Genomic DNA, 115,343 nt, shown 5'->3' with positions numbered 1-115,343 from the left:
TGCAAATAATTCACTTTAAATATAAAAAACATGAGTCTAGCAAAGGACATGTAAAAAAGTTAGACAGCATAAGAAGATGATCCCTGTATTTAATAGGGATCATCTTCTTTATTTTCTACTAATATCGATGCCAATTAATACTTCATTAATGAGAAATGATTAAAGGTTTACTTTATTTGCAAACGAAAAGGAATCTTTATGTTTAACAAATTTTTTATGATCTGGAACGTTTTGAATTGCTACAATTTGCGAATCTCTTGCTTTCAGTGCATCTTGAATCCCGATGGTCATAAGCTTAATAAATAGAATCGTAATAAAGAATGAAGCGAGAGTATAAAAAATAATCCACCATGAAAGATTCATTTCATTACGATTTAATCCAATAAGACCTGCCCAATCATTAGATAGAGAAACAGGTTTGAGCACTCCGTCATAGAGTTCACGCATTTGTATGCCGCCAATTACAATGTTAAGCAACGCTAAATGGATAACGAGTATGAGTGTTTGGACGATATGTTCCATAAATAATACAAATAAGCGGTCAAGTAATAAGACTCGTAAGTGTTTTTTTATAATATGAAAACGACTAGCCCCCAGTAATTGTGAACTTAAGATGTAATCTTGTTTCATAAATTCATCAACCTCTGAGGATATGTATAAAGAAAGTGTAGGCAGAGCGACGAAAATAAGTACGAGTACTTGATAAAACGTAAATGAAATATTTGGATCTACCCCATCAGCATTTGATGTGATTATAATATTAACGGGCGTGATGAGTATGAATGCGATAAATAGAGTTGGAATGTAATAAAAAACTTCTGAGCATGACTGGAAAAATCTCTTGAGTTTTGGAGCAAATAAACTTAAGAGGATTCCTATACATGTTCCGCATAAAATTCGAAAGAAGCTAATTGCCATGGCTAATAAAATAGTGAATTTTGCTCCTTCTACAATTTGTAAGAAAACAGACTCTCCAAAACGATCAGATCCAAAAGGTGGAATTAACGATGGCGGAAAGGGGGCCTTTCCAAGTAATTCGTTATTGTCATTGTAAAGTAACTGAGGAGGTTTTGGGATGTTATCTTTAAAGAACCAACTATAAATAAAACTAGCTGAAATAAGTATGAATAGATAAGTAAAGCCGATTAAAAAGCGTTTTGATTTCCAAATAGATTTCATAATGATACTCCTTTCAATTGCTTTTTCCATCTATTCATCATGAATGAGACTATTTGGAAAATAGCATAAAATGGTAAAATAATCATAACAAGTATGATAAATGCAGCTGGAGGTGAAACAAACGCCTTATTAAATAAAAATTGAATAATGCCTTCCATATTAAAAACAAATTCTAAAATGAATAAATTAGAAAGTAAGAAAACAAAAATCGTTTTTAAATGGTGGAAGAAGTGGATAGATATATTTTTGAATAAATGAATGCATAGTATATAACTTGATGAAAGGCCTTTTCCATATGCAACCTCTACGTAATGTTTTCCTTGCTCTTCTTTTATGTATAACACCATCATCCGAAACATTTGTAATGTAGGTAAGACAGCTAATGATAAAATAGGGAGTAAATAAGCTCGATTTTCATTAAAGGAAATAATAGTGACAGGAGATTCCCCAAATTTCTGAAGTACCCATATGAAAAAAATTTGCAAACAAATCATCATCATCATATCAGGGACAGCTTCTAATATGAACACAATTCGGTTTATCCATTTTTTTATATAATCTTTTGCTAAAAAATAAAAAAATGCCATGCTAGATGATAAAAAGAGAGCAAGAAAAAAGGCTAAAAATAATATAGTAAATGAATATAGGTAAGGTTCTAAAACAGTTGGAAATAATGGTGTTTTTTTGAAATGGCCAAACTTCGGGTCTGATCCTATAATCACTAATGATTCAGGGGAAAAAACTTGTTTTAACATAGTAACGGTCTGATTAAAAAAATAAATTGGTTGAAAGGTAAATCCTTGTTGAGTGATAAATAAATAAGGTAAATTTAATAATAGTAAGAGTGATAAAAGAATTGATGAAAGCTTAATTGTGAATTGAGATATTTTATTTAACATTAAATCCCTCCGACATCTTTTTACAACATTATACAATAAATTTCGTGTTATTGTTTTTATTTTTCTGAAAAATAAAAATACTTTTCGGTTTTATAGTATGCAAGATATATTTACAAGATAAAAAAGTGATAGTAGGGGGCCACGCTCTATGTTTATCAAGATAAAAGACTAGTGAACCTAAAACAATAAATATGAGTAAAATGCACAGAATTCTCATTCTGCGGTTAGTTACTTTTCTTGGCTTGATGGTGATGTTACGTGACCGCTAAAAATGAATATTGCTTTTCAACTTTTTCTTCAAGCAAATAAGTAGAACGTATGGAGGATTATGTATGTGTTGTTAATGAGAGGAAAGAGTGTATTGCGTAACGAATATAACGTAATTTTACCGCATGGAAAAGCTAAATTTAGTATATAAGTGAAATGGAATGAGGGGATTTATTTTTGGTATGAAAAAAATTTTCTTTTTATAACTTGATAAATGAAAAAAATTTTATATACTAATTCATGTAAACGGTTTACTAAATCGTATTTTGCTAGTAATGAAGGGAAGATTCGCATGGAAACAAGGGGGAGAGTAATCGGGATTGATATCGGTACCACAAGTACAAAAACGGTTGTGTTCACAGAAAAAGGAAAAGTCATTGCATCACATGCAATCGATTACCCAATTATTCAACCGAATGTAGGATGGGCTGAGCAAGATCCTGATGTAATATGTGCCGCTGTATACAAAAGTGTAAGCGTTGCCATTGAAAAAGGTAATGTATTACCAGAAGATATTTCTTCAATCGGTATTAGTACAGCTATGCACGCATTAATTGCAGTAGATGAAAATGGTGCGCCATTAACGCGTTCTATCATTTGGGCAGATAATCGAAGTACGAAGCAATCAGAAAAATTATTACAACAAATGAATGGGCATGAAATTTATAGACGTACAGGTACACCGATTCATCCGATGTCACCACTTTCTAAATTGTTATGGATGAAAGAAGAGGAACCAGAGTTATATACAAGTGCCTATAAATTCATTTCCATTAAAGAGTATGTGATTTACCAATTATTTTCACGCTACGTAGTTGATTATTCGATTGCTTCTGCTACAGGGTTATTTAATTTAGAAACATTAAACTGGGATGAAGATGTTTTAACTATGTTACATATGTCATCAGAAAAATTATCAACCCCTGTACCAACTACATATATTTTATCAGGTATGAAGCCAGAGTTAGCACAGAAGATGGGGATAAGTGCAGAAACACCAATTGTCATCGGAGCAAGTGATGGGGTTCTTGCAAATGTAGGAGTTGGTGCGATATCACCGGGTGCGGCTGCAATTACGATTGGAACGAGTGGTGCGGTTCGAACAATCTCATCAAATATAAATACAGATGAGAAAGGGAGAACGTTTTGTTACGCATTAACAGATGAGCACTGGGTAATCGGTGGTCCAACGAATAACGGCGGAATATTACTGAGATGGTTACGTGATGAATTTGGTAGTCCAGAGCAAGAAGTAGCAAGAAAGCTCGGCATTGATCCTTATGATTTATTAATTAAATATGCAGAAAGCGTACCAGCTGGAGCGGATGGGCTATTGTTCTTACCTTTCTTATCTGGAGAACGCGCACCTTACTGGAATGCAAATGCTCGTGGTACATTCTTTGGAATCAATCTTCAACATAAGCGAGAACATTTTATACGTGCAGTGATGGAAGGTGTTTGTATGAGTGTATATTCAGTAGCACTCGCAATCAGGGATTGTACAGGGCCACTTACTGAAATACGAGTTTCAGGAGGGTTTGCAAAATCTGCATTTTGGAGACAAATGTTGTCCGATATGATGGGAAAAGAATTGCTTGTACCTGAAAGTCATGAAGCATCTGCGCTTGGGGCAGCGGCAGTTGCTTTATATGCTGTAGGAAAAATTGATTCTCTTGAAGAGGTAAAGGATTGGATTGATATTGTCCATCACCATGTACCGAATAAAGAAAATACGGCTATATATTTAGAAATGTTTTATATGTATGAACGACTTTACAATCGCTTGAAAGAAGAATTTGATTGTATAGCTGCTTTCCAACGTAAACAATAGGGGGATTGGGAGAAATGGTAGTTGGGATCGTACTAGCGGCAGTTGTCATACTACTTTTACTTATTACGGTAGTAAAATGGCATCCATTTGTCGCATTAATTTTAACAGCAATTGGTGTAGGATTAGCAATGGGAATGCCTTTAATTGGAACTTCACCAAAAGATCCAGGGATTATTGATTCCATTAAACTAGGGCTTGGTAATACGTTAGGGTTTTTAGCGATAGTTTTAGCACTAGGAACGATGCTTGGAAAAATGATGGCCGAATCTGGTGGTGCTGAACGTATCGCTAACACATTAATTAATCGTTTTGGGAAGAAACGAGTTCACTGGGCGATGATGTTCGTTGCATTTTTAGTAGGGATTCCGGTATTTTTCCAAGTTGGATTTGTACTATTAATTCCGTTAGTATTTACAATTGCGTTAGAAACTGGGGTATCACTTATTACAATTGGTATTCCGCTAGTAGCAGGACTGTCAGTCGTACACGGACTTGTTCCACCGCATCCAGCGGCAATGGCGGCAGTTGGTATTTTTAAAGCAGATGTAGGGAAGACAATTTTATATGCGTTAATTGTCGGACTTCCAACTGCAATTATTTCAGGTCCACTTTACGGGAAATGGATTGGTGCTCGTATACATAAGGAAGTACCATTAGATATAGCGGAGCAATTTGTTGAAAAAGATAATAAAAAAGAGCTTCCTAGCTTTTGGAATACATTGTTTACAATTTTACTTCCAGTATTTCTTATGCTTGGTGCATCAATAGCAGAAGTTGCATTAAATAAAACGAGTCAACTAGCACAAGTATTACACTTTATTGGAGATCCGATTGTGGCTTTATTAATTGCAACCATTTACTCTTTCTTTAGTCTTGGATATGCAAAAGGTTTCTCAAAAGATAAAGTGTTACAATTTACAAATGATTGCCTTGGACCTATTGCAAACATATTGTTAGTGATTGGTGCAGGCGGCGCATTTAATAAAGTATTATTAGATTCTGGAATTGGAACGACAATTGCAGATATGGCGAAAGAATCACATATTTCACCGATATTATTAGGGTGGGGAATTGCGGCACTAATCCGAATTGCAACTGGATCGGCAACTGTTTCTATGATGACAGCAGCTGGTATTGTTGCGCCGATTGCAGCAAGCACACCAGGTGTAAATGTTGAATTATTAGCACTTGCAACTGGTGCAGGGTCATTAATTTTATCACACGTGAATGATTCAGGATTTTGGATGATTAAAGAGTATTTCGGAATGACTGTGAAAGAAACATTATTAACATGGACTGCAATGGAGACTATATTATCTGTAGTAGCACTTGGGCTAATTTCGATATTAAATATATTTGTATAGAATAGGAGATTGATTAATATGAAACTAGGTTTAATTGGATTAGGAAAAATGGGATTTCCATTAGCTGAACACTTATATGAAGACAAGCATGAAGTAGTTGTATACGATGTAAATAAAGAGCTTGTTGAAAAGGCAGGAAAACTAGGAATTACTGCACGTCATACATTAAAAGAAATGATTGCTGAACTAGAAGCTCCTCGTACAATTTGGGTAATGGTGCCTGCAGGAGAAGTTGTAGAGTCAGTACTAAAAGATGTATATCCATTATTAGATGAAGGTGATATCGTTATTGAAGGCGGAAATTCATTCTATAAAGATACGTTACGCCGTGCTGAAGAAGCAAAAAGCTTCGGATTACATTATGTAGATATCGGTACATCAGGCGGTGTAGAAGGAGCTAGATACGGTGCTTGCTTAATGGTTGGTGGAGAAAAAGAAATTTACGACCAATTAGAACCTTTATTTAAAGATTTAGCAGTAGAAAATGGCTATTCTTATGCTGGCCGTGTTGGTAGTGGTCATTTCTTGAAAATGGTTCATAACGGTATTGAGTACGGCATGATGCAAGCAATCGCTGAAGGATTTGAAGTACTAGATAAGAGTGACTTTGATTTCAATTATGAAGATGTTGCAAAAGTATGGGCTAACGGATCAGTTATCCGTGGTTGGTTAATGGACTTAACTGAAAAAGCATTTGCAGAAGATCCGAAACTAGATGGCATTAAAGGTGTAATGAACTCTTCAGGAGAAGGAAAATGGACTGTTGAAACTGCACTTGAACTTCAAGCTGCAGCACCAGTTATCGCTATGTCATTATTTATGCGCTATCGTTCTCAGGAAGATGATACATTCCATGGAAAAGTAGTTTCAGCATTACGTAATCAGTTCGGTGGACATGAAGTTGTGAAAAAATAAGGATGTTTTTAAAAAGAAACTTGTGTATAAGCGCAAGTTTCTTTTTTATAGTTTAAGAAATTACTAATTTAAAAATACCAATCAATCATCGTTTTTTTGTCACAAATGATAGCTTCAACGTTCATTGAATGAACAATATATTCTATATTTTCTTCTTTAGCTAATAATAAGGTTGTAAAGGAATCGTATATACTCATAAACGCATACTCATTATCTTCGCCAGTAATAATTAACTCATTATTGCTAATGCCCCAAATATCTAATGGAGTAGTATTATTTACCTGTAATAATCCGTTTGTATCAAGAATTGGTTCAGAGAAATATAGATTTTTTGCACCTTTAGAACCGAGGAGTTTAAGTAATTTGTGTAATAAAAATATAGACGTATAATCTTCTGTTGGATAATAAAGATCTTTTTTTAAGTTTGAATGTAGCTTTTCAGCTAAATCCTCTCTTTTATATTCTTCTGAAAGGACACTAATGGAAGTCAACATGGCCATTGCTAGGTCTGCGTATGAATGTAATCCACTACAAGACATCATTTCCTTCCAAGAAACGGATTTCCCATTATAAATGATTTCTTCAGCGCTAGGATAGATGTGCTCATATGGTCTTTTTCTCACAGACTTTTCCCATCCTAAAGGCATTTGGATAAAAGGATGTAGCAATATAGCTGCAGATTTAAAGTTTCTTGGTAGTTGTTCTAAAATTGGTGATTTGTCATCTAGCCAAATGTAATCCAACAAAATATAACCTCCTCTTAGACTTTGAAATGTACGGATTCCCGTATTATGTTTTTTGTATTGATTGTATCAAATATAAAGCGAAGCATGAAATATGTCCCAACATAAAAGTAAGAATAAATAAAATGAAGTTTTCATAAATAGTAAAAGGGTGCTTATGTCATCAGTATAGCTAAGAAATGTTGTTACATATGAGAAGAGCGTGTTAATAAAATATGAGGTGGTTAAATGGGAAATGAGCAAGTGAAGTCTGTAAAGGAAGAAAAAAAGTTATGTCTTTGTATGATCGTTAAAAATGAGTCTAGAATTATGGAAAGATGTTTAAATGCAACAAAATCAATTGTAGACTTTGTTTCTATTTGTGATACTGGATCGACGGATAATACGCCTGAAATTATTGAAAATTGGTGTAAGGAAAATGAGATACCTGGGACGGTTCATCATGAGCCGTTTAAAAACTTTGGTTATAACAGAAGCTTAGCTGTTTCGTTAGCGCAAAAAACATACCCAGAAGCAGATTATTTATTAATATTAGATGCGGATATGATTTTAGAGGTTGATCCGAATTTCGATAAAACGAGCTTAACGGAAGATCATTATCTTACATTACAATATGATGTTCATATTAAATATTGGCTTACACGTCTTTTAAAAGCTTCTTTACCATGGAAATCTGTCGGTGTTACTCATGAGTATTGGGATATAGATCGTTCAAAAGTTGGAGCGAATTACAATACGAGGGTAGCTCGGTTAGAGACTCTTGTCGTGAATGATCCCGGAGATGGCGGGAGCAAAGCTGATAAATTTGAAAGAGATGAGAGGTTGTTGTTACAGGGAATAAACGACCCAGAAACAACGCCAGATTTGCATATAAGATATTTATTTTATTTAGCTCAGACTTATTTTCATTTAAGTCAATTTGAGAATTCAATTAAATGGTATAAAAAACGTGTGGAAGCAGGAGGATGGGTTGAAGAGGTATTCTATTCGTTATTGCGAATAGGATTTTGTTATGAGCAGTTAGCAAATCGTTCAGCAAATAAACAAAATGAAGTGACAGATGCTGATGAAAAAGAAACTGTTAAAGGGCAAGAAGAGCAATATTTAGCGTTAGCTGTTTTTTATTTTCAAAAAGCTTGGGAATATAGACCAACCCGGGCTGAACCATTATACCAACTTGCAAGGTTGTATCGATTAAGATCTCAAAACAATATTGCTTTGATGTATGCTCTGCAAGGGAAGGAAATTCCTTTTCCAAAGGATGATCTACTATTTGTAGATTATCATGTGTATGATTACTTATTTGACTATGAAATTTCTATTAGTGCTTTCTATATACCTCATAAAAAACATTTAGGGGCGGTGTCGCAAAAGTATTTGGAATCGATAAAAGAAAAGATTCCATTTCATATAGCAAATATAGTAGAGAATAATGCGAAATTTTATTAAATACATTTTCGATTAAAGGAGTAGTGGAGTAATCATGGAATTAATACGATGGGCGATTGAACTAGGAGAATCGGTGCATGGAAATACGTATGAAGAATTGATGCCACTACTAGACTATTATTATGATCGTGATCATTTAAAAGCGTATTGTATCGCAAATCTTCTTTTAAACATGGATGTATTAGATGAGGACCGGGAAAGAATCGAATTAAGAAGATGCATCGCTGCTTATTATGCTGGATTATATAAAGTAGCAAGAAAACATGCAAATGAGTTGGTACTTAAACATCCGGATGTAGATCTATATAAAAATAATTTAAGATTAATGGAAGTTTATTTGAATAAAGAATATGATTATTGTCTTTTTATATGCCCAAAGACATACGGTAGTTTCATAGATGTTGCGCGAGCTTTAAAGTGGAGGTTGGAGCAGGAGGGAAATACAGTAATTATATCAGAAACAATACTGGAAAATGTAAAGAATACAGTTGTTTTTGGAGCACATACATATGCATATAACCCGAACCTTCTTCCGAAAGATGCAATTGTTTATAATTTAGAACAGCTATACGAAGGAAGTCCATATGCGCACCCCCTTTATTTAATATTATTAAAAGATAGAGTGATTTGGGATTATAGTAAACAAAATATAGAATGGCTTAAACAAAAAGGGGTAGGAAAAGAAATAAAACATGTAGAAATGAACTATGCTCCAACTTTGGAAATAAAAAAAGATGCGTTTGAAGATGAAATTATTGAAGATATTGATATTCTGTTTATAGGTGCTCTTAATCCGAGGCGACAAGCTATTTTTGATCATCTAAAAGCGATTGCCCCGAATTTAAATATAGTTTTTAAAAATAATGCGTGGGGAATTGTTAGAAATGAATTGATTGCTAGAGCTAAAATTATATTAAATATTCATTTTTATTTATCAGGAATTCTTGAAACACCTCGCGTGTCTTATGCAGTCGCAAATAAGAAATTTATTATTTCCGAAAATAGTAATCCAGAAGATGAGGTAGAGTGGCCAGGAATTGTGTTTACTCCGTACGAAAAAATAATTGAAAACGTAATGAAATATATAGAATTACCAGAAGAACGGAAAAGATTAGCGGAAAAAGCATATAATCATTTTGAAGCAAATGAAAGTTTAGGTACATTGAGCATGAGAGATGAAACAAAGTAATTGTACAAAACTCATACGAAAGTATGAGTTCTTTTTTGTTTATCATACTATTTTATGAAACAAGTTAACTCTTTATATTGTGTTTTGTATAGAAATTTCTGATAATATATAAGTAGAACTTGAAAACAAAGGGGAGAAATAATCATGAAACTAGTCGTTATTAACGGTACACCAAGAAAATTTGGTCGAACTCGTGTGGTGGCAAAATATATTGCGGATCAATTTGAAGGGGAATTATATGATTTAGCAATTGAGGAGTTACCTTTATACAATGGAGAAGAGTCACAACGTGATTTAGAGGCAGTAAAAAAATTAAAAACGTTAGTGAAAGCTGCGGATGGGGTTGTATTATGTACACCAGAATATCATAATGCGATGAGCGGTGCGCTGAAAAACTCTTTAGATTACTTAAGTAGTAGTGAATTTATTCATAAACCAGTTGCATTGTTAGCGGTTGCTGGTGGCGGTAAAGGTGGAATAAATGCATTAAACAGCATGCGAACGGTCGCTAGAGGTGTTTATGCAAATGCAATTCCAAAACAAGTTGTGCTTGATGGATTACATGTGCAAGATGGTGAACTTGGAGAAGATGCAAAACCATTAATTCATGATGTAGTTAAAGAATTAAAAGCATATATGAGCGTATATAAAGAGGTGAAAAAACAACTAGGAGTGGAATGATATGTCCTCACTTTATCATGATTCTCGCTTGTATTACATTCTAGGAGCCAATAGTCTATCTGCTATTGGTTCCGGAATTGTTATGATAACGATTCCTTGGCTGTTAATTAAAGAGAGTGGAGGAGAGACAACATTTGGTTATGTTTCTATCATTGCAACCCTCATTATGTTTTTATTAACACCATTCATTGGGCAAAGTATTGATCGTTTTTCAAGAAAATCTTTATTGCTATGTAACGAAGGAATCGGAATAGCCGTAATCGGAATAATGGTTATATGGGGATTTGCTGGGCAACCTTATCATTCTATTCACTATATTCTTATTTATATAGCCGGATCATTCTACTATTTATTGTTTTATCCTACAATATTTGCGTTCAACCAAGAGATATTTCAAGCAGAACATTATAAAAGTTTAAGTGGAACGATGGAAATACAAGGACAGTTAACACAAGTTATTTCTGGAGCGGCTGCGAGCTTCTTAATTGAAATTGTATCTTTGAAGTGGATTTTGTTAGTAGACATGTTAACTTTTGCTGGAGCATTTTTTCTTTTCTTATGTATACCGTACGTAAAGAAAAAAGAAGTGAAAAGAAAAATAACATTTAAGAAGCAATTGTTTGAAGGAATTCACTTTATGAAAAAACGTCCTAAGCTCTTTTGGTTCTTACTGGCCACTTATATGCCGTTTATAGGTGTTATGATGGCAAATTATTTAATACCAGTTTATATTTCGGATATACTTAAAGCCAATGCCTCTGTATACGCAATAGAGGGCACGATGTACGGTGTCGGAGCGGTTGTTGCAGGAATCTGTATTCCACTCATAATGAAATATGTAAAAACAGAAGTTTCAATCGTTATGACGATGTTCATTTATGTAATTTCAATTACCGCAATGATTATTGAACCTTCCGTAATTTTCTTATATGGACTTGCAATTTTTCATGCAGTTGGAAATGCGGGTACAAGAGTGGCGAGAAATGTATTGATGATGGAGGAAATTCCAAACGAAGTAATGGGACGTGTAGACAGCTTATTTCGCCTAATTGGTACTGGAATACGAATTGTATTATTAATGCTGTTTACAGCGGGTGTATCTAAAGCCGGAGTAATGCTTCCGTTTTACGTATTAAGCTGCATATTGATCTTCTCATTAGGAATCGCTATTTATTATGTACTATCACAACGTAAAGTAGCGGCGAATGTTTCTAATAAATCAATCGTTTAAAAAACACTTCTGCCGCCCTTTCTTTTTCTGTATAATAAAAAGAAAGGGAGTGCAAACTTATTTATGAACAAATGGATCTTTCTTATCATTTTATTATTACCGCCACTATACATCATTTATATGACGTTTAGAATGAACAAAGTTGCTCGTGAAAAGTTGAGCTATCACTCTCCGTACGTTCTTATACTGGGTGCAAAGTTATTTGGAGATAGACCGTCTTTATCTCTTCAAAATCGTTTGGATGTAGCGGTGGAGTATTTATTTTCCCATCCTGAAGCGAAAGTAATTGTTTCAGGTGGTCAAGGAGAAGATGAAGATATACCGGAAGCTCACAGCATGAGAAACTATTTAATGGTACACGGTATAGATGAGAGTCGTATTTTAATAGAAGATCAATCTACAAATACGTATGAAAACTTAAAGTTTAGTATGGATTTATATAATGTGAAACATGCAGTAGTTGTAAGTAATACGTATCATTTATATCGAACGAAAATAATTGCAAAGCGTTTAGGCATGAAGATGGAGGCACTAGCTGCTGAAACACCAATTCGTTCTAAGAGAAAAATGTATGTTCGCGAATATGCTGCTATTATGAAAACAATATTGTTCGACCGTTAGAGCTCAAATGTGAGCTCTTTTTTAATTTAAAAGCGTATCATTTGAAATGAATGCCATATTCCATCAAAATAAAGGAAACAACATTAAAGGAGTTGTATTTGTGATTCAATTTAATCATGTGTCAAAATCGTATGAAGATGGCACGAAAGCAGTGGATTCATTGCATTTAGAAATTAAAAAGGGAGAATTTTTTGTTCTCATCGGTCCGAGTGGATGCGGGAAAACAACGACAATGAAGATGATTAATCGTTTAATCGAAACGACTGAAGGATCGATTTTAATCGATGGAAAAGATATTCAACAATATAATATAAACGAATTACGTTGGGATATAGGATACGTGTTGCAACAGATTGCTTTGTTTCCTCATATGACAATTGCTGAAAATATTGCAATTGTTCCTGAAATGAGGCAATGGAGCAAAAAAGAAATTAAAGCACGCGTCGATGAATTGTTACATATGGTTGGATTAGATCCGGATATTTATCGAAATCGTATGCCTGATGAATTGTCAGGAGGACAAAAACAACGTGTCGGTGTCGTGCGAGCATTAGCTGCAAACCCGAAAATCGTTCTTATGGATGAACCATTTAGTGCGTTAGATCCATTAAGTAGGGAACAGCTTCAGAAGGATATTGTACAGTTGCAAAAAAAGATTCAAAAAACAATCGTATTTGTAACACATGATATGCAAGAAGCATTATCACTTGGAGATCGCATTTGTATTATGAAAGAAGGAAAAGTTGTTCAACTAGATACACCAGAAGGAATTATACATAATCCGAAAAATGAATTTGTAGAGGAGTTTATTGGAAATCGCGGACGAACTTGGTATCAGGGGAAAAGTATAGCAGATGTATTGCCGCTTGATCAAAGTGTGCAATTAGAAGGGCAGGCGCTATCATTACATTCTTCTTTACAAGAAGCGTTAGTTCGTGTGCGTGATGAGGAGGTCGTTCCAGTTGAAAAAAACGGTCAATATATTGGAGCGTTAACAAGTCGTCATATTGTCAATTACATTGTTGAACAAATGAAGGAAAGAGGCTAAACAGTGACTAATTTTATACAAACGTTCCAAGAACGAAAAATAGAATTACTAACTGCATTAAGTGAGCATTTACAAATATCGCTTATTTCATTATTTTTTGCAGTAATTATAGCGGTGCCACTTGGCATCTTATTAACAAGAAAAGAACGAATGGCTGAATTTATAATAGGAACTTCTGCAGTAATGCAGACAGTGCCATCACTTGCATTACTCGGACTATTAATTCCATTAGTAGGAATCGGAAAACTTCCAGCGATTATCGCATTAGTTGTGTATGCACTATTACCTATTTTACGAAATACATATACAGGAATAAGGGAATTAGATGAATCTCTAATAGAAGCCGCGAAAGCTATGGGGATGAATAGTTGGAGAAGATTGTGGAAGGTAGAACTTCCTCTTGCATTGCCTATCATTATGGCCGGTATTCGTACAGCGATGGTATTAATTGTTGGAACGGCTACATTAGCAGCTCTCATTGGTGCTGGTGGGCTCGGTAAGCTTATACTATTAGGTATAGATCGAAATGATCATGCACTTATCATTTTAGGGGCCGTACCAGCCGCGTTACTCGCTTTATTCTTTGATATAGTACTTCGCATACTTGAACGACCGAAACGCTCTTCTAAGCGTGTTATATTGACGATATGTATTGTTTGTATAATGATTGCTTCTCCATTTCTTTGGAGTACAGAAAAGAAAGATATTGTTATTGCGGGCAAACTTGGATCAGAACCTGAAATTTTAATTCAAATGTATAAGCAGCTTATTGAACAAGATACAGATTTACACGTACAATTAAAACCAGGTCTTGGAAAAACAGCATTTGTATTTGAAGCGTTGAAATCAGGGGAAGTAGATATATATCCAGAATTTTCAGGAACAGCTTTATCTACTTTCGTGAAAGAAGAACCAAAGAGTACAAATCGTGATGAAGTATATGAGCAGGCTCGCATTGGAATGGAAAAGAAATATAATATGATTATGTTGAAGCCAATGGAGTATAACAATACATATGCACTAGCTATGCCGAAAAAAATAGCAGATCAAAAGAATATAAATACAATTTCTGATTTAGGGAATGTTGCACAGGAAGCCAAAGTAGGATTTACATTGGAATTTGCTGATCGTGAAGATGGTTATAAAGGAATGCAAAAATTATATAACTATAAGTTCTCGAATGTTAAAACGATGGAGCCGAAGCTGCGTTATAGCGCAATTGAATCTGGAGATGTTAACGTAATTGATGCATATTCAACAGATAGTGAATTGGAGCAATACGGACTGAAAGTGCTGAAAGATGATAAAGGGTTATTCCCACCTTATCAAGGAGCACCATTATTAAGAAAAGAAACGTTACAGAAATATCCTGAACTTGAAAAGGTATTAAATAAATTATCTGGAAAGATTACAGATGAAGAAATGCGAAAAATGAATTATGAAGTTAACGTAAATGGTAAAAGTAGTGAAGAAGTCGCAAAACAATTTTTACAAAAAGAGAAGTTACTTCGTTAAATTTACAAGAAATATACAAATTTATATGTTTGAAATGACCGTTCATTACAAAATGAGCGGTTTTTTTGTGCATACTTATACATTTTTTCAAAAAAGTATTCCATTTTTGCTCATTTTCTTTTAGAATAAGTAATGTTTTCCTGAAAAAATATAAGAGAAACGTCTATTAGAGAAAAAGGTGACTTTAATAGTTGAACGAACATAACACCTAGAATGACAGATGGGGTGGTACAAATAGAAAAGAAGTTAGGATTTTTTCCATTAATCGCATTAGTAGTTGGAACAATGGTTGGTGGCGGTGTTTTTAGTTTACCGCATGATTTAGCAGTAGGAGCAAACAGTGGTGCAATAATAATTGGCTGGTGTATTACAGCGATGGGAATGATTCCACTTGCGCTCGTATATCAAACGTTAGCAAGACAAAAACCGGAACTTGAAGGTGGAATTTATAGTTATGCACGTGCTGGTTTCGGTGAATATATTGGATTTAATAGTGCTTGGGGATATTGGCTAGCAGGAATCTTAGGTAATGTCGCAACAATTATGTTACTGTTTAGTACATTAGGTTATTTCTTTCCAATTTTCAAAGGAGGAAATAATGTTGCGTCTATCGTTGGGGCATCACTTTTATTATGGACACTTCATTTTTTAATTTTATTTGGAATCCGTGAAGCTTCTATTATGAATGTGATCGCAACAATAGGGAAGTTAGTTCCAATCGTTTTATTTATTGTTGTAATGGTAACAGCCTTTCGATGGGACACATTTACACATGATTTTTGGGGAGAAGGAACGATCTCACTTTCCGCTATACTTGGTCAAGTGAAAAATACAATGCTTGTAACACTTTGGGTTTTCATTGGAGTTGAAGGAGCGGTTGTATTATCTGGAAGAGCGAAGAATAGTCGAGATGTTGGTAAGGCAACAGTATTGGGACTTATTTTAGTAATGTCCATTTATATTTTAATTTCTGTCCTGTCAATGGGAGCTATGACAAGAGGCGAACTTTCTGTGTTAGAAACTCCGTCCATGGGACATGTATTAGAGCACGTTGTTGGTCCATGGGGTGCAGTTGCGATTAACATCGGATTAGTTGCTTCACTTGTCGGTACATTAATAGGCTGGTTTTTACTTGTTTCTGAAATTTCTCATGTAGCAGGAAAAGATGGCGTATTTCCGAAAGTCTTTACGAAAACAAATAAGAAGCAAACACCGCACATGGCATTATGGATTTCAAATGGTGTTGCCCAAATTATATTTATCATCGTTTTGTTTTCGGAATCAACATATCAAATTATGTATTTCATTGCATCAACATCAATTTTATTACCATATTTATTATCAGCGTTATTCCAATTTAAATTAGTCATTACAAACGAACTAAAAGACGCTAAATTAAAAAACGGAGCGTTAGCTTTAATTGCTTCTATTTACTCTGTATGGCTTCTTTATGCAGCTGGTTTAAAGAATTTACTACTCGTTTCAATTGTGTATGGAATTGGAATTATTGTTTACACGTTTGCAAGAAAAGAACAAGGGAACCGTTGCTTTGTAGGTGCAGAGAAGTATGTGATGTGGGCAATTATTGTTGCGGCTATCACATCAATATATATGTTATTAACTGGAAATATAAAAATGTAAAAAGTCCTTTTCATTTAAAGGGCTTTTTTCTTTGTTTAGAGAATATTTACTACATAAGATATTCAGGAGGGATGAGAATGGAAGAAAAAGAACAGTTGTCTAGAATAATTGATTTAGCTAGTGAGTTAAGGAAAGTATTAGTGCAAGAATCTTTTTTTAATCATCATCCTGAACTAAGAGGAGTCATTGAAAATTTAGCAAGTTCTGTTGAAAATTTGGCGGAATTACAAATAAGTAAAGATGAAAACGCTGAAGATCGATTACGTTACGTACTTGCGAAAATGAAAATTGCTCATAATGCAATTTTACAAGAGAAAAAAGCATTTCCTTCTCATTAATATAAGTTTTTATTTTGAACCTGGCGGATAACGTCAGGTTTTTTATTTCTAGTTTTTCGTTTCTTTCATACACTAAGAATAGTATGAAAAAAGAAGGTGACTAAGGTGAAATTACATAAAGCTCTTCAGCCAAGTTTTATAAAACGAATGTACTATATGAGATTTTTAGGGAAATTTACAAAAGCTGAGAAAGAGAAGAGTGGAGAGAATTTCTTTGTACACTGCTTATCGCCAATACCATTCACTTTACAGGAACAATTTACAAATGAACCATATGTATTTGAAGGGTTATGTAGCAATAAAAAGAATGAAAAAATCTTTTCGGAATTAAAGAAGAGGAAATTAGAAAAGCAATTAGTAATGTTTCGTCTTTATTATGAAAGAGGAAATGTATACGTGGAGTTAATATGTACAGAAGAACCGAAAGAAATAGCAAGCAGCTATAAAATGATTCCGGCACCTAAAGTTACAAATCATAAAAAAAGAGAATCTTTAGAGCGAAAACTTAGCAACGGTTATTTATCATTTCTTATGCCAAAATTTCCGAAAGACTTTGAGCCTCCCGAATTATTGTGGCACGATGGAAGACTGTACGGAAACATATCCCTAAAGTCATCAATTAGCTCAATCGCCTATTTTGAACAGAAACGTGAATGTAAATATATAAACTGCAGTGACTGGACGAAGTATGTAGAAATAGCGGTAGAAGATCAATTATATTTTGTAAGTGATTATGTATATGAGCAATTAAAAAAACGAATGCATGAAGAAGGTAAGCTAGTTGAAGTAGAGGATATAAAAATACAAAAAGATGAATGGGAATGGGATGAGCGTGAATCGTCCTTTTTACAGTATGTACAAAGTATGGTGCATAATAAAGGGTTATATTTGGATGAAACGGATATTTATAATTTCCATATAAGTGTAAAAACAAATATGTTAACGATTCTTGGTGGTATACCGGGCGTTGGGAAATCACGTTTTGTGCAAACTTATGCAGAAGCATTAGGGTTACAGTATGGGGAAGAGTTGGTTTGGATTCCAATTTCGCCATCGTATCAAGAACCACATGATTTACTTGGTTACCTTCATCCAAATGGTACTTTTATTGAATCTGAAGCGAAGTTAGTTAGGACGTTAATGAAGGCGAAAGAAAATCCAAATCAACTGTATATAATCGTTTTTGATGAAATGAACATGTCTCATATTGAGCATTGGTTTACTCCGTTTCTATCTGTTCTTGAACTTGAAACAAAAAATCGTATTTTAAACTTGTATGAGGGTGTACAGGACATAGAGAATTCAATTCCATCAACAATTGAAATTGGAGAAAATATTATATTTGTAGGTACTGTAAATTTTGATGAAACAACGAAAGAGCTCTCTGATCGATTATTAGACCGAACGAACCTAATAACGTTACAGAAAATTCCGTTTTGTGAGATGGGCATGGAACAGGGGAAAGTCGTATTACATCCACCTTTGAAAGTAACGGCGGGAGAATTTCGGATAAATTGGATGAGAAATAAAGCGATGATTGAAGTGTTTTCTGAAGAAGAATTAGAGCTATTAGATAAGTTGCATGTCGTATTGTCATCACATGACGCGTCTAAGGGAATTTCTTTCCGATGTGCAAATGCAATTGCGACTTATTTGCAAAACATACCGTTTCAAAATAACCATACCTATATGATTAGTAGAGAAGAGGGGTTTGATTTACAAATAAAGCAGCGTGTATTGACGAAAATCAGAGGGACCGAAATGATGGTTGGGCCTTTACTTTCTGAAGAAGCAAAAAGGGGGGCGACCTTAGTACCTCTTTTGCAATCTACACTTGCAAACAGAGTATCTACATTTGAACACTCTTTAGCATATATACGAGAAAAACGTAGAGAACTGGAGTTGTATGGATATGCAAAATGAAGGGTGTTATGAAACAAAAATCGTTGATACGAATGAAACGCTCCCTTTTGTATTAAAGTTAATCATTGGAAATGAGGGGAAAGGAGATTATATTTTATTAAATCGTCTTTGTACATCTACTACAGCATTAGTTCAATGTATTTATAAAGTACAAGAATTAAAACCAATAAGATTGCAGTACAATTATGAAATCCCAATGAATATTACTTTTATATGGAATAAAGTATATGAGGGACAGAAAAATATAAAAGAGGCTCAATATGAAATAAATGAAAAAAAACAAAGAGTATTAATATATGAACACGGGAAAACAGAATTCTTTTATCCATGGCGCTGTGGTCTATACCATTTTGAAGTGCGTATAGAAGATACAACGTATTATGGCGCATTTCAAATCGTACCGAAAAACTTTTTTGATGATCAATTTGAAATGATTCAAGACTATGTGAAGTCAATTTTAAATGAGTTGATTTTGGATAGAGGTTACTATAAAAAAACCTTCTCTGCACTTAGCGATATTGAGGATTCTTCTTATTTAGTGTTACTTAGAAAGTTACCGCAAAAAATGAAAATGATAAAGCAAATCTTTAAGAAAATAGAATCAAGCTCAAAATTTATAAATGAATATAAATGGGAAGGAAAAGAGCGAAAGCCAACAAGAAAAGGAACTATAGTGGCAGAACGAAAACCTTATGCCAAACATTATAATCGTAAGTTTATGGAACAAAAAAATAGTAAGGAAAATGCATTTCTTAAATATAAAGCGATGCAATTTTATCATTATTTAATTGAAGCTAAAAGTTTTTTACGTCAAACAATTGAAATATTAGAAAGAGAAAAAAAGAAAAAATCAGAAGAGTTTCAAGCTGTAAAAACGATTATACAAACAATTGAGCGTAATGGATCAGTAACCGATAGAGAGAAGCAAAAATATAAAAATATACATTTACTAAAAGAAGCCGATTTACGAAAGAGCTCAATGAAAATACAAGAATATAAAATATTGGCGCATATTGTGCATGAAAATGTACAATACTTTCAAATGTTAATGCACTCTTCATTTTGGAGGGAAGTTACTGAAACAAGTAACATGAACTTACATGATTTACCGATACCACATCAACAATTACTACATCATTTAGAAGTACTCCCGCAATATACGGATCAATCTCCATCATTATTATTTGTTTATAAGCCAACGTTTTTAGTGTATGAATATTATGCTTTTTTTATCGTTATTTCACTTTTAGAGCAAATTGGTTTTGAGGCTAGAAACTCCATCCGTGAACAAATACAAGAACATTTTTATGTAGATGGATTACAAGATGGAACGACAGTAGTTTTAGAACGAGATGATATGAAGGTGCATGTCGCATTTAATGACTTAATTGAAACACATCCTCTTATTGCATTAAGTAAAGGTAGTAATTTTTACAATGGTGAGGATACGAAGAAGCCAGATATTCGCTTAGACTGTTATGTAAAAGAAGATGGGAAATACGTATATAAATCTTCTATTATTATTGAAGTGAAGTATAGTCCAATGTACAATATTTTTCAGCACGTCGGAAATACGAAAGCAACTGAGCAAATGTATAAGTACTGGTCTATAAAGTATGTAGAAGAACAGGATGGAAAGCGAGTCTATTATCGAAGGTCAATTTATGAAGTCATTTGTGTATATCCAGGAAGCCATATGCATAGTAAAAAAATTGAGTCTGGATGCGGTGTTTTCTTGCAGTTATATCCATATAAGACGAAACAAGGGGAAGAGAAATTAGCTGGAAAACATGGGATGGTACAAATTTTTGAAAAATGGCTAAAAAGCATTAAGAAGTAAAAGAAATCCTTTTTCATAAAGGATTTCTTTAGATTAAGAAGAATTATATGCTGTATGGAAAGAAACGTAGTGTAATTTAGATTTGAAAAGTGCTACAAATGTGTTATTAAAAGGAATGTGAGCGCGGGATAAAAGTCGATTAAATTGGAATCTAATTCATTTTGCAGAATATAATAAGTCATAAATATTTTTAGTTGCATACGAAGATTTGTTCTTATATGATAGATAGTGAAAGCGTTATCAAAAAACAGAGCGGCGATGGGAAAGGCGGTTAAATATGTTCCAGCGTGTTCAAACAAAGGAAGAACATTTTGGGTTCGAGCAACTATGGGGAGATTTTTGTGAAGAAAGAAACTTAATGTTCGTAGAACGTAATTTAAATCCATCACGATTTTTATTAATAGAAGATGAACATCCTATTGGTACAGTAGAATGTATTAAGTATACGGTACCTGAACAATCGAATTCTGAGTTTTTCTATCCGTTTTCTAAAAATGATTTAGTAAAAGATTTGAAGAATGTATATGAAATAGGCAAGTTAAGTATTTCGAAAACGTCTCGTGGAAGAGGACATTTCAAAAGGCTAACAGCTATTTTATTTATACATGCGTTAGAAACAAAAGCTGAATGGTACATTGCAGCAGTAACAAAAAGAATGTATATGTATTTACTTACACTTGGTTTTCCAATTGAACCAATAGATAATCCTTTTCAGTTTCATGATACTTTACAAGGTGTACCAGTAAGAATTCATGCTCGAAAAGGGGTTACGCATTTGTATTCTTTAAAAGAATTTCGTGATGTGATTCAAGGGAATGCTCATGCACAGGCATTAATTACAGAATACAGTAAAAATATTATGTTAACGAAATAAAGCGAAGTGAATATGTATAATAAAGAGAATAATATTTGTATAGGATATAACTCTTCATTAAAAAAGACCCTTATTATTTTAATAAGGGTCTAAAAATTATAATCCAAATATACTAAAAATCATTTTGCGGCGCTTCGGTTTCTTTTCTCGTTCATATGTTGGTTTTGAATCCGGAGTAATATAAATGGGTTCTTCTTTCGTTAGGGCAGCTTCTAACTTTTGAATTCGCTCTAACATTTCCTCCATTTCACGACGGTGTTGTAAAAGTTGGTACGTGACGACATCATTTGCCTTATCTTGCATTTGTTCTTCCATTCGATCAAGTCTTCTCGTAATAGTGTTTAATTGATTAGCTAATTGCTCAAAATCATTCGATGATATGTTTTGAACAATTGTATTAACTTGAGTTTTTAATTCCTCAACTTCATTTGAGGAAGCCTTTTGAGTAGATTGAGAATTTTGAGATTGCTCTATTTGAAATCGATGGTGTTCTAACATTTGATCGACATCCTCTTGTGTGAAAATAAAGTGGCCATATTTGTTTTTCTCTATCGTAAGATTTAATTGTTGCGCGATCCGGACAACAGCCTTTGGGCTAACACCTAATTTCTTTGCGATAAATGGTGTTTTATATTCCAAAATAATCCCTCCTATATATATCCTGTTGAATGATTTCGAGCTATGAAGTAAGTTCCCTTCTAGTGCGACAAAAGAAGTGTGGAATCGGCAAAGAAAGTGTTTTTTCACGAAATTGAGTTGAGGAGAATAGTTCTTTTAAATAAAAATGTCTTATCGTAACATTTAGAATAATTTGACGAGTGTAAATGAATTAGATTATCATAATGATAAATATCTTTTTTATGTATGCATATAATATATAAAAAGGTGGTTGCTAATGTAGAATTTTGTTAGAGTATTAGAATGCTTACTTCACTTGAATAAAATTAAGTAGGAGGTGGCTTCCTTGCTTACAAAGTAAGTAAGGAAAAGTATTTGGACATATATAGTATAAGTATAGTGATTGTTTTAATTGCCTTAACGGCATTTTTCGTTGCAGCAGAATTTGCAATTGTTAAAGTGAGAAGTTCACGAATTGACTATTTAATTGCAGAAGGAAATAATCGTGCAACATCGGTCAAAACAGTCATTACAAACTTAGACGAATATTTATCTGCTTGTCAGTTAGGAATTACTGTTACAGCTTTAGGAATTGGGTGGTTTGGTAAACCTGCGTTAAAGCAAATGTTTGATACGCTTTTTGCAAATTGGAATATCTCTACTCAACTAGCAGACATTTTTGCTGTAACTTTAGTATTTTTGTTAATTACTTTTTTACATGTTGTAATAGGGGAATTGGCCCCAAAAACATTTGCAATTCAAAAATCTGAACAAGTGAGTTTGCTTGTTTCTAAGCCGTTAATTTTCTTTTATCGTATTGCATTCCCATTCATTTGGCTATTAAATGGTTCAGCTCGAATCATTACGAAGCTGCTAGGGCTGAAACCGCCGAAGGGGCATGATGAGGTTCATTCAGAAGAAGAATTACGGTTGTTAGTTTCAGAAAGTTATAAAAATGGTGAGATTAATCAATCTGAATATAAATATGTAAATAAAATTTTTGAATTTGATGATCGGATTGCAAAAGAAATAATGGTACCTCGAACTGAAATGAATATTATAAGTAAAGAAATGCCTGCTGAAGAAGCTTTGCAAAAAATGTCTCGCGAAAAATATACAAGGTATCCAGTTGTTGATGGCGACAAAGACCACGTAATAGGTTTTGTGAATTTTAAAGATATTTTTACTGAGTTTGTACAACATAAAGCTGTTAATAAGAAGACAGTAGAGCAATATGTGAGACCAATTATTTTAGTTATCGATTCTATTCCAATTCATGATTTGTTTTTAAAAATGCAAAAAGAAAGAACACATATTGCTATATTGATAGATGAATATGGTGGGACATCTGGACTTGTTACTGTTGAAGATATTTTGGAAGAAATTGTTGGAGATATTCAGGATGAGTTTGATACGGATGAGCAGCCAGAAATTCAAAAGGTTAGTGAAACGAAGACGATACTAGAGGGAAAAGTACTTGTTAGTGAAGTGAATACGTTATTTGGTTTAGGGATTGATGATGATGGTATTGATACAATCGGTGGTTGGATTTTAACGAAGAATATAGAGATTGCTGAAGAGGATTCCATTGAAATTGAAAATTATAAGTTTTGTGTGAAAGAATTAGATGGACATTATATAAAAAGATTAGAAGTTACAAAGATAGTAGAATCGATTGTTATTTTAGAAGATGAAAAACAAATTTCGTTACAAGAGCAAATTAGCTCGTAAACTCTGCTATATAGCAGAGTTTTTTTGAGCATAATGTTTTTTGAGGGATAGGGGCTATGATACAATGACATAAGTTGAACCTTTCACTAGGTGAAATATTGTTGTATACATATATTTGGAAGGAGAAGAAGTATGAAAAAGCATTTATATATAAACGGAAGTTGGAAATCTGTAAACACGTATAAACCATTATACGCACCATATTCTGAAGAAACATTAGCGGAAATTGCACAAGGAACGGAAGAAGATGTAAAAGAGGCTGTTACTGCTGCAAAAAATGCAATGATAAAAATGAATAAATTATCTGCATATGATCGTGCGACTATTTTAGAGAAAGTTGCACAAAAAATGGATGAAAGAAGAGAAGAATTTGCAGAGATTATTGCAAAAGAAGCTGCAAAACCAATACGTGCTGCAAGGGGAGAAGTAGATCGTACTGTTCAAACGTACAAATTTGCAGCTGAAGAAGCGAAGCGTATATATGGTGAGACATTGCCATTAGACGCCGCACCTGGTGCAGATGGGCGTATTGCATATACAATCCGAAAGCCGATTGGGGTTATAGGGGCTATTACACCATTTAATTTCCCATTAAATTTAGTAGCGCATAAAGTTGGACCAGCAATCGCTGCCGGAAATACAGTTGTATTAAAGCCAGCTGATCAAACGCCATTATCATCTTATGCATTAGTTGAGTTATTTGAAGAGGCAGGATTGCCAAATGGAGCTTTAAATATCATTTCTGGCCCTGGCCCCACGGTTGGTGAGGCAATCGTCAAAAATGATTACGTTGCTTCTATTACTTTTACCGGAAGTCCAAAAGTTGGAATCGGAATAAAACAAAAGGCTGGGCTAAGACGAGTTACGTTAGAACTAGGCTCAAATGCTGCTGTTATTATTGATGAAGATGTAGAGTTAACAGATGAAATAATTGAACGTGTAAAATGGGGAGCATTTGTTAATAATGGGCAAGTTTGTATTTCAGTACAACGTGTTTTTGTACATGAAACGAAAATACATGAATTTCTCTCAAAGCTAAAGAAAGCGATGGAATCAGTTGTTGTTGGTGATCCATTGCTTGAGGAAACGGATGTATCAGCTTTAATTTCAAAAAAAGATGTAGAGCGAATTGATATGTGGGTTCAAGAAGCAATTAAGGAAGGAGCAACTGTTTTATGTGGTGGTAAGAAGCAGGATGCAAGAATTTTTGAACCGACTGTATTAACAAATGTTCCAGATCATGTATCTGTGCAGTGCCAAGAAGTATTCGGTCCACTCATGACAGTAAATACATTTAAAGAATTTGATGAAGCGATTGAGCAAGTAAATAATTCGCGTTACGGCTTACAGGCAGGAGTATTTACAAATAATTTATTTAAAGCAATGCGTGCAATTGATGAGCTAGAGGTTGGTGGTGTCATGATTAATGATATTCCAACGTTCAGAGTAGATCATATGCCTTATGGTGGTGTGAAAGAAAGTGGCACGGGACGCGAAGGAATTAAATATGCAATAGAAGAAATGACAGAAATGAAATTAGTATGTATTAAAAAATAAAGTGGAAAAACTTAAAACTTGCACTAAAAAACGAGTAGGAAATGTTTACGATTCCATACTCGTTTTTTACGCTTCTAGTAACTATTTAATTAAGTGTAACTTTTACTTCATTTCTTGTTTGAAAATAGTATCTTCTACATAAATTTGTTCTTTATCTATAGCAGTAGCATGAGTTAATACTAAACCGATTGGTGTTTTTGTATCTTTATTTTGAACAATTGTAAAAGGAACATTTTTTTCGTTTGCTAATTTAATGTATTTTGATAAATGTGGGTAAGCAATGCCACCATTTAGGAGGAGTTGTAATGATTGAGAAGAGCGCATGCTACCCGCCACTTCAGAGTATACATTACTTTGCATTACTTGACCGATTGTTAAAGCGATTTCCACACGCTCACGTAATGTAGTTAAATACATATTACGTTCTTCTGGTTTGTTTTGCTTTTGGCCGTAAATGCCTTCTTGGAGATAATCTTCCACATTTTTATTTACCATATTTTTCACACCTTTCATTTTCTATTGTACGCAAGAATTAAAAATGATGCAAAAAAAAGTCGTTTTGACTACGGAAATAATGAAAATATGTGAAGGAAAAAGGGGATTTGTATACAATTAGTTAAATAAGAAAGAAAAAATAATTTTATCAACAGAAATTAACAAAATGTGACAAAAATCTATTAACGAATCGTATTTTTTGTGTTAATATTCAAAATATAAAGGGTATTCGTCGTATGGAAATGGAGGGAATGGAGGTTTTTCCAATCGATAAGGATATTAAAGAAATATTTTGTTCACACTTGAAAAACAATAGGCACCAATTCGTAGAGAACTGGAAAAACAAAATGATAATTTCCGAAAAAGATCCATTTAAACTAGAAGTAGTTCAAAATGGAGAGGATTTACTAGAGTTAATTATCGAACTTACTATGGAAGATAAAGATATAAATTATCTTCAACCGTTATGTGAGAAAATTGCTATTGAACGTGCTGGAGCAGATGCGAATATTGGAGATTTTGTTTATAACGCAAACGTGGGAAGAAATGAACTTTTCGAAGCGATGTGTGAATTAGATGTTAGCGCTCGTGAATTGAAACCAATTATGGCAAAAATACATACTTGTTTTGACAAATTAATTTATTATACCGTTTTAAAATACTCGGAAATTATATCGAAGAATTTAGAGGAAAAACAGCAATATATTAACGAAACACATAAAGAAAGGCTGACGATTTTAGGGCAAATGTCAGCTAGTTTTGTACATGAATTTCGTAATCCGCTTACTTCCATTATGGGGTTTGTTAAATTATTAAAGGCGGATCATCCGAGTTTATCGTATTTAGATATTATTTCGCATGAATTAGATCAATTAAATTTTCGTATTTCGCAATTTTTACTCGTATCGAAAAAAGAAATGTGGAATGAATCGGAACGGTTTTGGCTTAATGACTTGTTTCAAGACATTATACAATTCTTATATCCGAGTTTGGTCAATGCGAATGTTTTGATTGAAAAGAATTTACCGTATCCAATTCCGCTTGTTGGTTATCGGAGTGAAGTGAGACAAGTATTTTTAAACATATTAATGAATTCAATTGATGCTCTTGAATCAATGAAAGAAGAACGAAAAATTATCATTGATGTATTTGAAGAAGATCAAGCTATTCGAATTGTGATAAAAAATAATGGACCAATGATTCCAGCTGAAAATGTAGAAACGATTTTTGAACCATTTGTAACTACTAAAAAGTTAGGAACTGGTATTGGATTATTTGTATGTAAACAAATTGTGGAAAAACATAATGGATCCATTATGTGTCGATCAGATAACGATTGGACAGAATTTCAAATTGCATTTCAAAAATAAACAGTCTACACCAAATGAATGGTGTAGACTGTTTTAATTTGTGAGTATAACGGCTTCTAATTTAGGATCTTTAGTTGAATAACCTACTATTGAAATTGTATAAATAACATTTGGTTCAACATTGAATTTTGGTATAGTCAATAAAACGTTTTTATTATCTGCGAGTGAAATTTCAATATCTGCTGTACCAGGGCTAACTTGCAAAAAATCTGTTATTTGTTTAAAGAGTACATTTTCAAATAAATGATCCCCATCTTTTAAATCTACGTTTACAACAGGGGTATCTGGAGAGAAATGTGCAAACCGTATTTTGGCTTGACCAGCTGGTAAATGTGTATTATCAAGTATAGGCTGTAATTGTAGGTGATTATCACTATTTATTGCAGCAAGAGTATAAGTATGATTTCCCATTATTGGTACCAACGCTGAAAAGATTGGAGTTTCATTTCCGACAGGAACAATATCTATACGGTATTTACCTTGCACTAATGATAAATAAGGGCTGAATTGCTTAAATGAAATATTTTTAATAACCTTTTGTCCGTTTACTAAAATGTCAACCGCTGGTATATTTGGATCGGCATGAAAAATTCTTATATGTGACGGTAAAGCAGCTTCTTGTGAGTCTCTTGTTTCATACGCCTGTACAAGTTTTGATAGTGCATCGTAATATTTCATATATAATTCTATATATTTTTTAGGATTACGAAACTGATAGTAACGTGCGAGTTGTTCGTATTGTGTAACTTCTTGTCCATATTTTTCGATTTCAGATTGAGACATGAACATTCCTCCTTTGTCATCATTAAAACTATATGCGAAGCAAGAAAGCGGTTATGCAAAAAAAATGATTTTATAAAGGGAAAATTAAAAATTGACAACAAATATGTTTTCATAAAGAGGTGCTGGTGCTTACGAGAATTTCGCAGAGTAAAGCAGTACATATGACTGTACGAAAGTAAAATAAATGCCAAATTGAAAGTGCATTTCAATTAACATATTGAATACATGTCCAAAAATCGCTAGAAAACTAGGGATTTTTTTAATTATAGGCAAATACACATACAAAGTGATAATTGTCCTACATAAATTATAAAGGAAAGATACTTTGAATCTGAGGAAAGGAGTGCCACTTCGGGATAGGGATATCCCGATAGTAATTGTGAATGAAGTTATGAAAAGGTTTTGTGTTATAGGCTGTAGGATGAATTTGTAAACTTCATTTTTCTATTTATTTTAGCAATTGACAGTATTAACCCATAAGAGAGCGTCATGACGAACTGATTAGTGTGGTTAATCGGTTCTTTTTTTATAGTTTAAAACTGAAAAGTTTACATAATGAATAGGAATCTGAATTGATTAGTAAGGTGGGTGTCGAAATTTGTTTTAAAATATGCAATTTAAAGTAGGATAATAGGAAGGAGTTTAACGGGAGTTCCGTCGAAGTGTACAGAATGTCGGCATTTAAGGACAGCTGGCATTATGCTATAAAAACATTTGGTGATGTAGTCATTTCATATAAAAAGGAGGGTTATTTGGGCGTATAGAAAAGGGTTGGTCTTCGGTTTTTTAGTTCTGAATTTTCTGTTTTATAAAAATTTTTAAGCACTCATTTGTATATTTTATAATAGTTTTTTGATAAATTCACTGCTTTTGCAGAGGATTCTTTTTTATGAAAGAAACGTCAATTTTCTTCATATATATATACAAATTGGAGAAATGGGGGAGCGCTATGCGCGATTACTTAATTAAACCACTTGTTGGTCAGCCGTATCCAATGATTTCACATGGAAAAGGTGTTTATTTGTATGATCAAAATGGCAATAAATATTTTGATGGTTCGTCAGGAGCAATTACGGCAGGTATTGGGCATGGCGTAAAGGAGATTGCAGACGTTATTAAAAAGCAAGCTGAGGAGATTGCTTTCGTTTATAGATCACAGTTTACGAGTGAACCAGCTGAAAAATTAGCGAAGAAGTTAAGTGATTTAAGTGTAGGAGATTTGAACTGGAGTTTTTTTGTAAATAGTGGTACGGAAGCGAATGAAACAGCTATGAAAATTGCAATTCAGCATTTTCAAGAGCGAGGTATTCAAGGGAAACATAAAATTTTATCAAGATGGATGAGTTATCACGGTATTACGATGGGTGCTTTATCGATGTCTGGGCATCCACTACGTAGACAACGTTTCGTATCTATTTTGGAAGATTATCCGACTATACCAGCTCCATATTGTTTCAGATGTCCTGTTCAAAAGGTATATCCAACTTGTCAGCTGGCATGTGCGACTGAACTAGAAAGATCAATTGAAAGAATTGGTGCAGAGCATATTGCTGCTTTTATTGCTGAGCCGATTATCGGAGCAGCTGGAGGCGCGGTTGTTCCGCCGAAAGACTATTATAAAGTCATTAAAGAGATTTGCGACCATTACGATATTTTATTTATTGCGGATGAAGTAATGACTGGGCTTGGTCGTACTGGAGCATGGTTTGCGATGGAGCATTGGGGCGTAGAGCCGGATATTATGACACTTGGTAAAGGGTTAGGAGCGGGATATACACCGATGGCAGCGACAGTTGTAAGTGATCGTGTTATGGAACCAATATTACGTGGATCACGTTCAGTAATGAGCGGTCATACGTTAAGTGCAAATCCATTGTCTGCAGCAACGGCTTTAGCTGTTATTGAATATATGGAGAAACATAATCTTCCTGAAAAAACAGCAGAAAAGGGAGAGTATTTAATAAAAGGCTTACAGAAAGTTCAGCAACAATCGACAATCATTGCTGATGTGCGCGGAAAAGGGTTGCTAATCGGAGTAGAATTGCAACCGTTTACAAAAGCGTCAGAGCTTATTTCAGTTGCAGCTAAAAATGGTCTGCTTTTATACCAAGCAGTTTCAGGGCAAGCAGGAAAAGAAGATAGTGCACTGCTTGTAGCACCGCCAATGACAACTACATATTCCGAGTTAGATGAATTACTTTCAATTTTCTCTAAAAGTGTGGAAGAGATGATGCAAAAAGGAGGGCATAGTATCGCATGACAACTATTACAAATACATTCGGTAAATTAAAAGAAATTGAGGAAGTAATTTCTTTGTTCCATGATGATATGACATTGATGTTTGGGGGATTTGGAGGGATTGGATCCCCTCCATCTTTAATACAGGCAATTTTAGAAAAAGGCGTTACAAATTTAAATTTAATTGGAAATGACACTGGATTTCCTGATGTAGGTATCGGTCGTCTTGTTACAAATGAAAGAGTTAAATCAATAATTACTTCTCACATTGGCTCCAATCCAAATGCAGGAAGGCAACTAAACGAGGGAAGGTTACAAATTGAGTTTTCTCCGCAGGGAACATTAGCAGAGCGTATTCGCGCTGGTGGCGTTGGTCTTGGTGGTGTTTTAGTTGATGTTGGTGTTGATACGATTGTGGAAGAGGGAAAACGAACAGTTGAAATGAATGGTAAGACCTACTTAGTTGAAACAGCATTAACTGCTGAAGTTTCAATTGTATATGCGAAAAAGGCAGATCCGTTTGGTAATCTTGTATTTGACAAAAGTGCACGAAATATGAATCCCCATGTAGCTATGGCTGGGGATATAACAATTGTAGAAGCAGAAGAAATAGTCCCGCTTGGAAGTTTAGATCCAGAGGAAATTGTCGTTCCAGGTGTTTTCGTAAATTATATTGTACCGTCGGAAGGAGTGAACTGGAAATGGGTATGGGCGTAGAAGTGAGGGATAAGATTGCTAGGCGTGCGGCGAAAGAAATACAAAATGGTATGATTGTAAATTTAGGTATTGGCATACCATCGCTTGTACCAAATCATTTGCCTGACGATATAAATGTTATGTTTCATGCGGAAAATGGAATCGTCGGCATGGGACCAACGCCAAGTAAAGGGAATGAAGATGAAAATTTGTGTAATGCAGCAGGTTTACCAACTTCTCTTATAACAGGAGCGAGTTATTTCGATAGCTGCACAGCGTTTGGGATGATTCGAAAAGGTTTGCTAGATATAACGATTCTTGGTTCATTACAAGTAAGTGAAAATGGTGATTTAGCAAACTGGATTGTACCTGGAAAACGTGTTCCAGGTATTGGTGGAGCAATGGATTTAGCGCAAAAAGCGAAGCGGGTCGTTGTTGTGATGAATCATGTTGATAAGTACGGAAATGCAAAAATTGTTTCAGAGTGTACATTGCCATTAACTTCAAAGAAATGTGTAGATTTAATTATTACTGATATGGCAGTCATGGAGGTAACTCCGAGTGGACTTATATTACAAGAATTAATGAGCCCATACACAGTAGAAGATGTAAAACGACATACAGAAGCTGATTTTCAAATTAGTTCTAACTTACTAGTAATTGAATGAAGGGAGATGTAATATATGGAGCAATTAAAAAAGCAAGTTTGTGATTATATTGAGAGCCATGAAGAGGAAAGTGTGAAATTTTTAAAACGATTAATTCAAGAAAAGAGCGTATCTGGTGATGAAAGCGGTGCGCAGGCAATTGTGATTGAAAAATTACGTGAATTAGGTTTAGAGCTCGATATATGGGAGCCTTCTTTTTCTAAAATGAAAGATCATCCTTATTTTGTATCACCCCGTACAAGTTTTTCAGATAGCCCAAATATTGTAGCAACTTTAAAAGGAAGTGGCGACGGGAAATCTATGATATTGAATGGGCATATTGATGTAGTTCCAGAAGGGGATGTGAATCAGTGGGAACATCATCCTTATAGCGGTGAGAAAATCGGAAATCGTATATATGGCCGTGGAACGACGGATATGAAGGGCGGAAATGTCGCACTTATGCTTGCGATGGAAGCGATTATTGAATCTAACATTGAATTAAAAGGAGACATCTATTTTCAAAGTGTAATAGAAGAGGAAAGTGGCGGAGCAGGGACATTAGCAACTATATTACGAGGATATAAGGCAGATGGTGTCATTATTCCGGAGCCTACTAATATGAAGTTTTTCCCGAAACAACAAGGTTCCATGTGGTTTCGTCTACGTGTAAAAGGGAAAGCTGCACACGGTGGAACGCGCTATGAAGGGGTTAGTGCAATTGAAAAAAGTATGTTTGTTATAGAACATGTAAGAAAGCTAGAGAAGAAAAGAAATAGTCGAATTACAGATCCGTTATTTAAAGAAATTCCGATTCCAATTCCAATTAACATTGGGAAAATTGAAGGAGGGAGTTGGCCAAGTTCTGTTCCCGATGAATTAATTTTAGAAGGAAGATGCGGTGTTGCGCCGAATGAGACTATAGAGGCGGCAAAAGAAGAGTTTGAGAATTGGATTGCTGAATTAAATGATGTGGACAATTGGTTTGTTGAAAATCCAGTAGAAGTAGAATGGTTTGGAGCGAGATGGGTTCCTGGTGAACTAGAAGAGAATCATGAACTCATTACGACACTTCATCACAACTTTGTTGAAATCGAAGGGAACGAACCAATTATTGAAGCATCTCCGTGGGGGACTGATGGAGGTTTATTTACACAAATTGCAAACGTACCAACAATAGTATTTGGTCCAGGAGAGACGAAAGTAGCACACTATCCAAACGAATATATAGAAGTTGATAAAATGATAGCTGCCGCAAAAATTATTGCATGTACATTACTAGATTGGTGTGAGGTGAAAAGATGAAATACTATGAATCTTTTAGAGAACAGACGAATTGTTATACAGTAGAAGGTGTTTTAGATTATTTTAATAAGCGTATTCGGATAGATCACTATACAGGAAATGTTGAAAGTATTATACAGACAATTGACGAACTAGCAGAGAAACATTCTTTCACTAAATGTATTATTAAAGGAAAGGGAGAGCATGTTTCAACATGGCTCTCTTTCGGTTTTTTGTTGGAAGCAACGATACCTCATTATTTTCAAGGACACGATGCATACTTTTTTGTGAAATATAATAATGATGAAAGACGAAATAGTATGCATTGGATTGAGGAAGATACTATATTAAGCGGTGTAAAAGGAAAAGAAATAAAAGAAAAAGTAGTTCCAGAGAAATTTTTGCTGAGAAAAGCGACTGAAGAAGATGCAGAAGAATTAGCAACTGTATTCGGAAAAGTATTTGAAGTGTATCCGACACCTTTAAATGAAGCGAGTTATGTATTACAGACGATGAAAGAAGACGATACAATTTACTACGTGTATGAATTTGAGGGGAAAATTATTAGTACAGCATCTGCAGAAATGAACATAAAGGAAGGGAATGCAGAATTAACGAATTGTGCTACTTTACCTGAATACCGTAAACATGGATTTATGAAAAGTTTACTAATTAAATTAGAGGAAGAACTTCAAGAAAGATCTATTTTCTGCTCCTATACAATTGCTCGATCGCTTTCTTTCGGAATGAATGCTGCCTTTCATCAATTAGGCTATACGTATACAGGAAGACTGGCGAATAATTGCTACATTTTCGATAAGTTGGAAGATATGAATATATGGGTGAAAGATCTATCTAGCTATTCGAAAGCAGTAAAACTTCCGCCTCAAAATTTGGCTGTAAAGCAAAACAGTTAGGTGGAGCTGGGTGTTTGAAAAAGCCGTACTAATTAGAGTTTCGAGTTATCTAATGAAAATATAAAATTGATTAAAATTATAGAACGGAATCGTCATGCTTACAATCGCACATAGGTGTGCCGAAAATTCGGCATGTAATTGCTGGATTTTCGGCAAGAGGGGGGATGACATTGCTAGCAGTTTCGACACAAGAAGTCATTGAAGCGATTTTGGGCAGTATTGATGAGGCTATACACGCTGTAGATGAAAATGGAATTACAATATTTTATAATTCTGTAGCTGCAAAACACGATGGATCGAAGATTGAAAAAGTGTTAGGGAAACATCTGTTAGAAGCGTTCCCGTCTTTATCAAGGGAAACGAGTACATTGATGAAAGTACTAGATACAAAAAAACCTATCGTACATCAGGTACAACATTATCAAAATTTAAATGGTGAAGATGTTTGTACAGTAAATACGACGTTACCTATTTTTATAGATGGGAATATTGCTGGGGCTGTTGAAATTGCAAAGGATTACTCTACAATTCAAAAGCTTACTGACACAATTGTTGACTTACAGTCGAAAATAAAGCGATCATCTAGAAAAAAAGTGATTAAAAAGCACGCTGCATTTGAGACAATAGTGACAAATGATACGCGGTTTAAACAGACGAAAGAGTTAGCACAAAAAGTAGCACCAACAGACGCGAATGTTTTAATATATGGTGAAACAGGAACAGGAAAAGAACTGTTCGTACAAGCAATTCATGAAGCTTCTAAAAGAAAAAACAAGCCATTTATTGCACAAAACTGTGCAGCTTTACCAGAGTCGCTATTAGAAAGTTTATTGTTTGGAACGACAAAAGGAAGCTATACGGGAGCGATTGAAAGAGCTGGGCTATTTGAACTTGTTGATGGTGGTACATTATTTTTAGATGAACTGAATTCAATGCCTCTTGATTTGCAGGCAAAAATGTTACGAGTGTTAGAAGATGGAGTCATTAGAAGAATTGGTGATAATAAGACGAGAAAAGTAGATGTTCGTGTTATTACCGCGATGAACCAGCCTCCAGAAATATGTTTACGAGAGAATAAAATTCGCACTGATTTATATTATCGCTTAAACGTATTTTCATTATATATCCCACCGCTTCGTGAAAGAACTGAGGATGTACTATTATTAGCATCTTATTTTTTGAAAGAATATAATAAAAGTTATAAAAAAGGTGTACTTCAAATTGATGAGGAAGCGAAAGATAGCCTGCAAGCTTATCAGTGGCCTGGAAATGTACGGGAGTTAAAACATACGATTGAACATGCTGTTATTATTGCAGAAGGGAATACATTAACAGCCAATTGTTTACCACGTACATTTCGGAAAGAGAAGTTTTCGAAGAAGAAGGGTATAATGCCACTTAGAGAAGCACTTCATCAAACAGAAAAAGAATTAATAGATCAAGCGTTGATTGAAACGGAAGGGAATATATTACAAGCCGCAAAAATGTTGGGTATCCCTCGTCAAACGCTTCAATATAAACTGAGCAAGTACGACAAAACCGCCGAATAATCGGCGGTTTTTGTGTGTTTGCACGAATAAAAGAGCGTTTACATATATAAAAAGTAATGAATATGATGTTAAGTATTGATTTCATACAACGCTTAAAAATATTTTTTCGCTTATGTAATAGGGTTCTCCGCACATTTACTTATCAACAATGTAAAGTTGGCATAACTATTGCTTATATAAAGGATGAGCGTATAAAAAGGGGGAATAGCAATGTTACATGATGTATACAAACCAAATCGTCACTGGAAGGATATCGAATTATGGAAAGATGTTACTGAAGAGCAATGGAATGATTGGGTTTGGCAATTAACGAATACGATCAAAACGTTAGATGACTTAAGAAAAGTAATTAACTTAACACCTGAAGAAGAAGAGGGCGTTAAAATTTCAACGAAAACGATCCCGTTAAACATTACACCGTACTATGCTTGGCTAATGAATCCTGATGATCCACGCTGTCCGATTCGGATGCAATCAGTACCGATTTCGGAAGAGTTATATAAAACAAAATATGATTTAGAAGACCCACTTCACGAAGACGAAGATTCACCAGTTCCAGGGCTAACACATCGTTATCCGGACCGTGTACTATTCTTAGTAACAAATCAATGTTCTATGTATTGTCGTTACTGTACACGTCGTCGTTTTAGTGGACAAATTGGAATGGGTGTACCGAAGAAACAATTAGATGATGCAATTGCTTATATTCGTGAAACGCCACAAGTACGAGATGTATTAATCTCCGGTGGTGACGGACTTCTAATTAACGATAAAATTTTAGAATATGTATTAAAAAATTTACGAGAGATTCCGCATGTTGAGATTATTCGTATCGGAACGAGGGCACCAGTAGTATTCCCACAACGTATTACAGAAAACTTATGTAACATTATTAAAAAATACCATCCAGTATGGTTAAATACACATTTCAATACATCTATTGAAATTACTGAAGAATCGAAAAAGGCATGTGAAATGTTAGCGAATGCTGGTGTTCCAGTCGGAAACCAAGCAGTAATTTTAGCTGGTATTAACGACAGCGTTCCAATTATGAAAAAACTTATGCATGACTTAGTAAAAATCCGTGTACGTCCATACTACATTTATCAATGTGACTTATCTGAAGGTATCGGTCACTTCCGTGCACCAGTATCTAAAGGTCTTGAAATTATTGAAGGTTTACGTGGACACACATCTGGTTATGCTGTTCCGACATTCGTTGTTGATGCGCCAGGCGGAGGCGGTAAAATTGCACTTCAACCAAACTATTTAATCTCACAAAGTGCAGATAAAGTTGTACTTCGTAACTTTGAAGGTGTTATTACGACGTATCCAGAGCCAGAGAGCTATATTCCAGGAAGAGCGGAAGGATACTTTAAAGAGATTTATCCGAACTACGAAGAAAAACGTTCAGATGTTGGTATCGCAGGTCTTATGAGCGATAAGAAATTTAACCTCGTTCCAGACGACTTACAGCGTATGAACCGTCGTAAAGACTACGAAGATAATGATACTCATGCATCTTTAAAAGATAAACGTGATAAGCGCGATCAATTAAAAGATAAAAAATATCAAGCACAAATGGCTAAGTTAGAAGAAAACGACAAAAAAACTGAGGGTGATGCAGTATGAATTGTATGTGGTGTGACAGTACAGAAGCGAAAGAAAGCTTGAATACTGTATATTGGGAATTACCAGATGGTACGAAAGCCATTGAAATCCAAGAGACACCATGTATTTCTTGTTCCTCGTGCGGGATGGACTATCAATCAGACCATACAGTAAAAGAAATTGAAGATCAATTATTCTTAATTTACACGAAAGATTTACCAAAACAACTAACATATGAAGAATTAATGGGAAGACCGCGTCTATTAAAAAGAAATTATTTCGACTTTTAACCAGCTTTTATGCTGGTTTTTTTCTTTTTTGCCTTGTATAATGTACCCAAGTTAGAAAGGTAGGGAATATTTTTGAAAAAGACATTTTACCATTATATGATGAAGCATCGTGCAGCTTTATTTAGAAATGAAATTTCAGATTTAGCAGAGGCGATGTATGATGATTTAAGTTTTCCGAAGCAATCTGAAGACTATGATGAAATTAGTTCATACTTAGAGTTGAGCGGAATGCTAGAAAGTATGTCTATATTTGATGAAGCCTGGGATTTATACATACAAGATAGATAAAAACTATTTGAAAACATACAGAATACATTACTTTATTTAAAGTGAAGTATTCTGTATGTTTTTTTATTATGAAATTTGTTGATTTGAAGCTAGTCTAGTTACTAGCTTTTGTTTGAGTGTAATGTAAATTTTATAAGATTATATTTTTTATTGAAAAAATTTATGAATATAAGCTTCTGTGATAAGCGTTTTTATGTAGGTTGCATATACTGATATCAAAATCACGACGTCAAAAAAAGGAGAGATAGAGATGGCAAGAAAAAAACAACCTAAATACAACGTAGGGGACATAGTCGTGATTACGCTATATGGAACCGTTGGGAAAATCACAAATATGAAGGTTTTAGATGGAGTTTATGTATACGAAGTCAATAATCACGATGGATTTTACGTAGAGCAAACATTGCAGCACGTTACAGAGCAAGATATGAAAAAGGGCGATACGGAGTGGATTGAATTAAATTATAATTTCACGTTTGGTGATCTTGTGCAAGTAACTGGATATGATAAAGATGTTTTCCGTATTGTTGGTTTTCGTACAGAAGTATGGAGATATAAGAATGACGCATGGGAAGATACAATTTATGAATTGTCACGGATTACGGATGGTGAATGGTTAGAAGCGGATGAATCAGATTTAACGTTACTCGCCAATGCTCAAACGGCAAATGCAATTTTGAAGAAAATGAAACAAGATAAAGCAGGTATGAATAAATTAGATTTAGGAAAGTTAAAGTCAATTAACAACTCGAAAAAAGTGAGTGTTAAGACGAATCGTCAAGAAATCATTGATGGATTACTTGATATTTATAACGATTATCAATTATTGTTCGATACATTTAAAGATGAAGAATATAAAATTGTAATGGATGTTGTTCATAATTATTTAGTTAAATTGACAGAGAAAAAATAGTTAACTAGAAAGAGAGAATAAATTGAACAACAACATATGCAGTATAAGGTATGCCTACAACTATTAAAAAAATAAAAAGCCACTTTATAAGAGAGTCTGCCCATTGATCTTCATGCATGAACTCTTCTTTTGTTTGTCCTACTTCATATTGATTTTCCATTATTATTTCCCCCTTTGAATAGCTTGTACTACAATCGTATGCATCTCGTCCAAAGCTTATGACCTATAAAAAAATAAAATCTATTTTTCTAATCTCATATACATAATTTTGAGATTTTTTCATAAAACAGAAATAAAGGAGTGATGCTCATGAAGGAAATTGAAGTCGTGATTGATACGGAAGAGATTGCGGAGTTTTTTTATGAGCAACTAATTGAAAGAGGGTACGTCCCAAAACGAGAAGAAATTGAAGATCTCGCAGATATTACATTTGAGTATTTATTAGAGAAATGCATGATTGATGAAGTTTTTGATGAAGAGGATGAATGAAAGTAACGACGGGCATAACTCGTCGTTTTTTACTCTTTACAAACCTGTCACAAATATAGTCAATAATTATTGGTATAATGAAAAGGAAATTTTACTCAAGAGGTGAAGGAATGTTCAAAAAAATTATTGATTCTTTATTAGGAAAGAAAAAATATCGTTCGTATTCAAGTAGTGATTATCGTCGTAGAGGGCGCTCGTATTCAAGTAGCGATTATAAACGACGTTCATCTGGTTATGGACATCAACATTATAAAAGAAAACGTAAAAGCCGTAGCTTCTTTTCAAGTAGCTGATGAAATGGCGTCGTGTACTAGCATTATTTGATAGACCACTGCGAAAAAATACAATTGTTGCAGAGCGTTATAAAATTGAATCAGTAATTGGAATGGGCAGTTATGGGGTTACATATGTCGTTAATGATTTACAAATAAATAGATATAAAGTCTTAAAACAATTAAGACAAAGTAAACAAAGATATGAGTCTGGTAGAAAATCATTTGAACAAGAGAAAATGATCTTACAAACATTAAATCATCATGCAATTCCTAGTCTATATGATCATTTCCTATGGGAGAAAAAGAGCTTCTTTGTGATGGAGTACATGCCTGGTAAAAATTTTGAAGATTATATTTTCATAGATGGGTATGTATATACAGAACGTGAAGTTTTTGAGATTTTATATGAAATATTAGAAATTGTATCGGTGTTTCATAGTGAAGGCATTATTCATCGAGATTTACGCATTCCAAACATACTAATGAAAGAAAATCAAATTAGTATTATTGATTTTGGATTGGCTAAATGGAAAGGTGAGGATGATGAGCGAGCTACAACTTACGAAGGTGAACAAGCTTTGATGCGAGAAGTTCACTTTCGTAGCGACTTTTATGCGCTCGGTCATTTCTCATTATTTTTATTATATGCAGGATATGAATCTAATGAAAAACAGGAAAAACCATGGTACGAAGAATTAACTTTGGAACATTATAATCGTGAAATGCTTATGCGAATGTTACAAATAAAAACGCCGTACTATGAGAATGTACAAGATTTAAAACAAGATGTAGCTTCTGCTTTAGAAAGGATGGAGACTCCATGTTTCAAAAGTTTTTAGCAAGCGTTGGTATTGGAAGTGCAAAGGTAGATACTGTTCTTGAAAAAGATGAGTATATTGTTGGGGAAGAAATAGTTGGAAAGGTTCATATAACTGGAGGTTCAGTTAGCCAACAAATTGAAAGCATTTACTTAACATTATCGACGTCGTATGTACGAGAAGTGGATGATAAAAAAGTAACAGCAACATATGATTTAGAGCGAGTACGCTTAACAGAACCTTTTTCTGTAGAACCGAATGAAAAAGTTGAAATTCCATTTTCTTTTCCAATGCCAATTGAAGCACCACTTACACTTGGTATGAAAACGGTTTGGATTCATACAGGTCTTGATATTAAACGTAGTATAGACCCAAGTGACCGCGACTACGTTCAAGTGTTACCTAATGCATTATTAAGTAGTGTTTTAGATAGTGTAAATGAATTAGGGTTTAAAGCACGTCATATAGAATGTGAAGAATTACCGCATCGATTACGTAAGCAAGTTCCATTCGCACAAGAATTTGAGTTTATTCCGGTTTCTGGAGAGCATTATGGGAAATTAGATGAATTAGAATTATTAATCTTGCCACGTGCATACGACCGACTAGAAATTATTATGGAAGTAGATAGAAAATCCCGTGGTTTAGCTGGATTATTCGCTGAGGCGCTTGATCTTGATGAGAAGGTGATTCGTTTTACCGTAACAAGAGAAGATATCCCTGAGATGAAGCAAAAAATTAATAATTATATTTTTTAATAAACTATGCATAAAAAAGAAATGGAGAGGAAAACTAAAACAACCGCTCCATTTTTTTGCATAGTGAGGTTATGTATGTGAAACGATATCGACATTTATACTTGCTAAGTTTTACGTTACTCATTTGTTTTGTCGTATTATCACTTTCGTATCATACCGCTTGGATTGAGAACTTTGACAATATAGTCGCACATTTTATTCAAAGCTTTCGAAACGATTATTTGACGACCTATTTTACTTGGGTGTCTTTTATCGGTTCCAAAAGAATATATTTTCCATTACTCATTATTCTTGTAATGTATTTTCTCGTTAGAAAAAAGTTACTTAGTGCGTTACTTCTAACAATTAATTACTACGGATCTCGTTATTTAAACAGTATGCTTAAACTATGGTACGAACGAGCAAGACCTGATGTCACGCAGCTTGTTACTGCAACTGGATATAGTTTTCCGAGCGGTCATACGATGAATGCTACTGCTTTTTTAGGATTTATTGCATACGTCACAATTACTGAAGAGCGTATTTCGTTGCATAAAAAATTGTTAATTATTCTTATAGCAAGCTTTGTTGTATTATCTATTTCAGTTAGCCGAATATATCTTGGCGTGCACTATCCATCTGACATATTAGCAGGATGGGCAGCTGGCGGTAGCTGGCTCGTTTTATGTGTTATATTCCATAAAACGTTCATAAAAAAAGAACCTATGTCATAATAGGTTCTTTTTTAATTGGCTCAACATGAATGTGTGCATGGTAAATTCCAAATTTTTTGCGCAGCATAGCTTCGATGTTGTCGGTAATACAGTGACTTTCTCCAACATCCATGCGAGCATCTACTTCAATTGTAATATCAACGTACGTTTGATTCCCATACATACGTGCTCGAATATCTACAATGTTTTCCACACCGCCAATATGCTCAATAGCATCAGCGTATTCTTCCATTTTATCAGGATCAATTCCATCTGTTAGCATATGAGAAGATTCTACAAAAATCTCCCATGCAGTTTTACAAATAATAAGACCGACAATTAAAGCGGCAATAGGGTCTAAAATAGGCATTTGGAACTGAGAACCGACAATACCTACTACGGTACCAATACTTACGAGTGCATCTGATAAATTATCCTTTGCAGCGGCTTCTAATGATTTACTTTTTGTTCGTGCTGCAATTTTTTTCGTATACAAATACACGCAGTACATAACGACAGCAGAAAATAAAGCAACCCATGCAGCGAGTACATTAGGCGCTGCTTGTTTCGGATTTAAGAAAGATTGAATGGCACTAATAACAACTTCTAATCCGACTGTTGCCATAATGAAGGACGCAACAAGTGATGCGATTTGTTCGGCACGCGAATGCCCATACGGATGATCTGGGTCACGAGGTTTACGAGATATTTTTAGACCAATTAATATCGCTAAAGAAGCACCGATATCCGTTAAGTTATTTAAACCGTCAGCGCGTAATGCGCTAGAGAGGGTAATATAACTGATGATGATTTTCATAGAGGATAAAAATATGTAGGCCATAATGCTGACAATAGCACCTTTATCAGCTTCTTTATGAGAAAGAGTATCCATTTTAATCACTCACCTTTCTTTAAAGGAATTTCTTTCTATAAATAGAGTATCAAACGAAAGTCGTGTGGGTCTATACAAACATTGTTGACGTTTTATAGCTTTTTAAGAAGGGGATAACAAAGTTTCGTAAAGGAAAAATATGTTGAAAAGTACAAAGTCAAGGTGTGAACCTAATTGGAGTTTATTTACTAAAGAGATAGGAGGGTAGATGGATGAGGAAACGAATACTTTTCTTACTACGTATTATTCTTATCATGACAAGGTGTAATTCATTAAACGATGAAAAACTTCAAAAGATAATTGTGAAAATAGATGAAAACCCTCTGAAAAATATTTTCCAGAGGGCTTTCATTTTAGTATGCTTCTAAAAACTCAGTAACTTGCTCTTCTGTTTTTGCATTAGCACTATGTAAGTGGCCTAGCTTCTCACCGTTTTGGTATACAAGTAAACTTGGAATACCCATTACTTGATACTCTTCAGCGATACTTGGAAACTCATCTTTATTGATAGAGTACCATTCAAATTTATTGAACTCTTCCATTACATCTCCGATAAAGTTGTCCATACGTACGCAATCTGGGCACCATGTAGTAAAGAACTTAACAACTACAGGCTCCTCGCTTGCGATGATGTCTTTGAATTCTTGTTCTGTTTTAATTTCTTTCATAAGTAAAACTCCTTTCAATATCACACGAATTTATATGCAAAATTCGTATTTGCAAACATGTTGCAAACTTATTATTTGTTTTTTAGTTTTGTAGTTCGTTCACACTTATAAAATTATATGTAACATGACTGCGCTACTAAGTGTGAAAATAATGGAACCTCACTTTTCTTTATAAGCTTTTTCCAGGATTGTGTCAAACTTTTGAATTTTATACAGAAATTAAAGAAGCCCACACTTTGATTGAGTATGGGCAGAGTGACTAAAATTAATCGCTTATTAATTTCGAATAGATATTTAAATCGATAAGCTTTCCAGCTGATTTTTCGCTCTTTCTCAGAATCCCTTCTAGATTAATTAACTTTTATTATACAAGAAAATAACTACATTGAACAAAAGCGTTAATTGGAGGTAACGAAATGACAAACTCATCAATTGAATATTGCGTTCAGTGTGATTAAGAAAGTGGTGTATAAAGATGGGACGAGATGAGAGTTACTTCCGAGCTAAAAAAAGAGTAGATAATTTAAAATCATTTTACATGCATTTAACCATCTACATACTAGTCAATCTGATGCTTTTTTACTTTTTAAGTAGTGAATTAGCTATTTTTTATTTTATAAAGAAATAACTCCGAAGCTCATATCCTTTCATGATAATATAAGGTGAAGAGGAGGGCCTTCCCTCTAATTATTAGTACACACTAATAAGGTTTTACGGGTAGTTAATTTTTTATCTAACTTCCTCGTATGTACTGAATTTTAATGTGAAAATGTTCGTTAATAGGAGATAAAAGAAAAAAGAGGATATATGAATGCTTGTATTAGGTTTTATATTAATTGGTTTAGGTGTTTTTATTGTTTGTCTGACTGTAATTGATGGAATCAGAGAGACAAAGGAACATAGTTTCAGTGGGTTTAAAGATTTTATTATTATTGTGCTGGTGCATATTATAGAAATAATCAGTGATTTATGGGGATTCCGATTGCTATTTATATTGATAGGATTGGTTTACATCGGATTTGGCGTTGCTATTTTAATAGTGGAATTGTAGTGGAAGATAAGTAAAGGGCATCTAATTAAGATGCCTTTTTATATTAATTCCAAAAATTGAATAAGGTTAGAAATTATATGGTTGTAATGGGAATTGAGGGATATGAATAAAAAAATTTTATCCCGCTATTTGTCGGGCAGTAAATACCCCCACCTCAAAATTCAGCGGAAGCAAAGAAGTTAGGTGGGGTCGGGCTGCCAGTAAAAGCCCGATTGGTGAGAGCTGATTAAAGTTTCACTTTATTAGGGATTTGCCTTAAACATTTATTACAGTCAAGAATATTTATAATAATATGAACTAAAAAAGGTCCAATTTTTGTAATGTTGGAGGGGATTATTGTGGACATAACTCAAAGCGTATCAAGAATAGTGGTTAATGGGAAAGACCTTTCTTTCACTTCAGTTCAAACCTCTGCATGGAATCATGGACCTGTAAATGATTTAATCGTTACGACGAATCAGAGAGTGAATGAGCTTTATCAATTCATGTGGTCGCAAGTACCGGTTACGATTTCGGTATATTTCCTTCAAGGAGCGGATTTACTTAGGTTCGTTAGGGTTGCGGGAATTAATGAGCGTGTAACAGGAGAATATGTATATCATTTCATTTGGTGATAAGAAGGAGTCAAAGTAGTCTAGCAGCTACTTTTTTATTTTGTCATTTGAATATAAGCGAGCGGACTAGCTTTATAGTACCCACTGAAATAAAGAATCATAATATAATTTGTAATAAATTATACGGGAAGGGAGCTGAAAATCATGTTTTATTCATATTTTAATTCTGAAACTGGTATGCGACCAGCGTATGGTACATCTATAACGTATAGTGGAGCACAAAGTACAGTCCAAGCTATTCAACAAGCATTGCAAATGCAACAACAATTGCAAATGCAGCAGCAAGGTGTACAACCGTATTATTCATCCGTAGAGTATTTTTACCCAGTACATCAAGTTACACCGTACGGAAGTTCTTTTCTGGCTATTCCATATGGGACTGTATACAACTTATAACTAGTAAGGAATGAAGTGGTGTATATAAATAAGGGTGCAGGTTAATAGCGCCCTTATGAATAATAAAAATAGCTAGTCCAAACCTTATAAATCAATCTTACATAATATGTAGTAATAAGTTTGAAAGGGGAATTAGTATGTCTTGTTATTACTACTGTAAGTATTGTAAAGAGTATAAAAAGAAGCATCATGATTGTTGTAAGAACACTTGTAAGTGCCATGATAACAAGGACAATCTTGTTAGAGCATCGGCATTTAGAGCTAGAAATACTGTGAATCAAAATGTTCCTGCTAATACTTTTGTGAAAGTGTTATTTCAAAATGAACAATTTGATTTAGCGAATGAGTATAATCCAGCAACATCTATTTTTATGCCGAAGACTAAAGGTGTATATTCTATTATTGGAACGATTGGTTTCTTTCCAAACGATCCAACTTTAAATTATAGAGCGCGTGTAGAAATTCGTGTGAATGGAAACGCAGCGATAGCTATAGATAATGACTTTTTTGGTCCAATAAGTTTTGGAAATGTCGTAAGTGTTTCGACGATTGTTCAATTGAATGCAGGGGATGAAGTTGAGATTTATGCACAAAGTAGTATAGATGGAGTTTTAAGTCCTTTAGAAGATGGTGCACATTTTGAAGCAGCAAGATTTCCTTCTCCAATTAAATAAAGTCATTAAACAATGAGTTTGCAGAAGCTTAAAGGTAAACCCTCACCGAAATGGTGAGGGTTTTTTAATCTATTAAAAATAGTAACAGGTCGTCCAAGCTATTCTAATCTATATAGCATACTATGTAAAAATAAGTGTAAAGGGGGACTCACTATGTCTTATTATTACTGTAAGTATTGTAAAGATTACAAAAAGGAAAGTCATGATTGTTATAGGAAAAGTAGTAAATGTGATAGGAAGTATGTAAAGGTGAAGTGTTGTGATGATAAGAAAGAGGAGCTTGTAAGGGCATCGGCATTTAGAGCTGTGAATACAGTTAATCAACCTGTTCTAGCAAATACTCCTGTTAAAGTATTATTTCAAAATGAACAATTTGATCTAGCGAATGAATATAATCCAGTAACGTCGATTTTTACTCCGAAAACTAGAGGGGTATATAGTGTATTAGGAAATATAACATTTTCTCCAAATGATTTTAATGTAAATTACAGAGCTAGAGTAGAAATTCGTGTAAATGGCAATCCGGCAATAGCGATAGATAATGATTTCTTTGGAACAGGAGTATTTTTTAATAATGATGTTTCCGTAACTACTATTCTTCAATTAGAAGCAGGAGATTTAGTTGAAGTTTTTGCAGAAAGTAGTATTGCTGGCGTAATTGTACAAAATGTTAATGGTGTAAATACGGTTCACTTTGAAGCGGCAAGATTTCCTTCTCCAACTAAATAAAACTGATTATTAAATGTTTTTTAGTAGGTTTAGTTAATCCCCTTACCAAATGGTGGGGGATTATTATTGTTTTTCTAAAATATATAAGTAAATAGGTAAAGCGTAGTTTAATTTGTAGGGGCTTCAACCTTCTTCAGATAATAAACAGAATAATAAGTAACATGCTTGTAAAAACGCATTGTTAGTAAGTTTACTAGTTTTCTTATAGAACAAGAAAGACGGAATACATAAAAGATCGTATCATTATGTTTTTTCTTTACCATATAGAAATTATATATTGAACATAGATTTGTGTAGGGAATGCTAATACACTGAAAAGAATAGCATAAAGGCGATTACACTATATAAAAACAAAATCAATCCTAAGATGAGTAGTATTGGATGCAACTTGAACATATTTGACCTCCTTGAGTATATAAAGAATTTTAATATATTGTTGGTCAATTTAGAAGGGGGACGGTTACATAAAAAAAGAGCATACATAAAAAGTACGCTCCAAAGAAAGATAGGTTTTATGAGTGGATAATCTCCATACGATAATATATGTTCTTTTCATAAAAACGTGTAAAAAATCAATGAATTATCAATGGAATATCATAACATGAGTAATTTTAGTCTAGGAATGCAATTATTTTCTTTCTCGGTTATTTTAGGTAATAAAGTTGTGAAAATCGTGCATTATGCGGACTAACAACGGGATAGCGATCGTACTTCCGTTACATATTTCTTAAAGTCTGGGTATTGCGTGATAGTTTGACATTTAGGGGTGCATAGTTGATTAATTATAGACACATTTGTAATTACTTCGTTACAAGGACCGAAAAATGTAATTTTTAGCTTTGAATTTGGTGGGATTTTGAACACGATAGGTTTTTTTTCCATGAAATCAGCTCCTAATATTGAGTATTATAATTTAATGGATATAGAGTCGTATTAGTATAATATGAAATTTCAGTGGATTTGCTTATAATAAAGAATTTTATAGTAGTAAAAGTGCTTAAAGATGTAAAGGGGAAATTGAGAATGGAAAATAAAATGTTTAATTAATATAATCAATAAATACGCAAATGGTTAATATAACTAATGCATTTTTTTGTTTGTTACATATTATGTTAGTAAGAATGGTATAAGGGGGTAGTATAAAATAGTGGAAGAAAATGTACAAGCTCAGCTTTCGCCACCGTGGATCACATATTTTAATGAATTAAAAAATTCAATAGGTGCTGATCCAACTGTTACAGTTGGGCCGCTTATTCCTGTTGGTGGTAATTATATTATTTTAGTGCATGCGTTAAGCAACGAAAAAGCGAGAGCATTAGCAACGCTTTTAAAATCTTTTGTACAATTTGGGAATGTAAGTGTGACAGTTATTGTAACGAATAATGAGAATGAAATTGTAAATCCATTTCCTTGTCCACTAGATGCATTTGAAATAGCTCATTTATTTCAAGTAGCACTAGAAAATAATCCTTATTTTGAACAAGTTGTGGTACAGCCTCAGTTCCCTGGCGGACCGAATGTTGTTTTTCCGGTTTTCGCTGCGGAAGTCATTCAGTTTTTCAATGACGATATTTCTAACTTATGTCAAACGTTTACAGGTGTTGCGGCCAATGTGTTTCGTGATGTAATGAATGATGAGGTTTGTGGTATCCCAATTCTATTTTCCACAAGTTGTGTTATGAGCAGTGAAAACTCACAATTACAAAATACAGATTTAGCACCAAAGTTGTTTTATTAAACTGTAAAAAGACATTTTCAGTAATAGAAAATGTCTTTTTTATGCACCAATAGTGTTCAGGTTGGAAAATTGCAATTTAATAGGAGTAAACTTCAATTAATTAAAATTTTTCTAAATCTCAAATTTCATGTAGAGGTAGTAATTTTGACTTAAGAATATATAGAAAATGAGGGATGAAATTTTTTAGTTGAAAGGAAATCGATACTGAAAGTTATAATTTAATAATACAGGAGATTTTTTTTAATATCTGTAAAAATGATTGATAGGACGAGATTACATAATAAATGAATAGTAGGGTATATTTCGAATGTTTTATGTGGCATACATGTTAAAGTTGATAGAAATATTTCTGAAAGAGAATATATTTTGAAAAACAGTAAAGATTCTTTTTATTTATATTATAGATAGCTAGTTTTAGAGAGAGGAGGCTTACAATAAAACAAGCTATGAATAAGACATTCAAAAGGAGCTGGAATGTATGGGGTATATTGTAGATATTTCAAAATGGAATGGAACTATTAATTGGGATATTGCAGCATCTCAGCTAGATTTAGTGATTGCTAGAGTTCAAGATGGCTCTAATACGGTGGATTTTATGTATCAAAATTATGTTAGTGAAATGAAAAAGCATAGTATCCCATTCGGTAATTATGCTTTTTGCCGTTTTATATCTATTGCTGATGCAAAGAAAGAGGCACAAGATTTTTGGAATCGTGGTGATCAATCAGCTAAGTTTTGGGTGGCGGACGTAGAAGTTCAAACGATGGCAGATATGCAAGGCGGGACACAGGCATTTATTGATGAATTACGCCGTTTAGGTGCGGAAAAAGTAGGATTATACGTAGGGCATCACACGTATTTATCATTTGGAGCATGTAATATTGAAGCTGATTTTGTATGGATCCCTCGTTATGGAGGGAATAAGCCAGCATATCCATGCGATATGTGGCAATATACGGATTCAGGGAATGTTCCTGGGATTGGGAAATGTGATCTGAATCGATTAGTAGGAAATAAGTCACTTTCTTGGTTTATAGATTCCAACAAAGCAAATCAATCTAACATAGTGTATACACAGCAACCGAATGGCATTGGTATTGCAGTTTCGAAATATCCTGATGGATACGGAATAAATTTATATGAAACTCCCATGACCCCTCAATTTACAGGTGCACTCACTCAGAAAATTCCATATTTAATCTTAACAGGTTATTGGGGAGGCGGTGAGCAAGATATGATTTGTTTAGAGAACGATAAGCAGTGGGCATATTTAAAACATTTTAATGTGAAATGGTTTTATGCAACTTCGAAATATCCTGTCGGTTACGGAGTAAATTATTATGAAGAGCCTGAATGTATGAATTATAAAGGGAATATAGATGGATCGACATCTTTTCGAGTGTGGGGTAGAGTGGGAAATGCGGTAGATATCGGGCAGAATAGTTGGATACCTGAAAAACATGTAATTATTAAGTAACTATAGCGGCAGTATTGTTTTTAAGGAGTATGTAAAGAGTCTTCTTACTATACATAATAGTAAGAAGACTCTTTACGTTTAAAAATGAAAATACATGATACATAGTCTACTCATATGAAATGAATTACATGTAGAAAACACACTGTTTTCACAATGACTGTGTATAGTTAATTTGCATAATGATAAAAGTGAGGTATTTGAATTGAAAAAGAAAAAAATATTTATTGGAACAATTATTTCATGCGTGATGCTAGCATTATCTGCATGTGGTTCCTCAGACAACGTAGTAACATCAAAAGTAGGGAATGTTACAGAGAAAGAATTAAGTAAAGAATTACGACAACAATATGGAGAAAGTACTTTATATCAAATGATGTTAAGTAAGGCATTGTTAGATAAATATAAAGTTTCAGATGAGGAAGCAAAAAAGAAAGTAGAAGAAGCAAAAGATAAAATGGGTGAGAACTTTAAATCGACTTTAGAACAACTTGGATTGAAAAACGAAGATGAATTAAAAGAAAAAATGAAGCCAGAAATTGCATTTGAGAAAGCGATTAAAGCAACAGTTACAGATAAAGATGTGAAAAATAACTATAAACCAGAAATGAAAGTAAGTCACATTTTAGTGAAAGATGAAAAAACGGCTAAAGAAATAAAGGAGAAAGTAAATAATGGTGAAGATTTTGCTGCCTTAGCAAAACAGTATTCAGAGGATACTGGTTCAAAGGAACAGGGCGGGGAAATATCTGGTTTTGCTCCTGGGCAAACAGTGAAAGAATTTGAGGAAGCTGCGTATAAATTAGATGCAGGCCAAGTAAGTGATCCGGTTAAAACAACTTACGGTTACCATATTATTAAAGTGACGGATAAAAAAGAATTGAAGCCATTTGATGAAGTAAAGGATAAAATTCGTAAAGATATAGAACAACAAAGACTACAAGATACGACAGGTAAATGGAAACAACAAGTAGTCAATGATTTATTGAAAGATGCTGATATTAAAGTGAATAATAAAGAATTTAAAGATACATTTAAATTTCTAGAAAAGAAATAATGACTGTAATCATAATTAGAAAAGGGAACTCATATAGAGTTCCCTTTTCTAATTAGTGTGTGAGTTATAAATAGATAGTAAGACAATACAATATTACATTTAAATATTAAGAATTACAATGGAAAATTATGGTTTATAATTATTTCAACGAAAGTGGATATTCTACGGTTTTCATTATGCAAGTTTATTACATATATTTACTCTTTAATAATGAATATCGAACATAATTTAAAAAATAATACATATAATGTTTTTGAATAAATATTTAACATGGATAATTAGTAAAAAGCTGAGCATTCGATTGGAAAGGATGTTCTTTTTGTTGTGAAAATTTTAGGATAAAGAATGAATCGTTTTAAACGCATCATTTACCACATCAATAAATTAAGGTGGGGAGAATATATGAAAGTAATCTTTCAAGGAGAGGGCGGAGCGAAAATTTTTGAGTCATATGATGAAAATATAAGTGATTTATTAGTTATATTAAAAGAAACGAAAGGGATTAAAATTGGGATGGTTGAGTATAAAGTGTTAAAGTACGAACTTAATTATTTTCGTCATCCGAAAAAAGCGGATACAGAGAGAGAGTTACATATAATAGTACAACCTAAGTATATGTAATAAAATATAATAATAAAAATCACTGATTCAGTTTTGTAAAGTTCTATAGAGTATGTAAGAAAAGAGAGTGTTGTAAATGCTCTCTTTTCTTATGCTTTGTGAGTTCGTTCATCATAGTATATGTTTTCAGTTATAGATGGTTAATAAACGATAAAAATTTAAAACTTTTTCGTTTAGGCAGGGATTTTATATTTGAGTAAATAAATATACTATGAAGTATTTTTTATACGAATATTGGAGGAGTATAAAATGAGTTTAGCAAGTTACATAGGCTGTAATGTAGAAATTCCGTTAACGGATCCAGATTCTAATGATGTAATTGTTTTTGGACCGTGTTTTTCAGATGAAAGTATGCTTGAAATTGTACAAGATTATCAATTCCAAACAAATTACACATATGAGGTTTCAACTAATTGGGGAATTGAACTGGTCGAGTGGCAAAATGTAAAGGAAAAAAAAGAAGCGAAAGAAAAACTTTTAACTTTATGCAAGATTATGGAAAGTTATTTGGAAGATGGAGACTATTTCGAATTATTTAGTTGTTGGGTTGGTGATGAAGATAAGGAACGAGTAGGGGAATTGAACTTAAAAATAAATCATTTTAATATAGATGAATTATGTATTCTAGAAAGAACATTAGTTAGGATAGAAAAATAAGCTTTGAATATTTTTTAGAAAAAGGCGATTTCACTTTGTGTGAAGTCGCCTTTTAGTTTTTATATGCATTTTATATAAGAAATGAAAAGTTTATTTGATAAAGGAAAAAATATGGAGATAAATAAAATTATGTTTTTTGTTAAGAAATAATAAGTATAGCTCTTCTCAAAGGAACGTAAGTTCGTGTATAATAAGAACGAATGTTCTTTTAAGAGGTAACCTAATTATAGTTTAGAAGTAAATTCGAGTTTAGTAAGTATTAAAAATAACTAAGGGATAGCATGAATAAATAAATGTATAAATGATCAAGGAGATAAAAAATGAACGATGTAAAGATACAAAAAGAAGAAAGAGAGTGGGTTCCGTTTACAGTAATGTCCGAACAACTTTTAAATATGAGAAAGATTATTGGAGAGAAATTAAAAGTACAAAAACCGCTTTTAACAAATGAAGCAAAAGAGAGGATTTCTGATAAATTATTAACGTCATTACTGTCTGAGAAAGAAATATTGGTAACATATTTTGAAGATGGTTACATATTAACAAGCTACATGACTGTTGTACATATCAATCCGGTAAAACAAATTGTAATTTGTACAGACGCCTTTTATAAAACTTACGTATTTAACGCTATGGATATTATTGAAATAATGTAAAAGAAGCTGAATATTAAATGGCAGCTTTTTTTATTTCTGATTTATGAGACAAATAATATAAGAAAAAGCAGCTAGCTTTGTGCTAGCTGCTGAGCCCCAGGGAAAGGGAGAAAAAGATAGGGTACTCCAAAATCGATAAGAGCTGTCAAACAGCCTGATTATAGTATAGACAAATTAAAATTTTCTATACAAAAAGTTGAACATAAGATTAGGCTGTACCCACTTGGTTTTGATCTGCAAGGTCAGAATCAAATGTATTGGTCGCGCTAACACCGCTAAAAGTATTAACAACAAAACCAACGTTTGATGCGCCGGAACCATTATAAGCTTTCGTATTTTCTTTCGGAGAAACGTTGTAGAAATCACCTAAGTTAAATGATCCATTACTATTTTGTACAACTAAATTTCCTACAACTGATGGCATAATTTTCACCTGCTTTATAAAAAGTTGTTAACATTACTATATGGAGTTATAGTCCAGATGGTTCATATAATAAAAATTGTGGAATAGTAAAACGTTTGGAGCATGGATTTCAATAAAAGTGTGTTAAAATTAATATAATAAAGTTGAGTAATTTTTTTAAAAAATTTGTATAATTGATATATATGAAAATAAAGGAGGCAAAATGTAATGAAAGATATTATGAAAAAAGTTGATTTAACAGATGCCAAATCAAGTAATCTTGTTGCACTAATTTATAGTAATGAAGTTATATTAGTTGAAGACGCATTTTGTCCAAATGAAATAAAATTAAAGTTTAATGAAATTGCAATTTTATCTGCAATTAAAACAGCTCATATTGCGAAAGTGTCTATTAGGAAAGAACTTGAAGCGCTTTTTCATGATACGGGTGTTATATTAGTGAAACAAAATGTTGATTATGGTAGTAGCCAATCTATTACCATGCATTTTGAGCAATTTAAAAAGTTGCAAGATGAGATTGAACATTTAAATAAAAGTATGTAATAAAGCAGCTAAATAAAGGTTCTATCATAAAGGTGGAATGTGTTGTGTTGAAAAAGTGGTTTAAAAATTATTTGGGTGAATCGCATTGTAAACATAAATATATTTTTATTAAGATGCAGGATAATGAGGATTTTAAAAAAGGTACATTAGGTGTAGTTTATATTTACCAGTGTGAGAAATGTGGAAAAGAGAAGTTGAAATGTAAAAACAATAATGAAATAAACAATGAATTTTTAGATATATAGCAAAAAGTAACCATGATGGTTACTTTTTTTGTTTATGTATACAATATCAAAACCATTACTAAAGTATGAGTTGAGTTAATACTATAGTAAATCGCTGAATAAAAATGAAGAGAGTAAGATATAGGGAAGGAGGATGAGAGAAATGAAGCGAAAAGAAATTAGTAAATCTGTAATTATTACAGGCGTGACACAAGGGTTAGGGCGTGCGATGGTTGATCGATTTCATGAATTAGGGTGGAACATATATGGTTGTGGACGTTCAAAAGATAAAATTGAAGAACTAAAAAAACAGTACAGTAAAATACATGATTTCCAAGTAATTGATGTTTCAGATTCTCAGCAAGTTAACAATTGGGCAAATTATATACTTAATACACATACAGCTCCCGATATGATAATAAATAATGCATCGATTGTAAATCAAAATGCACAACTTTGGAAAATTACGGCTCAAGAATTCGAAAATGTAATGAATGTAAACGTGAATGGTGTAGTAAATGTAATAAGAGCATTTGTTCCAGCGATGGTAGCTAGGAAAGAAGGAATTATCATTAATATGAGTTCTAGTTGGGGGAGAGAAGGTGAGGCTGAGCTTGCGCCATATTGTGCCTCGAAATTTGCTATTGAAGGTATCACTAAATCTATGGCCCTGGAATTACCCCATGGCATGGCTGTAGTTGCTTTAGATCCTGGAGGGAGTATTAGTACTCCAATGCTGAAGTCATGTGCGCCACAATATATAAATGAATCGCCTACACCTGAAACTTGGTCACATAAAGCAATTGAATATATATTGAATATAACAATAGATAAAAATGGAGATTCATTGACATGCCCAGCATGCATATAAAAGCACCTTTAAGGTGCTTTTATATTAGTAGCACATTATATCATTCACAAAATTACATCTAAAAAATAAAATAAAAGATTAAGGGTGAGATTTGTTTGTTTTGAAAGCTTTAGAAAATATTTAAATAGGTGATAAAAATGAATCCAAGCAGTTTAAAAGTGACAGGGGCATGGTTTCAAGTGGGAGGGAATCTTACAGCTGCTATTGGAACGACAAGAGGATTTATTGGAGAAGAGAAAGTTGAATCGGATCTTGTTATTGTAGGAAGCTCATTACAAGCCCTCGGATATATATTACAAATCATTGCGAGCAATTATGATGATGGGGAAGAAAAAAGAGAAAATCAAAATATAGGCTTAGAGAATCAAAGTAAATTACTTGATCAAATAGGAATTGAGTTATTAGCATTAGGCAATATATCAAATGTAATAGGAACATATTTTAATATAAATGAACAATTGAAAGAAAATGATTATCTTATCATTACAGGGAACAGTTTACAATCGATCGGTGCTTTTTTAGGAGTAGAAGCAGCTTTGTTGGATATAAATGTATTACAGAAAATTATTATACTGGGTAACTCCATGCAAAGTTTAGGGGCTGGATTACAAGCGTATCAAGGTGTTTCAAATGTATTGAAAGATGAGAGAGAAAATGAAGATAGTATTTTTGATAAGAAGGATGAGAGAATCATTGCACTCATTGGTATTTGGATACAAGCGATAGGAACGTTAATTTCTGCAATTGGAGTAACTGCAATAGAGGAAGAAAATAGGCTAGAAAACAATAAAAAGTCTGAAATACTTATTTAAATAGAAGGAGATACATTGATTTTAGAGGTAGGTTAAGATTAAAATGGTAGTAGGTTTTTTTGCGTATATTTTGAAAAGTGATATATAAAATACAAAATAAGGAGTTTTCAAGGGATGATGTATTTATTAGCAATTCTTCTTCCACCTGTTGCTGTATTATTTTGTGGAAAACCAATTCAGGCAATCATAAATTTCATATTAACATTAATATTTTGGGTTCCAGGAGTTATACATGCAATTCTTGTAGTGCATGATAAAAAAGCTGATCGGCGTTTGAAAAAACAAATTCAAGCATATGATGAAATTAATAAGAGGAATCGAAGATAATTCATCTGCAAAATGTTTTTAAAAGAAAGGAGGATTAACCTCCTTTCTTTTTTAGTGGGTGTTAAGTTTAGATTTTTGTGTGGCGGAAAGAATTTTTAATGTAAGTATTATGATAATAACTTTTAGATTGTGCATGTAATAGGCCAGTATAAATACTTTCTGGTACATTAAAGAAATCGTACATACCATTCTTTAATTGGATTCGCAAAATCATAGAAAAAGGATTATAACCAACAGCAACTATATTTTTTGAAATTACGGGAGATAGCTTCATCATTACGCAACTCCTCACTTTTTATTTTTAATACTTTTTTGTAGATGTTGAGGTTGTGATGTTGAAATCCTTATAATTTAAGAGGTATTATACTTATATGCAATATATTAAATGTTTGTTATACGTAATTATAAGGAAGTTCACACGAAGTACATATCGTTGTGCTATTTTTATTTCACCTTTGATTTATAAATAAGAAAATATTGACCATTTGAAAAAAAGGTATATTATTTATACGAGGTATTAAAAATTCACTTTTTACATTCTATGCTTCAAGGGGCAGCGTTATTAGGAAAAATAGAAGTGAAAATAGTTTGTATAAGAAGTATTCTAAAATTTATAATCTGTGAATTGGGAAAATATTGAATGCTCCAGGTCAATATACTTTCTTAATCAAATTTATTTTAGAAAGTGACCTCAATATTTTTAAGTAAATCAACGGGAGAATTGAAAGGCAGGAGAAAGTAACATGTCAGAAAATTATCGTTCTCGAGAGGAACGACGACAAGTTAAAAAGAAAAAACAACCAGCTTCTAAAACACAAAAGCCAAAAGGTAAAACATCATTCTTTCGCAAGTTTTTAATCACTTGTTTATTACTTGGTATTGTTGGTTTAGTGGCAGGGGTTGCTACCTTTTTCGTAATGATTAAGGATGCACCAAAACTTGAGAAAGCAAAACTTGTTAATCCGTTATCCTCAAAAATTTATGATAAAAACGGGGATTTGGTATATGAATATGGAAAAGAAAAAAGGACGAATGTTACGTATGAGCAAATACCTAAATTAGTAGAAAATGCATTTTTAGCGACAGAAGATTCACGTTTTTATGAGCATAGCGGAGTAGATTTTAAAGGTACTGCCCGTGCTGTTCTAGTAAGTCTTAAAGGGGATTATGGTTCTCAAGGTGGAAGTACGATAACACAGCAAGTTATAAAAAACTACTTCTTATCAATGGACAAAACACCAAAGCGTAAGGCGCAAGAAATATATTTAGCTTATAAGCTAGAACAACAGTATTCAAAACATGAAATATTAGAGATGTACTTAAATAAAATTAACTTAGGAAACCGTTCATATGGGATCGCAACAGCAGCACAAAACTACTATGGTAAAGAATTGAAGGACTTAACATTACCAGAAGTTGCGATGCTTGCAGGTTTACCGAAAGCACCGAATAACTATGATCCAACGAAAAAAGAAAATGTTCAAAAAGCAACAGAAAGAAGAAATGTTGTTCTAAGTTTAATGAACCGACATGGATATATAACAAAACAGGAAATGGAAGAAGCATCAAAAGTTGACGTAGAAAAGGGGCTTAAGCCTGCAGCTCAACTACAAACAATGCCATACCCTGCATTTATGGATGCAGTTGTGAAAGAAGTAGAAAAAGAATTACCAGATGCTAATATCGGTTCTGACGGTTTAGAAATTTATACAACGTTAGATCCGAAAGCACAGAAACTTGCTGATAATATTTTAAATAATAATATCATTGATTATCCGAACGATAAATTCCAAGGTGCATTCACATTTATGGATACGAAAACAGGAGAAGTTCGTGCTATAGGTAGTGGCCGTGGAGAAAATAAAGCTGTATTTAAAGGGCATAATATGGCAATTGAATTAGATCGTGCAGCTGGTTCAACGATGAAGCCGATTTTCGACTACGCTCCTGCAATTGAATATTTAAAATGGGCTACGTACCATCAAATTGATGACTCTCCATTTAAGTATTCAACGGGACAAGAAGTACGAAATGCAGATAGAAGTCATATGGGTCCAATTACAATGCGTGAAGCATTAAAAATGTCGCGTAATATTCCTGCAATTAAAACTGCAAAAGAAGTAGGGATTAGTAAATCGAAAGAATTCTCTGAGAAACTAGGTATTACATTTAATACAGCACCGACAGAATCGACAGCGATTGGTACAAATGAAGTATCGCCAACTGAAATAGCGGGTGCTTATGCGGCATTTGGTAATGAAGGTAAATATACGAAACCGCATTTTGTTAAGAAAGTCGTTTATCCAGACGGTAAGTCACAAAGTTTTGGACAAAAACCAAAACAAGTTATGACAGATTCTACCGCATACATGATTACTGATATGCTTCGTTCTGTAGTTACATCAGGTACTGGTACATCGGCAAATGTAGGCTCTTTAGATGTAGCTGGTAAAACGGGTACGACAAACTATTCATCAAAGCAATTAGCTCAATATAAAATTCCAGAAAGTGCAACTCGTGATAGTTGGTTCGCTGGATATACACCGCAATATACGATGGCAGTATGGACTGGGTATATGAAAGATGGTAAAGACGAGTATATTAGTAGTAAAAATACGAAAATTGCACAGTTGATCTTTAAAGAAATGATGAGCGAAATGGCTACAGATAAATCACGCTTTAAAATGCCAAGTAGTGTTATTCAAGAAGGTAGTGAGCTACGTATAAAAGGTGAAAAACGTGATTCATCGCCAAATACTAGCGTACCGGATACAACGGAGCAACCAAAACAAGATCAACAGCAAAAAACTGAAGAAGAGAAAAAGCAAGAAGAATTAAAGAAACAAGAAGAACTGAAAAAACAAGAAGAACAAAAGAAACAAGAGGAACTTAAGAAGCAAGAAGAACAAAAGAAACTAGAAGAGCAAAAGAAACAAGAAGAACAAAATAATGGAAATGGCCAAGGAACGACACCTCCAGCAAATAACGGAGGAGGTCAAGGAAATACGACACCTCCAGCAAATAACGGAGGAGGTCAAGGAAATACGACACCTCCAGCAAATAATGGAGGAGGTCAAGGAAATACGACACCTCCAGCAAATAATGGAGGAGGTCAAGGAAATACGACACCTCCAGCAAATAACGGAGGTGGTCAAGGAAATACAACTCCACCAGCGACCACACAACCAGAGACTGGCGGTAATGCAGGAGAGACCCCTGCTAATAATGGGCAATAAGAAAAATTTATAAAAAATATTAAAAAGCACTTAAGATTTGTGAAAATTACAATCTTAAGTGCTTTTTTCGTTTAAATGTAGTAGCTATGAAATGATGTGTTTTAAATGTTAAACGTACCATAAAAATTTTGAAAATAAATTGATGGGAAATGATAAAAGACTTGAGCCTGAGGTAGTGGAGCGTGGCTAGGATGATAAAAGGTAGTGCTACTTGGATGGGCACCATGATGCCAAAATGAAGGGGTAGCTTGACCTGGTGATTGGTATTGTTGCCAAATTGCTGGAAGTTCAATGCCGACATCGGAACTTGCTGTATGAACGGCGGGGGCATGTATTTCGGGTATCGAAGGAACCGCGACAGTTACTCTTGATGATAATACCCACATAAAATAATCACTCCTAAGTTGTGATAATAAATTAGTATATTCTTTTCACACGTATAAAGGTACATATATAGGACTTTCGTTTAAAATATGCGTACAAAGTCTTAAGACTAATGTAAGCTGATGGTGGACTATTTAATATGAAAAGATACGTCTATTTGCGGAGGGAAAAGAGATAAAAAAAATATACAATGAGGGTGTTAATCGTAATATTTTACGAGTGTATGGAGGTATTTTTATGGAACGATTATGGACGAAATCATTTATTCAAATGACTTTCGCAATGTTATTTTTATTTACAGGATTTTATTTACTTGTTCCAACGCTCCCGCTCTTTATTAAAGAGATAGGTGGCAATGAATCGCAAGTTGGACTTATGATGGGGATGTTTACAATAGCTGCTGTTGTAATACGACCGATTATTGGAGGAATGTTAGATCAATATGGTAGAAGATCCTTTATTATTTTCGGACTCATCTTTTTTGGCTTAACGATGTATTCCTATAATATAGCATCGACTATTGTCCTTTTAGCTGTTTTACGTGTTATTCACGGAGTAACATGGGCTGTTTCTACAACAGCTGTTGGAACAGCAATAACGGATATTATTCCAGATTCACGCCGCGGTGAAGGTATGGGTTGGTACGGGATGGCGATGACAATTGCAATGGCGATCGGACCTATGATTGGATTATGGGTTGTGCAAAATTATTCATTTGATGGTCTATTTTTATTAGCGACGTTGTTATCTTTTATGGCAGTCGTATTATCATTAATAACGAAGATCCCATTTACGCCACAAAAAGAAAAAGGGAAAATTCAGCTATTTGAGAAATCCGTATTAACAATCACGATTGTAGTATTCTTTTTATCGTTTGCATATGGAGGAATAACAACCTTTTTACCGTTATTTGCATCATCAATTCATGTAAACCCGGGAACTTTCTTTCTTGTATATGCAATTGCATTAACAATTGTAAGACCAATTTCAGGGAAACTATTAGATAAGTATGGAGAAGTATTCATTATACTTCCAGCATTATGTATTACTATTTTAGCTATAGTTGTTTTAACTATTTCAAATGGTTTGATAGGTGTAATTATCGCAGCAACATTATACGGTATTGGATTTGGTTCAGCGCAGCCAGCTTTGCAAGCGGCAATGCTTACAATTGTCGATCCGAGTAAAAGAGGAGTTGCAAATGCTTCATTTTTTACAGCGTTTGATTTAGGAATCGGGTTAGGTGCTATTTTACTTGGAGTTGTTTCACAAATGTTTGGTTATCGTATTTTATTTTCAGGGAGTGCAATTTCAGCATTGATAGCCTTAATTATTTTCGTCTTCTTTGTAAAACAACGATTAGGAAAAAAAGAGTTTGCGTAAACTGGAGGAATAAAGATGAGAATTTCAATTGATCGTAAAGCTCTGCAATGGTTCCAGGAAGAATTACGTATAAAGCACGGTGAATCTGTACGTTTTACTGTAAGGTACGGAGGGGATAGTTCAATTCAGCCCGGATATTCTTTAGGGGTTGTTGCTGAGAAACCCGATGGCGAAATAGTGTCAGTTGAGAAGGAAGGTATTATATTTTTTGTAGATTCTGATGATCTTTGGTATTTTCAAAACTATGATTTATTTGTAAGTTATCATGAGGAAATGGAAGAAATTCAATTTAATTATGTAAAATAATAACTTTATTAAAAATGAATAAGTTTTATATAAAAATTATATTTAAGAGATAGTGAAATAAATATCATATAGTAACGAGCTGTATTTATGTACAGCTCGTTTTTTCTATTTCTCAAATAAAATTAGAATAATTGTATATTTGGCGGTGTTATATGAAAAATCTTTATATCTTGTTTTTGAAAATACGCAAAGAAGTCTATCCTTTCTTTATAAAATATAAGAATTATTTTCAAAAAATTGTATTGTTACAGTAAGAAAAGTGTAGGAAACTTATCATTATAAAATAAATTGAAATCTTCTAAAAACTCTGATACATTGAAATAGAAATGTAGTTTCACAATATTGTAAAGGCTTACAGTTATGTGCACGAAGATCTATTAGGATTGGAGGAAATAATGATGAAAGCTGAAGAGAAATTTTCCCCGGGATTAGATGGTATAGTGGCAGCGGAGACGAAAATCTCGTTTCTTGACACAGTAAAAGGTGAAATTGTAATTCAAGGGTATGACTTAATCGAACTCTCAAAAACAAAAGAGTATTTAGACATTGTGCACCTTTTATTGGAGGAACACCTACCGAATGAAGATGAAAAAGTAACACTTGAAAAGAAATTAAAAGAAGAATATGCAGTACCAGAAGGTGTATTCAACGTACTAAAGGCATTGCCTAAAGAGACGCATCCCATGGATGGATTACGTACAGGTGTGTCAGCGTTAGCTGGTTACGATAATGATATCGAAAACCGCTCGTTAGAAGTGAATAAAAGCCGAGGGTACAAGCTGCTAAGTAAAGTGCCAAACATTGTAGCGAATAGCTATCATATTTTAAATAATGAGGAGCCAATTGAACCTCTTAAAGAATTATCTTATAGTGCGAATTTCTTCTATATGTTAACTGGTAAAAAACCAACTGAACTTGAGGAAAAGATCTTTGATCGTTCCCTTGTTTTATATAGTGAGCATGAAATGCCAAACTCTACATTTACAGCTCGCGTTATTGCATCAACACAATCAGATTTATACGGTGCCTTAACAGGTGCAGTTGCATCTTTAAAAGGAAGTTTACATGGCGGTGCAAATGAAGCGGTTATGTACATGCTTTTAGAAGCTGGTAATGTTGAGAAATTTGAAGAGTTATTACAGAAGAAACTATATAACAAAGAAAAAATTATGGGCTTTGGACACCGTGTTTATATGAAGAAGATGGATCCAAGAGCACTTATGATGAAGGAAGCTTTAAAACAGTTATGTGATGTAAAAGGTGATTATACACTATATGAAATGTGTGAAGCTGGAGAAAAGATTATGGAAAAAGAAAAAGGAATTTATCCAAATCTTGATTATTATGCAGCTCCAGTATATTGGATGCTAGGTATTCCAATTCAACTTTACACACCAATCTTCTTTAGCTCTAGAACAGTGGGGTTATGTGCGCACGTTATTGAGCAACATGCAAATAATCGTTTGTTCCGTCCTCGTGTAAATTATATTGGCGAGCGACATGTACTTAGTAAATAAGAACAACTGGGGAGTTGTTAGCGCCGCCCGCCAGATGGGTGTTTGACCGACACCCATCATTAATAATAACGAATTTTCGACAGAAAGGGAAGAATAGCATGATTAAAACAAATGAAATTAAGCAAAAAGATGCATTATTAGAAGAGATTACCGATTATGTATTAAATAAAGAGGTTACTAGTGCAGAAGCATTCAGTACAGCTCGTTACGTATTACTTGATACACTTGGATGTGGAATTTTAGCACTGCAATATCCAGAATGTACGAAATTACTAGGACCAGTTGTGCCAGGAACAATCGTGCCAAATGGTACACGTGTACCAGGTACGTCTTATGTACTAGATCCAGTAAAAGGTGCATTTAATATCGGATGTATGATCCGTTGGTTAGACTATAACGATACTTGGCTTGCAGCAGAGTGGGGACATCCATCTGATAACCTAGGCGGAATTTTAGCAGTTGCAGATTATATTAGCCGTGTTCGTATTTCAGAAGGAAAAGAAGCTTTAAAAGTACGTGAAGTATTAGAAATGATGATTAAAGCACATGAAATTCAAGGCGTGCTTGCTTTAGAAAACAGCTTAAACAGAGTTGGTCTTGACCATGTATTATATGTAAAAGTAGCAACAACTGCAGTAGTTGCGAAAATGCTTGGCGGAACACGTGAAGAAATCTTTAATGCATTATCACATGCGTGGATTGATAATTCTAGTCTTCGTACATATCGTCATGCTCCAAATACGGGCTCACGTAAATCATGGGCTGCAGGTGACGCAACGAGCCGCGGTGTTCATCTTGCAATGACTGCTCTAAAAGGTGAAATGGGTTATCCAACAGCATTATCTGCGCCAGGATGGGGATTCCAAGATGTATTATTCAATAAACAAGAATTAAAATTAGCAAGACCACTAGAGTCATATGTAATGGAAAATGTATTATTTAAAGTGTCATATCCAGCAGAATTCCATGCACAAACGGCTGCAGAATGTGCAGTGAAGTTGCATCCGGAAATTAAAGAGAGATTAGATGAAATTGACCGTATTACAATTACAACTCATGAATCAGCAATTCGTATTATTGATAAAGAAGGTCCATTAAATAACCCAGCTGATCGTGATCATTGCTTACAATACATTACGGCAATTGGTTTATTAAAAGGAGATATCGTTGCAGACGATTATGAAGATGCAGTAGCAAACGATCCACGTGTAGATGAATTACGTAATAAGATGGTTGTTGTTGAAAACAAACAGTACAGTTTAGATTACCTTGACCCGAACAAGCGCTCAATCGCCAACGCTGTTCAAGTTCACTTTAAAGATGGCACAGTAACAGAAAATGTGGAATGTGAATATCCGCTTGGTCACCGCTTCCGTAGAGACGAAGCAATTCCAAAAGTTGTTCAAAAATTCACTGCAAATATGGCAGGTCATTATTCTAGTAAGCAACAAGAACAAATTCATGAAGTTTGTTTAAATGAAGAAAAACTAGAAAATATGAATGTAAACGAATTTGTAGATCTATTCTTAATTTAATAATAGGGGGGAATTTAGAATGGCTTGGGTTGTGAAAAAACAGTCAACACAAGAGGAGCTTGCGAATCGATTCCGAGCTTTAGTAGAAGCAAATGAAATTTTGCAAATTCCAGGTGCTCATGATGCAATGGCAGCTCTTGTTGCGAAAAATACAGGTTTTTCAGCTCTTTATTTATCAGGAGCTGCTTATACTGCAAGTAAAGGTTTACCAGATTTAGGTATCGTGACGTCTACTGAAGTGGCTGAGAGAGCAAGAGATTTAGTAAGAGCTACAGACTTACCTGTTCTTGTTGACATTGATACAGGATTTGGTGGTGTACTAAATGTGGCGAGAACAGCTGTAGAAATGGTGGAAGCGAAAGTAGCAGCTGTCCAAATTGAAGATCAGCAATTACCAAAAAAATGTGGACATTTAAATGGTAAGAAACTTGTTACTACAGAAGAATTGGTTCAAAAAATTAAAGCGATTAAAGAAGTTGCACCGAGCTTATACATTGTAGCACGTACTGATGCTCGTGGCGTTGAAGGATTAGATGAAGCAATTGAAAGAGCAAATGCATATGTAAAAGCAGGTGCAGACGCAATTTTCCCTGAAGCGCTTCAATCAGAGGAAGAATTCCGTCTATTTAATAGTAAGGTAAATGCACCTTTGCTTGCGAATATGACTGAATTCGGAAAAACTCCATATTATAGTGCAGAGGAATTTGCGAATATGGGTTTCCAAATGGTTATTTATCCTGTAACTTCACTTCGCGTTGCAGCGAAAGCGTATGAAAATGTGTTTGCTTTAATTAAAGAAACAGGTTCTCAAAAAGATGCACTTTCTAATATGCAAACGAGAAGTGAATTATACGAAACAATTTCATATCATGACTTTGAAGAGTTAGATACTGGTATTGCAAAAACAGTATTATCAGAAGATCAATAGATAAAGCAGCGAAGGCGATGAAAATACATCTTTGGCAAAATAAAATGCTTGATGTGAAAAATCATCGCCTTCTATTTTCAAAAAAGATATTCCACTCATCGTAGACGAGCATAAGCAAAAAGCTATGAAAGCCGAATGATAGGGGGATACATATGGAGAAAACGAAGTTACCATGGGATGAATTCTTTTCACTTAATAAAGATATAAATCATACTTACTTTACACCAGAAGATTTTTCAGGTGATGAAGATTTAATCGCAAAAACGACAGAACAATTCGTTAAACAAGAAATTGTTCCACAAATGGAGAATATTGAACAACATAACTATAAAGTTTCTCGTCAATTATTTGAGAAAGCTGGGGAACTTGGATTATTAGGCATTGAGGTACCAGAAGATTATGGCGGGTTCGAGTTAGGAAAGGCTGTCTCAGGTCTTGTAGCAGAGAAAATGGGTTACGCTGGTGCGTTTAGCGTTTCTTTTAATATACACGCTGGTGTCGGTACATTGCCTTACATATATTATGGAACGAAAGAGCAAAAAGAAAAATATTTACCGAAAATCGCATCGGGAGAATGGATTGGGGCTTATGCTTTAACAGAGCCAAATGCTGGTTCGGATGCATTAAGTGCAAAAACAAGCGCCGTATTGAATGAAGAGGGAACAGCTTGGAAGTTAAATGGTGAGAAGCAATGGATTACAAATGCTCATATGGCAGATGTATACGTTGTTTTTGCGAAGACAAATAAAGGAATGACAGCGTTTATTGTCGAAAGAACATGTGAAGGTGTATCTATTGGATTAGAAGAAAAGAAAATGGGGATTAAAGGTTCTTCAACAGCGACTCTTATTTTAGAAGATGTTGTCATCCCTGCTGAAAATGTTTTAGGGGAAGTTGGGAAAGGGCATCACGTAGCCCTTAATATTCTTAACTTTGCTAGACTTAAACTTGCTTTTGGAAATATTGGAACAGCAAAACAAGCAATTGGTTTGTCGGTTCAATATGGAAAAGAGCGAAAACAGTTCCAAACGGAATTAGTAGACTTTACGATGATTCAAGAGAAAATTGCAAATATGATCATTGCTACATATGGAGCCGAAAGTGCAGCTTATCGTACGGCAGGTGTAATCGATGAAGCAATTCATGAGAGCGATGAAGATCTTATGAAGAAAATGTCCCAATTTGCAATTGAATGTGCACTGAATAAAGTAAATGCTTCTGAAACACTTGCTTATATCGTAGATGAAGCTGTACAAATTCATGGTGGTTACGGTTATATGCAAGAGTATGAGGTAGAACGATTATATCGTGATGCTAGAATTAGTCGTATTTTTGAAGGAACGAACGAAATTAATAGATTAACAGTTGCCAAAATGTTAATGAAGCAAATCGAACAATTAGAAGATACTGAAGTAGAAAGTGATGTAGCAAATGTAGAAAGAAACCATCGTTACATTTTATTAGCGAAAAAATTGTTGAAACAATCTTTGAAAACGCTCTCTAAAACTCCAGGCCTAAAAATTGACCAAGAACAAGAATATTCACGTGTAATTTCAAATATGTTGACGGACGTGTACGTCATGGAATCAGCGTTTTTACGTACGAGAAAAGCGGTAAGTAAAAATGGTGAGGAAAAAGAACGTACGAAGCAATTAATAACGGATGTTATTTGTGAAGAAGGATACCGTAAAGTAGAAGAAGCGGCGATTTCTGTACTTTCAGCGGCTGTCACAGAAGAACAAGATAGACATGTGATTTTAGCTGAAATCCGTCAATTATTAGTGCCTTTATACACGAACGTATTTACGAAGAAGAGAGAAATTGCGAAAGCTATTATAAATCGCGGGAAATATATTGTGTAAATAGGAGGAAAGCGATATGAAAAAGATTGGTTTTATCGGTTTAGGTAACATGGGCCTTCCAATGTCAAAAAATCTAGTTAAATCAGGTTACACAGTATATGGCGTGGACTTAAATAAAGAGGCGGAAGCGTCCTTTGAAAAAGAAGGCGGAATTATCGGTCTATCAATCTCAAAACTAGCAGAAACATGTGATGTAGTTTTTACAAGTTTACCTTCACCTCGCGCTGTTGAAGCGGTATATTTTGGAGCAGAAGGATTATTTGAAAATGGTCACTCGAATGTAGTTTTCATTGATACAAGTACGGTATCGCCGCAGTTAAACAAACAGTTAGAGGAAGCTGCAAAGGAAAAGAAAGTAGACTTTTTAGCAGCACCTGTGAGCGGTGGTGTAATAGGAGCCGAAAACCGTACATTAACGTTTATGGTTGGTGGATCGAAAGACGTATATGAGAAAACGGAATCTATCATGGGCGTACTAGGCGCGAACATTTTCCACGTTAGTGAGCAGATTGATAGTGGTACAACTGTTAAGTTAATTAATAACTTATTAATTGGTTTTTATACAGCTGGTGTGAGTGAAGCTTTAACATTAGCGAAAAAGAATAATATGGATTTAGATAAAATGTTTGATATTTTAAATGTAAGTTACGGTCAAAGTAGAATTTATGAACGTAATTATAAAAGTTTTATAGCACCTGAAAACTACGAGCCAGGATTTACTGTGAACTTATTGAAGAAAGATTTAGGATTTGCAGTTGACTTAGCTAAGGAAAGCGAACTCCATTTACCGGTAAGCGAAATGTTATTAAACGTATATGACGAAGCGAGTCAAGCTGGATATGGTGAAAACGATATGGCTGCTTTATATAAGAAAGTTAGCGAGCAATTAATTTCTAATCAAAAATAAATTATACAAAGGAGAGAATACAATGATTACAACTGAAATTAAACGAGTAAAAAATCACATTAATGGTGAGTGGGTTGAATCGACAGGTACGGAAGTAGAAGCAGTTCCAAATCCAGCGACTGGAAAAATTATCGCTTACGTTCCACTATCTCCAAAAGAAGATGTTGAAAAAGCTGTTGAAGCGGCAAAAGCAGCATTCGAAACATGGTCTAAAGTACCAGTTCCAAATCGTTCAAGAAATTTATATAAATATTTACAGCTATTACAAGAAAACAAAGATGAGCTTGCAAAAATCATTACGCTAGAAAATGGTAAGACGCTAACGGATGCAACAGGTGAAGTACAGCGTGGTATTGAAGCAGTAGAACTTGCAACATCTACGCCAAATTTAATGATGGGTCAAGCACTTCCGAATATCGCTAGCGGAATTGATGGATCGATTTGGCGCTACCCAATCGGAGTTGTTGCTGGTATTACACCGTTTAACTTCCCGATGATGATTCCGTTATGGATGTTCCCACTTGCAATTGCTTGCGGTAATACATTCGTATTAAAAACATCTGAAAGAACGCCACTTTTAGCGGAGCGACTTGTAGAATTATTCTATGAAGCAGGTTTCCCAAAAGGCGTATTAAATTTAGTGCAAGGCGGAAAAGATGTTGTAAATAGCATTTTAGAAAATAAAGATATTCAGGCTGTTTCGTTCGTTGGCTCTGAGCCGGTAGCTCGTTACGTATATGAAACAGGTACGAAACACGGAAAACGTGTACAAGCATTAGCAGGTGCGAAAAACCATGCGATTGTAATGCCAGATTGCAATCTTGAGAAAACAGTACAAGGTGTAATTGGATCTGCATTTGCAAGTAGTGGAGAGCGCTGCATGGCATGCTCAGTAGTAGCAGTAGTGGATGAAATTGCTGATGAATTTATTGATGTATTAGTAGCAGAAACGAAAAAATTAAAAGTAGGCGATGGCTTTAACGAAGATAACTATGTTGGACCATTAATCCGTGAATCTCATAAAGAGCGCGTTTTAGGCTATATTAATAGCGGTGTAGCAGATGGGGCAACTTTATTAGTAGATGGCCGTAAAATTAATGAAGAAGTTGGAGAAGGTTACTTTGTAGGTGCGACAATCTTTGATGGCGTGAATCAAGAAATGAAAATTTGGCAAGATGAAATTTTTGCTCCAGTATTAAGTATTGTACGTGTTAAAGATTTAGAAGAAGGTATTAAACTAACAAATCAATCTAAATTTGCAAATGGTGCGGTTATTTATACGTCAAATGGTAAACATGCACAAACATTCCGTGATAATATCGATGCTGGTATGATTGGTGTAAACGTAAACGTTCCAGCACCAATGGCATTCTTCGCATTTGCAGGAAATAAAGCTTCATTCTTTGGTGATTTAGGTACAAATGGTACAGATGGCGTTCAATTCTATACACGTAAAAAAGTTGTAACTGAGCGCTGGTTTTAATATAGAGTAAACAACCAAATCCGTTATTAGATGAAAACCACCACTATTAATAGTGGTGGTTTTCGTCTTGTTAATTATTTTTTTCAAAAGCTAGTTTAATACCAAATCCAATTAGGACGACTCCTGTTAGCCCTTGAATATAACGTTGCGTCTTCGGTTTTTTCATAAAAGCACTAATTTTATCAATTAAAAATATATAAAATGCAAACCAAATGACTGTTAAAACGAGGTAAGTAAGGCCCATTACAAGAAGTTGAATAAATGTATTATGATTTGGATTTAAAAATTGTGGTAAAAAAGTTAAAAAGAAGACTGCTACTTTAGGATTTAATAAATTTGTAAGAAATCCTTGGCGAAAGCAAGAAGTATGTTCGTTTTCATTATTCAAAGATAGATCATTTGTATCTAAGTTTTCTTTGTTTCTTACTGCTAAAAGGGCTTTAATACCGATATATATTAAATAGAGAGCCCCAACGTACTTGAAAATAGAAAATAAAAGAGCTGACTTTACAATAAGTGCAGAAAGACCAATTACAGCAGCTAAAGTATGAATTAATAGTGCAATACATGTACCAAACACTGTTTTCACTCCACCGACTTTACCAGCAACCAATGTATTTTTCGTAGCCATTGCTGTATCTGGACCAGGTAAAATGATAAGGCAAATAGACATAATGATGAAAAGAAGATAATTTTCTATCATAGCCGCCCCTCCTTTTTATTTTTAGAATATTTGATTAAAATCAGTGTAGCATAAAAATGGATTTAATAAAATTAAATTTTATTAAAAATAATTAAATAAAAAAGGCTATATAGTAGCTGTAATTACACTACTATATAGCCTCGATTTTATACCGCTATTTGCGGGTAGTAAGATTTTCACCGCACAAGATTTAGCTGAAGCAAAGAAGTTAGGTGGGGGATGAACAAAATATCCCCTCATGACAATTTCATTTTATGCATTAAGTAAGTTAAAGAAACGATTCACATCTTCTTCTGAAACGTCACTTAACTGTTTATATTTATAATTCGGATTTTGATCTTTATCAACGACAACGGAGCGTACTCCTTCGAAGAAATCTTCATGTCTCATGAAGTTTTTAGCAAGTATAAGGTCCGTAGCGAAACATTCTTCAACGGATTTATCTTGTCCATCAATAAACTGTTTTAATGTTACTTTTAGTGAAATAGGGGATTTTGATAACAGTGTTTCTTTCGTTTTTAGAGCAAAGGAACTTTCATCTTTCTCCAATGAATGGATGATTTCTTCAATTGTATCGAAAGCAAAATGCGAATTGATTACTTCTAATGAAGGAGCGAGCTCGCTTTCTAAGTTTGGAGCAGTTGCAAATGTACGAATAACTTCTTTTAAATTAGTATGTACATCATCTTCTTTATGCCAATTTACACTTTCAAGTTCAGTAAGAAACTCTGGTAATGAATCAGATGTCATAAAGTAATCTGCAGCATTAATAAATAATACGTCAGAAGCTTTTAAAATAGATGCTGTTAAAGCAACGAATCGTCCTGTATATCCAGGCGCTTTATTTAAGAAATATGCAGCTCCGACGTCTGGGAAGAAGCCGATATTCATCTCTGGCATTGCCCATTTCGTACGCTCAGTTACAATGCGATACTTCGCACCATTTGTAAGACCGACACCACCGCCCATTACAATTCCATCTAAACAAGCAATAATCGGTTTTGTATATTGATAAATATATGTATCAATTTCATACTCTTCTTCAAAAAAACGTTCTGCATGTTGCAATGCCACTTCATTGGAACGCGCTTCATAAAGAGTTTTAATGTCGCCACCTGCACAAAAACCTTTTGTGCCAGCTCCTTTTAACACGATAAGTGCAATACGCTCATCGTGTTCCCACTCTTTAAGTTTTTGTCCGATAGGTTGTAACATGTCATAAGATAAAGAATTAAGTGCTTTTGGACGGTTTAAAGTAATTGTCGCAACGCCGTTTTCACTAACAGAAAATAAAACTTGTTCAGTCATAATGCATCCTCCCTTACATATCTTCTTATTCTTAATTCTTGATATGTACTGAAATGTCCTTTATAAATTTTGTCAAAAGTTGACGGTAAATATTAATTTGGTCACTGCATATTTTGACGAGTTATCTTTGCAGGATTTCAGAGACTGAGGGGGAATATTACAACATTACTGTAAGTGTAATTATTTGAAGTTATAATGATAAAAGCGCTATTATATAGGTGTGAAATGTTCATTATCAATTCTAAAAGTGTGTTTGAAGAAAAAATAAATCGTACAATTGTAATAAAAAATTTTACATTGAATTAGAAATAGAGAAAGGAGAAATCGGAATGCCAGGACCTTTACTATTGTCGGTTATTATTTTGTCTTTTTTAATGATAGGAATAACGCAGTATTTTCATCATACAGATACGACAGAAGAAGTGAAGGATAAAGTACGTCTCGTATTTCCGATTTTTATAATATCTATTTCATTCTGTATTTTATTAAATAAAGATGGCTACATTGTCGCAGTGTTCTCATTTTTCGTCGCAATCGTCTTAATTACCGTTTTATATTATGTAATGAAAGACTTTATACAAAAATAAAGATGTCACAATAGGCATTTTTATTTTGGGGGAAATGTAAAATTTCACATACCGTATTTTATATAAAATACATAAAGCATATAACAATAGAAAAGTGTGTACTTTGCTGTGTATGTACTTGTCAATCTTGCATAGCCACTATACTATTAAAATGTAGAGATTATAAAAAGGGGTTGTATCTATCATGAAATTTGAGATGCACACAAAAATTATTTCAAATGAAAAAGAAGTAAGATTACATATTGAAGAAAATATATTTCAATTAATATTGGATGGTTACCACTTATTTACAATTAAAGAAATATTGCCTTTATATAAATCAAATGAAGAAAGAATTGGAAGTGCAACGATATTGAAACTAGAGTGGGAGAACGGAAAAACTACAATAAACTATCAACTCGTTTCACTAAAATCAGTAAATTAAAAGGAGTAGAAAAATATGAAGTTATTTCATACAGCGGATTGGCATTTAGGAAAGCTTGTTCATGGCGTGTATATGACTGAAGACCAAAAGATTGTATTAGATCAGTTTGTACAGGCTGTTGAAGAAGAAAAACCAGATGCTGTAATTATTGCAGGGGATTTATATGACCGAGCAATTCCACCTACAGAAGCAGTAGACTTATTAAATGATGTGCTGCAAAAAATAGTTATTGATTTACAAACACCAGTTATTGCAGTAGCTGGTAATCATGATAGTCCGGATCGTATCCATTTTGGAAGTAGTTTAATGAAAAAACAAGGATTACATATTGCAGGTCAATTTCAATTCCCGTACGAACCTGTTGTACTAAATGATGAATATGGAGAGGTTCACTTCCATCTAATACCGTATGCAGACCCAAGCATAGTTAGACACGTGTTGAAAAATGAAGACGTACGTTCTCATGATGATGCGATGCGCATTTTTATGAATGAGCTCTCTGAAACGATGGATAAAGAAGCTAGACATGTATTTGTTGGACATGCATTTGTAACTTCTTCAGGAGAAACGGAGGAGAATACAAGTGATGCAGAACGACCACTTTCAATTGGTGGTGCTGAATATGTAAATAGTCATTATTTTGATAAGTTTCATTACACAGCGCTTGGACATTTACATCAAGCGCATTTCGTACGTAATGAGACCATTAGATATTCAGGTTCACCACTTGCCTATTCAATTTCTGAAGAGAAACATAAAAAAGGTTATTACATTGTAGAACTGAATGAAACTGGTGAAGTAGCAATTGAAAAAAGGTTACTTTCACCACGTCGTAAAATGCGAACAGTAGAAGCGAAAATAGATGAATTATTACAGCACCCAGTAAGTGAAGATTACGTATTTGTAAAATTATTAGACGAAAACCCTGTCTTACAGCCAATGGAGAAAATACGATCTGTATATCCAAATGCAATGCACGTTGAAAGAGCGATGCAAAGGCGAGAACTCACAGATACAAATGAAGTAACGGTTTCAAGACATAAAACGGATGATTTATCTCTTTTAAAGGCTTTCTATAAAGAAATGAAAGGGTTAGATTTATCAGAAGAGAAAGAACGCCTATTTATAGATGTATTACAAACAGTGCAAGAACGGGAAGGTGAACGAGGATGAGACCGATTCAGCTTATTATGACAGCATTCGGGCCATATAAACAGAAAGAAGTAATCGATTTTGAAGATCTTGGAGAACATCGTATTTTCGCTATTTCTGGGAATACGGGAGCTGGAAAAACAACGATTTTTGATGCGATTTGTTATGTGTTATATGGTGAGGCTAGTGGAGAAGAACGTAGTGATACGAGCATGCTTCGAAGTCAATTTGCTGATGATAATGTTTATACAAGTGTTGAATTAACCTTTCAGTTAAAAGGGAAACGCTATGAAATAAAACGACAACTTGGACATAAAAAACAAGGGAATAAGACCATTACAGGACATGCAGTAGAATTATATGAAGTTATTGATGGAGAAAACGTTCCAGCCGTCGATCGTTTTCATGTAACAGACGTAAACAAAAAAGTGGAAGATTTAATTGGGTTAAGTAAACATCAATTTAGCCAAATTGTTATGTTACCCCAAGGGGAATTCCGAAAACTATTAACATCTGAGACGGAAAACAAAGAAGAGATTTTACGTCGTATTTTTAAAACGGATCGTTATAAATTAATGCGTGAGTTACTTGATCAAAAGAGAAAACAATGGAAAGATGTCTTGCAAGAAAAACAAAAAGAGAGAGAGCTCTATTTCCGTAATGTTTTTAAATTACCAATCCGTGATGGAGCATTATTAGAGACATTAGTGGCACAAGAACATGTAAATACGCATCAAGTAGTAGAAGCGTTAGAACAAGAAACAACCGTGTATAAGGCAGAGGTTGAGCAATTACAAGTAGAACAAGATGTTCAAACGAAGCAATTAAAGGATGCAGAAACACGTTTTCATGCAGCAAAATCTGTAAATGAGAAATTTATAGATTTACAACAAAAGAATGAGAAATATAACACTTTACAAGAGAACCGTGCAGCAATTGAAAGGAAAGAAAAATCCTTTAAACGTGCGGAACAAGCAAAGCGCTTATTACCATTTGAACAATGGTATGAAGAAGCGATGGAAAATGAGCAGAAAGCTGAAAGTTTGTTAAAACAGATAAGCGTCAAACAAGAACAGATAATGAATAGCTTTGAACTTGCTCAGGAGAAGTATGAAGTAGTAAAGAATAAAGAAGCTGAGCGAGAAGAGGCTAAAAAACTTGTTCAAAGATTAGAAGAGTTACAAGCGATTATTGAATCATTAGCTGAGAGAAAGCTGAATTTACAAAATACCGAAATCCAAATAGGGAAATTAAAAGAAAGTATGCAAAAGTTAGATCAACAACTAGAAGAGCATACAAACAAAAAACAGAGAATCTCTGATGAATTGCAGCAATTAGAACAAGCACTTGAGCAATATGTAGCTAAAGTAGAAGAACTAACGAATATGCGAGAAGATGCAAAAGTTTTAAAGCAAGCATATGATGTTTGGCAAGAAAAACAAAAATTCGAGCAAGAAAAAGAAGCGGCAAATAATAAAATGCAAGTGGCAGTTCGTGCATATGAAAACATGGAGCGCCGCTGGTTAAGTGAACAAGCTGGTATATTAGCTCTTCATTTACATGACGGTGAATCTTGTCCGGTATGTGGTAGTACGAATCATCCGCAAAAAGCTACAGAGCAAAGTAATGCGATCGATGAAAAAGAGTTAAACGATTTAAGAGATAAGAAGAACATTGCTGAAAAATTACATGTGCAAGTAGAGGAGAAATGGAATTTCTATCGACTACAATATGAACAAGTGATAGAAGAAGTTGTGAAGCGCGGCTACAACTCGGAAAAATTAGCTGAAACATATAGTGCACTTGTTCAAAAAGGAAAACAATTAGCTGCAGACGTTAATACGTTAAAAGCAAGTGAAGAAACACGTAAGCAGATTGCTGCGAACATGAAAAGCGTAGAAGAAAAAATAGAAGAACTTCAGAAACAAAAACGAGAAGTGGAAACAATGCAGCACCGTACAGAAATGGAGTGTATGCAACTTCGTACGTCATATGAACATGATAAACGAAATATTCCAGAAAACTTACAAACAGTACAAGCTTGGAAAGCACAGTTTGACCAAGCTATGCAGGAACTTAGGTTAATGGAGGACGAATGGAAGAAAGTGCAGGAAGCGTATCAGCATTGGCAAAATGAAAATATACGTATTCAAGCAGAACAAAAAGGTGCTTCTAATCAATTTGAAAGTGCAAAATTAAAGAAAGAAGAGACTTTCGCACGCTTTATGAAAGAGCTAGAACAAAGCGGGTTTACAGACGAATTCACGTATAAAGAAGCCAAATTAAGCGATCACGAGATGGAAATGTTACAAAAAGAAATTCAAGGTTATTATTCATCGCTTGAAGTGCTTGCAAAACAAATTGAAGAGTTACAAGCTGAATTAAAAGATAAAGAGTATATGGATATTACAGCGTTAGGTGAACACATAACAGAATTACAAATTAATCTCGATATCATTAAAGAAAAACGTCAACGTGCGCAAAATGCGGTAACATATATTTCTGATTTACATGAAAACATTAGACGTATTGATGAGCAAATTCATGAGGAAGAAAAAGCTTTCCAAGAACTTGTTGACTTATATGAAGTAATGAAAGGTGATAACGAGAGCCGTATATCATTTGAACGTTACATCTTAATTGAGTATTTAGAACAAATTGTTCAAATTGCAAACGAACGATTACGTAAATTATCAAACGGACAATTTTATTTAAAACGAAGTGAACGAGTTGAAAAAAGAAACCGTCAAAGTGGATTAGGCTTAGATGTGTACGATGCATATACTGGCCAAACACGCGATGTAAAAACACTATCCGGCGGAGAGAAATTTAATGCATCACTTTGCCTAGCGCTAGGAATGGCAGATGTCATTCAAGCATATGAAGGTGGTATTTCCATCGAAACGATGTTCATCGATGAAGGGTTCGGTTCATTAGATGAAGAATCATTAACGAAAGCAGTAGACGCCTTAATTGACTTACAAAAATCAGGCCGATTTATCGGTGTCATTTCACACGTACAAGAGCTGAAAAACGCAATGCCAGCTGTATTAGAAGTAACGAAGCAGAAGGATGGTTGTAGTCAGACTAGGTTTGTGGTGAAGTAAGCTTAGAAAATGGAGTAGGGAATCTATCGATACTTTTAGTGTCATATGTATGAATCATAAAACGTCGTCTCTTCATATTAGAGGCGACGTTTTATTTTATAAAATATCTATGAATTATCTGTAGAAGGCGGCGTATTCTCCAAACGATTATAAGCTTTAAAAGCTGAAATTGCCGATATAACCCCGCCTACTAAAAATAAAGTCGATCCTCCAACTAAGATGATACGACTGACATATGTTTCCCGTGCTTCTTCGACTTCTTCTTGTAACGCTGTAGGCATATGAATCCCCCCTTTATAAAAGTTGTTTTATCTCGCTATTTGCCGTGCAGTAAGACCCACATCTAAAAATTCAGGGGAAGCAAAGAATTTAGGTGGGGCCCTGCTGCCCGTAAAAGCCCGATTGGTGAGGGCTGATAATCAGTGGGGGATGAACAAAAGCCCCACTGATTAAAGTTTCACTTTATAAATAGTATATACAAACGCCTAAAATGTGTTAAAATAACTGATGATTTTACGCAGTGAGTAATTAGATGAGTAGGATGCGAGTGGCTAAGTAAATCTTCATCACAAATTTATGTGAACTTCACATAGAGCACATATTAACATTGTATTATGTATATGTACCAAATAAATAAATAAAGTGAATGTAAGTTCTGTTTTCAAAAATTTAAAATCCTTTTATTTCTATATGAAAGTTTTAATCAAGGGTTTTAAAAAATTTGGAAATAGATCTTATGAATATGGAATTCATATAAAAGGGGAATGTCTTATGACAACATATACGAGTGAAATGAGAAAAACTTTAGTTTCAGAAGAAGATGTAGATATTTTAAAAATTATGGCGCATCCAATCAGACTGCAAATTGTAAATGAATTAAGTACGAGAAAAACTTGTAATGTAACACAATTAACAGAGTTACTGAATATTCCGCAATCTACTGTTTCACAACATTTATCAAAAATGAAGGGTAAAGTGTTACGAGCAGAGAGAAGAGGTTTAGAAATTTATTATCATATTAACAATTTAAAAGCGAGTAAGATTGTTAATGTTTTAGGGTATATAAACTAGTGAAATATTTTTATATAAAATAGCCCCTGCTGTTGAGCAGGGGCTATTTTGTGTTGTTTTATGTATTTGTATTTAAAACTTTATAGTTTTTATGATTTACAATTGTTCGATCAAATTCAAAAGTACCACCGCTTACATTTGTAATTTCAACTAAGACCGATTCAGTATAAAGTTTTAATACAGATCCTGTAATCTTTAAATTATTTCGTTGAAAAAGTATAGTATCCCCTACGTTTGCTTTCATAGTACCTCCTCATTAAAGACAGAAATATTTTTTTATTATATATATTAAACCACGGATAGATATATTAGTGAATATTTAGTTTTATTTATTGGGAAAAAATTTGTTCTCTAATAGAAGAGTATAAAGTACTCTTATGTTAAAAGTTATATTTTATTTAAGTTTATCCCGCTATTTGCTGGGCAGTAAGACCCCCCCACCTCAAAATTCAGTGGAAGCAAAGAAGTTAGGTGGGGGCCCTGCTGCCCATAAAAGCCCGATTGGTGAGGGTTGATTAAAGTTTCACTTTATTATAAGCAAAGTAAATTGTTTTCAGCATTAGCGAAACAATATTTCTATGTAAATACTGCAGAGAAACAAATTATTCAAAAAACAGACACTATGTAGCACAAAACGTAAAGTAGATAAGTAAAGTTTTTTTCAGGAGTATAAGAAAAATATACGTTTATTAATAAGATCTCTAATTGGTAAAATTCCAATTAAAAACATAGAAAAACTTTAATATAAAAAGGTAATCAATTACAAATGGAGAAGTAATATATACGAAAGGAGAGATTTATATGAATAAAGGGAAAAAACAAGTTAGTCAACTTAGTTTTCTGGTGAATTTTATGAACGACAAGGGGAGTCTTGTGAAAATTTAATAGTATTATAGTATCCCCTTGTGAAAAAATGGTTGGGGGAATATATAAATGATAACAGAAATGAATATTAAAGTAGTTTGTGAAGAATCGTTTTCAAAAAGAGAAATAAAAATTTTAGAGACGTTTCTTTCAACTTTATCGGGGCATTCTAATGCTCTCGTTACAAAAGAAGGGATGTTTTTAAACCCATTAAGTAAAGAGAAGAGTGTGATTTATTATCATAACTTTGTATTTGTAAAATCACTTACAGAACAAATGTGTGCAGAATTAAAAGAAGTTTTAACAAGACGTATTAAAAATGCTTTCATTATGATGGAATTTGTAGAGCCAATTGTTACATTTGAAGAAACAATTATAAACGTATAAAGAAAGTCAGGCTTATGAATTGACCTAATAAAACCGTCTCTTTAATAAATAGTAAAGAGACGGTTTTATTGTTTCACTTTTTAAAAAAGGGTTCAAAAACAAATGTAAATCGAGCTTATACAAAAACTACTTATTAAATAACTGTTACGTATTTAATAAGTAGTTTTTGTATTTCATCCTTCGTTTTTTGTAACTGATTCTACGTTTTTGACGCTCTGTCTTGTAAGTGCTTACATGAACGAAAACATCTTATACAATGAAGGTGTCAAATCAAAAGAGGTGACCAAAATGAACATAAAAAAAGTAAATTTAGCGAATAGCATTGAAATAGAAAGAGGAGGCGGAAAGGTATGAAAAAATCAACTGTTAATCCATGGTTTGTTGTCCTTGGCACAGTTATAGTACAAATGGGGCTTGGGACGATATATACATGGAGTTTATTCAATCAGCCTTTAGTTAGTAAATACGGTTGGAGTCTTAACGCTGTTGCGATAACTTTCTCAATTACTAGTCTTTCTTTAGCATTTTCAACTTTATTTGCGAGTAAATTGCAAGAAAAATGGGGACTTCGTAAACTTATTATGATAGCTGGATTAGCATTAGGACTAGGGTTAATACTTAGTTCACAAGCTTCTTCATTAATATTGCTTTATGTACTAGCAGGAGTTGTTGTAGGTTATGCAGATGGTACAGCATATATCACTTCACTATCAAATTTAATAAAGTGGTTTCCAGAGCGTAAAGGTTTAATTGCTGGTATTTCTGTCTCTGCATATGGTTCAGGTAGCTTAATCTTTAAATACGTTAACGCACAGTTGATTGAATCAGTTGGTGTATCGCAAGCATTTATATACTGGGGTTTAATTGTTACAGCTATGATTGTAATTGGTGCTTGTTTAATCCATCAAGCTGCAGATCAAGGAGCAGCTCATGAAACAAAAACTAAGGAATACACAACGAAAGAAATGTTAGGCACAAAACAAGTATACTTATTATTTATCATGTTATTTACATCATGTATGAGTGGCTTATACTTAATTGGTATGGTAAAAGACATTGGTGTTCAACTTGTAGGACTTAGCGCAGCAACAGCAGCTAATGCGGTGGCTATGGTTGCAATCTTCAATACATTAGGTCGTATCATTTTAGGACCGTTATCGGATAAAATTGGGCGTTTAAAAATCGTTACTGGTACTTTTGTTGTTATGGCGAGTTCAGTCTTAGTTCTAAGTTTTGTAGATTTAAATTATGGTATTTACTTCGTATGTGTAGCAAGTGTAGCGTTTTGCTTTGGTGGAAATATCACTATTTTCCCAGCTATTGTTGGTGATTTCTTCGGTATGAAAAACCATAGTAAGAACTACGGAATTGTGTATCAAGGATTTGGATTTGGGGCGCTTGCAGGTTCCTTTATCGGTGCACTTCTAGGTGGATTCAAACCAACGTTCATGGTGATCGGTGTATTATGTGTCGTGTCATTCATTATCGCAATTTTAATTCAAGCACCTAAACAGAAAAAAGAACAAGAAGAAGAGTATCGCAGCGTAGCATAAGTATACAAATCTTCTATAACACTATGATTACGAAAAAGCATCCTATTCTATTAATTAGGATGCTTTTTTATGAGTTATTTTAACAAGGTTAAATTACTTTTGTGATTTTTATAGATGTAAAAGTGAGTGGAATACCCATTTGGAATATAATAAATTGATACATCATATTCGAAATATATATTAAATCTTAAATGATAAAGAAGACATTCATTAGTATTTGTAAGATATATTTTCAGAAAAATATTGAGAAAATATATACTTGAGTTTTTCATAAAGCATTGTAAATGAACGTATCTCTAGTTTATCTTCTTCAATTTTAAAAAGAGGAGTTTGAATTTTATTTATAATATAAGTACATTTAATGCGTTTAGGTATGATTTTATTAAGAAGCATTAAAATACTTTATCTGAAAAATAAAAAAAGATTGACAAGTTTATTGAGAAACATTATCATTTCGGTGTAAGATAGTAAATGAAAAACATTATCAATAAAATGGATTTTAAAGTAATGCGCACTTGACCAATTAGTTTAGTAAGTGTATTATTTTTTACAACATGAATGATAATGAAAATCAATATCATTTATGTTACTTAATGAAATTAATGTTTATGTGAAAGGATAGAGAAAATGAACTTAGGGGAATTTGATGGGCAAACAGTTTTAGTAACAGGTGCAGCACAAGGCATAGGCAGTGTTGTTGCCAAAATGTTTTTAGAAAGAGGAGCCACAGTTATTGCGGTTGATCAAAATGAAGAGGGGTTAAATGTACTCTTAAATCAAAATGAATTAAATAAAACACGTATGAAAACGTTTCGTTTAGATGTGAGTAATAGCGCTGCTGTTGAAGACATGGTAAATCATATTGCAAATGAAATAGCGCCAATAGATATTTTAATAAATGTTGCAGGGGTTTTACGTATGGGACCAATTCATTCGTTAAGTGATGAAGATTGGAATAAAACATTCTCTGTAAATACTACAGGGGTTTTCAATATGTCCCGAGCGGTAAGTAAAAATATGATGTTAAGAAAATCAGGGGCAATTGTTACAGTCGGTTCAAATGCGGCAAATACGCCGAGAATGGAGATGGCTGCGTATGCTGCGTCAAAGGCTGCAACGACGATGTTTATGAAATGTTTAGGACTAGAGCTTGCGGCATACAATATACGCTGCAACTTAGTTTCTCCAGGTTCTACTGAAACTGAGATGCAAAGATTACTATGGGCTGATGAGAATGGAGCTAAAAATATAATTGCTGGTTCTCAAAATACATATAGACTCGGAATTCCATTACAAAAAATTGCACAACCTTCAGAAGTTGCTGAAGCCGTGTTATTTTTAGCCTCAGATAGAGCAAGTCATATTACAATGCACAATTTATGTGTCGATGGCGGTGCTACGTTAGGAGTTTAATCAAAATTCAGGAGGTTATTATATTATGAATGAACATATAGCTGTAAAGGAATTGTCAGAAAAACTTTTAGAAGATTATAAGACTGAATCTTCATTCTTTTTCGCTTCACCAACTCGAACGATATTAGCAGAAGGAGAGTTTACTACAGTAAAGCATCGTGAAATTGAAAATTTCCCAGAGCTTGTGCAAGCGACATTAAGTAATGCGAAACAAGCTGGAAATCCAAATCCTATCGTTGTGGGTGCTTTGCCATTCGATCGTAGAAAAGAAGTCCAACTTATCGTACCAGAATATAGTAGGATTTCTGAGCGTTTACAATTGGATACAACAAATCAGCTTGAAACAAATGAGAACGTAACATTTGAAATGACGCCAATGCCAGACCCTGAAGTTTATATGAATGGTGTGAAGCAAGGAATTAAAAAAATACAGGACGGTGATTTAAAGAAAATCGTTCTATCTAGATCGTTAGATGTTAAATCTTCGGAAAAGATTGATAAGCAAAAACTTCTGCGAGAATTAGCAGAGCATAATAAGCATGGTTATACATTTGCTGTGAATTTACCGAAAGATGAAAAAGAGAACAGTAAGACGCTAATTGGAGCAAGTCCTGAATTACTTGTTTCACGTAATGGTATGCAAGTTATTTCTAACCCGTTAGCTGGTTCAAGGCCACGTAGTGAGGACCCAGTAGAAGATAAAAGAAGAGCAGAGGAATTACTTTCTTCTCCAAAAGATTTACATGAACATGCGGTAGTAGTGGAAGCGGTTGCCGCTGCACTTCGTCCGTATTGTCATACATTACATGTTCCAGAAAAGCCATCAGTTATTCATAGTGAAGCGATGTGGCATTTGTCTACAGAAGTGAAAGGTGAACTGAAGGATCCAAATACTTCTTCTTTACAATTAGCAATTGCCCTTCATCCTACGCCAGCAGTTTGCGGAACTCCGATGGAAAAAGCAAGAGAGGCTATACAGCATATTGAGCCATTTGACCGCGAGTTCTTTACAGGAATGCTAGGATGGAGCGATTTAAATGGAGATGGAGAATGGATTGTTACAATTCGTTGTGCTGAAGTACAAGAAAATACACTGCGTTTATATGCAGGAGCTGGAGTTGTTGCTGAGTCAAAACCAGAAGATGAGTTAGCAGAAACATCAGCTAAGTTCCAAACAATGCTAAAAGCTTTAGGGTTAAGAGATAGTTCACTTAATGAAAAATAGGGGGAAGAAAGAATGCTAGTAGGTTATACAGAATGGCCAAAAGAATTTGCCGATCGTTACCGAGAAGAAGGATGTTGGCTTGGTGAAACATTTGGAGGAGTGTTAAGAGAGCGGGCTGAGAAATATGGAGATCAAATCGCGGTTGTAAGTGGTAAGAAGCATATAACATATAGTGAACTTAATAAAAAGGTAGATCGTTTAGCAGCAGGTTTACTGAATTTAGGAATAAAGAAAGAGGACAGAGTTGTAATCCAGTTACCTAACATTATCGAGTTTTTCGAAATATGTTTTGCACTATTTCGAATTGGAGCGCTTCCTGTCTTTGCACTGCCGTCACATCGAAGCAGTGAAATTAGTTATTTTTGTGATTTTGGCGAGGCGAGCGCTTACGTTATTTCAGATAAGGCTCTCGGTTTTGATTATCGAAAACTAGCAAGAGAAGTGAAAGAGAAAGTGCCAAATTTACAACATGTAATTGTAGTGGGAGAAGAAGAAGAGTTTGTGAACATAAATGATCTGTATATGGATCCCGTCTCATTACCAGAAGTTCAGCCAAGTGATGTTGCGTTTCTCCAATTATCAGGAGGCACAACAGGTCTTTCTAAATTAATTCCTAGAACACATGATGACTATATTTATAGTTTACGTGTTAGCGCTAAAATTTGTAATTTGAATGCAGAAAGCGTCTATATGGCAGTTCTTCCAGTAGCACACAATTACCCAATGAGTTCTCCAGGGACATTTGGAACTTTCTATGCGGGTGGAAAAGTGGTATTGGCAACTGGTGGTAGTCCAGATGAGGCATTTGCTCTTATCGAAAAAGAAAAAGTTACAATTACAGCGCTCGTTCCGCCATTAGCAATGATTTGGCTTGATGCTGCATCTTCTCGTAATACCGATTTATCGAGCCTAGAGGTTATTCAAGTAGGTGGTGCTAAGTTTAGTGCTGAGGTAGCAAGACGTATACGCCCTACATTTGGATGTACGTTACAGCAAGTATTCGGTATGGCGGAAGGATTAGTGAACTATACAAGATTAGACGATCCGGAAGAAATTATTATTCATACACAAGGTAGACCAATGTCTGCACTCGATGAAGTACGAGTTGTTGATGAAAATGACAACGATGTACAACCGGGCGAAGTAGGTAGTTTATTAACACGAGGTCCATATACAATTCGTGGTTACTATAAAGCCGAAGAGCATAATGCACGATCATTTACAAAGGATGGGTTTTATCGCACAGGTGATCTTGTAAAAGTAAATGAACAAGGATACATCATTGTAGAAGGAAGAGATAAAGATCAAATTAACCGTGGTGGTGAGAAAGTTGCTGCGGAAGAAGTTGAAAATCATCTATTAGCACACGATGCGATCCATGACGTAGCAATCGTATCTATGCCTGACGATTATTTAGGTGAACGCACCTGTGCTTTTGTTATAGTTCGCGGACAAGTTCCGGCAGTAAGTGAATTAAAAATGTTTTTAAGAGAACGTGGTATAGCGGCTTATAAAATTCCAGATCGAATTGAATTTATTGAATCATTCCCGCAAACAGGAGTCGGAAAAGTCAGCAAAAAAGAACTACGTAAAGTCATTGCTCAAAAACTTATTACAGTAAAACAATAATAAAAATCGGAAGGAAGTGATTAGATGGCTATCCCATCTATTTCAGTATATAAAATGCCAATTGAATCAGAACTACCAAAAAATAAAGTGAATTGGACACCAGATCCGAAACGTGCAGTACTTTTAATTCATGACATGCAAGAATACTTTCTTGATGCATATAGCGATAAAGAATCACCAAAAGTAGAACTTATTTCAAATATTAAAATGATAAGAGAAAAATGTAAGGAACTTGGTATACCAGTTGTTTATACAGCACAACCTGGTGGGCAAACGTTAGAACAACGAGGTTTATTACAAGACTTTTGGGGTGACGGTATACCTGCTGGACCAGATAAAAAGAAAATTGTTGATGAACTTACTCCTGATGAGGATGATATATTCATAACAAAATGGAGATATAGTGCATTTAAAAAGACAAATCTATTAGAAATTTTAAATGAACAAGGAAGAGATCAACTCATTATTTGCGGTATTTATGCGCATATTGGCTGTCTTTTAACAGCTTGTGAAGCATTTATGGATGGTATAGAGCCGTTCTTTGTAGCAGATGCAGTTGCTGATTTTTCACTAGAGCATCATAAACAAGCATTGGAGTATGCATCTAATAGATGTGCAGTAACGACATCAACAAACCTACTGTTAAACGATTTACAAAGTGTAAAAGATGATGAGAGTGAAGGAATCACTATACAGGAAGTGCATGAACTAGTTGCACAACTACTTCGTGAGCCAGTAGAGAGTATTGATATTGATGAAGACTTATTAAATAGAGGGCTTGATTCGGTCAGAATTATGAGTTTAGTAGAAAAGTGGCGTCGTGAAGGGAAAGAAATCACTTTTGCAGATTTAGCAGAACGTCCAACTGTTGCAGGTTGGTACAGTTTACTATCTTCACAAACAGCACAGGTGCTGTAACAAATAGACTACATAATAAAGGGGTAGTAAAGAATGCCTAACAGTCAAAAGATTCGTCATTCGTTATCATCTGCGCAGTCTGGTATGTGGTTTGCGCAACAATTAGATCCGCTTAATCCGATATATAATACTGGGGAATATGTAGAAATAAACGGGAATATTCATCAAGACATTTTTGAATTAGCTGTACGTAAAGTTGTACTGGAAGCAGAAGCACTTCACGTTCGCTTCGAAGAGGATGAAATTGGCCCATGGCAAGTTATTGAAGAATCACAGTTTCATATGCATTTTATTGACGTTCGGAAAGAAGAAAACCCTGAAGAAGCTGCTAAAGTATGGATGAAAAATGATTTATCTATACCAGTCGATTTGAAAAAAGATACTTTATTTACTGAAGCACTTATTCAAGTTGAAAATAATCGTTTCTTTTGGTATCAGCGCATCCATCACATTGTGATGGATGGCTATGGATTTTCACTTCTTAGCCAAAAGGTAGCGAATGAGTATACATCACTTATAGAAGAAACAAACAAGAATGAAAAGCCATTTGGTTCTCTTGCAAAAGTCGTGCAAGAAGATATTGAGTATCGTGAGTCTAAACAATTTCAGGAAGATCGTACTTTTTGGTTAGAAAAGTTTGCAGATGCCCCAGAAGTTGTAAGTTTGGCAGAACGAGCACCGAGAACATCAAATGGATTTTCACGAGAAACAGCTTATTTATCTAGTTCTAGCACGAAAACTTTACTAGAAGATATCAATATTTCGTTAACAAGTTGGCCGGAATTCATTGTGGCTGTAACAAGTATTTATATGCATAAATTAACAGGTGAAAATGATATTGTTTTAGGTCTACCGATGATGGGACGTCTAGGTTCTGTATCTATTCATACACCAAGTATGGTAATGAATTTAGTTCCACTTCGTATTACAGTAACTCCAAATATAACTCTTGCGGAATTATTGCAGCAAGTTTCTAAAGAAATCCGAGATGTCCGTCGCCATTATAAATACCGTCATGAGGAATTAAGAAGAGATTTAAAGTTACTAGGTGAAAATCAAAGGTTGTTTGGACCGTTAGTGAATGTTATGCCTTTTGATTACGGGCTTAATTTTGCTGGAAATCGTGGTATTACGCATAACTTATCAGCAGGACCTGTCGATGATTTATCGATAAATGTATATAAACGTTTTGATCAAAATGAGATAATGATTCATTTTGATGCAAATCCTGAAGTATATAATAACGCGGAGCTAGCATTGCATAAAGAAAGATTTATGAATCTATTTGAATTAGTAATAAATAATTATGAGAAAAACGAGTCGATTGGAAAAATAAACATTACTCTGCCTGAAGAAAATCATAAAGTTTTATTGGAATGGAATGAAACGAAGGAAGACGATGAATTAATCAGTCTGCCTATATCATTTGAAAAACAAGTGAAAAAAAATCCCAATAAACTAGCGATTACTTGTGACGGTGTAATCCTTACGTATAAAGAGCTAAATGAACGAGCGAATGAACTAGCACATTATTTAGTAGAAGAAGGAATACGACCAAATCAGTTTGTAGCTTTAGTATTCCCTAGATCAATAGAAATGGTAGTTAGTATGCTAGCAGTCTTAAAGGCTGGTGCAGCGTATTTACCAATAGATCCAGAATACCCAGCAGATAGAGTTACTTATATAGTAAATGATGCAAAACCAGTTTGTATCATAACACATTCATCTGTTTCATCTAAGTTAGTTATAGAAAAGGATATGAAAAAAATTGTATTAGATGACGAAGAAACGAAACTAGCGTTACATACATATTCTCGTATGAATATAGCATGTAAGAATGATGTATCACTGTTAAACCCAGCCTATACAATATATACTTCAGGCTCAACAGGAAACCCAAAAGGTGTAATTGTTCCTATGAGAGGTTTAAGTAACTTTTTAATGGCTATGCAACAAAAGTTTTCATTAAATGAAAATGATCATTTATTAGCAGTTACAACGTTTGCATTTGATATTTCTGCACTAGAAATTTATTTACCTCTTATTAGTGGTGCAAGTTTAACAATTGCGCAAAAAGAAGACATACAAGAGCCTTCTGCATTAACGACACTTTTACATGAAGAAAGAGTGACCATTATGCAGGCTACACCGACGCTTTGGCAGGCGTTAGTAACTGATTATCCAGAGAAGCTACAAGGGCTAAGCATACTTGTTGGTGGTGAAGCTCTTCCAGCGCATTTAGCAAATAAATTACGAGAATTAGGTTGCTCAATAACTAATTTATATGGACCAACTGAAACGACGATTTGGTCTACTTTCATGAACATTGATGAAGGTGAAAAGGGCATACCTCCTATTGGAAAACCAATTTGCAATACAGAAGTGTATGTATTGGATGCAGGGTTACAACCAGTGCCACCTGGAGTTATTGGGGAATTATATATTGCAGGGGAAGGACTTGCAAGCGGATATTTAGGAAAACCTGAGTTAACAGCTGAACGGTTTGTTGCAAATCCTTATGGAGAATCAGGGAAGCGCATGTACCGTACAGGAGATCTTGTGAAATGGCGTAGTGATGGTGCGTTAGAGTACATTAGTCGCGCAGATCATCAAATTAAAATTCGTGGATTCCGAATTGAATTAGCTGAAATTGAAACGGTATTACAACGACATGAAAATATTCAACAAGCGGTAGTAATGGTACGAGAAGATCGTGCAAATGATAAACGCATCATTGCGTATATCGTTGCAGAAGAAAAGGAACCGATTAATCTTTCAGAAATTCGTTCTTATGTTTCAGAAAGTTTAGCGAATTATATGATACCATCGACATTTGTTGTGCTAGAAGTATTACCATTAACGCCAAATGGTAAGGTTGACAGAAAGAAATTACCTGCTCCTGATTTTAATGGAATGAACAATGAGAGAGTTGCTAGAAATCCGAAAGAAGAAATATTATGTGATTTATTTGCAGAAGTACTTGGTGTTTCTCGAATTAGCATTGATGATAATTTCTTTGAAATGGGTGGACATTCACTTCTCGCATCTCGTTTAATGGCAAGAATTCGTGAAACGTTAAGTGTGGAATTAGGAATTGGGAAACTATTTGAATCACCAACTGTTGCCGAACTGGCGAAACAATTAAACCATGCAAAAAGCGCAAGACCAGCTATTCAGAAAGCAAGTAGGCCAAATGAAGTTCCACTTTCATTTGCACAGCGCAGGTTATGGTTCTTAAATTGTTTAGAAGGTCCAAGTCCTACTTATAATATTCCGCTAGTCATTCGTATGAATGGAATATTGAATCGGGAAGCATTACAAGGTGCTTTTTATGATGTAGTTGAGAAACATGAAACACTTAGAACAATTTTCCCTAACGTATTAGGTAGTTCCTATCAGAAAATTTTAGATATGGAAAACTTAAATTTAGAAATGGTTATAACTAATACATGTAAAGATGAATTAGAAAGTGTACTTTCAGAGGCGGTAAGATATAGCTTTAACCTCGATTTTGAGCCGGCAGTTCGTTTGCAACTTTTTACAATGAGTGAAAACGAACATGTATTATTAATTCTATTACATCATATTGTAGGTGATGGCTGGTCATTACAGCCGTTAACGAGAGATTTTACAGCGGCGTATAAAGCGCGATGTCAAGGTGACAGAGTTCAGCTGGAGACACTACCAGTTCAATACGCAGATTATGCACTTTGGCAACAGCAATTGCTAGGTGATGAAACGACACAAGAGAGTCTTATTTCAACACAATTAGATTTTTGGAAAGAAGAACTTAAAGGTTTACCAGACCAAATGGAGTTACCTACAGATTTCCAGCGTCCAATTGAGACGAGTTACCGCGGGGAAACAATTCATTTTCATATAGATGAAGGTATGCATAGTAGGTTAGTAGAGCTTGCACGTAAAAATGGAGTTAGTTTGTTTATGGTATTGCAAGCAGGGCTTAGTGCACTATTTACAAGATTAGGTGCAGGCACTGATATACCAATTGGAAGTCCGATTGCTGGAAGAAATGATGATGTACTTTCAGATATTGTTGGTTTATTTGTAAATACATTAGTGTTACGTACAAATACTTCAGGAGATCCAAGTTTTAAAGAATTATTAAATAGAGTGAAGCAGGTAAATCTTGCAGCTTATGAAAATCAAGATGTTCCATTTGAAAGGCTTGTTGAAGTATTAAATCCAGTACGTACTCGAAACAGCCATCCGTTGTTTCAAGTTATGTTAGCTTTTCAAAATACACCAGAAGCAACGTTTCATGTACCAGATTTAGAAGCGAGCCTTGAAATTCAAAGCGTTGGTTCTGCAAAATTTGATTTAACATTTGAAATTAGTGAGAGTAACGGGGTTGATGGTACTCCGAACGGTTTACATGGATTACTAGAGTTTAGTACCGATTTATATAAACGTGAAACGGTTCAAAAACTAATAGAACGATTCATTTTGTTATTAGATGATGCAACTACAAATCCAGATCAATCCATTGGCAGATTAGAAATATTAACTTTAGCAGAGAAAAATACAGTGTTAGAAAAGTGGAATGGTGGTTTTCAAATTGCACCAGAAATGACATTGCCACAATTGTTTGAAAAGCAGGCTCATATAAATCCAAATTCTATTGCTGTTGTCTTTGAAGATAAGAAATTAACTTATGAAGAGTTAAATAGAAAAGCAAATAAAATAGCTCGATTCCTAATAGCAAAAGGGATTGGTCCTGATCAACTCGTTGCTTTAGCGATGCCAAGATCATTAAACATGGTTGTAAGCTTATTAGCTGTTCTTAAAGCTGGTGCTGGATACCTTCCGTTAGATCCAGATTACCCAGCAGACCGTATTTCATTTATGCTACACGATGCGAAACCATCATGTGTTTTAACGAATTCAGAAGTGGAAATTGAATGTAATGAGGCACTAAAAGTTTTAGTTGATGATGTGAAAGTAATAGCAGAGGTTGAGAAATATAGTGAAGACAATATTGATGAAGTGGAACGAATTAAGCCATTATCTCCATCACATATTGCTTACGTTATTTATACGTCAGGGTCAACGGGCAGACCGAAAGGCGTTATGATACCTCATCAAAATGTAGTGAGACTTTTAGGAGCAACTGATCATTGGTTCCAGTTTGACGGAAACGATGTTTGGACGATATTCCATTCATATGCTTTTGATTTCTCGGTTTGGGAAATTTGGGGACCTTTATTATACGGAGGGCGTTTAGTTGTAGTCCCACATACTGTAAGTCGCTCGCCGAAAGAATTTTTACAGCTTCTTGTTAAAGAAAAGGTTACGGTTTTAAACCAAACTCCATCAGCGTTCTACCAATTGATGCAAGCAGATCGTGAAAATGAAGAGATTGGCCAAAAATTATCTTTACGATATGTTGTTTTTGGAGGAGAAGCACTTGAGCTAAGTCGCTTAGAAGATTGGTATAGTCGACATCCTCATAACGCACCAAAGCTTATTAATATGTATGGTATTACAGAGACGACAGTACATGTTAGTTATATTGAATTAGATGAAACTATCGTCTCTTTACGGGCAAATAGTTTAATTGGGTGCAGTATACCTGACCTTAAAGTGTATGTGTTAGACAACTATTTACAACCAGTCCCACCTGGAGTAGTTGGAGAAATGTATGTTGCAGGTGCAGGACTTGCGCGTGGATATTTAGGAAGAGCAGGATTAACGGCTGAACGCTTTATCGCAGATCCATTTGGCAAGCCAGGTACAAGAATGTATCGTACAGGAGACTTAGCTCGCTGGCGTAATGATGGGACGCTAGATTATATAGGACGTGCAGATCATCAAATCAAAATTCGTGGATTCCGAATTGAATTAGGAGAAATAGAAGCAGTCATAATGAAGCACCCTAAAGCTGAGCAAGTAGCCGTTATTGTACGTGAAGATCAACCAGGGGATAAACGGTTAGTTTCTTATATCGTTGCATCAAATAATGAAGCAATTGATACGAATGAAATGCGTCAGTTTGCTAGTGGTAGTTTACCAGATTATATGGTTCCATACGCTTTTGTAGTAGTAAATGAGTTACCTTTAACTCCAAACGGTAAATTAGATAGAAAGGCATTGCCAGCTCCAGCATTTATCGCATCATCTTCTAGTCGTGGTCCAAGAACACCGCAAGAAGAAATGTTATGTGACTTGTTTACAGAAGTGCTAAGTGTACCTCAAATTGGAATTGATGACGGATTCTTTGATCTTGGTGGTCATTCACTCCTTGCAGTGCAGCTTATGAGCCGCATGAAAGAGGCGCTTGGAGTGGAACTAAACATTGGTACTTTATTTGCAGCACCGACTGTTGCAGGGTTAGCTGAAAGACTTGAGATGGGGAATGGTCAAAGTGCACTTGATGTGTTGCTTCCATTACGAGCAAGCGGGGATCAATTACCACTATTTTGTGTACATCCAGCAGGTGGATTAAGTTGGTGCTATGCAGGACTTATGAAATCTTTAGGAACAGATTATCCAATTTATGGTGTGCAAGCACGTGGTATTGCTAAAAATGAAGAACTTCCAAAAAGTTTAGAGGAGATGGCGGCGGATTACTTGAAACACGTTCGTGAAGTACAGCCTCATGGACCATATCGTTTATTAGGTTGGTCGCTTGGAGGAAATGTTGTGCATGCAATGGCGGCGCAATTACAAAATGAAGGGGAAGAAGTAGAATTACTCGTTATGCTTGACTCTTATCCTGGACACTTCTTACCGAATACGGAAGCGCCTACTGAAGAGGAAGCGTTAATCGCATTACTTGCTTTAGGCGGATATGACCCAGATAACATGGATGGTAAACCACTTACAATGGAAAGTGCAGTTGAAATCCTTCGTAAAGATGGAAGTGCATTAGCAAGTCTTGAAGAAGAGACTATATTGAACTTGAAAGAAACATATGTAAATTCAGTAGGGTTGTTAGGGAAATATGTACCGAAAGTTTATAACGGAGATATCCTGTTCTTTAGATCTACTGTTATACCAGACTGGTTTGATCCTATTTCTCCAAATACGTGGCTAAATTATTTAGACGGGCAAATTGTGCAGCACGATATTGATTGTAGACATAAAGATCTATGTCAGCCAGGTCCGCTTACGGAAATTGGACAAGTATTAGCGAAATATTTGCAGAATAAGAAAGGGGTAAGTAGAGTATGACGAATCCATTTGAAAATGATAATTACACATATAAAGTATTAATAAATGAGGAGGGCCAGTATTCTCTCTGGCCTGCTTTTCTCGATGTACCTATTGGCTGGAATGTCGTATATGAAGAAGCTAGTAGGCAGAGCTGCTTAGAATATGTTGAATATAACTGGAAAGATTTGAATCCAAAAAGTAATCAAGTTCGTGAAAAAACATTAGCAGGAAAACGATAATGAAAGAAAAACTAAATCCAAAAGTAGTTGTAAGTATCGTTTATATAACTGCGATGTTTATGGCTGCGATGGACGCAACGATTGTAAATGTAGCACTGCAAACGATAAGTAGAGAACTACAAGTACCTGCATCTGCAATGGGGACGGTTAATGTTGGGTATTTAGTTAGTTTAGCTGTTTTCCTTCCGATTTCTGGTTGGTTAGGAGATCGATTTGGTACGAAAAGAGTGTTTTTAATTGCTCTTTTCGTATTTACAATTGCCTCTACTTTATGCGGAATGGCTAACGATATTACTTCATTGAATATTTTCCGTATTATTCAAGGTGCTGGTGGAGGGCTTTTAACACCAGTTGGAATGGCAATGTTATTTCGAACATTTTCACCAGAGGAAAGACCGAAGATTTCTCGGTTCATTATACTTCCAATTGCTGTAGCACCAGCAATTGGTCCTATCATCGGTGGTTTCTTTGTAGATCAAATGTCTTGGCGTTGGGCATTTTATATTAATCTACCGTTTGGAATCGTTGCATTGCTATTTGGACTTCTATTTTTAGCAGAGCATGTTGAAAAATCAGCTGGTCGCTTTGATTCGCTCGGCTTTATTTTATCAGCACCAGGATTTGCGATGCTCATATATGCGCTCAGCCAGGGACCATCAAAAGGGTGGATTTCTCCAGAAATTATGAGTACTGGGATAGCTGGGGGTGTATTCATTACATTGTTTATAATCGTAGAACTGAAAGTAAAGCAACCGATGTTAGATTTACGTTTATTAAAAGAACCAGTGTTTAGAAAGATGAGTCTTATATCATTATTTTCATCAGCTGGTTTACTAGGAATGTTATTTGTTTTTCCACTTATGTATCAAAATGTGATAGGAGTTTCCGCGCTGGAATCAGGACTTACGACATTTCCAGAGGCGATTGGATTAATGATTTCTTCACAAATTGTGCCATGGTCATATAAAAAATTAGGAGCGCGAAAGGTAATTTCTATTGGATTAATTTGTACCGTGGTTATCTTTGTTTTATTAAGTTTTGTAAATCACGATACGAATCCGTGGCAAATCCGCGCATTATTGTTTGGTATCGGTATTTTCTTAGGTCAATCTGTCGGTGCGGTTCAATTTTCTGCCTTTAACAATATCACGCCGCCTTCTATGGGGAGAGCTACTACTATATTCAATGTGCAAAATCGATTAGGTTCAGCAATAGGAGTAGCTGTTTTAGCTAGTATACTAGCTGGTTTTGGAAGTAATAACGCTCAATCCGATTTTTTACCATATCAAGCAGCATTAATTGGATCAGCAATATTTTTGCTCATAGCACTACTATTTTCTTTACGTATTTCCGATAAAGAGGTAATGTCAAAGAAGAAAGAAAAAACATTATCTGTATCAGAAAAAGAGAAAGTACTTGTCAATGAATAACAATATACGCATGCTTTCTTATGAAAATTGATATTCGTTGAATAAAGGAGAGTTTACATGATAGAAAGTAAAGTTGTAGATTCTATTCCAACTTTGAATGAGAATGATTGTCAAATATGGTGGGCAAGAATTTCGGATTTACAATCATGGCATTACAATTTACTAAATGATATAGAGCGAGAGAAAGCAAATTCGTATCATCATTCGGCAGATCGAGCTCGTTTTATAATAGGTTGCGTAATAAGTAGATTAGTTCTCGGTAAGATACTTTCTATGTCACCAGTCCAAGTACCAATTGATCGAATGTGCTCAGTATGTAAAGTGCAGCATGGAAGACCACAATTACCAGAAGGTATGCCGCAATTATCCGTTTCGCATTCAGGTGAGTGGGTTGTCGTTGCTTTTACAAAATCTGCACCTGTTGGCATAGATGTAGAACAAATGAATCCAAATGTAGATGTTATGAAAATGGCAGAAGGTGTATTAACAGACATTGAAATAGCGCAAGTTATGAAACTGCCAAATGAACAGAAAATAGAAGGATTTTTAACATATTGGACTCGAAAAGAAGCGGTGCTGAAAGCGACAGGTGAAGGACTAATGATTCCGCCAGTACATATTACAGTATCAGCTCCAAATGATCCTCCAAACTTGTTGGTTTTTAAGGATAGACAAGAGTTATTAAATAATACAATGATGGAAGATGTAAAGCCTAGTTTAGATTATAGGGCCTCTGTTGCAATATTCAGTAAGGAAGTAACTGAAATTACGCAATTAGATGCGGCAGCACTTTTAAATCTTAAATAAAAAAATTATAGAAGAGGTGTTCCTCATGTTAGTAGCGGAAAATAGAAAGAATGAATTCACTTATAACGTACAAGCAATTAAAAATATTTTATTTTCTGGAGATACATCATCCATTCATGCTTTAGAAAAGCTTTTAAATGATACAGTTCAGTTTGATGTTCTTGAACAAGAGGCACTTGGTAGACAGTACATTCCGAAAGAAGCAAAGAATTTCTTTGATAAAGATGGAACATTTCTTTACCGTGTATCTAATGTTAGTTATAAAGGCAAGGTGTTATCTGAAAATCTAATTTTTGCAGACACTTCGTTTTTACCGGACGCAATAAAGAGTGAATTAGAGAGTGGAAATATTCCTGTTGAAAAGCTTATAGAAAAGATGGAAGTAAGAAGAAATGTATTATATGAAGGATATCAGCCATCTGGAAATATTATCGAATTGTTTGATGGATGTTCTGTTACAGCGAATGTGTATCCAACTAGAAAGTATCAAATTGTAAGTAAATGCAAATGTGTATTTTATATTTGTGAAGTGTATCATGCAGAGAATATAAAGCAATTGCTTAAATAAAAACAAGAAACCAGCCTATAAAATGGCTGGTTTCTTGTTTATTTAACAGCTTCTTTTAATTCTTTACCTGCTTTAAATGCAGGAACTTTACCAGCGGCGATTTGAATTTCTTCGCCAGTTTGCGGATTACGTCCTGTACGAGCAGATCTTTCGCGCACTTCAAAAGTTCCAAAACCGATTAGTTGAACTTTATCTCCAGATTGTAATGCATTAGCAATTGTGTCAAATACGGATTGTACAGCTGCAGAAGCGTCCTTTTGAGAAATATCAGCTGATTGAGCTACGTTTTTAATTAATTCTGTTTTGTTCATGTTTTCACCTCATAAAAAAATTTTTGGAATGAATGTTTTAGTATAATAGATAGTAAAGATAAAGCTATCACTATGATTAGATAGAATACTATATAATTATGTTAATTTCGTTGCAAGAGACTGAATCCCTTCTATTATTTAGGGATTAATTAAGAATCGATGCATATAAAAAGCTTTAATATGAGGATGAGGGGGAGTATATGAATGATTTTTCGTGAAAAAAATGAGAAGGAAAGTATATTAATTCGTCAACATGATCATGGTTTTTTAGCTGGAGAGATTGCAAAACATATAAAAGAAGACTTTTTTGAAAGTAAAACATATTTAAAAGAAACAGTTGATGCAATATATGAGCATGACAGAGGATGGATAGAGCTTGATAAAGTACCAATTTTGAATGATGCTAAAAATATTCCATATACATTTATGGATTGTCCAAGCCCATTACGTTTTGTTTTTTATACGATTGGTTTGAATGAAATTGAAAATTCTAATCCATACGGGGCATTGCTTTGTAGTAAACATTTTTTATCATTTCCACTAAACGAGGAAGATGAAGAGATGATGTCATTTTATAAACATGAATTAGAACGACAAAAAAGAATCTTGAAAACGTTAACAAAAGAACAGTTTGCGATGTTCGATAAACATTATAGATTATTAAAGTTTTGTGATGAACTTTCTTTATACGTATGTATGAATAAGCCTGGTGTCAAAAAGAAAGATGAAATTGATTTATTTAAAGATGGTTTTGAAGGAACAGAAATGTTTAATAGTGAAGAGGAGAAACTTATTCAAGCTGAATGGGTGGACGAGGAAACAATTCGGATTACACCATTTCCATTTCAAACGGAATTTTATACGTATGTAAAATATAAAACGATAAATAAGCATGAAATGAAAGAAAAAGGGATTGCAAAGGCTGATAGAGAATCAGAAATGAAGAAACAAACCATTCGTTTCATACAATAAGGAGGTAATATAAATTGAAAGATTATATATTAAAACAGTGTGATTATCATGCTTGGGCCAATACAAGATTATTCAATCGATTAAAAGAGTTACCAAACTATGAGACGATTTTTAATGAGCAGATACAGAGTGTATTTCCATCCATTAAGGATACTTTTGTGCATATTTATATTACAGATCAAGTGTGGTTACATATATTGCATGGTAAAAGTATGAATGAAGCAATACAAGACCGAGAAGATTTACGAAAACAAATTGAAACTAAATCGTTACATGAATTAGAAAAAATGTTTGAAAACATGGCAAATCAATATAAAGATTTTTTAATTACAATACAAGATGTGAATGCTGTATTTGTTATTGAGAATCCATATGTAGGGAAATTAGAAACTTCGATTTTAGAATTAGTGCAACATGTCGTAAATCATGGTACATATCATAGAGGAAATATAACAGCGATGATCCGTCAACTTGGTCATTCGTCGACAATGATGGATTTTGTACTGTATTTACATATGGTTAAAAAGCAGGGAGAGTAATATAGTTTGTAAGAAGGAGAGGCTTTAATTATAGAAGTCTCTCCTTCTATTTTATTCGGCATTCATGGTAGATCGACTGATTAAAGTTTTCTTAAGAAGCTTTATTTTCTTGTAATTGCTTAGCGTATTGTACAGCCTTATATGCATTGACTCTACCGTTTTTCCAGTACGTACCTGTACCACTAATTTTATCAGAAGTTGACTCGATAATTTGGCGAATTTGTGTATTACTATATCCTTGATTTGCTAAAAGAGCAGCGACTCCTGCAACATGAGGTGTTGCCATAGATGTACCACTTAATGATTGATACGTGCTTCCTTTATATGTTGAATATATATTTGAACCTGGTGCTGCAACATCTACCCAGCTACCATAAGTAGAGAATGAAGATTTTCTATCTGATTGATCTGTAGAACCAACTGCAATTACTTCGCTGTAATAAGCAGGGTAATTAGCTTTTGTATTTCCAGCATTTCCAGCAGCTGCAACTATAACAGAGCCTTTATTCCATGCATATTGAACGGCTTGTTGTAATGCAGTACCACCATTTGGAGCTCCTAAACTTAAACTAATTACTTTTGCACCCGAATCAGCAGCTTCTCGAATACCTTGCGCTACAGCATCAAGAGTACCACTTCCTTGATTATCTAATACGCGGACAGCATAAATTGAAGTTTGTGGGGCAACACCAGCAATTCCGACGCTGTTATTCGTAAGTGCTCCAGTAATTCCAGCGCAATGTGTACCATGACCATTACCATCATCAGATGTATTGTCGTTATCAACATAATCATGCCCGTAAATTACTTTCGAAGCCAGATCAGGGTGTGAGCCTTGAACTCCTGTATCAATAATAGCTACTTTTACACCAGGATCACTTCGTTGGCTATCCCAAGCTTGTGGAGCTTGAATCTTTTGTAATCCATATTGATTATTAAAATATGGGTCGTTTGGAGTCCAAAAGGCGTGAACGTAATAATTTGGTTCTGCATATTCCACATCTGGATTATTTTTATAACTCTTTATTTTTTCTTTTACAGTACCTTTTGAAAATTGTACGACTTCAAAACCTAACTTATCATCTTTAGATAAGACATTAGCTCCGACAGATTTATGAAAAGATTGCACATTACTTAAAGATGCATTTTGTTTGAACTTAACGATTAATTGGTTAGGAACGTAATCAGTAGATGATGTTTCAGCACTTGAAGTATTCGTGTTAAAGAAGAAACCACCAATGATAAATGATAAAACAGATAGGAAAACAATGATTTTGTTTTTCAAAAGATTTTTCCTCCCTTTTCTTGGATGAGTTTTTCAGCGACACTTTAATGTCGCATTCCTTTTCAACTATATAGTTAGACCATACGATTTATGACATTTATGTGAAAAACTTTTGGAGGAATAAAAAGGAGTAAATATTGATATAAATATATTTTTAATGATAGTAATTAAGTAAAAGAGGGGATGAAAAAAGGAATGCTCATCATGTATGAGTCATTCCTTTTTTCATAGATTAACTTGCCTGTTTTTTATTATTTTCTTTCAATTTCTCTGCTTGTAAAAAGCGATTCGTTTCAGCAACAACAATACTACTTAATCCAATCAGACCAATCAAGTTTGGAATTGCCATAAGTCCATTTGCAATATCAGCAAATGTCCATACGATTCCTAGCTTTAAATTAGCACCAATTGCAATCATGAAAATAAAGATTGCTTTATAATATTTAACTGCACTTTCTCCGAATAAATAAGCTACACATTTTTCTCCATAATACGACCAGCCTAAAATAGTAGAGTAGGCAAATAAAATAATTGCGATACCGAGAATCATACTACCAGCAGTACCGAATACAGATTGGAATGCAAGTGTTGTAGCTTCAACACCAGTTTTACCTGATTTCCAAGCGCCTGTAGTAATTAATACTAGTCCTGTAATTGTACATACAATAAACGTATCTAGAAAAGTACCAGTCATTGAAACTAAAGCTTGTTTTGCAGGCGAATCGGTTTTTGCCGCCGCCGCCGCAATTGGTGCACTCCCTAAACCAGCTTCGTTCGCAAATACACCACGCGCCATTCCGATTTGGATAGCTGATGCAACTGTTGCCCCAATAAAACCACCAGCAGCTGCTGTACCATTAAATGCACCAGAAAAAATAAGTGAAAATGCTTCTGGAATTTGGTCGTAGTGATAGAAAATAATTATAAGACCAGCAATTATATAAAAGAAAGCTTTAATAGGAACGACATATCCCGTCACTTTCCCGATTTTTTTTACACCGCCTAAAATAACAATTGCGATTAAAAATGACATTACTATACCAGTTAAAGCAGGAGGGAAAGAGAAATTAATTCGCATTGCCTCTGCAACTGAGTTAGATTGCACCATATTACCAATACCGAAAGAAGCAGTTGTACCAAATATAGCGAATAATATAGCAAGCCATTTCTTACCTAAACCACGCTCTAAATAATACATTGGTCCACCCGAATATTCACCATTTTCATTACTAACACGATATTTCACTGCAAGTATTGCCTCTGCATATTTTGTTGCCATACCGAATAAAGCGGTAATCCACATCCAAAATATTGCACCAGGACCACCAATTGTAACCGCTGTTGCAACACCGGCTATATTACCCATACCAATCGTTGCGGCCATAGCTGTCATGAGTGCTTGGAAGTGACTAATATCTCCAGAAGAAGAAGTATCTTCTGATTTTTTAAACGCTAGTTTGTGAGCGTATAATAGTTTACTAAACTGTAAACCTTTCAAACGCACTGTGAGAATGATACCTGTTCCAACGAGTAGCAACAAAGTTGGTAATCCCCACACGTATTGATTTAGTTGTTCTAATACTTTACTTACTGTCTCCATCTTTATTCTCCTTTTTTAGAAAAAATAAAAACCACTTCAAGTAAATGAAATGGTCTCTGGAGAAACAAGGGATAGAAAAATAAACCGATACAATCGGCTTTTTCTTTCGCTTGTCTCTGTCCTTTTACCTGAGAGATTATCCGCTAAAGTAGCGGATTTGCTCCTTCGGTGCTCGTTTTCCTCCGCGCTCTATGAAAGCGAGAGGGAGTCTCTCCAGAGATTCGTCCCCATGCAGTTCTACTTGTAACCAAGACCTGAGAGTTTCAAAGCTGGTATAACAACTTTTTGCCCCGTCGGTAGATCAATAGACCTTCTCCTGAATGGTTCATCCGAATTATAAAATTTATAAACACATTGATTGTAAATCAATAAAAACATTATAGACATACAAATTGTGAATTGCAATCATTTTTTATTTTAAAATAGTAAATAGTTTTATTTTTTTGTAAGTCCTAATTTATCTTCAACTTCATTTAAAGTAGATAAAGCGATGACAATATGTTGATCCGCAAGTCCTAAAGCTTGTTTTGTTTTTTCAATAGTTTCATTGGTTGGAGTAGAGTTATTTGCTCCGTCTATAATCAAATTTGCTGCATTTTTCATGAAATTTGATGCGGATTTAAACTGAGTTGTGAATTGAAGTAGTTGTTTTTGTATATCTATATCTGTTATGTTTTCTTCAATTTTAAGCGTGTCTATTTCGTTCATAATTGTTTCGTACTGTTTGGAAACAGCACTCATTGTAACTAATAGTTTATTTCGATCTACTGAATCTCCATTCGTGTTAATCTCTTCCCAGGCAGGTAACCAATCTTTTTCGATGATGTCATTATAATGAGTAGTCAATTCATGAATTTTAGGTTGTAATTTCGTTTTGAAAGTTTTTGTCTCCGCTGTTTCTACAGTTGCTTTTTCGTTGTTATTTTTAACATTAGTAACATAGAAAATCGTACCGAAAATGATGAAAATAGAAATAACAACTGTCCATTTAGTAAAAAGTAATTTCTGCAATATGTAACGCCTCCAAAATTAAAAAACTTATAATTATAATATATAACAATAATGTTGTTTAAAGTAGAGAAAATAGGTTAGAAATAATTTAAATTACTTATTTTATATACATTGATAATTAAATTTAGTAAAATGATGAAAGTTATATGCGAGAAAAGAGGGTTTTTAGTGAAAATGAATAGAAGAAAACTGGTTTTAAGTATTTCAATGGCTATGTTATTAGTTGGTTTATTTGCACTCATATATGTAGACAAAGAATCTAAAATTAAAGATTTTCCAGTGCCAATGTCAGCAATCCATATTAACGATGATAATGAAGAGGACTATCAATATATAAGTGTAATGCCTATTACAAAGGCGAATGGATGGGAGAACTTAGGGGAAAACGGGCATACTGTTAGTTTTAAAAAAGGGGAGCGGAAGGTAGCAGTAGTACATTATCCGGGAGAAATTACGTATTATTTATTTGAGAAAAAGATGAATAAGGGAGATTAGCTAAAGATGTAATTCATTAAGAGTTACATCTTTTTTTATTCTGAATCATTTGAAATTAAATTCGATAGATGTTTTGATAGATGTAGTGATAAATATGATTAGTTCTATATGTCTATAAAGAGTATTAGGGTGATTATAAAAATATTATGTGAACTAATTATTGTGAGAAGAAGATAAATTATATGCTAAAGGGGGAATTAAAAATGTTACTAAAAACAATCTAATGTAAGGTGGAAGAAGAGAAAAAGGAATTGTTTTCAAATGCGCAAGAAAAATGGAGTGATATACGGCATCTAGATGGTTTTCATGGACAATTTGGTGGATGGTATGAAGATGAGGCATGTGTATTTACTTTATGGGAAGATAGAAGTACATATCAATCATTTATGAATGGTGCTCACGATACAATTTATTTAAATAGTAATCAAGAGGATACGTTTCTTTCGTGTGAAATTGAATTATTTCAAACGTTGTATGATATAACTGATACGCATTTGAAAGACGTTGTTACAGAAGGATCATTCGTAAGAGTTGCTATATGTGATGTAAAGGTGGAAAAGGAAAAGTATTTTTTACAGAAGCAAGAAACAATTTGGAATAAAGGAATGGAAAAAGCAAAAGGAATGTTAGGTGGAGTAGTTGGGAAGTCTTTAAAAAATGAAAATCGTTACATAGTGTTAACGTATTGGAAAGATGAACAGACGCATCAACATTATGTGGAAGAGATTTTCCCAGATTTATATAAATTAGCTAATATTCATGAAGATATAGAAGAGATAAAAGGAAAACAAGCTGTATGTAAGGAAGAATGGCTTGTATATTAAACGCTGAAAAAGTGTATAAATGAATGTATAATAAAGATATTTTCTTATAAACAAGTAATTAATAGAAGACGTTATATACCCTTTCATGTTAATATATTTAAGTTATAATAGGAGGCTTACCCTTTTGTATTGTACGGTAGAAGCAGTGTGAGCTTGAAATTTTTTTAGAAAAGGATGTGCCTAATTTGCGTATCAATAAATTTATTAGTGAAGCTGGAAAAGCGTCTCGACGTGGAGCGGATAAACTAATTAATGAGAGAAGAGTAATTATTAACGGTAAGGTTGCAAAAATTGGTGACCAAGTGAACCCAGGTGATGATGTACGAGTAAATGGAGAGCAGCTTCGAATTGCTCGAGATCACGTATATATCGCTTTAAATAAACCAGTAGGTATTACATGTACGAGTGAAAAATCAGTAAAAGGTAATATTATCGATTTAGTGAACCATCCTTTACGAATTAGTCACATTGGACGTCTTGATAAAGACTCAGACGGTTTAATTTTGTTAACGAATGATGGTGATATTGTTAATGAAATTTTACGTGCTGAAAACAAACATGAGAAAGAATATATTGTTTCAGTAGATAAGCCAATTACACCTGATTTCTTAGAGAAAATGGCAGCGGGTGTTAAAATTTTAGGAACAAAAACGCTTCCTTGTGAGGTTACACAGTTATCAAAATATGAGTTCCAAATTATTTTAACACAAGGGCTAAATCGTCAAATTCGCCGTATGTGTGAAGCTTTAGGTTATCAAGTATACACGTTAAAACGTACGAGAATTATGAATATTGAATTGAATAATTTACCAGTTGGGCAGTGGAGAGATTTAACAAAGAAAGAGAAAAGACGTCTATTTGCAGACTTAAATTACGAACCACAAGATTGGTAAAATTGTGAAGTGAAACCAAAAAAATTTGGTTTCACTTTTTTAATTAAATAAATAATTTTTTTAAACACTTGCAAAAATAAAATGAATAAGATATATTAAATAACAATAAATGGATGTTTTACAAAAAGCGAAGAAAAGGACACGAGTTATTTTCCCCGGTTATACAGAGAAGGAAGGAAAGCTGAGAACTTCCTAACGCAGAAAAATAACTTACCACCTTAGAGCTGCACTAGGGAAATTAAGTATCTAGTGCCGTGTATGCGACGTTATCGCAAAAGAAGCCATTATGTTTTTTGTGATGGGAATCTGGGTGGAACCACGGATATAAGCATATTCGTCCCTATATTTAGGGATGAATATGCTTTTTTGTATTCAATTTCATAAAAAGCGAAGAAAAGGACACGAGTTATTTTCCCCGGTTATACAGAGAAGGAAGGAAAGCTGAGAACTTCCTAACGCAGAAAAATAACTTACCACCTTAGAGCTGCACTGGGGAAATTAAGTATCTAGTGCCGTATAAACGACGTTACCGTAAAAGAAGCCATTGCATTTTGTGATGGGAATCTGGGTGGAACCACGGGTAAAAGCACGCTCGTCCCTATGTTAGGGATGAGTGTGCTTTTTATTATGAAATGGAGAGATGAAAAATGAAAGAACAAATGATTGAAATTAAATTTCCAGATGGTAGCGTGAAAGAATTTGTAAATGGAGTTACTTTAGAAGAAATTGCGGGATCCATTAGCAGTAGTTTGAAAAAGAAAGCAGTCGCGGGGAAAGTAAATGATGGATTATATGATTTACGCCGAAAGATTGAAGAAAATGCGGAAGTAGAAATCATTACTATAGATTCAAATGAAGGTGTAGAAATTGCAAGACACTCTGCGGCACATATTTTAGCGCAAGCTGTAAAAAGATTGTATGGTGATATAAATCTTGGAGTAGGGCCTGTTATTGAAAATGGATTTTATTATGATATGGATCTTCCAAGTAGTGTAAACGTAGAAGATTTACGGAAAATAGAAAAAGAAATGAAAAAGATTATAAATGAAAATATAAAGATAGAACGAGTTGAGGTTTCTCGAGAAGAAGCAGCAAAACTGTTTCAAGAAATGAACGATCGCTTGAAATTAGAACTTTTAGAAGCAATTCCTAGTGGGGAAAGTGTAACACTATATAAACAAGGTGAATTTGTAGATTTATGTAGAGGGCCACATTTACCATTTACAGGTTATTTGAAAGCATTTCAATTAACTCACGTTTCCGGTGCATATTGGCGAGGTGATAGTAATAACCAAGTGCTTCAGCGCATATATGGTGTTGCATTCTCTTCTCAAAAAGAATTAGAAGAGTATTTACATTTCGTTGAAGAAGCAGCAAAAAGAAATCATCGTAAGTTAGGCAGTGAGCTTGAGTTATTTATGTTTTCTGAAGAGGCTCCGGGAATGCCATTTTATTTACCGAAAGGACAAATGATTCGTAACGAATTGGAAGCATTTTTAAGAGAAATTCAAAAAGAGTACAATTATCAAGAAGTACGCACTCCGTTCATGATGAACCAAGAAGTATGGGAGAGATCAGGGCACTGGGGACATTATAAAGATAATATGTATTTCTCTGAAGTAGATAATAAAAGTTTTGCATTAAAACCGATGAACTGCCCAGGGCACATGCTTATGTTTAAAAATAAATTGCATTCTTATCGTGAATTACCGATTCGTATGTGTGAATTTGGTCAAGTACATCGCCATGAATTTAGTGGTGCCTTAAACGGATTATTAAGAGTACGTACTTTCTGCCAAGATGATGCACATTTATTTGTAACTCCAAAACAAATTGAAGATGAAATTAAATCAGTAATGGCGCAAATTGATTACGTATATAAAACTTTTGGATTCGAATATGAAGTAGAGCTTTCTACTCGTCCAGAAGACTCAATGGGTGATGATAAATTATGGGAGCAAGCAGAAGCAGCATTAGAAAATGTATTACAATCGCTAAATTATAAATATAGACTAAATGAAGGTGACGGTGCATTTTACGGGCCGAAAATTGATTTTCATATTAAAGATGCTTTAAATAGAAGTCACCAGTGCGGAACAATCCAGCTTGATTTCCAAATGCCAGAGAAATTTGATTTAAATTATATAGATGAAAATAATGAAAAGAAAAGACCAGTTGTTATTCACAGGGCAGTTTTAGGGTCATTAGATCGCTTCTTAGCAATATTAATTGAGCACTTTGGAGGTGCGTTCCCGGCATGGGTGGCACCAGTTCAAGTGAAAGTAATTCCAGTTTCAAATGCAGTACATGAACAATATGCCAATGAGATTGCACTTAAATTAGCACAAGCTGGAGTTCGTGTTGAACAAGATGCACGAGATGAAAAATTAGGATATAAAATAAGAGAAGCACAAATGCAAAAAGTACCGTATGTTCTTGTTATTGGAGATAAGGAAATGGAAAACGGAGCTGTAAATGTACGTAAATATGGGGAAGAGAAGTCAGAAGTTATTGCACTAGATGTATTTGTGGCAACTATTGAAGAAGAAATAAAGAATAGAAAATATTGATTGTAAAGAAAACACACTATTAGAAATTAGTGTGTTTTCTTTTTTATCTTACAAAAATGTAAGGTAAATGTAAGCGAAATCGAGGGAACGAGTTGTAGAAAAATGAGAATATGAAGTAGGAAATAGGTTCATGTTACAGGTGTAACTCTTATTGAATGAATAATTAAAAAAATCTTAAGGATTTACATGACAAAATAATAAGAAATATGTGAGAAATTAATTTTATACAAAAGGGATGGAGTGAAAGAGATGTCAACAAATGTAGTTACTGTAGAAAGTGTAGAAAAAACGTATGGAAAAAGAAATGAGAATCAGTCAAAAGCATTAAGGGGTGTATCGTTAAGTATTAAAGAAGGAGAATTTGTCGGGATTATGGGTCCTTCTGGGTCTGGAAAAACGACTTTACTTAATGTGATAAGTACACTTGACCAAGCGACAGGTGGTAGTGTGACGATAGCTGGTACAAATATTACTTCTATGAAGGGCAATGCGTTATCTGATTTTCGCTCTCAAAAATTAGGTTTCATTTTTCAAGATTTTAATCTACTAGAAAACTTATCAATTTATGAAAATATAGCTTTACCACTTTCTCTGCAAGGCGTACCATCAAGTGAGATTACTGGAAAGGTAAATGACGTTGCGAAGAAATTAGGAATTACTGAAATTTTAACAAAATATCCAACTGCTGTTTCTGGTGGACAAAAGCAAAGAACAGCGGCGGCAAGAGCTTTAGTACATAATCCAGCAATTGTATTAGCAGATGAACCGACAGGTGCGCTTGATAGTAAAAACGCAAAAAGTTTATTAGAAGCGATGCAAGATTTACATGAAAATCACAATGTAAGTATTTTGATGGTTACACATGATGCATTTAGTGCAAGTTATTGTGAGCGTATTTTATTTATTCAAGATGGTCTTCTTTATAAAGAATTAAATCGTCAAGGCACTAGAGAGAATTTCTATCAAGACATTTTAGGTGTGCTCGCTCATATGGGCTCAGCTGCTGAGTCTAAGTAGGGGGCGAAACTATGTTATTTAAATTATCACGTCATAGTATGAAAAAAATGTTAAAAGATTATATGGTTTTACTTATTGGCCTCGTTATTAGCATTAGTATTTTTTACATGTTCCAAACGATGGCGATGAATAGTGAATTTACGAAGGATAATAGTCTTATTAGTAGTATTAGACTCGTATTCTGGGTAGGTGCAATACTATTATCTTTCATTACTGTATTTTATATTATATATGCCAACTCTTTCTTGCTCACATTAAGAAGAAAAGAACTCGGTATGTACATGATGCTTGGTGCAAAAAAGAAAAAAGTAGCACAGTTATTATTTATTGAAACATTCGGTATGGGGATTGTCAGTATTATTATCGGTATTTTAGTAGGGATGTTACTTGCAAGTGTAGCAGGAAACTTTTTAATGAATGGAATGGAAATTTCAGCAAAAGGTAGTTATGCATCTGTATACACACCAGCAATTTTAGTTACAGCTATTTTCTTCTTAATACTATTTTTCATTACTGGCTTAATGAACAGTGTCCGATTGTTACGTAAAACTGAACTAGAGTTAATTCGTGAAGATGAAACACTAGATGAAGTGAAGAAAAGTAAAACTCGCATTATAATAATGACAGTACTTGGTGTATTACTAGTAAGTACAGGGTACTATTTTATGATCAATGTAAAAATATATGCTGAATTAGGTTTTATTATAGCGACCATCGTTACAACACTTGGAACATATTTTATCTTTAGTTCATTACTCCCATTTTTTGTGATGAAAATTAAGGGGAATAAAAAACGAAATGAAACTGGTCTAAATAGTTTTACATATGCACAGCTACGCTTTCGAGTAAATAGTTTATCGAGAGTATTAGGTACTGTAGCGATGTTAATTGCATTAGGGGCAGGTGCGATGACGGCAGGTATGGCTTTCCAAAAAAATGTAGGTATTATGACAGACTTTTCTCGTGTATATGATGTTGTAATTCATGATCCGAATGATCAAGACAAAGCTGCCTTGAAAGAAATGGAAATTGTTGAAGAAAGCAAGTACAAATATAAAGTAGATGGAGAAGCGGTTTATTATTTACGTAACGACTTAACTGCGAAACCACCACTTGTTTCAGACCATTTTGATACAAAAACGTTAAAAGAACCTGTTCGTAAACGTGTGACTGAACCTTTAACAGAACCTGTATATTCAGCTTTAGAGGCTCCTGAATTAGCAAAATTCCCTCGTATGCCAAAGGATTGGGAAGACGCAGTTGTAAGAGAGATACAAATTACGCATAATCAATTTAACGGAAAACCAGTAAGAATTGCAGACGAAGAGCATTATAAAGGAATTCAAGGAACAGAACACACTGTAACATTAGCAAAAGTAGATGATATGAAAAAATATAAACCGTTATTGATCGAAATAGACAAGAGACAAAAAGCACAAATTGAAAAAGCAACAGGTAAAAAGGTAGACTTATTTACGAAAATGACAATTTATCAGTTTATGAACAGCTTCATGAGCGGAACAATGTTTATGGGATTTTTCCTCGGAATTGCCTTTTTAGCAATGATGGCAAGTTCCCTTATGTTCAAGATATTAACAGGTGCTTCTCGCGACGTACGCCGTTATGAAATGTTACGAAAAATTGGTGTGAGACGCAGTATGTTAACGAAAAGTATATATAAAGAAATTTCATATTTATTTATCTTCCCAGCAATCATTGGCATTTCTCACGTTTTAGTAGGGCTTAACTTATTCAGCTTTATATTAGTTGACCCGTTTGTAAAAGTGTGGGTGCCAATTGGGATATTCTTAGTCATTTATTTCATCTATTACTGGATAACTGTTCAACTTTATAAAGGTATGGTAATGCCGAAAGAAGAGATAGCTAAATAGTTTATCCCGCTATTTGCCAGGCAGCCCGATTGGTGAGGGCTGATTAAAGTTTTATTTTATGAAAAGAGTCCTTGTTTTGAAAATAGGGCTCTTTTTTATGTTTTTTATAAAGAAGGAAAAGATTGGATAATGGTCGAAAAATATAATGTAACTTCCAAGAAATGACTAAAATAATACTATTTTGTCGAGAGGAAGGATACGAAGTATGAAAGAAATGCTACAGTTATTTCGCAACAAAGTGTATGCACGTTTTTTCTAGCAAATATTTTAGAGCGACTCGGTTCTATGATTGCTGGAATTTCTTTAATGTTTTACTTGTTAGATCAATACGGAAAACAACCAGTTTACGCAACGATGACAAAAATTATGATTGCATTACCTGCATTAATCTTTTTTCTATTAGTAGGGACAGTAGTGGATCGATTTGATAGACAACGTATTTGTACAGTAAGTAACATATGTTGTTCGCTCTGTAATATTGGAATCCTAATTTCGCTTTATTACGGGATGATTATACTTGTCTTTATATTTTTATTTTTTGGAAAATGCATGTATACAATTTTTCTCTCCATCAGAACAATCGATGATACAGGGAGTAGTTGAATCAGACCAATATGGTGCAGCAGCGGGTATTAATCAAATGGTAAATAGTTTGTATGCTTTGTTTGGTGTAGGAATTGCAACGATGGTGTACTGAACTTTTGGAATTTACGGGAGCATTTTAGTAAATACGCTCACTTTTATTATGAGGGGTATTTTGATTCAAACAATCTCCATTCCAGAAAAAGTTTGTTTACCAAATGGTAGAACAAAATGGAAAGAAGTTAATTTGAAGATGTTAATAACAGAGTTTAAAGAAGGGATTAGGTATATATACCTAAATGAAACTTTTAAAAAATTACTTTTGGGATTTATCGTGTTTGGTTGATTATTTTTTGTTACGTGTTTATTCCAAGCTATTTTACTAAGTGGAAAAAAGCGAATTTAAGGTGTGGTTGAAGAGGTTTGTTTTTTCTGGATATTCTTTCTTTCGTAAAGGGGTAATAGTTATGTTGATGCGAACTGCTAAGTGGTATGGGATTACTTGTTTACAATTATTCGCTGCAATTCTATGTATAATCTGTTTAGGTGCGCTCCCTCGATTATTTAAGGGATTACAAATTGATTTAATTGGTTTTTGGAACACGATTGTGTTTATTGGAGGAAAGTTACTCCAACCTTGGGAAATTACATATGGATTTCGAGATTCGAGGAAATTATTTCCGCAAATATGGATTCATTATTTAGAGACAATGTTTGTATTTATTTCGGCATTTTTACTGTCATTACTTATTGCGTATCTTCTCGTTGTGTGGGTATTACAACGGTCTCAATCAAAGCAACGAATGTGGAATGGGATTTTTGTCGTACTTGAAAGCATCCCAGATATTTTAATAATTTTATTATCGCAACTTCTAGTCGTAATAATCTTTCAAAAGACAGGCTTTATGCCAGTAAAACTAGCGGGGATTGGGGAGGAAAGGGCTCGCCTATTGCCAATAATATGTCTAACTTTGCCTACAACACTATTATTTATTAAGCTACTACTATTACGTTTCAGAGAAGAATTAGAGAAAGATTATAGTATATTTGCTAAAAGTAAAGGGCTTAGTTTACGACATATTTTAACAAATCATATTTCAAGAAATGTTTTGTTAACAACAATCTATTATGCAAAAACAAATATTTTATTTATGTTATCAAATTTATATATTATTGAATGGATATTTAATACGTACGGTATGTTTGTTTTTGTAAAAGAAAATTCGAAATTAGAAATATTTACAGTAAGTTTAATTATATTATACGTACCGCTTTTTATACTATTTCGTTTATTACATACGTTTTTACAAAATGTAATAAAGGAGCGTGTTTAGCATGTGGCAAGTTGTAAAAAGAGATGTGAGATTTTGGTTTGGTGTTACTTTTTTAAGCGTACTTATGATTGTTAGTATTGGAAATACTTTATTTTTCGATGGGAATATCCGTGAACTTACGATGATGTATAACGAAAAAGGAGAACTAGAGGCTGCTCCATTTTCACCGTCGAATAAATTTTGGTTCGGTAGTGATGAGAAAGGACGCGATCTTTTCCAGCTAATAATAGAAGGAGCGAAATGGACAGTTGGTGCGAGCGTAATTATAGCGATTCTACGAGTTATAGTTGGAGGAGGTATTGGTTTGCTTCTTGGTATGTATAGCAAACGTTCTTTTCCAGTTATAGCATCTTTTTTTGATCCGTTCAGCATTGTACCTATGGTTATGATTTCTTTTTTTGTGTTAAAGGAAGTTTTAGTGTTTGAAAATGGGACAGTACCAGAGCCGTTTCATTTAAGGGTAATATTTCAAATGGTTATCCTTACATGTTTAGCGGTACCAACAATTATGTTATATACAGCGCAGGAAGTCCGTCGGATAAAAAGAGAAGAATTTATGATGGCAGCAACTGTGCTTGGGGGCAGTAAATGGCATAGAGTGAAAAATCACGTATGGCCACACGTATTACCATCATTTTTTTTACTTGTTGCTCAACAATTTGTGAGTACTTTATTACTTCTCTTGCATCTTGGCTTGTTAGAGTTATTTTTTGGCGGAACAATTATCTTTGGTACAGAGGCAGATAGTGTAACAAAAGAATGGACCGGCCTAATTGGTCAAAACTTCCGTCATTTAACTACTCATACATGGATTGTACTTATACCGATTGCTTTTTATAGTATGACAATTTTAGCTGGAAATCTAATTAGTAATAGCATGCAAGATGCGATTAAGTTAGGAAATGTGAGAAAGCTAGAGAGGGAAAGTAAAGAATTACAAGTAGAGAAACAAGTACAACTAACTATGGATGACTTTTCTTTTTATAGAGAGATACAAAAATAAAAAAGATAGCTGAAGACAAATTGTTTTCAGCTATCTTTTTTCGCTTAAAGTGGTGGTAAATCAATCTTACCTTCTTCAAATAATTCTTTTATCATATGTTTCGTATAACCAGCGGCTTGACCAAATGTGATTTTTGCTGGCATTGGTGCTTCGTTAGTATCTACAACTACATCAATAATACATGGTTTATTTTGTTTTACTGCATTTTGGAAAGCGGGAAGTAGTTCATCTAAATTCTCAACACGGTATCCAATACCTCCACACGCCTCTGCATATTTTGCAAAATCAGGGTTCGTTAAGTCTGTTTCGAATTCGATATTACCCATAACTTCTTGCTCGAATTTAATCATCGCAATTTTATTATTGTTTAATACGACGACAATGATTGGTAATTTATATTTTACAGCTGTTACGAAGTCATTCATCGTCATTCCAAATCCGCCATCACCACAAACTGCAAATACTTGTTTATCCGGGAATGCAATTTTTCCAGCAAGAGCACCAGGTAAACCGCAACCAAGTGTTGCGAGCCAGCTAGAAATGACAAATTGCTGGTTTGTCATACGGAAGTGTCTTGCGGTCCATACTGTTACATTTCCGACATCGACTGATAGAATTGCGTCATCATGTGCTACTTGCTGCAGAGCATGCATAACGCGTTGTGGTTTAATTGGAATGGAAGAGTCTTCTTCTTGATCGTGTAATTTTTCTTCCCACTTTTTCATCATTTCTTGGTGATGTTCTAAGAAGGAATGGTCTGTGTGTTCTTCAACATTTTCAATTAACCATCGTAATGTTTTATCAGCATCACCAGCTAAACCAATATCTGTCGCATAACGTTTCCCGATTTGGGCAGGATCTGTATCGATATGAATTGTTTTTGCTTTTTCAGGTAAGAAGCCGGTGAACGGATAAGAAGTACCGACCATAATTAAAGTATCTGCATGCTTCATTGCTTCATAAGAAGGTTTCGTGCCAATCAATCCTAATCCACCAATACAAAGAGGGTGTTCATCAGGAATAATTCCTTTAGCTGGCAATGTAAGTACGATTGGAGCACCAATATGTTCTGCCAATGCAAGTAAAGATTCTCTCGCATGTTTTGTTCCTTTTCCAGCTAAAATCACAGGCTTTTTCGCTTCATTTATTGCGAGTTTCGCCGCATCTAAATCTTCTTTTTGTGGAAACAACTCAGGCAAAGTAAAAGAAGTATTTGTAATACGAGCACCATTTTTTACTTCGAATTTCGGGACATCATCTGGAATTGTAAGAACGGATACACCTTTTTTCGTATAAGCCATTCGAATTGCTTGATTCACTACGGCAGGTAGTTGCTCTGCTGACATAATACGCTGGTTATAAACCGCAACATCATCAAACATTCTTTCTAAATTTACTTCTTGGAAAAAGTCCGTTCCAAGTAAATCGGTTTCTACTTGACCTGAAATTGCTAGAACAGGGGCTTTATCGAGTTTCGCATCATATAAACCATTTAATAAATGAATAGCACCAGGTCCTGCAATTGCCATACAAACGCCAAGTTTTCCTGTTAATTTCGCATAGGCAGCCGCTGCTAATGCACCAGCTTCTTCATGGCGAACTTGAATGAATTTAATTTTATCTTGTTTTTTTCTTAAAGCTTCAATGATAGAATTGATGGAATCTCCAGGCATACCGTATATGTGTTCTACTCCCCAGTCAATTAATAAATCAACTAATGCTTCACCGGCTGTTTTCCCAAACATAAGTGTTCCTCCTTATAATAAGTAGATAACATTATGTTTTGGATAAAAAGGAAAAATATACAAATAAGAAAATTTATCTGGTTATTTGTGACCTAAGAATCAGTGTGGGAGGCACAAAAGTTTCACTTTAGCAACTTTAATGATGCCCAGCGAATAAAGTGAACACTGTTATTAGTAAAAAACCACTAGTTGCCCACATTAGAAATGTAAGGAAAGAGAGCTGTTTCTTAGCTTTCCAAAGCATTTCATGAATTGTGACATATCCAAGTGAACCGATAGCACTTCCCATAATGAGGCCTTGCAGGTGAAGAGCTTTTCCTTCCATCAAAATGCCAAAAACTGTGCCAGTACCGAGAATAAGAGAAAGTAATAAAGTCGTTAATAAAAAGGAAATATATTTATGTTTTGTAAAAAGAAATGGAATAATTAAAGCTAATCCTTCTGGAATATGGTGAACGACAATTGCTATTAAAAAGGGAATGGCGGAGTCATTATGATTTATAAAAGCTGTACCTAACGCAAATCCACTAGGTATATTATGAATAAATATAGCGAAAGAGAGAAAAAGGAAGGTTTGCCATGCTTGTTGATCTTTTTTATGTATCATTGGATGGTGACAATAGTTATCTAATAAGCTCATAACTAAAATACCGATGGCTATACCAAGTATAGGCCCAATCATTTCGTAGCTTGAAAATGTTTCAGGAATAATTTCAAGGGATAAAAGCCCAAGTAAAATTCCGCCACATAATGCGTATAAACGATGCATCTTTTCTTCAATGAGTTGGCGTGTTGCTACTCCAACAGCACCGCCTAATAGTAATCCACCAAATGAAAAAAACGTAACAATCATTGGAATCCATAATCGTTCCATAGTATCACACTCCGATTCTTCCACTTATTTTTAGCTTACGAAAAGGAAAGTTAGAATAGTCCAAGTAATTGTGTTTGAGTATAGAGAAAAAAGTAGTGATTCGTTATAATCTATATATTAAACTTAAGTGAGGAAATGAAAAGGGGAATTGGTTATGCAACAAATTAAAAAAATAGGAAACTCATTTTGGTATATGACACCTGTTTCTGAAACAGATAGACCTATCTTAGGAATGGTCGTTGGACAAGAAAAAACGTTAATGATTGATGCAGGGAATTCAGAAGAACATGCACAATTATTT

109 protein-coding genes, 2 pseudogenes, 1 riboswitch and 2 other annotated features (2 of these 114 only partly in view) are annotated in these 115,343 nt (G+C 34.3%); of the genes and pseudogenes, 88 read left to right on the top strand and 23 right to left on the bottom strand.

Annotated features, from left to right (window positions below; translation table 11 throughout):
* Window positions 1–9: the final stretch of an alcohol dehydrogenase AdhP gene (adhP, locus tag ACTFR3_RS16330; protein WP_000649120.1), read on the top strand. The gene continues 1,029 nt to the left of window position 1, outside the view; only the last 9 of its 1,038 coding nucleotides appear in the window; its start codon lies off the left edge, out of view; its stop codon occupies window positions 7–9.
* Between the two features lie 150 nt (window positions 10–159).
* Here the strand turns inward: adhP and ACTFR3_RS16325 are convergent, their stop codons facing one another.
* Both ACTFR3_RS16325 and ACTFR3_RS16320 read right to left on the bottom strand, forming a co-directional pair.
* Window positions 160–1,179, bottom strand: a complete 1,020-nt coding sequence (locus ACTFR3_RS16325; protein WP_000836565.1) for an ABC transporter permease — start codon at window positions 1,177–1,179, stop codon at window positions 160–162.
* Complete coding sequence (locus ACTFR3_RS16320; RefSeq protein WP_000932683.1) at window positions 1,176–2,078, bottom strand: ABC transporter permease subunit; 903 nt, start codon at window positions 2,076–2,078, stop codon at window positions 1,176–1,178. Before ACTFR3_RS16320 ends, ACTFR3_RS16325 begins: the two co-directional genes overlap by 4 nt.
* Window positions 2,079–2,637: 559 nt before the next feature.
* Between ACTFR3_RS16320 and gntK the strand changes: the two genes are divergently transcribed.
* From gntK to gnd, 3 genes are read left to right on the top strand one after another with little or no spacing between them, the layout of a single operon-like run.
* The gene (gene gntK, locus ACTFR3_RS16315; protein ID WP_000450003.1) at window positions 2,638–4,176 is read left to right on the top strand and encodes a gluconokinase; all 1,539 of its coding nucleotides are present in this window, start codon (window positions 2,638–2,640) and stop codon (window positions 4,174–4,176) included.
* A gap of 14 nt (window positions 4,177–4,190) precedes the next feature.
* Complete coding sequence (locus ACTFR3_RS16310) at window positions 4,191–5,540, top strand: GntP family permease (RefSeq protein WP_000260208.1); 1,350 nt, start codon at window positions 4,191–4,193, stop codon at window positions 5,538–5,540.
* An 18-nt stretch (window positions 5,541–5,558) separates the two neighbouring features.
* Complete coding sequence (gnd, locus tag ACTFR3_RS16305; protein ID WP_000765995.1) at window positions 5,559–6,455, top strand: phosphogluconate dehydrogenase (NAD(+)-dependent, decarboxylating); 897 nt, start codon at window positions 5,559–5,561, stop codon at window positions 6,453–6,455.
* Between the two features lie 68 nt (window positions 6,456–6,523).
* Here the strand turns inward: gnd and ACTFR3_RS16300 are convergent, their stop codons facing one another.
* Window positions 6,524–7,201 (bottom strand): DUF2711 domain-containing protein, encoded by a 678-nt coding sequence (locus ACTFR3_RS16300; protein ID WP_440044589.1) that lies wholly within the window; start codon window positions 7,199–7,201, stop codon window positions 6,524–6,526.
* Window positions 7,202–7,426: 225 nt separating this feature from the next.
* On the opposite strand from ACTFR3_RS16300, the gene ACTFR3_RS16295 reads away from it, so the two are divergent.
* The 12 genes from ACTFR3_RS16295 to ACTFR3_RS16240 all read left to right on the top strand — a co-directional run bounded on the left by ACTFR3_RS16295 (window position 7,427) and on the right by ACTFR3_RS16240 (window position 21,548).
* Window positions 7,427–8,647, top strand: a complete 1,221-nt coding sequence (locus tag ACTFR3_RS16295; protein ID WP_000526219.1) for a glycosyltransferase — start codon at window positions 7,427–7,429, stop codon at window positions 8,645–8,647.
* A gap of 34 nt (window positions 8,648–8,681) precedes the next feature.
* The gene (locus ACTFR3_RS16290) at window positions 8,682–9,836 is read left to right on the top strand and encodes a hypothetical protein (protein ID WP_000420431.1); all 1,155 of its coding nucleotides are present in this window, start codon (window positions 8,682–8,684) and stop codon (window positions 9,834–9,836) included.
* A 144-nt stretch (window positions 9,837–9,980) separates the two neighbouring features.
* The gene (locus ACTFR3_RS16285) at window positions 9,981–10,517 is read left to right on the top strand and encodes an NADPH-dependent FMN reductase (protein WP_000780355.1); all 537 of its coding nucleotides are present in this window, start codon (window positions 9,981–9,983) and stop codon (window positions 10,515–10,517) included.
* Window position 10,518: 1 nt separating this feature from the next.
* Window positions 10,519–11,748, top strand: coding sequence for an MFS transporter (locus ACTFR3_RS16280; protein WP_000097165.1), 1,230 nt, complete (start codon window positions 10,519–10,521; stop codon window positions 11,746–11,748).
* Between the two features lie 63 nt (window positions 11,749–11,811).
* Window positions 11,812–12,369: a YdcF family protein gene (locus ACTFR3_RS16275; RefSeq protein WP_001045715.1), complete on the top strand. Its 558-nt coding sequence runs from the start codon at window positions 11,812–11,814 to the stop codon at window positions 12,367–12,369.
* A gap of 100 nt (window positions 12,370–12,469) precedes the next feature.
* Window positions 12,470–13,417: an ABC transporter ATP-binding protein gene (locus ACTFR3_RS16270; RefSeq protein WP_000614069.1), complete on the top strand. Its 948-nt coding sequence runs from the start codon at window positions 12,470–12,472 to the stop codon at window positions 13,415–13,417.
* A gap of 3 nt (window positions 13,418–13,420) precedes the next feature.
* On the top strand, window positions 13,421–14,932 hold the full coding sequence (locus ACTFR3_RS16265) for an ABC transporter permease/substrate-binding protein (protein WP_000181014.1): 1,512 nt from the start codon (window positions 13,421–13,423) through the stop codon (window positions 14,930–14,932).
* Between the two features lie 213 nt (window positions 14,933–15,145).
* Window positions 15,146–16,573, top strand: a complete 1,428-nt coding sequence (locus ACTFR3_RS16260; protein ID WP_000129444.1) for a basic amino acid/polyamine antiporter — start codon at window positions 15,146–15,148, stop codon at window positions 16,571–16,573.
* A gap of 77 nt (window positions 16,574–16,650) precedes the next feature.
* On the top strand, window positions 16,651–16,911 hold the full coding sequence (locus ACTFR3_RS16255) for a hypothetical protein (protein WP_000391445.1): 261 nt from the start codon (window positions 16,651–16,653) through the stop codon (window positions 16,909–16,911).
* A gap of 105 nt (window positions 16,912–17,016) precedes the next feature.
* On the top strand, window positions 17,017–18,834 hold the full coding sequence (locus ACTFR3_RS16250; RefSeq protein WP_000766187.1) for an AAA family ATPase: 1,818 nt from the start codon (window positions 17,017–17,019) through the stop codon (window positions 18,832–18,834).
* A complete protein-coding gene (locus ACTFR3_RS16245) occupies window positions 18,824–20,674 on the top strand; it encodes a hypothetical protein (protein ID WP_440044588.1) in 1,851 nt (616 codons plus the stop codon). The genes ACTFR3_RS16250 and ACTFR3_RS16245 overlap by 11 nt, the downstream gene beginning before the upstream one ends.
* A 277-nt stretch (window positions 20,675–20,951) precedes the next feature.
* Entirely contained in the window at window positions 20,952–21,548 is a 597-nt protein-coding gene (locus ACTFR3_RS16240) for a hypothetical protein (RefSeq protein WP_000487796.1), read from the top strand.
* 96 nt (window positions 21,549–21,644) lie between these two features.
* Here ACTFR3_RS16240 and racA read toward each other — a convergent pair whose 3' ends face one another.
* Entirely contained in the window at window positions 21,645–22,187 is a 543-nt protein-coding gene (racA, locus tag ACTFR3_RS16235) for a chromosome-anchoring protein RacA (RefSeq protein WP_000456023.1), read from the bottom strand.
* 354 nt (window positions 22,188–22,541) lie between these two features.
* Between racA and ACTFR3_RS16230 the strand changes: the two genes are divergently transcribed.
* The gene (locus tag ACTFR3_RS16230; RefSeq protein WP_440044587.1) at window positions 22,542–23,897 is read left to right on the top strand and encodes a hemolysin family protein; all 1,356 of its coding nucleotides are present in this window, start codon (window positions 22,542–22,544) and stop codon (window positions 23,895–23,897) included.
* 132 nt (window positions 23,898–24,029) lie between these two features.
* A complete protein-coding gene (locus tag ACTFR3_RS16225; RefSeq protein ID WP_440044585.1) occupies window positions 24,030–25,454 on the top strand; it encodes an aldehyde dehydrogenase family protein in 1,425 nt (474 codons plus the stop codon).
* A 102-nt stretch (window positions 25,455–25,556) separates the two neighbouring features.
* Here the strand turns inward: ACTFR3_RS16225 and ACTFR3_RS16220 are convergent, their stop codons facing one another.
* The gene (locus ACTFR3_RS16220) at window positions 25,557–25,949 is read right to left on the bottom strand and encodes a YueI family protein (protein WP_000247558.1); all 393 of its coding nucleotides are present in this window, start codon (window positions 25,947–25,949) and stop codon (window positions 25,557–25,559) included.
* A 236-nt stretch (window positions 25,950–26,185) separates the two neighbouring features.
* On the opposite strand from ACTFR3_RS16220, the gene ACTFR3_RS16215 reads away from it, so the two are divergent.
* Window positions 26,186–27,319, top strand: a complete 1,134-nt coding sequence (locus ACTFR3_RS16215; protein WP_000425086.1) for a BA2291 family sporulation histidine kinase — start codon at window positions 26,186–26,188, stop codon at window positions 27,317–27,319.
* 33 nt (window positions 27,320–27,352) lie between these two features.
* On the opposite strand, the gene ACTFR3_RS16210 is transcribed toward ACTFR3_RS16215, so the two are convergent.
* Window positions 27,353–28,102, bottom strand: a complete 750-nt coding sequence (locus tag ACTFR3_RS16210) for a DUF4397 domain-containing protein (protein WP_000083284.1) — start codon at window positions 28,100–28,102, stop codon at window positions 27,353–27,355.
* Window positions 28,103–29,051: 949 nt separating this feature from the next.
* Between ACTFR3_RS16210 and ACTFR3_RS16205 the strand changes: the two genes are divergently transcribed.
* From ACTFR3_RS16205 to ACTFR3_RS16160, 10 genes are all read left to right on the top strand, one after another.
* Complete coding sequence (locus ACTFR3_RS16205; protein WP_001205882.1) at window positions 29,052–30,362, top strand: aspartate aminotransferase family protein; 1,311 nt, start codon at window positions 29,052–29,054, stop codon at window positions 30,360–30,362.
* Window positions 30,359–31,057 (top strand): acetate CoA-transferase subunit alpha, encoded by a 699-nt coding sequence (gene atoD, locus ACTFR3_RS16200; protein ID WP_000208102.1) that lies wholly within the window; start codon window positions 30,359–30,361, stop codon window positions 31,055–31,057. Before ACTFR3_RS16205 ends, atoD begins: the two co-directional genes overlap by 4 nt.
* On the top strand, window positions 31,042–31,704 hold the full coding sequence (locus ACTFR3_RS16195) for a CoA transferase subunit B (protein ID WP_000525278.1): 663 nt from the start codon (window positions 31,042–31,044) through the stop codon (window positions 31,702–31,704). The genes atoD and ACTFR3_RS16195 overlap by 16 nt, the downstream gene beginning before the upstream one ends.
* 15 nt (window positions 31,705–31,719) lie before the next feature.
* Entirely contained in the window at window positions 31,720–32,988 is a 1,269-nt protein-coding gene (locus ACTFR3_RS16190) for a peptidase (protein ID WP_033696337.1), read from the top strand.
* Window positions 32,985–33,884, top strand: coding sequence for a putative beta-lysine N-acetyltransferase (gene ablB, locus ACTFR3_RS16185; RefSeq protein ID WP_440044584.1), 900 nt, complete (start codon window positions 32,985–32,987; stop codon window positions 33,882–33,884). The genes ACTFR3_RS16190 and ablB overlap by 4 nt, the downstream gene beginning before the upstream one ends.
* A 164-nt stretch (window positions 33,885–34,048) precedes the next feature.
* Window positions 34,049–35,434, top strand: a complete 1,386-nt coding sequence (gene rocR / locus ACTFR3_RS16180; RefSeq protein ID WP_440044583.1) for an arginine utilization transcriptional regulator RocR — start codon at window positions 34,049–34,051, stop codon at window positions 35,432–35,434.
* Window positions 35,435–35,644: 210 nt separating this feature from the next.
* Entirely contained in the window at window positions 35,645–37,066 is a 1,422-nt protein-coding gene (gene ablA / locus ACTFR3_RS16175; protein WP_000902142.1) for a lysine 2,3-aminomutase, read from the top strand.
* Entirely contained in the window at window positions 37,063–37,335 is a 273-nt protein-coding gene (locus ACTFR3_RS16170; RefSeq protein WP_000995763.1) for a YokU family protein, read from the top strand. The genes ablA and ACTFR3_RS16170 overlap by 4 nt, the downstream gene beginning before the upstream one ends.
* 72 nt (window positions 37,336–37,407) lie before the next feature.
* Window positions 37,408–37,623, top strand: coding sequence for a YozE family protein (locus ACTFR3_RS16165; protein WP_000750717.1), 216 nt, complete (start codon window positions 37,408–37,410; stop codon window positions 37,621–37,623).
* A 250-nt stretch (window positions 37,624–37,873) separates the two neighbouring features.
* On the top strand, window positions 37,874–38,536 hold the full coding sequence (locus ACTFR3_RS16160; RefSeq protein ID WP_000101499.1) for a hypothetical protein: 663 nt from the start codon (window positions 37,874–37,876) through the stop codon (window positions 38,534–38,536).
* A gap of 4 nt (window positions 38,537–38,540) precedes the next feature.
* Here the strand turns inward: ACTFR3_RS16160 and ACTFR3_RS16155 are convergent, their stop codons facing one another.
* Window positions 38,541–38,696: a DUF3930 family protein gene (locus ACTFR3_RS16155; protein ID WP_000431486.1), complete on the bottom strand. Its 156-nt coding sequence runs from the start codon at window positions 38,694–38,696 to the stop codon at window positions 38,541–38,543.
* 149 nt (window positions 38,697–38,845) lie between these two features.
* Between ACTFR3_RS16155 and ACTFR3_RS16150 the strand changes: the two genes are divergently transcribed.
* The 5 genes from ACTFR3_RS16150 to ACTFR3_RS16130 all read left to right on the top strand — a co-directional run bounded on the left by ACTFR3_RS16150 (window position 38,846) and on the right by ACTFR3_RS16130 (window position 41,589).
* Window positions 38,846–39,025, top strand: a complete 180-nt coding sequence (locus tag ACTFR3_RS16150; protein WP_000658451.1) for a YozD family protein — start codon at window positions 38,846–38,848, stop codon at window positions 39,023–39,025.
* 110 nt (window positions 39,026–39,135) lie between these two features.
* Window positions 39,136–39,318: a hypothetical protein gene (locus ACTFR3_RS16145; protein ID WP_000473371.1), complete on the top strand. Its 183-nt coding sequence runs from the start codon at window positions 39,136–39,138 to the stop codon at window positions 39,316–39,318.
* On the top strand, window positions 39,318–40,139 hold the full coding sequence (locus ACTFR3_RS16140) for a serine/threonine protein kinase (RefSeq protein WP_000872063.1): 822 nt from the start codon (window positions 39,318–39,320) through the stop codon (window positions 40,137–40,139). Before ACTFR3_RS16145 ends, ACTFR3_RS16140 begins: the two co-directional genes overlap by 1 nt.
* Window positions 40,121–40,876, top strand: a complete 756-nt coding sequence (locus ACTFR3_RS16135; protein WP_000486625.1) for a sporulation protein — start codon at window positions 40,121–40,123, stop codon at window positions 40,874–40,876. The genes ACTFR3_RS16140 and ACTFR3_RS16135 overlap by 19 nt, the downstream gene beginning before the upstream one ends.
* A gap of 77 nt (window positions 40,877–40,953) precedes the next feature.
* Window positions 40,954–41,589 (top strand): phosphatase PAP2 family protein, encoded by a 636-nt coding sequence (locus ACTFR3_RS16130; protein WP_440044582.1) that lies wholly within the window; start codon window positions 40,954–40,956, stop codon window positions 41,587–41,589.
* On the opposite strand, the gene ACTFR3_RS16125 is transcribed toward ACTFR3_RS16130, so the two are convergent.
* Both ACTFR3_RS16125 and ACTFR3_RS16120 read right to left on the bottom strand, forming a co-directional pair.
* A complete protein-coding gene (locus ACTFR3_RS16125) occupies window positions 41,579–42,460 on the bottom strand; it encodes a cation diffusion facilitator family transporter (RefSeq protein WP_377826335.1) in 882 nt (293 codons plus the stop codon). The two genes, ACTFR3_RS16130 and ACTFR3_RS16125, sit on opposite strands and share 11 nt — an antisense overlap.
* Window positions 42,461–42,813: 353 nt before the next feature.
* Window positions 42,814–43,128, bottom strand: coding sequence for a thioredoxin family protein (locus tag ACTFR3_RS16120; protein ID WP_000658787.1), 315 nt, complete (start codon window positions 43,126–43,128; stop codon window positions 42,814–42,816).
* A 475-nt stretch (window positions 43,129–43,603) separates the two neighbouring features.
* Between ACTFR3_RS16120 and ACTFR3_RS16115 the strand changes: the two are divergent.
* The 6 genes and pseudogenes from ACTFR3_RS16115 to ACTFR3_RS16090 all read left to right on the top strand — a co-directional run.
* Window positions 43,604–43,708 (top strand): annotated as a pseudogene (locus ACTFR3_RS16115) (2TM domain-containing protein); the annotation flags it as partial.
* Between the two features lie 231 nt (window positions 43,709–43,939).
* On the top strand, window positions 43,940–44,179 hold the full coding sequence (locus ACTFR3_RS16110; protein ID WP_440044581.1) for a hypothetical protein: 240 nt from the start codon (window positions 43,940–43,942) through the stop codon (window positions 44,177–44,179).
* A gap of 338 nt (window positions 44,180–44,517) precedes the next feature.
* Window positions 44,518–44,793 carry a hypothetical protein gene (locus ACTFR3_RS16105; protein WP_000355695.1) on the top strand — a complete coding sequence of 92 codons (276 nt, stop codon included), beginning with the start codon at window positions 44,518–44,520 and terminating at the stop codon, window positions 44,791–44,793.
* A gap of 144 nt (window positions 44,794–44,937) precedes the next feature.
* A complete protein-coding gene (locus ACTFR3_RS16100) occupies window positions 44,938–45,189 on the top strand; it encodes a DUF3947 family protein (protein ID WP_000500097.1) in 252 nt (83 codons plus the stop codon).
* Between the two features lie 137 nt (window positions 45,190–45,326).
* The gene (locus ACTFR3_RS16095; protein ID WP_002183539.1) at window positions 45,327–45,863 is read left to right on the top strand and encodes a C1q-like domain-containing protein; all 537 of its coding nucleotides are present in this window, start codon (window positions 45,327–45,329) and stop codon (window positions 45,861–45,863) included.
* A 153-nt stretch (window positions 45,864–46,016) separates the two neighbouring features.
* Complete coding sequence (locus ACTFR3_RS16090) at window positions 46,017–46,592, top strand: hypothetical protein (RefSeq protein WP_000122943.1); 576 nt, start codon at window positions 46,017–46,019, stop codon at window positions 46,590–46,592.
* A gap of 687 nt (window positions 46,593–47,279) precedes the next feature.
* On the opposite strand, the gene ACTFR3_RS16085 is transcribed toward ACTFR3_RS16090, so the two are convergent.
* On the bottom strand, window positions 47,280–47,474 hold the full coding sequence (locus ACTFR3_RS16085; RefSeq protein WP_000412555.1) for a hypothetical protein: 195 nt from the start codon (window positions 47,472–47,474) through the stop codon (window positions 47,280–47,282).
* Window positions 47,475–47,739: 265 nt separating this feature from the next.
* Between ACTFR3_RS16085 and ACTFR3_RS16080 the strand changes: the two genes are divergently transcribed.
* The 6 genes from ACTFR3_RS16080 to ACTFR3_RS16055 all read left to right on the top strand — a co-directional run bounded on the left by ACTFR3_RS16080 (window position 47,740) and on the right by ACTFR3_RS16055 (window position 52,795).
* The gene (locus tag ACTFR3_RS16080; protein ID WP_000392281.1) at window positions 47,740–48,330 is read left to right on the top strand and encodes a hypothetical protein; all 591 of its coding nucleotides are present in this window, start codon (window positions 47,740–47,742) and stop codon (window positions 48,328–48,330) included.
* Between the two features lie 478 nt (window positions 48,331–48,808).
* The gene (locus tag ACTFR3_RS16075) at window positions 48,809–49,807 is read left to right on the top strand and encodes a glycoside hydrolase family 25 protein (RefSeq protein WP_000540655.1); all 999 of its coding nucleotides are present in this window, start codon (window positions 48,809–48,811) and stop codon (window positions 49,805–49,807) included.
* A gap of 202 nt (window positions 49,808–50,009) precedes the next feature.
* Window positions 50,010–50,861, top strand: coding sequence for a peptidylprolyl isomerase PrsA (locus ACTFR3_RS16070; protein ID WP_000727348.1), 852 nt, complete (start codon window positions 50,010–50,012; stop codon window positions 50,859–50,861).
* 402 nt (window positions 50,862–51,263) lie between these two features.
* Window positions 51,264–51,482: a hypothetical protein gene (locus ACTFR3_RS16065; protein WP_000864275.1), complete on the top strand. Its 219-nt coding sequence runs from the start codon at window positions 51,264–51,266 to the stop codon at window positions 51,480–51,482.
* Between the two features lie 249 nt (window positions 51,483–51,731).
* Window positions 51,732–52,139 (top strand): hypothetical protein, encoded by a 408-nt coding sequence (locus ACTFR3_RS16060; protein ID WP_000050502.1) that lies wholly within the window; start codon window positions 51,732–51,734, stop codon window positions 52,137–52,139.
* A 320-nt stretch (window positions 52,140–52,459) separates the two neighbouring features.
* Window positions 52,460–52,795, top strand: coding sequence for a YolD-like family protein (locus ACTFR3_RS16055; RefSeq protein WP_002024004.1), 336 nt, complete (start codon window positions 52,460–52,462; stop codon window positions 52,793–52,795).
* Window positions 52,796–53,003: 208 nt separating this feature from the next.
* Here the strand turns inward: ACTFR3_RS16055 and gerPF are convergent, their stop codons facing one another.
* Window positions 53,004–53,219: a spore germination protein GerPF gene (gene gerPF / locus ACTFR3_RS16050; RefSeq protein ID WP_001141569.1), complete on the bottom strand. Its 216-nt coding sequence runs from the start codon at window positions 53,217–53,219 to the stop codon at window positions 53,004–53,006.
* Window positions 53,220–53,426: 207 nt separating this feature from the next.
* On the opposite strand from gerPF, the gene ACTFR3_RS16045 reads away from it, so the two are divergent.
* From ACTFR3_RS16045 to ACTFR3_RS16025, 5 genes are all read left to right on the top strand, one after another.
* Entirely contained in the window at window positions 53,427–53,762 is a 336-nt protein-coding gene (locus tag ACTFR3_RS16045; RefSeq protein WP_000651907.1) for a hypothetical protein, read from the top strand.
* A 44-nt stretch (window positions 53,763–53,806) separates the two neighbouring features.
* Window positions 53,807–54,007 carry a hypothetical protein gene (locus tag ACTFR3_RS16040; RefSeq protein ID WP_000915142.1) on the top strand — a complete coding sequence of 67 codons (201 nt, stop codon included), beginning with the start codon at window positions 53,807–53,809 and terminating at the stop codon, window positions 54,005–54,007.
* Window positions 54,008–54,149: 142 nt separating this feature from the next.
* On the top strand, window positions 54,150–54,857 hold the full coding sequence (locus ACTFR3_RS16035) for an SDR family oxidoreductase (protein WP_000823062.1): 708 nt from the start codon (window positions 54,150–54,152) through the stop codon (window positions 54,855–54,857).
* 137 nt (window positions 54,858–54,994) lie between these two features.
* Window positions 54,995–55,669 (top strand): DUF6944 family repetitive protein, encoded by a 675-nt coding sequence (locus tag ACTFR3_RS16030; RefSeq protein ID WP_001070038.1) that lies wholly within the window; start codon window positions 54,995–54,997, stop codon window positions 55,667–55,669.
* A 114-nt stretch (window positions 55,670–55,783) separates the two neighbouring features.
* Complete coding sequence (locus tag ACTFR3_RS16025; RefSeq protein WP_000990233.1) at window positions 55,784–55,996, top strand: YqaE/Pmp3 family membrane protein; 213 nt, start codon at window positions 55,784–55,786, stop codon at window positions 55,994–55,996.
* 67 nt (window positions 55,997–56,063) lie between these two features.
* Here ACTFR3_RS16025 and ACTFR3_RS16020 read toward each other — a convergent pair whose 3' ends face one another.
* Window positions 56,064–56,273 carry a KTSC domain-containing protein gene (locus tag ACTFR3_RS16020; RefSeq protein WP_000977081.1) on the bottom strand — a complete coding sequence of 70 codons (210 nt, stop codon included), beginning with the start codon at window positions 56,271–56,273 and terminating at the stop codon, window positions 56,064–56,066.
* A gap of 466 nt (window positions 56,274–56,739) precedes the next feature.
* On the opposite strand from ACTFR3_RS16020, the gene ACTFR3_RS16015 reads away from it, so the two are divergent.
* Window positions 56,740–59,232 carry a PBP1A family penicillin-binding protein gene (locus tag ACTFR3_RS16015; RefSeq protein WP_001293963.1) on the top strand — a complete coding sequence of 831 codons (2,493 nt, stop codon included), beginning with the start codon at window positions 56,740–56,742 and terminating at the stop codon, window positions 59,230–59,232.
* 101 nt (window positions 59,233–59,333) lie between these two features.
* On the opposite strand, the gene ACTFR3_RS16010 is transcribed toward ACTFR3_RS16015, so the two are convergent.
* Window positions 59,334–59,618, bottom strand: coding sequence for a hypothetical protein (locus ACTFR3_RS16010; RefSeq protein WP_000270101.1), 285 nt, complete (start codon window positions 59,616–59,618; stop codon window positions 59,334–59,336).
* A 235-nt stretch (window positions 59,619–59,853) separates the two neighbouring features.
* Here ACTFR3_RS16010 and ACTFR3_RS16005 point away from each other — a divergent pair, with 235 nt between their 5' ends.
* The 8 genes from ACTFR3_RS16005 (at window position 59,854) to ACTFR3_RS15970 (ending at window position 69,537) form a co-directional block, all read left to right on the top strand.
* A complete protein-coding gene (locus ACTFR3_RS16005) occupies window positions 59,854–60,999 on the top strand; it encodes an MFS transporter (RefSeq protein WP_000440662.1) in 1,146 nt (381 codons plus the stop codon).
* Between the two features lie 15 nt (window positions 61,000–61,014).
* The gene (locus ACTFR3_RS16000; RefSeq protein WP_001222842.1) at window positions 61,015–61,305 is read left to right on the top strand and encodes a HesB/YadR/YfhF family protein; all 291 of its coding nucleotides are present in this window, start codon (window positions 61,015–61,017) and stop codon (window positions 61,303–61,305) included.
* Between the two features lie 395 nt (window positions 61,306–61,700).
* Window positions 61,701–62,822 carry a citrate synthase gene (gene mmgD, locus ACTFR3_RS15995; RefSeq protein ID WP_002041090.1) on the top strand — a complete coding sequence of 374 codons (1,122 nt, stop codon included), beginning with the start codon at window positions 61,701–61,703 and terminating at the stop codon, window positions 62,820–62,822.
* A 98-nt stretch (window positions 62,823–62,920) separates the two neighbouring features.
* Window positions 62,921–64,357: a 2-methylcitrate dehydratase gene (gene prpD / locus ACTFR3_RS15990; RefSeq protein ID WP_000598123.1), complete on the top strand. Its 1,437-nt coding sequence runs from the start codon at window positions 62,921–62,923 to the stop codon at window positions 64,355–64,357.
* A 19-nt stretch (window positions 64,358–64,376) separates the two neighbouring features.
* Window positions 64,377–65,285: a methylisocitrate lyase gene (gene prpB / locus ACTFR3_RS15985; protein ID WP_000312639.1), complete on the top strand. Its 909-nt coding sequence runs from the start codon at window positions 64,377–64,379 to the stop codon at window positions 65,283–65,285.
* 152 nt (window positions 65,286–65,437) lie between these two features.
* Complete coding sequence (locus tag ACTFR3_RS15980) at window positions 65,438–67,147, top strand: acyl-CoA dehydrogenase family protein (RefSeq protein WP_000415995.1); 1,710 nt, start codon at window positions 65,438–65,440, stop codon at window positions 67,145–67,147.
* A gap of 16 nt (window positions 67,148–67,163) precedes the next feature.
* Window positions 67,164–68,054 (top strand): NAD(P)-dependent oxidoreductase, encoded by an 891-nt coding sequence (locus ACTFR3_RS15975; protein ID WP_000719409.1) that lies wholly within the window; start codon window positions 67,164–67,166, stop codon window positions 68,052–68,054.
* A gap of 22 nt (window positions 68,055–68,076) precedes the next feature.
* Window positions 68,077–69,537 carry a CoA-acylating methylmalonate-semialdehyde dehydrogenase gene (locus tag ACTFR3_RS15970; RefSeq protein ID WP_000633344.1) on the top strand — a complete coding sequence of 487 codons (1,461 nt, stop codon included), beginning with the start codon at window positions 68,077–68,079 and terminating at the stop codon, window positions 69,535–69,537.
* Window positions 69,538–69,607: 70 nt separating this feature from the next.
* Here ACTFR3_RS15970 and ACTFR3_RS15965 read toward each other — a convergent pair whose 3' ends face one another.
* A complete protein-coding gene (locus ACTFR3_RS15965) occupies window positions 69,608–70,240 on the bottom strand; it encodes a LysE family translocator (protein ID WP_000572360.1) in 633 nt (210 codons plus the stop codon).
* A gap of 252 nt (window positions 70,241–70,492) precedes the next feature.
* Complete coding sequence (locus ACTFR3_RS15960) at window positions 70,493–71,548, bottom strand: enoyl-CoA hydratase/isomerase family protein (protein WP_000139777.1); 1,056 nt, start codon at window positions 71,546–71,548, stop codon at window positions 70,493–70,495.
* Window positions 71,549–71,877: 329 nt separating this feature from the next.
* Between ACTFR3_RS15960 and ACTFR3_RS15955 the strand changes: the two genes are divergently transcribed.
* From ACTFR3_RS15955 to ACTFR3_RS15940, 4 genes are all read left to right on the top strand, one after another.
* Entirely contained in the window at window positions 71,878–72,135 is a 258-nt protein-coding gene (locus tag ACTFR3_RS15955) for a hypothetical protein (protein ID WP_001119404.1), read from the top strand.
* 184 nt (window positions 72,136–72,319) lie between these two features.
* The gene (locus tag ACTFR3_RS15950; RefSeq protein ID WP_000667342.1) at window positions 72,320–72,559 is read left to right on the top strand and encodes a DUF2584 family protein; all 240 of its coding nucleotides are present in this window, start codon (window positions 72,320–72,322) and stop codon (window positions 72,557–72,559) included.
* A gap of 15 nt (window positions 72,560–72,574) precedes the next feature.
* Window positions 72,575–73,732 (top strand): exonuclease SbcCD subunit D, encoded by a 1,158-nt coding sequence (locus tag ACTFR3_RS15945; protein WP_440044580.1) that lies wholly within the window; start codon window positions 72,575–72,577, stop codon window positions 73,730–73,732.
* Entirely contained in the window at window positions 73,729–76,818 is a 3,090-nt protein-coding gene (locus ACTFR3_RS15940; RefSeq protein WP_440044579.1) for an AAA family ATPase, read from the top strand. Before ACTFR3_RS15945 ends, ACTFR3_RS15940 begins: the two co-directional genes overlap by 4 nt.
* Before the next feature lie 107 nt (window positions 76,819–76,925).
* Here ACTFR3_RS15940 and ACTFR3_RS15935 read toward each other — a convergent pair whose 3' ends face one another.
* Complete coding sequence (locus ACTFR3_RS15935) at window positions 76,926–77,099, bottom strand: hypothetical protein (RefSeq protein WP_001141668.1); 174 nt, start codon at window positions 77,097–77,099, stop codon at window positions 76,926–76,928.
* A 490-nt stretch (window positions 77,100–77,589) separates the two neighbouring features.
* On the opposite strand from ACTFR3_RS15935, the gene ACTFR3_RS15930 reads away from it, so the two are divergent.
* Window positions 77,590–77,889, top strand: coding sequence for an ArsR/SmtB family transcription factor (locus ACTFR3_RS15930; protein ID WP_000214801.1), 300 nt, complete (start codon window positions 77,590–77,592; stop codon window positions 77,887–77,889).
* Between the two features lie 58 nt (window positions 77,890–77,947).
* On the opposite strand, the gene ACTFR3_RS15925 is transcribed toward ACTFR3_RS15930, so the two are convergent.
* Entirely contained in the window at window positions 77,948–78,133 is a 186-nt protein-coding gene (locus ACTFR3_RS15925; protein WP_000646793.1) for a YkvS family protein, read from the bottom strand.
* A 689-nt stretch (window positions 78,134–78,822) separates the two neighbouring features.
* Here ACTFR3_RS15925 and ACTFR3_RS15920 point away from each other — a divergent pair.
* From ACTFR3_RS15920 to ACTFR3_RS15870, 11 genes are all read left to right on the top strand, one after another.
* Entirely contained in the window at window positions 78,823–79,140 is a 318-nt protein-coding gene (locus ACTFR3_RS15920) for a hypothetical protein (RefSeq protein WP_000627304.1), read from the top strand.
* Between the two features lie 350 nt (window positions 79,141–79,490).
* Window positions 79,491–80,693: an L-lactate MFS transporter gene (locus ACTFR3_RS15915; RefSeq protein WP_440044578.1), complete on the top strand. Its 1,203-nt coding sequence runs from the start codon at window positions 79,491–79,493 to the stop codon at window positions 80,691–80,693.
* Between the two features lie 627 nt (window positions 80,694–81,320).
* Entirely contained in the window at window positions 81,321–82,106 is a 786-nt protein-coding gene (gene dhbA, locus ACTFR3_RS15910) for a 2,3-dihydro-2,3-dihydroxybenzoate dehydrogenase (protein ID WP_001048437.1), read from the top strand.
* A 25-nt stretch (window positions 82,107–82,131) separates the two neighbouring features.
* On the top strand, window positions 82,132–83,331 hold the full coding sequence (gene dhbC / locus ACTFR3_RS15905) for an isochorismate synthase DhbC (RefSeq protein ID WP_001002068.1): 1,200 nt from the start codon (window positions 82,132–82,134) through the stop codon (window positions 83,329–83,331).
* Between the two features lie 12 nt (window positions 83,332–83,343).
* Window positions 83,344–84,960 (top strand): (2,3-dihydroxybenzoyl)adenylate synthase, encoded by a 1,617-nt coding sequence (locus tag ACTFR3_RS15900; protein ID WP_440044577.1) that lies wholly within the window; start codon window positions 83,344–83,346, stop codon window positions 84,958–84,960.
* A 24-nt stretch (window positions 84,961–84,984) separates the two neighbouring features.
* Window positions 84,985–85,878: an isochorismatase family protein gene (locus ACTFR3_RS15895; RefSeq protein ID WP_440044576.1), complete on the top strand. Its 894-nt coding sequence runs from the start codon at window positions 84,985–84,987 to the stop codon at window positions 85,876–85,878.
* Window positions 85,879–85,911: 33 nt separating this feature from the next.
* Complete coding sequence (locus tag ACTFR3_RS15890; protein WP_440044575.1) at window positions 85,912–93,069, top strand: amino acid adenylation domain-containing protein; 7,158 nt, start codon at window positions 85,912–85,914, stop codon at window positions 93,067–93,069.
* A complete protein-coding gene (locus tag ACTFR3_RS15885; protein WP_000184057.1) occupies window positions 93,066–93,290 on the top strand; it encodes an MbtH family protein in 225 nt (74 codons plus the stop codon). The genes ACTFR3_RS15890 and ACTFR3_RS15885 overlap by 4 nt, the downstream gene beginning before the upstream one ends.
* Window positions 93,290–94,720 (top strand): MDR family MFS transporter, encoded by a 1,431-nt coding sequence (locus tag ACTFR3_RS15880; protein ID WP_000660197.1) that lies wholly within the window; start codon window positions 93,290–93,292, stop codon window positions 94,718–94,720. Before ACTFR3_RS15885 ends, ACTFR3_RS15880 begins: the two co-directional genes overlap by 1 nt.
* Window positions 94,721–94,777: 57 nt before the next feature.
* Window positions 94,778–95,527, top strand: coding sequence for a 4'-phosphopantetheinyl transferase Sfp (sfp, locus tag ACTFR3_RS15875; RefSeq protein ID WP_000573004.1), 750 nt, complete (start codon window positions 94,778–94,780; stop codon window positions 95,525–95,527).
* A 25-nt stretch (window positions 95,528–95,552) separates the two neighbouring features.
* Window positions 95,553–96,095: a hypothetical protein gene (locus tag ACTFR3_RS15870; protein ID WP_000959125.1), complete on the top strand. Its 543-nt coding sequence runs from the start codon at window positions 95,553–95,555 to the stop codon at window positions 96,093–96,095.
* A 38-nt stretch (window positions 96,096–96,133) separates the two neighbouring features.
* Here the strand turns inward: ACTFR3_RS15870 and ACTFR3_RS15865 are convergent, their stop codons facing one another.
* The gene (locus ACTFR3_RS15865) at window positions 96,134–96,406 is read right to left on the bottom strand and encodes an HU family DNA-binding protein (protein ID WP_001043905.1); all 273 of its coding nucleotides are present in this window, start codon (window positions 96,404–96,406) and stop codon (window positions 96,134–96,136) included.
* Between the two features lie 204 nt (window positions 96,407–96,610).
* On the opposite strand from ACTFR3_RS15865, the gene ACTFR3_RS15860 reads away from it, so the two are divergent.
* Together ACTFR3_RS15860 and ACTFR3_RS15855 are read left to right on the top strand one after the other, a co-directional pair.
* Complete coding sequence (locus tag ACTFR3_RS15860) at window positions 96,611–97,378, top strand: DUF3891 family protein (protein ID WP_000577298.1); 768 nt, start codon at window positions 96,611–96,613, stop codon at window positions 97,376–97,378.
* Window positions 97,379–97,392: 14 nt separating this feature from the next.
* Entirely contained in the window at window positions 97,393–97,917 is a 525-nt protein-coding gene (locus tag ACTFR3_RS15855; RefSeq protein ID WP_000656267.1) for a DinB family protein, read from the top strand.
* Window positions 97,918–98,008: 91 nt separating this feature from the next.
* Here the strand turns inward: ACTFR3_RS15855 and ACTFR3_RS15850 are convergent, their stop codons facing one another.
* From ACTFR3_RS15850 to ACTFR3_RS15840, 3 genes are all read right to left on the bottom strand, one after another.
* Window positions 98,009–99,202 (bottom strand): S8 family peptidase, encoded by a 1,194-nt coding sequence (locus tag ACTFR3_RS15850; RefSeq protein ID WP_000790938.1) that lies wholly within the window; start codon window positions 99,200–99,202, stop codon window positions 98,009–98,011.
* Between the two features lie 232 nt (window positions 99,203–99,434).
* Window positions 99,435–100,802 (bottom strand): alanine/glycine:cation symporter family protein, encoded by a 1,368-nt coding sequence (locus ACTFR3_RS15845; RefSeq protein ID WP_000451037.1) that lies wholly within the window; start codon window positions 100,800–100,802, stop codon window positions 99,435–99,437.
* A gap of 106 nt (window positions 100,803–100,908) precedes the next feature.
* Window positions 100,909–101,029: riboswitch (glycine riboswitch) on the bottom strand.
* A 208-nt stretch (window positions 101,030–101,237) separates the two neighbouring features.
* Window positions 101,238–101,813 (bottom strand): hypothetical protein, encoded by a 576-nt coding sequence (locus ACTFR3_RS15840; RefSeq protein ID WP_001170889.1) that lies wholly within the window; start codon window positions 101,811–101,813, stop codon window positions 101,238–101,240.
* Between the two features lie 132 nt (window positions 101,814–101,945).
* On the opposite strand from ACTFR3_RS15840, the gene ACTFR3_RS15835 reads away from it, so the two are divergent.
* The 9 genes and pseudogenes from ACTFR3_RS15835 (at window position 101,946) to ACTFR3_RS15795 (ending at window position 112,423) form a co-directional block, all read left to right on the top strand.
* Window positions 101,946–102,308 carry a hypothetical protein gene (locus ACTFR3_RS15835; RefSeq protein WP_002025767.1) on the top strand — a complete coding sequence of 121 codons (363 nt, stop codon included), beginning with the start codon at window positions 101,946–101,948 and terminating at the stop codon, window positions 102,306–102,308.
* Window positions 102,309–102,538: 230 nt separating this feature from the next.
* Window positions 102,539–103,132: a DUF4937 domain-containing protein gene (locus ACTFR3_RS15830; RefSeq protein WP_440044574.1), complete on the top strand. Its 594-nt coding sequence runs from the start codon at window positions 102,539–102,541 to the stop codon at window positions 103,130–103,132.
* Between the two features lie 185 nt (window positions 103,133–103,317).
* Window positions 103,318–104,025: a 23S rRNA pseudouridine(2604) synthase RluF gene (gene rluF / locus ACTFR3_RS15825; protein WP_001222171.1), complete on the top strand. Its 708-nt coding sequence runs from the start codon at window positions 103,318–103,320 to the stop codon at window positions 104,023–104,025.
* Between the two features lie 121 nt (window positions 104,026–104,146).
* Window positions 104,147–104,370: a binding site (T-box leader), on the top strand.
* A 36-nt stretch (window positions 104,371–104,406) separates the two neighbouring features.
* Window positions 104,407–104,628, top strand: a binding site (T-box leader).
* A 44-nt stretch (window positions 104,629–104,672) separates the two neighbouring features.
* Entirely contained in the window at window positions 104,673–106,595 is a 1,923-nt protein-coding gene (gene thrS / locus ACTFR3_RS15820) for a threonine--tRNA ligase (protein ID WP_063219978.1), read from the top strand.
* A gap of 249 nt (window positions 106,596–106,844) precedes the next feature.
* Complete coding sequence (locus tag ACTFR3_RS15815; RefSeq protein ID WP_000106426.1) at window positions 106,845–107,612, top strand: ABC transporter ATP-binding protein; 768 nt, start codon at window positions 106,845–106,847, stop codon at window positions 107,610–107,612.
* Between the two features lie 11 nt (window positions 107,613–107,623).
* Window positions 107,624–109,504 carry an FtsX-like permease family protein gene (locus ACTFR3_RS15810; protein WP_440044572.1) on the top strand — a complete coding sequence of 627 codons (1,881 nt, stop codon included), beginning with the start codon at window positions 107,624–107,626 and terminating at the stop codon, window positions 109,502–109,504.
* 205 nt (window positions 109,505–109,709) lie between these two features.
* Window positions 109,710–110,429, top strand: a pseudogene (locus ACTFR3_RS15805) (MFS transporter); the annotation flags it as partial.
* Window positions 110,430–110,553: 124 nt separating this feature from the next.
* Window positions 110,554–111,420: an ABC transporter permease subunit gene (locus ACTFR3_RS15800; protein WP_000929110.1), complete on the top strand. Its 867-nt coding sequence runs from the start codon at window positions 110,554–110,556 to the stop codon at window positions 111,418–111,420.
* A gap of 1 nt (window position 111,421) precedes the next feature.
* Complete coding sequence (locus tag ACTFR3_RS15795) at window positions 111,422–112,423, top strand: ABC transporter permease subunit (protein WP_000267877.1); 1,002 nt, start codon at window positions 111,422–111,424, stop codon at window positions 112,421–112,423.
* Between the two features lie 44 nt (window positions 112,424–112,467).
* Here the strand turns inward: ACTFR3_RS15795 and ACTFR3_RS15790 are convergent, their stop codons facing one another.
* A complete protein-coding gene (locus tag ACTFR3_RS15790) occupies window positions 112,468–114,168 on the bottom strand; it encodes a pyruvate oxidase (RefSeq protein WP_440044571.1) in 1,701 nt (566 codons plus the stop codon).
* Window positions 114,169–114,304: 136 nt separating this feature from the next.
* Window positions 114,305–115,042 (bottom strand): ZIP family metal transporter, encoded by a 738-nt coding sequence (locus ACTFR3_RS15785; protein WP_000440626.1) that lies wholly within the window; start codon window positions 115,040–115,042, stop codon window positions 114,305–114,307.
* 154 nt (window positions 115,043–115,196) lie between these two features.
* Here ACTFR3_RS15785 and ACTFR3_RS15780 point away from each other — a divergent pair, with 154 nt between their 5' ends.
* On the top strand, window positions 115,197–115,343 hold the start of the coding sequence (locus ACTFR3_RS15780) for an MBL fold metallo-hydrolase (protein WP_098771724.1). Its footprint extends 720 nt past the window's final position; 147 of the gene's 867 nt are visible here — the first part of the coding sequence; it begins with the start codon at window positions 115,197–115,199; its stop codon lies beyond the right edge, outside the window.

It is taken from the genome of Bacillus cereus group sp. MYBK14-1 (assembly GCF_051916885.1).
GTDB classification, from domain to species: Bacteria; Bacillota; Bacilli; order Bacillales; family Bacillaceae_G; genus Bacillus_A; species Bacillus_A cereus.
This window is presented reverse-complemented; position numbering and strand designations above follow the sequence as displayed.

Bases quoted from the DNA above. Each gene is read 5' to 3' on its own strand.
- ACTFR3_RS15800 (WP_000929110.1), top strand. From the start codon at position 110,554: ATGTTGATGCGAACTGCTAAGTGGTATGGGATTACTTGTTTACAATTA.
- ACTFR3_RS15945 (WP_440044580.1), top strand. From the start codon at position 72,575: ATGAAGTTATTTCATACAGCGGATTGGCATTTAGGAAAGCTTGTTCAT.
- ACTFR3_RS16160 (WP_000101499.1), top strand. From the start codon at position 37,874: ATGGCAAGAAAAAAACAACCTAAATACAACGTAGGGGACATAGTCGTG.
- dhbA (WP_001048437.1), top strand. From the start codon at position 81,321: ATGAACTTAGGGGAATTTGATGGGCAAACAGTTTTAGTAACAGGTGCA.
- ACTFR3_RS15925 (WP_000646793.1), bottom strand. From the start codon at position 78,133: ATGAAAGCAAACGTAGGGGATACTATACTTTTTCAACGAAATAATTTA.
- ACTFR3_RS15900 (WP_440044577.1), top strand. From the start codon at position 83,344: ATGCTAGTAGGTTATACAGAATGGCCAAAAGAATTTGCCGATCGTTAC.
- ACTFR3_RS16215 (WP_000425086.1), top strand. From the start codon at position 26,186: ATGGAAATGGAGGGAATGGAGGTTTTTCCAATCGATAAGGATATTAAA.
- ACTFR3_RS16045 (WP_000651907.1), top strand. From the start codon at position 53,427: ATGAAAGATATTATGAAAAAAGTTGATTTAACAGATGCCAAATCAAGT.
- ACTFR3_RS16125 (WP_377826335.1), bottom strand. From the start codon at position 42,460: ATGGATACTCTTTCTCATAAAGAAGCTGATAAAGGTGCTATTGTCAGC.
- sfp (WP_000573004.1), top strand. From the start codon at position 94,778: ATGATAGAAAGTAAAGTTGTAGATTCTATTCCAACTTTGAATGAGAAT.
- ACTFR3_RS15785 (WP_000440626.1), bottom strand. From the start codon at position 115,042: ATGGAACGATTATGGATTCCAATGATTGTTACGTTTTTTTCATTTGGT.
- ACTFR3_RS15970 (WP_000633344.1), top strand. From the start codon at position 68,077: ATGATTACAACTGAAATTAAACGAGTAAAAAATCACATTAATGGTGAG.
- ACTFR3_RS16090 (WP_000122943.1), top strand. From the start codon at position 46,017: ATGTCTTATTATTACTGTAAGTATTGTAAAGATTACAAAAAGGAAAGT.
- ACTFR3_RS16035 (WP_000823062.1), top strand. From the start codon at position 54,150: ATGAAGCGAAAAGAAATTAGTAAATCTGTAATTATTACAGGCGTGACA.
- ACTFR3_RS15960 (WP_000139777.1), bottom strand. From the start codon at position 71,548: ATGACTGAACAAGTTTTATTTTCTGTTAGTGAAAACGGCGTTGCGACA.
- ACTFR3_RS15885 (WP_000184057.1), top strand. From the start codon at position 93,066: ATGACGAATCCATTTGAAAATGATAATTACACATATAAAGTATTAATA.
- ACTFR3_RS15890 (WP_440044575.1), top strand. From the start codon at position 85,912: ATGCCTAACAGTCAAAAGATTCGTCATTCGTTATCATCTGCGCAGTCT.
- atoD (WP_000208102.1), top strand. From the start codon at position 30,359: ATGACAACTATTACAAATACATTCGGTAAATTAAAAGAAATTGAGGAA.
- ACTFR3_RS16025 (WP_000990233.1), top strand. From the start codon at position 55,784: ATGATGTATTTATTAGCAATTCTTCTTCCACCTGTTGCTGTATTATTT.
- ACTFR3_RS15870 (WP_000959125.1), top strand. From the start codon at position 95,553: ATGTTAGTAGCGGAAAATAGAAAGAATGAATTCACTTATAACGTACAA.
- ACTFR3_RS16155 (WP_000431486.1), bottom strand. From the start codon at position 38,696: ATGGAAAATCAATATGAAGTAGGACAAACAAAAGAAGAGTTCATGCAT.
- ACTFR3_RS16225 (WP_440044585.1), top strand. From the start codon at position 24,030: ATGAAAAAGCATTTATATATAAACGGAAGTTGGAAATCTGTAAACACG.
- ACTFR3_RS16285 (WP_000780355.1), top strand. From the start codon at position 9,981: ATGAAACTAGTCGTTATTAACGGTACACCAAGAAAATTTGGTCGAACT.
- ACTFR3_RS15795 (WP_000267877.1), top strand. From the start codon at position 111,422: ATGTGGCAAGTTGTAAAAAGAGATGTGAGATTTTGGTTTGGTGTTACT.
- ACTFR3_RS16030 (WP_001070038.1), top strand. From the start codon at position 54,995: ATGAATCCAAGCAGTTTAAAAGTGACAGGGGCATGGTTTCAAGTGGGA.
- ACTFR3_RS15790 (WP_440044571.1), bottom strand. From the start codon at position 114,168: ATGTTTGGGAAAACAGCCGGTGAAGCATTAGTTGATTTATTAATTGAC.
- ACTFR3_RS16110 (WP_440044581.1), top strand. From the start codon at position 43,940: ATGCTTGTATTAGGTTTTATATTAATTGGTTTAGGTGTTTTTATTGTT.
- prpD (WP_000598123.1), top strand. From the start codon at position 62,921: ATGATTAAAACAAATGAAATTAAGCAAAAAGATGCATTATTAGAAGAG.
- ablA (WP_000902142.1), top strand. From the start codon at position 35,645: ATGTTACATGATGTATACAAACCAAATCGTCACTGGAAGGATATCGAA.
- ACTFR3_RS15915 (WP_440044578.1), top strand. From the start codon at position 79,491: ATGAAAAAATCAACTGTTAATCCATGGTTTGTTGTCCTTGGCACAGTT.
- ACTFR3_RS15860 (WP_000577298.1), top strand. From the start codon at position 96,611: ATGATTTTTCGTGAAAAAAATGAGAAGGAAAGTATATTAATTCGTCAA.
- thrS (WP_063219978.1), top strand. From the start codon at position 104,673: ATGAAAGAACAAATGATTGAAATTAAATTTCCAGATGGTAGCGTGAAA.
- ACTFR3_RS15935 (WP_001141668.1), bottom strand. From the start codon at position 77,099: ATGCCTACAGCGTTACAAGAAGAAGTCGAAGAAGCACGGGAAACATAT.
- ACTFR3_RS16000 (WP_001222842.1), top strand. From the start codon at position 61,015: ATGAGAATTTCAATTGATCGTAAAGCTCTGCAATGGTTCCAGGAAGAA.
- ACTFR3_RS16320 (WP_000932683.1), bottom strand. From the start codon at position 2,078: ATGTTAAATAAAATATCTCAATTCACAATTAAGCTTTCATCAATTCTT.
- ACTFR3_RS15965 (WP_000572360.1), bottom strand. From the start codon at position 70,240: ATGATAGAAAATTATCTTCTTTTCATCATTATGTCTATTTGCCTTATC.
- ACTFR3_RS16295 (WP_000526219.1), top strand. From the start codon at position 7,427: ATGGGAAATGAGCAAGTGAAGTCTGTAAAGGAAGAAAAAAAGTTATGT.
- gntK (WP_000450003.1), top strand. From the start codon at position 2,638: ATGGAAACAAGGGGGAGAGTAATCGGGATTGATATCGGTACCACAAGT.
- dhbC (WP_001002068.1), top strand. From the start codon at position 82,132: ATGAATGAACATATAGCTGTAAAGGAATTGTCAGAAAAACTTTTAGAA.
- ACTFR3_RS16310 (WP_000260208.1), top strand. From the start codon at position 4,191: ATGGTAGTTGGGATCGTACTAGCGGCAGTTGTCATACTACTTTTACTT.
- ACTFR3_RS15815 (WP_000106426.1), top strand. From the start codon at position 106,845: ATGTCAACAAATGTAGTTACTGTAGAAAGTGTAGAAAAAACGTATGGA.
- ACTFR3_RS16275 (WP_001045715.1), top strand. From the start codon at position 11,812: ATGAACAAATGGATCTTTCTTATCATTTTATTATTACCGCCACTATAC.
- ACTFR3_RS16135 (WP_000486625.1), top strand. From the start codon at position 40,121: ATGTTTCAAAAGTTTTTAGCAAGCGTTGGTATTGGAAGTGCAAAGGTA.
- ACTFR3_RS16060 (WP_000050502.1), top strand. From the start codon at position 51,732: ATGAGTTTAGCAAGTTACATAGGCTGTAATGTAGAAATTCCGTTAACG.
- ACTFR3_RS16085 (WP_000412555.1), bottom strand. From the start codon at position 47,474: ATGGAAAAAAAACCTATCGTGTTCAAAATCCCACCAAATTCAAAGCTA.
- gnd (WP_000765995.1), top strand. From the start codon at position 5,559: ATGAAACTAGGTTTAATTGGATTAGGAAAAATGGGATTTCCATTAGCT.
- ACTFR3_RS16065 (WP_000864275.1), top strand. From the start codon at position 51,264: ATGAAAGTAATCTTTCAAGGAGAGGGCGGAGCGAAAATTTTTGAGTCA.
- ACTFR3_RS16260 (WP_000129444.1), top strand. From the start codon at position 15,146: ATGACAGATGGGGTGGTACAAATAGAAAAGAAGTTAGGATTTTTTCCA.
- ACTFR3_RS16140 (WP_000872063.1), top strand. From the start codon at position 39,318: ATGAAATGGCGTCGTGTACTAGCATTATTTGATAGACCACTGCGAAAA.
- ACTFR3_RS16095 (WP_002183539.1), top strand. From the start codon at position 45,327: ATGTCTTGTTATTACTACTGTAAGTATTGTAAAGAGTATAAAAAGAAG.
- ACTFR3_RS16015 (WP_001293963.1), top strand. From the start codon at position 56,740: ATGTCAGAAAATTATCGTTCTCGAGAGGAACGACGACAAGTTAAAAAG.
- ACTFR3_RS16005 (WP_000440662.1), top strand. From the start codon at position 59,854: ATGGAACGATTATGGACGAAATCATTTATTCAAATGACTTTCGCAATG.
- ACTFR3_RS16325 (WP_000836565.1), bottom strand. From the start codon at position 1,179: ATGAAATCTATTTGGAAATCAAAACGCTTTTTAATCGGCTTTACTTAT.
- ACTFR3_RS16055 (WP_002024004.1), top strand. From the start codon at position 52,460: ATGAACGATGTAAAGATACAAAAAGAAGAAAGAGAGTGGGTTCCGTTT.
- ACTFR3_RS16010 (WP_000270101.1), bottom strand. From the start codon at position 59,618: ATGTGGGTATTATCATCAAGAGTAACTGTCGCGGTTCCTTCGATACCC.
- ACTFR3_RS16150 (WP_000658451.1), top strand. From the start codon at position 38,846: ATGAAGGAAATTGAAGTCGTGATTGATACGGAAGAGATTGCGGAGTTT.
- ACTFR3_RS16170 (WP_000995763.1), top strand. From the start codon at position 37,063: ATGAATTGTATGTGGTGTGACAGTACAGAAGCGAAAGAAAGCTTGAAT.
- ACTFR3_RS15975 (WP_000719409.1), top strand. From the start codon at position 67,164: ATGAAAAAGATTGGTTTTATCGGTTTAGGTAACATGGGCCTTCCAATG.
- ACTFR3_RS16100 (WP_000500097.1), top strand. From the start codon at position 44,938: ATGTTTTATTCATATTTTAATTCTGAAACTGGTATGCGACCAGCGTAT.
- ACTFR3_RS16255 (WP_000391445.1), top strand. From the start codon at position 16,651: ATGGAAGAAAAAGAACAGTTGTCTAGAATAATTGATTTAGCTAGTGAG.
- ACTFR3_RS15980 (WP_000415995.1), top strand. From the start codon at position 65,438: ATGGAGAAAACGAAGTTACCATGGGATGAATTCTTTTCACTTAATAAA.
- ACTFR3_RS15895 (WP_440044576.1), top strand. From the start codon at position 84,985: ATGGCTATCCCATCTATTTCAGTATATAAAATGCCAATTGAATCAGAA.
- ACTFR3_RS16240 (WP_000487796.1), top strand. From the start codon at position 20,952: ATGTTCCAGCGTGTTCAAACAAAGGAAGAACATTTTGGGTTCGAGCAA.
- gerPF (WP_001141569.1), bottom strand. From the start codon at position 53,219: ATGCCATCAGTTGTAGGAAATTTAGTTGTACAAAATAGTAATGGATCA.
- ACTFR3_RS16145 (WP_000473371.1), top strand. From the start codon at position 39,136: ATGTTCAAAAAAATTATTGATTCTTTATTAGGAAAGAAAAAATATCGT.
- ablB (WP_440044584.1), top strand. From the start codon at position 32,985: ATGAAATACTATGAATCTTTTAGAGAACAGACGAATTGTTATACAGTA.
- ACTFR3_RS16190 (WP_033696337.1), top strand. From the start codon at position 31,720: ATGGAGCAATTAAAAAAGCAAGTTTGTGATTATATTGAGAGCCATGAA.
- prpB (WP_000312639.1), top strand. From the start codon at position 64,377: ATGGCTTGGGTTGTGAAAAAACAGTCAACACAAGAGGAGCTTGCGAAT.
- ACTFR3_RS16205 (WP_001205882.1), top strand. From the start codon at position 29,052: ATGCGCGATTACTTAATTAAACCACTTGTTGGTCAGCCGTATCCAATG.
- ACTFR3_RS15835 (WP_002025767.1), top strand. From the start codon at position 101,946: ATGATGAAAGTTATATGCGAGAAAAGAGGGTTTTTAGTGAAAATGAAT.
- ACTFR3_RS16210 (WP_000083284.1), bottom strand. From the start codon at position 28,102: ATGTCTCAATCTGAAATCGAAAAATATGGACAAGAAGTTACACAATAC.
- ACTFR3_RS16290 (WP_000420431.1), top strand. From the start codon at position 8,682: ATGGAATTAATACGATGGGCGATTGAACTAGGAGAATCGGTGCATGGA.
- ACTFR3_RS15845 (WP_000451037.1), bottom strand. From the start codon at position 100,802: ATGGAGACAGTAAGTAAAGTATTAGAACAACTAAATCAATACGTGTGG.
- ACTFR3_RS16220 (WP_000247558.1), bottom strand. From the start codon at position 25,949: ATGGTAAATAAAAATGTGGAAGATTATCTCCAAGAAGGCATTTACGGC.
- ACTFR3_RS15955 (WP_001119404.1), top strand. From the start codon at position 71,878: ATGCCAGGACCTTTACTATTGTCGGTTATTATTTTGTCTTTTTTAATG.
- ACTFR3_RS16245 (WP_440044588.1), top strand. From the start codon at position 18,824: ATGCAAAATGAAGGGTGTTATGAAACAAAAATCGTTGATACGAATGAA.
- ACTFR3_RS15930 (WP_000214801.1), top strand. From the start codon at position 77,590: ATGACAACATATACGAGTGAAATGAGAAAAACTTTAGTTTCAGAAGAA.
- ACTFR3_RS16195 (WP_000525278.1), top strand. From the start codon at position 31,042: ATGGGTATGGGCGTAGAAGTGAGGGATAAGATTGCTAGGCGTGCGGCG.
- ACTFR3_RS15920 (WP_000627304.1), top strand. From the start codon at position 78,823: ATGATAACAGAAATGAATATTAAAGTAGTTTGTGAAGAATCGTTTTCA.
- ACTFR3_RS15950 (WP_000667342.1), top strand. From the start codon at position 72,320: ATGAAATTTGAGATGCACACAAAAATTATTTCAAATGAAAAAGAAGTA.
- ACTFR3_RS15810 (WP_440044572.1), top strand. From the start codon at position 107,624: ATGTTATTTAAATTATCACGTCATAGTATGAAAAAAATGTTAAAAGAT.
- rocR (WP_440044583.1), top strand. From the start codon at position 34,049: ATGACATTGCTAGCAGTTTCGACACAAGAAGTCATTGAAGCGATTTTG.
- ACTFR3_RS15880 (WP_000660197.1), top strand. From the start codon at position 93,290: ATGAAAGAAAAACTAAATCCAAAAGTAGTTGTAAGTATCGTTTATATA.
- ACTFR3_RS15940 (WP_440044579.1), top strand. From the start codon at position 73,729: ATGAGACCGATTCAGCTTATTATGACAGCATTCGGGCCATATAAACAG.
- ACTFR3_RS16020 (WP_000977081.1), bottom strand. From the start codon at position 56,273: ATGATGAAGCTATCTCCCGTAATTTCAAAAAATATAGTTGCTGTTGGT.
- mmgD (WP_002041090.1), top strand. From the start codon at position 61,701: ATGATGAAAGCTGAAGAGAAATTTTCCCCGGGATTAGATGGTATAGTG.
- ACTFR3_RS16120 (WP_000658787.1), bottom strand. From the start codon at position 43,128: ATGAAAGAAATTAAAACAGAACAAGAATTCAAAGACATCATCGCAAGC.
- ACTFR3_RS16280 (WP_000097165.1), top strand. From the start codon at position 10,519: ATGTCCTCACTTTATCATGATTCTCGCTTGTATTACATTCTAGGAGCC.
- ACTFR3_RS15865 (WP_001043905.1), bottom strand. From the start codon at position 96,406: ATGAACAAAACAGAATTAATTAAAAACGTAGCTCAATCAGCTGATATT.
- ACTFR3_RS16075 (WP_000540655.1), top strand. From the start codon at position 48,809: ATGGGGTATATTGTAGATATTTCAAAATGGAATGGAACTATTAATTGG.